General features: G+C 37.3%; 105 protein-coding genes and 1 tRNA gene (2 of these 106 only partly in view). 31 read left to right on the plus strand and 75 right to left on the minus strand.

Features of this window, described 5'->3' with window-relative positions:
* From BUL40_RS01800 to BUL40_RS01825, 6 genes are all read right to left on the minus strand, one after another.
* Window positions 1-782, minus strand: partial view of an ABC transporter ATP-binding protein gene (locus tag BUL40_RS01800; RefSeq protein WP_010519541.1) — the 5' portion only. It extends 220 nt beyond the left edge of the window; only the first 782 of its 1002 coding nucleotides appear in the window; its start codon is at window positions 780-782; the stop codon falls past the left edge of the window.
* Between the two features lie 67 nt (window positions 783-849).
* On the minus strand, window positions 850-3003 hold the full coding sequence (locus BUL40_RS01805) for a prolyl oligopeptidase family serine peptidase (RefSeq protein ID WP_080317832.1): 2154 nt from the start codon (window positions 3001-3003) through the stop codon (window positions 850-852).
* Between the two features lie 164 nt (window positions 3004-3167).
* A complete protein-coding gene (locus BUL40_RS01810) occupies window positions 3168-4157 on the minus strand; it encodes an aspartate-semialdehyde dehydrogenase (protein WP_080317833.1) in 990 nt (329 codons plus the stop codon).
* 205 nt (window positions 4158-4362) lie between these two features.
* Window positions 4363-4764 carry a large-conductance mechanosensitive channel protein MscL gene (gene mscL, locus BUL40_RS01815; protein ID WP_010519544.1) on the minus strand — a complete coding sequence of 134 codons (402 nt, stop codon included), beginning with the start codon at window positions 4762-4764 and terminating at the stop codon, window positions 4363-4365.
* Window positions 4765-4841: 77 nt separating this feature from the next.
* The gene (gene alr, locus BUL40_RS01820) at window positions 4842-5945 is read right to left on the minus strand and encodes an alanine racemase (RefSeq protein WP_080317834.1); all 1104 of its coding nucleotides are present in this window, start codon (window positions 5943-5945) and stop codon (window positions 4842-4844) included.
* A complete protein-coding gene (locus BUL40_RS01825) occupies window positions 5938-6582 on the minus strand; it encodes a thymidine kinase (RefSeq protein ID WP_010519546.1) in 645 nt (214 codons plus the stop codon). The genes alr and BUL40_RS01825 overlap by 8 nt, the downstream gene beginning before the upstream one ends.
* Before the next feature lie 156 nt (window positions 6583-6738).
* Here BUL40_RS01825 and BUL40_RS01830 point away from each other — a divergent pair, with 156 nt between their 5' ends.
* Both BUL40_RS01830 and rsmI read left to right on the plus strand, forming a co-directional pair.
* On the plus strand, window positions 6739-7410 hold the full coding sequence (locus BUL40_RS01830) for a hypothetical protein (RefSeq protein WP_010519547.1): 672 nt from the start codon (window positions 6739-6741) through the stop codon (window positions 7408-7410).
* Between the two features lie 49 nt (window positions 7411-7459).
* A complete protein-coding gene (gene rsmI, locus BUL40_RS01835) occupies window positions 7460-8131 on the plus strand; it encodes a 16S rRNA (cytidine(1402)-2'-O)-methyltransferase (protein WP_080317835.1) in 672 nt (223 codons plus the stop codon).
* Window positions 8132-8282: 151 nt separating this feature from the next.
* Here rsmI and BUL40_RS01840 read toward each other — a convergent pair whose 3' ends face one another.
* Window positions 8283-8885 (minus strand): carboxymuconolactone decarboxylase family protein, encoded by a 603-nt coding sequence (locus tag BUL40_RS01840; protein WP_080317836.1) that lies wholly within the window; start codon window positions 8883-8885, stop codon window positions 8283-8285.
* A gap of 57 nt (window positions 8886-8942) precedes the next feature.
* Between BUL40_RS01840 and BUL40_RS01845 the strand changes: the two genes are divergently transcribed.
* Genes BUL40_RS01845 through BUL40_RS01855 form a run of 3 tightly spaced genes read left to right on the plus strand, consistent with a single transcriptional unit; the run spans window position 8943 to window position 12353 of the window.
* The gene (locus tag BUL40_RS01845; RefSeq protein ID WP_010519550.1) at window positions 8943-9371 is read left to right on the plus strand and encodes an OsmC family protein; all 429 of its coding nucleotides are present in this window, start codon (window positions 8943-8945) and stop codon (window positions 9369-9371) included.
* Between the two features lie 6 nt (window positions 9372-9377).
* Window positions 9378-11066 carry a single-stranded-DNA-specific exonuclease RecJ gene (gene recJ / locus BUL40_RS01850; RefSeq protein WP_080317837.1) on the plus strand — a complete coding sequence of 563 codons (1689 nt, stop codon included), beginning with the start codon at window positions 9378-9380 and terminating at the stop codon, window positions 11064-11066.
* 15 nt (window positions 11067-11081) lie between these two features.
* The gene (locus tag BUL40_RS01855) at window positions 11082-12353 is read left to right on the plus strand and encodes an MFS transporter (RefSeq protein WP_080317838.1); all 1272 of its coding nucleotides are present in this window, start codon (window positions 11082-11084) and stop codon (window positions 12351-12353) included.
* A gap of 240 nt (window positions 12354-12593) precedes the next feature.
* Here the strand turns inward: BUL40_RS01855 and BUL40_RS01860 are convergent, their stop codons facing one another.
* From BUL40_RS01860 to BUL40_RS01885, 6 genes are all read right to left on the minus strand, one after another.
* Window positions 12594-13367, minus strand: coding sequence for a UDP-2,3-diacylglucosamine diphosphatase (locus BUL40_RS01860; RefSeq protein ID WP_080318018.1), 774 nt, complete (start codon window positions 13365-13367; stop codon window positions 12594-12596).
* Window positions 13368-13398: 31 nt separating this feature from the next.
* On the minus strand, window positions 13399-13821 hold the full coding sequence (locus BUL40_RS01865) for a DUF3592 domain-containing protein (protein WP_080317839.1): 423 nt from the start codon (window positions 13819-13821) through the stop codon (window positions 13399-13401).
* 124 nt (window positions 13822-13945) lie between these two features.
* Window positions 13946-14419, minus strand: coding sequence for a DUF4199 domain-containing protein (locus BUL40_RS01870; RefSeq protein WP_080317840.1), 474 nt, complete (start codon window positions 14417-14419; stop codon window positions 13946-13948).
* A gap of 33 nt (window positions 14420-14452) precedes the next feature.
* Window positions 14453-15220: an enoyl-CoA hydratase/isomerase family protein gene (locus BUL40_RS01875; protein WP_080317841.1), complete on the minus strand. Its 768-nt coding sequence runs from the start codon at window positions 15218-15220 to the stop codon at window positions 14453-14455.
* 20 nt (window positions 15221-15240) lie between these two features.
* Window positions 15241-16581 carry an MATE family efflux transporter gene (locus tag BUL40_RS01880; protein ID WP_244901801.1) on the minus strand — a complete coding sequence of 447 codons (1341 nt, stop codon included), beginning with the start codon at window positions 16579-16581 and terminating at the stop codon, window positions 15241-15243.
* Between the two features lie 2 nt (window positions 16582-16583).
* Window positions 16584-17084, minus strand: a complete 501-nt coding sequence (locus BUL40_RS01885; RefSeq protein ID WP_080317842.1) for a GNAT family N-acetyltransferase — start codon at window positions 17082-17084, stop codon at window positions 16584-16586.
* A gap of 48 nt (window positions 17085-17132) precedes the next feature.
* Between BUL40_RS01885 and BUL40_RS01890 the strand changes: the two genes are divergently transcribed.
* Entirely contained in the window at window positions 17133-17930 is a 798-nt protein-coding gene (locus tag BUL40_RS01890) for a universal stress protein (RefSeq protein ID WP_010519559.1), read from the plus strand.
* Window positions 17931-17985: 55 nt separating this feature from the next.
* A tRNA-Ala gene (locus BUL40_RS01895) sits at window positions 17986-18059 on the plus strand.
* A 53-nt stretch (window positions 18060-18112) separates the two neighbouring features.
* Here BUL40_RS01895 and BUL40_RS01900 read toward each other — a convergent pair.
* The gene (locus tag BUL40_RS01900) at window positions 18113-18511 is read right to left on the minus strand and encodes a response regulator (RefSeq protein ID WP_010519560.1); all 399 of its coding nucleotides are present in this window, start codon (window positions 18509-18511) and stop codon (window positions 18113-18115) included.
* Window positions 18511-20331 carry a sensor histidine kinase gene (locus BUL40_RS01905; RefSeq protein WP_080317843.1) on the minus strand — a complete coding sequence of 607 codons (1821 nt, stop codon included), beginning with the start codon at window positions 20329-20331 and terminating at the stop codon, window positions 18511-18513. The genes BUL40_RS01900 and BUL40_RS01905 overlap by 1 nt, the downstream gene beginning before the upstream one ends.
* 107 nt (window positions 20332-20438) lie before the next feature.
* Between BUL40_RS01905 and BUL40_RS01910 the strand changes: the two genes are divergently transcribed.
* On the plus strand, window positions 20439-21146 hold the full coding sequence (locus BUL40_RS01910; RefSeq protein WP_080317844.1) for an SDR family oxidoreductase: 708 nt from the start codon (window positions 20439-20441) through the stop codon (window positions 21144-21146).
* Here BUL40_RS01910 and BUL40_RS01915 read toward each other — a convergent pair whose 3' ends face one another.
* The 4 genes from BUL40_RS01915 to BUL40_RS01930 form a co-directional block, all read right to left on the minus strand.
* Window positions 21147-23888, minus strand: coding sequence for a PD-(D/E)XK nuclease family protein (locus BUL40_RS01915; RefSeq protein ID WP_080317845.1), 2742 nt, complete (start codon window positions 23886-23888; stop codon window positions 21147-21149). It abuts the gene before it with no gap.
* A 61-nt stretch (window positions 23889-23949) separates the two neighbouring features.
* Complete coding sequence (locus BUL40_RS01920; protein ID WP_010519564.1) at window positions 23950-25311, minus strand: OmpA family protein; 1362 nt, start codon at window positions 25309-25311, stop codon at window positions 23950-23952.
* Window positions 25312-25424: 113 nt separating this feature from the next.
* Window positions 25425-26618: a glycine C-acetyltransferase gene (kbl, locus tag BUL40_RS01925; protein ID WP_080317846.1), complete on the minus strand. Its 1194-nt coding sequence runs from the start codon at window positions 26616-26618 to the stop codon at window positions 25425-25427.
* Between the two features lie 2 nt (window positions 26619-26620).
* On the minus strand, window positions 26621-29704 hold the full coding sequence (locus BUL40_RS01930; RefSeq protein WP_080317847.1) for a UvrD-helicase domain-containing protein: 3084 nt from the start codon (window positions 29702-29704) through the stop codon (window positions 26621-26623).
* 117 nt (window positions 29705-29821) lie between these two features.
* Here BUL40_RS01930 and BUL40_RS01935 point away from each other — a divergent pair, with 117 nt between their 5' ends.
* Window positions 29822-30430 carry a superoxide dismutase gene (locus BUL40_RS01935; RefSeq protein WP_080317848.1) on the plus strand — a complete coding sequence of 203 codons (609 nt, stop codon included), beginning with the start codon at window positions 29822-29824 and terminating at the stop codon, window positions 30428-30430.
* A gap of 647 nt (window positions 30431-31077) precedes the next feature.
* Here BUL40_RS01935 and BUL40_RS01940 read toward each other — a convergent pair.
* From BUL40_RS01940 to purN, 4 genes are read right to left on the minus strand one after another with little or no spacing between them, the layout of a single operon-like run.
* Window positions 31078-32976 carry an amidophosphoribosyltransferase gene (locus BUL40_RS01940; protein ID WP_080317849.1) on the minus strand — a complete coding sequence of 633 codons (1899 nt, stop codon included), beginning with the start codon at window positions 32974-32976 and terminating at the stop codon, window positions 31078-31080.
* 44 nt (window positions 32977-33020) lie between these two features.
* Window positions 33021-33947, minus strand: a complete 927-nt coding sequence (locus tag BUL40_RS01945) for a PfkB family carbohydrate kinase (RefSeq protein ID WP_080317850.1) — start codon at window positions 33945-33947, stop codon at window positions 33021-33023.
* Window positions 33948-33979: 32 nt separating this feature from the next.
* Window positions 33980-34612: a ribonuclease H1 domain-containing protein gene (locus tag BUL40_RS01950; RefSeq protein ID WP_080317851.1), complete on the minus strand. Its 633-nt coding sequence runs from the start codon at window positions 34610-34612 to the stop codon at window positions 33980-33982.
* Window positions 34612-35178, minus strand: a complete 567-nt coding sequence (gene purN, locus BUL40_RS01955; RefSeq protein WP_080317852.1) for a phosphoribosylglycinamide formyltransferase — start codon at window positions 35176-35178, stop codon at window positions 34612-34614. The genes BUL40_RS01950 and purN overlap by 1 nt, the downstream gene beginning before the upstream one ends.
* Before the next feature lie 144 nt (window positions 35179-35322).
* On the opposite strand from purN, the gene BUL40_RS01960 reads away from it, so the two are divergent.
* The 5 genes from BUL40_RS01960 (at window position 35323) to pyk (ending at window position 39667) form a co-directional block, all read left to right on the plus strand.
* Window positions 35323-35556: an acyl carrier protein gene (locus BUL40_RS01960; RefSeq protein ID WP_010519573.1), complete on the plus strand. Its 234-nt coding sequence runs from the start codon at window positions 35323-35325 to the stop codon at window positions 35554-35556.
* Window positions 35557-35648: 92 nt separating this feature from the next.
* Entirely contained in the window at window positions 35649-36899 is a 1251-nt protein-coding gene (gene fabF, locus BUL40_RS01965; RefSeq protein ID WP_080317853.1) for a beta-ketoacyl-ACP synthase II, read from the plus strand.
* An 11-nt stretch (window positions 36900-36910) separates the two neighbouring features.
* Window positions 36911-37645: a ribonuclease III gene (gene rnc, locus BUL40_RS01970; protein WP_010519575.1), complete on the plus strand. Its 735-nt coding sequence runs from the start codon at window positions 36911-36913 to the stop codon at window positions 37643-37645.
* A gap of 115 nt (window positions 37646-37760) precedes the next feature.
* Window positions 37761-38222, plus strand: coding sequence for an IPExxxVDY family protein (locus BUL40_RS01975; RefSeq protein ID WP_010519576.1), 462 nt, complete (start codon window positions 37761-37763; stop codon window positions 38220-38222).
* A 2-nt stretch (window positions 38223-38224) separates the two neighbouring features.
* Window positions 38225-39667, plus strand: coding sequence for a pyruvate kinase (gene pyk, locus BUL40_RS01980; RefSeq protein ID WP_010519577.1), 1443 nt, complete (start codon window positions 38225-38227; stop codon window positions 39665-39667).
* On the opposite strand, the gene BUL40_RS01985 is transcribed toward pyk, so the two are convergent.
* The gene (locus BUL40_RS01985; RefSeq protein ID WP_080317854.1) at window positions 39664-40185 is read right to left on the minus strand and encodes a PAS domain-containing protein; all 522 of its coding nucleotides are present in this window, start codon (window positions 40183-40185) and stop codon (window positions 39664-39666) included. The two genes, pyk and BUL40_RS01985, sit on opposite strands and share 4 nt — an antisense overlap.
* A 253-nt stretch (window positions 40186-40438) precedes the next feature.
* Here BUL40_RS01985 and BUL40_RS01990 point away from each other — a divergent pair, with 253 nt between their 5' ends.
* The 3 genes from BUL40_RS01990 (at window position 40439) to BUL40_RS02000 (ending at window position 42421) form a co-directional block, all read left to right on the plus strand.
* Window positions 40439-41185, plus strand: coding sequence for a helix-turn-helix domain-containing protein (locus BUL40_RS01990; protein WP_244901802.1), 747 nt, complete (start codon window positions 40439-40441; stop codon window positions 41183-41185).
* A 265-nt stretch (window positions 41186-41450) separates the two neighbouring features.
* Window positions 41451-41996: a carboxymuconolactone decarboxylase family protein gene (locus tag BUL40_RS01995; RefSeq protein ID WP_010519580.1), complete on the plus strand. Its 546-nt coding sequence runs from the start codon at window positions 41451-41453 to the stop codon at window positions 41994-41996.
* A gap of 35 nt (window positions 41997-42031) precedes the next feature.
* Window positions 42032-42421, plus strand: coding sequence for a hypothetical protein (locus BUL40_RS02000; RefSeq protein WP_080317855.1), 390 nt, complete (start codon window positions 42032-42034; stop codon window positions 42419-42421).
* 51 nt (window positions 42422-42472) lie between these two features.
* Here the strand turns inward: BUL40_RS02000 and BUL40_RS02005 are convergent, their stop codons facing one another.
* Both BUL40_RS02005 and dinB read right to left on the minus strand, forming a co-directional pair.
* Window positions 42473-43048 carry a TetR/AcrR family transcriptional regulator gene (locus tag BUL40_RS02005; RefSeq protein ID WP_244901803.1) on the minus strand — a complete coding sequence of 192 codons (576 nt, stop codon included), beginning with the start codon at window positions 43046-43048 and terminating at the stop codon, window positions 42473-42475.
* A 25-nt stretch (window positions 43049-43073) separates the two neighbouring features.
* The gene (gene dinB / locus BUL40_RS02010) at window positions 43074-44171 is read right to left on the minus strand and encodes a DNA polymerase IV (RefSeq protein ID WP_080317857.1); all 1098 of its coding nucleotides are present in this window, start codon (window positions 44169-44171) and stop codon (window positions 43074-43076) included.
* 27 nt (window positions 44172-44198) lie between these two features.
* On the opposite strand from dinB, the gene BUL40_RS02015 reads away from it, so the two are divergent.
* Together BUL40_RS02015 and BUL40_RS02020 are read left to right on the plus strand one after the other, a co-directional pair.
* The gene (locus BUL40_RS02015; protein WP_080317858.1) at window positions 44199-44672 is read left to right on the plus strand and encodes a CYTH domain-containing protein; all 474 of its coding nucleotides are present in this window, start codon (window positions 44199-44201) and stop codon (window positions 44670-44672) included.
* Between the two features lie 38 nt (window positions 44673-44710).
* The gene (locus BUL40_RS02020) at window positions 44711-45172 is read left to right on the plus strand and encodes a YciI family protein (protein WP_244901804.1); all 462 of its coding nucleotides are present in this window, start codon (window positions 44711-44713) and stop codon (window positions 45170-45172) included.
* 23 nt (window positions 45173-45195) lie between these two features.
* Here the strand turns inward: BUL40_RS02020 and BUL40_RS15640 are convergent, their stop codons facing one another.
* The 22 genes from BUL40_RS15640 to BUL40_RS02125 form a co-directional block, all read right to left on the minus strand.
* Window positions 45196-45393 carry a hypothetical protein gene (locus tag BUL40_RS15640; RefSeq protein ID WP_141239630.1) on the minus strand — a complete coding sequence of 66 codons (198 nt, stop codon included), beginning with the start codon at window positions 45391-45393 and terminating at the stop codon, window positions 45196-45198.
* Between the two features lie 69 nt (window positions 45394-45462).
* Window positions 45463-45717 (minus strand): TetR/AcrR family transcriptional regulator, encoded by a 255-nt coding sequence (locus BUL40_RS02025; protein WP_317044001.1) that lies wholly within the window; start codon window positions 45715-45717, stop codon window positions 45463-45465.
* A 76-nt stretch (window positions 45718-45793) separates the two neighbouring features.
* Entirely contained in the window at window positions 45794-47194 is a 1401-nt protein-coding gene (locus BUL40_RS02030) for an efflux transporter outer membrane subunit (RefSeq protein WP_176465428.1), read from the minus strand.
* A gap of 10 nt (window positions 47195-47204) precedes the next feature.
* Entirely contained in the window at window positions 47205-50357 is a 3153-nt protein-coding gene (locus tag BUL40_RS02035) for an efflux RND transporter permease subunit (protein WP_080317861.1), read from the minus strand.
* A 21-nt stretch (window positions 50358-50378) separates the two neighbouring features.
* Window positions 50379-51455, minus strand: coding sequence for an efflux RND transporter periplasmic adaptor subunit (locus tag BUL40_RS02040; RefSeq protein ID WP_080317862.1), 1077 nt, complete (start codon window positions 51453-51455; stop codon window positions 50379-50381).
* Between the two features lie 18 nt (window positions 51456-51473).
* Window positions 51474-51959, minus strand: a complete 486-nt coding sequence (locus tag BUL40_RS02045) for a GbsR/MarR family transcriptional regulator (RefSeq protein WP_080317863.1) — start codon at window positions 51957-51959, stop codon at window positions 51474-51476.
* 140 nt (window positions 51960-52099) lie between these two features.
* Window positions 52100-53203 carry an AEC family transporter gene (locus tag BUL40_RS02050; protein ID WP_080317864.1) on the minus strand — a complete coding sequence of 368 codons (1104 nt, stop codon included), beginning with the start codon at window positions 53201-53203 and terminating at the stop codon, window positions 52100-52102.
* Between the two features lie 16 nt (window positions 53204-53219).
* Entirely contained in the window at window positions 53220-54416 is a 1197-nt protein-coding gene (locus tag BUL40_RS02055) for a pyridoxal phosphate-dependent aminotransferase (RefSeq protein WP_080317865.1), read from the minus strand.
* A 282-nt stretch (window positions 54417-54698) separates the two neighbouring features.
* Window positions 54699-55094, minus strand: a complete 396-nt coding sequence (locus tag BUL40_RS02060) for a hypothetical protein (protein ID WP_080317866.1) — start codon at window positions 55092-55094, stop codon at window positions 54699-54701.
* Window positions 55095-55100: 6 nt separating this feature from the next.
* Window positions 55101-56120, minus strand: a complete 1020-nt coding sequence (gene pheS, locus BUL40_RS02065) for a phenylalanine--tRNA ligase subunit alpha (RefSeq protein ID WP_080317867.1) — start codon at window positions 56118-56120, stop codon at window positions 55101-55103.
* Window positions 56121-56227: 107 nt separating this feature from the next.
* Complete coding sequence (locus BUL40_RS02070) at window positions 56228-58072, minus strand: SulP family inorganic anion transporter (RefSeq protein ID WP_080317868.1); 1845 nt, start codon at window positions 58070-58072, stop codon at window positions 56228-56230.
* Window positions 58073-58168: 96 nt separating this feature from the next.
* Window positions 58169-58795: a carbonic anhydrase family protein gene (locus BUL40_RS02075; protein ID WP_080317869.1), complete on the minus strand. Its 627-nt coding sequence runs from the start codon at window positions 58793-58795 to the stop codon at window positions 58169-58171.
* Window positions 58796-58797: 2 nt separating this feature from the next.
* A complete protein-coding gene (locus tag BUL40_RS02080; protein WP_080317870.1) occupies window positions 58798-60393 on the minus strand; it encodes a SulP family inorganic anion transporter in 1596 nt (531 codons plus the stop codon).
* Between the two features lie 68 nt (window positions 60394-60461).
* The gene (locus BUL40_RS02085; RefSeq protein WP_141239631.1) at window positions 60462-60749 is read right to left on the minus strand and encodes a hypothetical protein; all 288 of its coding nucleotides are present in this window, start codon (window positions 60747-60749) and stop codon (window positions 60462-60464) included.
* 55 nt (window positions 60750-60804) lie between these two features.
* A complete protein-coding gene (locus BUL40_RS02090; protein ID WP_080317872.1) occupies window positions 60805-61569 on the minus strand; it encodes a tetratricopeptide repeat protein in 765 nt (254 codons plus the stop codon).
* Window positions 61566-63350, minus strand: coding sequence for a BatD family protein (locus BUL40_RS02095; RefSeq protein ID WP_010519600.1), 1785 nt, complete (start codon window positions 63348-63350; stop codon window positions 61566-61568). Before BUL40_RS02095 ends, BUL40_RS02090 begins: the two co-directional genes overlap by 4 nt.
* Window positions 63350-64234 (minus strand): tetratricopeptide repeat protein, encoded by an 885-nt coding sequence (locus BUL40_RS02100; protein WP_244901805.1) that lies wholly within the window; start codon window positions 64232-64234, stop codon window positions 63350-63352. Before BUL40_RS02100 ends, BUL40_RS02095 begins: the two co-directional genes overlap by 1 nt.
* On the minus strand, window positions 64227-65273 hold the full coding sequence (locus BUL40_RS02105) for a VWA domain-containing protein (RefSeq protein ID WP_080317874.1): 1047 nt from the start codon (window positions 65271-65273) through the stop codon (window positions 64227-64229). Before BUL40_RS02105 ends, BUL40_RS02100 begins: the two co-directional genes overlap by 8 nt.
* 2 nt (window positions 65274-65275) lie before the next feature.
* Window positions 65276-66274 (minus strand): vWA domain-containing protein, encoded by a 999-nt coding sequence (locus BUL40_RS02110; RefSeq protein ID WP_010519603.1) that lies wholly within the window; start codon window positions 66272-66274, stop codon window positions 65276-65278.
* A complete protein-coding gene (locus BUL40_RS02115; protein ID WP_080317875.1) occupies window positions 66274-67923 on the minus strand; it encodes a BatD family protein in 1650 nt (549 codons plus the stop codon). The genes BUL40_RS02110 and BUL40_RS02115 overlap by 1 nt, the downstream gene beginning before the upstream one ends.
* A 2-nt stretch (window positions 67924-67925) precedes the next feature.
* Complete coding sequence (locus BUL40_RS02120) at window positions 67926-68792, minus strand: DUF58 domain-containing protein (RefSeq protein ID WP_080317876.1); 867 nt, start codon at window positions 68790-68792, stop codon at window positions 67926-67928.
* Window positions 68793-68871: 79 nt separating this feature from the next.
* The gene (locus BUL40_RS02125) at window positions 68872-69873 is read right to left on the minus strand and encodes an AAA family ATPase (protein ID WP_010519606.1); all 1002 of its coding nucleotides are present in this window, start codon (window positions 69871-69873) and stop codon (window positions 68872-68874) included.
* 157 nt (window positions 69874-70030) lie between these two features.
* On the opposite strand from BUL40_RS02125, the gene BUL40_RS02130 reads away from it, so the two are divergent.
* The 3 genes from BUL40_RS02130 to BUL40_RS02140 are packed head-to-tail and all read left to right on the plus strand — an operon-like array spanning window position 70031 to window position 72796.
* The gene (locus BUL40_RS02130; RefSeq protein WP_080317877.1) at window positions 70031-70903 is read left to right on the plus strand and encodes an aldo/keto reductase; all 873 of its coding nucleotides are present in this window, start codon (window positions 70031-70033) and stop codon (window positions 70901-70903) included.
* Window position 70904: 1 nt separating this feature from the next.
* A complete protein-coding gene (locus BUL40_RS02135) occupies window positions 70905-71663 on the plus strand; it encodes an SDR family NAD(P)-dependent oxidoreductase (RefSeq protein ID WP_080317878.1) in 759 nt (252 codons plus the stop codon).
* A complete protein-coding gene (locus BUL40_RS02140) occupies window positions 71660-72796 on the plus strand; it encodes an ATP-binding protein (RefSeq protein WP_080317879.1) in 1137 nt (378 codons plus the stop codon). Before BUL40_RS02135 ends, BUL40_RS02140 begins: the two co-directional genes overlap by 4 nt.
* Here BUL40_RS02140 and BUL40_RS02145 read toward each other — a convergent pair.
* Complete coding sequence (locus tag BUL40_RS02145) at window positions 72793-73737, minus strand: carbohydrate kinase family protein (RefSeq protein ID WP_080317880.1); 945 nt, start codon at window positions 73735-73737, stop codon at window positions 72793-72795. The two genes, BUL40_RS02140 and BUL40_RS02145, sit on opposite strands and share 4 nt — an antisense overlap.
* A gap of 124 nt (window positions 73738-73861) precedes the next feature.
* On the opposite strand from BUL40_RS02145, the gene BUL40_RS02150 reads away from it, so the two are divergent.
* Window positions 73862-74590, plus strand: coding sequence for a metallophosphoesterase (locus BUL40_RS02150; protein ID WP_080317881.1), 729 nt, complete (start codon window positions 73862-73864; stop codon window positions 74588-74590).
* 57 nt (window positions 74591-74647) lie between these two features.
* Window positions 74648-75643: an acyl-ACP desaturase gene (locus tag BUL40_RS02155; RefSeq protein WP_080317882.1), complete on the plus strand. Its 996-nt coding sequence runs from the start codon at window positions 74648-74650 to the stop codon at window positions 75641-75643.
* A gap of 36 nt (window positions 75644-75679) precedes the next feature.
* Here the strand turns inward: BUL40_RS02155 and BUL40_RS02160 are convergent, their stop codons facing one another.
* The 7 genes from BUL40_RS02160 to BUL40_RS02190 form a co-directional block, all read right to left on the minus strand.
* Window positions 75680-76327: a hypothetical protein gene (locus tag BUL40_RS02160; protein WP_080317883.1), complete on the minus strand. Its 648-nt coding sequence runs from the start codon at window positions 76325-76327 to the stop codon at window positions 75680-75682.
* A gap of 26 nt (window positions 76328-76353) precedes the next feature.
* Window positions 76354-77274: an OmpA family protein gene (locus tag BUL40_RS02165; protein ID WP_080317884.1), complete on the minus strand. Its 921-nt coding sequence runs from the start codon at window positions 77272-77274 to the stop codon at window positions 76354-76356.
* Between the two features lie 334 nt (window positions 77275-77608).
* Window positions 77609-79162, minus strand: a complete 1554-nt coding sequence (gene amaB, locus BUL40_RS02170; protein WP_080317885.1) for an L-piperidine-6-carboxylate dehydrogenase — start codon at window positions 79160-79162, stop codon at window positions 77609-77611.
* A 75-nt stretch (window positions 79163-79237) separates the two neighbouring features.
* On the minus strand, window positions 79238-79609 hold the full coding sequence (locus tag BUL40_RS02175) for a DUF1304 domain-containing protein (protein ID WP_080317886.1): 372 nt from the start codon (window positions 79607-79609) through the stop codon (window positions 79238-79240).
* 1 nt (window position 79610) lies between these two features.
* Window positions 79611-80153, minus strand: a complete 543-nt coding sequence (locus BUL40_RS02180) for a 3-hydroxyanthranilate 3,4-dioxygenase (RefSeq protein ID WP_080317887.1) — start codon at window positions 80151-80153, stop codon at window positions 79611-79613.
* 102 nt (window positions 80154-80255) lie between these two features.
* Entirely contained in the window at window positions 80256-80753 is a 498-nt protein-coding gene (locus BUL40_RS02185; RefSeq protein ID WP_176465429.1) for a CAP domain-containing protein, read from the minus strand.
* 234 nt (window positions 80754-80987) lie between these two features.
* A complete protein-coding gene (locus BUL40_RS02190) occupies window positions 80988-81524 on the minus strand; it encodes a CvpA family protein (RefSeq protein WP_080317889.1) in 537 nt (178 codons plus the stop codon).
* A gap of 56 nt (window positions 81525-81580) precedes the next feature.
* On the opposite strand from BUL40_RS02190, the gene BUL40_RS02195 reads away from it, so the two are divergent.
* Window positions 81581-81937: a hypothetical protein gene (locus BUL40_RS02195; RefSeq protein ID WP_010519620.1), complete on the plus strand. Its 357-nt coding sequence runs from the start codon at window positions 81581-81583 to the stop codon at window positions 81935-81937.
* Here the strand turns inward: BUL40_RS02195 and BUL40_RS02200 are convergent.
* Window positions 81934-82935 (minus strand): NAD(P)H-dependent glycerol-3-phosphate dehydrogenase, encoded by a 1002-nt coding sequence (locus BUL40_RS02200; RefSeq protein ID WP_080317890.1) that lies wholly within the window; start codon window positions 82933-82935, stop codon window positions 81934-81936. The two genes, BUL40_RS02195 and BUL40_RS02200, sit on opposite strands and share 4 nt — an antisense overlap.
* A gap of 124 nt (window positions 82936-83059) precedes the next feature.
* Here BUL40_RS02200 and BUL40_RS02205 point away from each other — a divergent pair, with 124 nt between their 5' ends.
* On the plus strand, window positions 83060-83974 hold the full coding sequence (locus BUL40_RS02205; protein ID WP_080317891.1) for a nicotinic acid mononucleotide adenyltransferase: 915 nt from the start codon (window positions 83060-83062) through the stop codon (window positions 83972-83974).
* A 253-nt stretch (window positions 83975-84227) separates the two neighbouring features.
* Window positions 84228-85805, plus strand: coding sequence for a SulP family inorganic anion transporter (locus BUL40_RS02210; RefSeq protein ID WP_080317892.1), 1578 nt, complete (start codon window positions 84228-84230; stop codon window positions 85803-85805).
* Between the two features lie 4 nt (window positions 85806-85809).
* Here the strand turns inward: BUL40_RS02210 and BUL40_RS02215 are convergent, their stop codons facing one another.
* The 3 genes from BUL40_RS02215 to BUL40_RS02225 all read right to left on the minus strand — a co-directional run bounded on the left by BUL40_RS02215 (window position 85810) and on the right by BUL40_RS02225 (window position 89758).
* The gene (locus BUL40_RS02215; protein WP_080317893.1) at window positions 85810-86397 is read right to left on the minus strand and encodes a DinB family protein; all 588 of its coding nucleotides are present in this window, start codon (window positions 86395-86397) and stop codon (window positions 85810-85812) included.
* A gap of 67 nt (window positions 86398-86464) precedes the next feature.
* Window positions 86465-86944 (minus strand): c-type cytochrome, encoded by a 480-nt coding sequence (locus BUL40_RS02220; RefSeq protein ID WP_080317894.1) that lies wholly within the window; start codon window positions 86942-86944, stop codon window positions 86465-86467.
* Window positions 86945-87013: 69 nt separating this feature from the next.
* On the minus strand, window positions 87014-89758 hold the full coding sequence (locus BUL40_RS02225; protein WP_080317895.1) for a TonB-dependent receptor: 2745 nt from the start codon (window positions 89756-89758) through the stop codon (window positions 87014-87016).
* 88 nt (window positions 89759-89846) lie between these two features.
* Here BUL40_RS02225 and BUL40_RS02230 point away from each other — a divergent pair, with 88 nt between their 5' ends.
* Window positions 89847-90884, plus strand: coding sequence for an endonuclease/exonuclease/phosphatase family protein (locus BUL40_RS02230; protein WP_244901806.1), 1038 nt, complete (start codon window positions 89847-89849; stop codon window positions 90882-90884).
* Window positions 90885-90889: 5 nt separating this feature from the next.
* Here the strand turns inward: BUL40_RS02230 and BUL40_RS02235 are convergent, their stop codons facing one another.
* The 8 genes from BUL40_RS02235 to uvrC all read right to left on the minus strand — a co-directional run bounded on the left by BUL40_RS02235 (window position 90890) and on the right by uvrC (window position 103782).
* Window positions 90890-91324: a hypothetical protein gene (locus tag BUL40_RS02235; protein ID WP_010519042.1), complete on the minus strand. Its 435-nt coding sequence runs from the start codon at window positions 91322-91324 to the stop codon at window positions 90890-90892.
* Window positions 91325-91415: 91 nt separating this feature from the next.
* Window positions 91416-94616, minus strand: coding sequence for a TonB-dependent receptor (locus BUL40_RS02240; RefSeq protein WP_080317897.1), 3201 nt, complete (start codon window positions 94614-94616; stop codon window positions 91416-91418).
* Between the two features lie 155 nt (window positions 94617-94771).
* The gene (gene pgi, locus BUL40_RS02245; protein WP_080317898.1) at window positions 94772-96409 is read right to left on the minus strand and encodes a glucose-6-phosphate isomerase; all 1638 of its coding nucleotides are present in this window, start codon (window positions 96407-96409) and stop codon (window positions 94772-94774) included.
* Window positions 96390-97685, minus strand: coding sequence for a peptidoglycan DD-metalloendopeptidase family protein (locus tag BUL40_RS02250; protein ID WP_010519045.1), 1296 nt, complete (start codon window positions 97683-97685; stop codon window positions 96390-96392). The genes pgi and BUL40_RS02250 overlap by 20 nt, the downstream gene beginning before the upstream one ends.
* Before the next feature lie 5 nt (window positions 97686-97690).
* Entirely contained in the window at window positions 97691-98656 is a 966-nt protein-coding gene (locus BUL40_RS02255) for a tryptophan 2,3-dioxygenase family protein (protein WP_080317899.1), read from the minus strand.
* A 13-nt stretch (window positions 98657-98669) separates the two neighbouring features.
* Entirely contained in the window at window positions 98670-99446 is a 777-nt protein-coding gene (locus tag BUL40_RS02260) for a DUF3108 domain-containing protein (RefSeq protein WP_010519047.1), read from the minus strand.
* 297 nt (window positions 99447-99743) lie between these two features.
* Window positions 99744-101990, minus strand: coding sequence for a patatin-like phospholipase family protein (locus BUL40_RS02265; protein ID WP_080317900.1), 2247 nt, complete (start codon window positions 101988-101990; stop codon window positions 99744-99746).
* A gap of 1 nt (window position 101991) precedes the next feature.
* The gene (uvrC, locus tag BUL40_RS02270; RefSeq protein WP_080317901.1) at window positions 101992-103782 is read right to left on the minus strand and encodes an excinuclease ABC subunit UvrC; all 1791 of its coding nucleotides are present in this window, start codon (window positions 103780-103782) and stop codon (window positions 101992-101994) included.
* Between the two features lie 417 nt (window positions 103783-104199).
* On the opposite strand from uvrC, the gene BUL40_RS02275 reads away from it, so the two are divergent.
* Entirely contained in the window at window positions 104200-104760 is a 561-nt protein-coding gene (locus BUL40_RS02275; RefSeq protein ID WP_080317902.1) for a 5-formyltetrahydrofolate cyclo-ligase, read from the plus strand.
* Here BUL40_RS02275 and BUL40_RS02280 read toward each other — a convergent pair.
* The 5 genes from BUL40_RS02280 to BUL40_RS02300 form a co-directional block, all read right to left on the minus strand.
* Window positions 104757-105386, minus strand: coding sequence for a lipoprotein signal peptidase (locus BUL40_RS02280; protein WP_080317903.1), 630 nt, complete (start codon window positions 105384-105386; stop codon window positions 104757-104759). The two genes, BUL40_RS02275 and BUL40_RS02280, sit on opposite strands and share 4 nt — an antisense overlap.
* 35 nt (window positions 105387-105421) lie before the next feature.
* Complete coding sequence (locus BUL40_RS02285; RefSeq protein ID WP_080317904.1) at window positions 105422-105979, minus strand: DUF4097 family beta strand repeat-containing protein; 558 nt, start codon at window positions 105977-105979, stop codon at window positions 105422-105424.
* 93 nt (window positions 105980-106072) lie between these two features.
* Window positions 106073-106456, minus strand: a complete 384-nt coding sequence (locus BUL40_RS02290) for a TraR/DksA family transcriptional regulator (RefSeq protein ID WP_010519053.1) — start codon at window positions 106454-106456, stop codon at window positions 106073-106075.
* Window positions 106457-106458: 2 nt separating this feature from the next.
* Entirely contained in the window at window positions 106459-109866 is a 3408-nt protein-coding gene (ileS, locus tag BUL40_RS02295; protein WP_080317905.1) for an isoleucine--tRNA ligase, read from the minus strand.
* Between the two features lie 115 nt (window positions 109867-109981).
* Window positions 109982-110932 carry a DUF4382 domain-containing protein gene (locus BUL40_RS02300; protein ID WP_080317906.1) on the minus strand — a complete coding sequence of 317 codons (951 nt, stop codon included), beginning with the start codon at window positions 110930-110932 and terminating at the stop codon, window positions 109982-109984.
* A gap of 212 nt (window positions 110933-111144) precedes the next feature.
* Here BUL40_RS02300 and BUL40_RS02305 point away from each other — a divergent pair, with 212 nt between their 5' ends.
* Window positions 111145-111531, plus strand: a complete 387-nt coding sequence (locus BUL40_RS02305; RefSeq protein WP_080317907.1) for a hypothetical protein — start codon at window positions 111145-111147, stop codon at window positions 111529-111531.
* A gap of 56 nt (window positions 111532-111587) precedes the next feature.
* Here the strand turns inward: BUL40_RS02305 and BUL40_RS02310 are convergent, their stop codons facing one another.
* Both BUL40_RS02310 and recO read right to left on the minus strand, forming a co-directional pair.
* Window positions 111588-114002 (minus strand): TonB-dependent receptor, encoded by a 2415-nt coding sequence (locus tag BUL40_RS02310; RefSeq protein ID WP_080317908.1) that lies wholly within the window; start codon window positions 114000-114002, stop codon window positions 111588-111590.
* A gap of 2 nt (window positions 114003-114004) precedes the next feature.
* On the minus strand, window positions 114005-114724 hold the full coding sequence (recO, locus tag BUL40_RS02315) for a DNA repair protein RecO (protein WP_080317909.1): 720 nt from the start codon (window positions 114722-114724) through the stop codon (window positions 114005-114007).
* A 252-nt stretch (window positions 114725-114976) separates the two neighbouring features.
* Here recO and BUL40_RS02320 point away from each other — a divergent pair, with 252 nt between their 5' ends.
* Window positions 114977-115343, plus strand: partial view of an RDD family protein gene (locus BUL40_RS02320; protein WP_080317910.1) — the 5' end (the start) only. It continues 449 nt past the right edge of the window; only the first 367 of its 816 coding nucleotides appear in the window; it begins with the start codon at window positions 114977-114979; its stop codon lies beyond the right edge, outside the window.

Genomic DNA, 115343 nt, shown 5'->3' on the forward strand with positions numbered 1-115343 from the left:
TCATGGGGATAGACAATTATAGGTCTATCTATATAGTAACCAGGATTCAAAAAATACAATGGAATGGTGTTTGCCTCTCCAAATAAACTGGCGGCGTATAAATTTTTAGGGTGATTGTAAACATTTTTTGTAGGCCCAAAATCTAAAATCTCACCATCTTTTAAAACTAAAGTAAGCCAAGAAAAAGGTAAAATATCGTCAGGATCGTGCGTAGCGTTGATTACCGTAATTCCCTTCTCTTTTAAATAAGGGAACAGTAACTGCTTTAATCCATTTTTTTTGAATTGGTCTATACTGCTAAATGGCTCGTCTAACAATAATATTTTAGGCTCTTGGGCAAGTGCTTTGGCAATAGCAACGCGCTGTTGTTGGCCACCGCTTAGGTTTTTAACCTTTACATGGGCATAATCCTCAAGTTGTATCACCTCTAGCAATTCTTGAATACGTGCTTGGTGGGTTTCTGGTTCAAAAACAGACAAATGCTCACCAATATTTTCGCTTACCGTGGTAAATGGCATTAAATCTAAATCTTGGGAAACATATTTCATATAGTTTTCCCCAGGAATTAAATTAAAATCTGGCCCCAAAACCTTTTGGTTGTTCCAAGAAACCTCTCCCTGACCCAATTTCAATTTTCCATATATAGCCTTTAAAAGTGTGCTCTTACCAGAACCACTTTCACCTATTAAAGCCAAGTGGCTTCCGTTGGGCAACTGAAAAGAGATGTCTTTTAAAATGGGGTTTTCGCCATAAGCGAAGAAAACATTATTAACCTGCAGCATAGTGTGTAATGTAAGCAATTTTGGCCTAGAATAAAAGCGGTTATCCTAAGCCAAAAGTACTCAAGTCTTAGTCTTTAAACTCTTTTAAAACCGATTGGTTCGGCAATTGTTCATAGCCCATATTGAACAAGGTAAAACCAAAAATATCGGCATATTGTTCTATGGTCTTACTAACGGGTGTACCCGCGCCATGGCCTGCATTTGTTTCTATACGTATTAACGTAGGGTTAGTACCTGCCTGCTTTTCTTGTAATTCTGCCGCAAATTTAAAACTATGCGCAGGTACCACGCGATCATCATGGTCTCCGGTGGTTACCAATGTGGCAGGGTAACTGGTTCCTGTTTTTACGTTATGCACAGGAGAATAGCCTTTTAAATAAGTAAACATTTCTTTATTGTCTTCTGCGGTACCATAATCATAAGCCCAACCTGCACCGGCAGTAAAAGTGTGGTAACGCAACATGTCTAGAACACCTACCGCAGGTAAAGCTACCTGCATTAAATCTGGCCGCTGCGTCATAGTGGCACCTACTAATAGACCACCATTGGAACCACCGCGAATAGCCAAATATTCTTTAGAGGTATACTTGTTATCGATAAGATATTCTGCAGCAGCAATAAAATCGTCAAAAACGTTTTGCTTCTGTAGTTTGGTACCGGCGTCGTGCCATTCTTTTCCATATTCACCACCGCCCCTTAAGTTGGGTACGGCATACACGCCGCCTTGCTCCATCCAAACTGCGTTGGCTATACTAAAAGAAGGTGTAAGGCTAATATTAAAGCCACCATAGCCATAAAGTATAGTTGGGTTTTTGCCGTTTAGTTCTAGTCCCTTTTTATGGGTAATGATCATAGGTACCTTGGTACCATCTTTGGAAGTATAGAATACTTGTGTAGATTCGTAATCTGAAGGATTAAAATCGATTTCTGGTTTCCAGTATTGCTCGTATTTACCTGTTTCTACGTTATACTTATAAGAAGATCCTGGGGTATTGTAATTGGTAAAAGAAAAATAAAACTCTTTGTCTTCATCTTTACCGCCAAAACCACCAGCACTACCCACTCCTGGAAGTTCTACTTCTCGTATTAATTTTCCATCGTAGTTATATTGGTAAACTTTTGAAATGGCATCTACCATATATTCTGTAAAGAAATAGCCACCACCTTTACCGGCAGTTAAAACATGCTCTGTTTCTGGAATTACATCTTTCCAGTTTTCCGGGGTTGGGTTGGCTACCGTAGTAACCACAATTTTTTTGTTTGGCGCCTCCAAATTGGTCACCATCCAAATTTGGTCACCTTCATTATCAATCACGTAAGTATCAGAGTCGGTATGGTCTAAGAGGGTAACTAAAGGGCTGTTTGCCTTAGTTAAATCTTTCATGAATAATTTATTGCCAGAAGTAGATACAGATGCCGAAATAAACAAGAAACGTTCATCTTCTGATACACGGCCACCTACATATCTGTGTTTTTCAGCTTCGGTACCACCAAATACAAGTTCATCTTCTGCTTGTGGTGTGCCCACCTTATGGTAGTAAAGTTTATGCTGATCTGTTTTAGCAGATAATTCACTTCCTTTAGGCTTGTCATAGCTAGAATAGAAGAAACCTTCATTTCCTTTCCATGAAATTCCAGAGAACTTGATGTCTACCAAGGTATCCTCTACCTGCTCCATGGTTTCTGTATCAATAACTATAGCTTTTCTCCAATCAGAACCTCCTTCTGAAATTAAATAGGCGGCCATAGAACCATCTTCTGTAAAACTAAGCCCCATTAAGGAGGTGGTGCCGTCTTCAGAAAACTCATTTGGGTCTAAGAAGATTTCTTCGGCACCATCTTCTTTTTTTCTATAGACAACATATTGGTTCTGTAGTCCATCGTTCTTATAAAAATAAGTGTATTTCCCTTCTTTAAAAGGCGAACCTAATTTTTCATAATTCCACAATTTTTCAAGACGATTTTTTAAATCGGTACGGAATGGAATTTTATCCAGATAGCCGAATGTTGTTTTGTTTTGGGACTTCACCCATTCTTCGGTTTCTGGGCTTCTATCATCTTCTAACCAGCGGTAGGGGTCTTTTACTTCCTCACCAAAATACACGTTTACCGTATCTACTTTCTTCGTTTCTGGGTACGTCACAACAATAGGTTCAGGTTTTGATTCATTTTTACAGGCCACGGCAGCACCAATGGCCAGTAGATAAATTAGTTTTTTCATGGTTGTATAAGCAATTAGTCTATCTAAAAATACCAATGAATAAGCCAATCTAATGATTGGGCATGAATCTCTTAACTATTTTTAACGTTCTAAATGCGTTTACAATTAAAAAGGGACATGATTGAAAAATCATGCCCCTCATATATTTTTTGGATGCTAAACTTTTATACAAGTTTATTTGCCACCAAGTACTCTGCAATTTGAACGGCATTGGTAGCTGCCCCTTTTCTTAAGTTATCGGCAACAATCCACATATTTAATGTGTTGGGTTGCGTTTCATCTCTACGCATGCGGCCAACGAATACCTCATCTTTATCGTGCGCGTAAATGGGCATAGGATAACTATTTGCCGCTGGGTTGTCTTGCACTACTATACCTGGTGTATTGTTTAGAATTTCTCTAACTTCATTTAAATCAAAATCATTGCGAAACTCTACATTAACACTTTCAGAATGTCCCCCGGCAGTAGGGATACGAACCGCAGTAGCTGTTATGCTAAACGTTCTATCGTCCAATATTTTTTGTGGTTCACGAGCCAATTTCATTTCTTCTTTGGTGTAACCGTTTTCCATGAAAACATCGCAATGTGGTAAAGCATTCTTATTTATAGGATAAGGATAGGCCATTTCGCCTTTGATTCCTTGAGCCTCATTTTCCATTTGTTCAACTGCCTTAACACCTGTTCCAGAAACCGACTGATAGGTAGAAACAATAACGCGTTTCATTCCATATTTTTTGTGTAAAGGGTTTAACGCCATAACCAATTGTATGGTAGAACAATTGGGATTGGCAATAATTTTGTCTTCTTTGGACAAAACATTGGCATTTATTTCTGGTACTACTAACTTTTTATCTGGGTCCATACGCCAAGCAGAAGAATTATCTACCACAGTGGTACCAACTTCTGCAAATTTTGGCGCCCATGTTAAAGAAGTGTCTCCGCCTGCAGAAAAGATGGCTATATCCGGTTTTGATTCTACAGCGGTTTGTAACCCTATCACCGTATGTTCTTCACCTTTATATGTCAATTTCTTACCTACGGAACGCTCAGAAGCAACCAATAACAATTCTGAAATGGGAAAATTACGTTCTGCCAATACTTTTAGCATTACTTCGCCAACCATACCGGTAGCGCCAACTACAGCTACTTTCATCAGTTTTAAATTTAAGGTTGTAAAGTTAAGTCTAGTAAATTTGTAAACAAGCGTTTTCGGTTGAAATATATAAAAAACAACAAAAAGTTATAAATATAACATTTGGGTTTAATTAAAAAAAACCGCCCACAAGGATTCCTGTAGGCGGCTTAAAGTTAAAAATAGGTGTAGCGGTTGTCCTTCCCTAATTTGGGAAAGGCTACGATTATTTTTTCAACGCATCTCTAATTTCCATCAAAAGGTCTTTTTCAGACGGTCCTGGATCCGGAGCTGGCGCTTCTTCTTCTTTTTTCTTCATTTTGTTAACACCCTTTACGATCATGAACATTACAAATGCCACAATGATAAAGTCGATAACGTTGGTTAAGAATTCTCCGTACAATACGGCAACCTCTCCAACGGTTTCTCCTGCCTCGTTCACGGTACCTTCAGTTATAATGTATTTTAAATCTTTAAAGTCGGCATTAAATATTAAACCGATAAGTGGGGAAACAATACCACCAGTAAATGAGGCTACTACCTTGTTAAAAGCAGCACCCATTACGAAACCTACAGCGATATCCACTAGGTTTCCTTTCATTGCAAAGTCTTTAAACTCTTTAAGCATTTTTACAGATTATAATGGTTAATAGATAGCGAAAGTACAAAATTCACAAAAATTAAGAAGTGTTTAACAAAAAAACACTACAAAATTTTACGTTTTACCCTAGCGCCGATTCCTGTGAGCAATTCATAAGAAATGGTTTTTGCCGTGCCTGCCATTTTATCAGCACTATGGTTGGCACCAAAAAGTAAAACTTCATCTCCTTCTTGGCATGGTATACCGGTTACATCTACCATAATCATATCCATACAAACATTACCGATTATAGGTGCCCAATGCTGATGTATTTGTACAGCGGTTTTACCGTTTCCGTATTGTCTGCCTATACCGTCTGCATGGCCTATGGGTAAAGTTGCCGTACGCATAGGTTTATCTGCAACAAAGGCCCGGTTATAGCCAATGCTTTCTCCTTTTTCTATGGAATGTATTTGTGAAATAACCGTTTTTAACGTAGCTACAGGTTTTAGCTCTTTATCGTACTTAGCTTCATTACCATAACCGTATAGCCCAATGCCGCTTCTAACCATATCAAAGTGTGCTTCTGGATAATTTAAAATACCAGAAGTATTGCACATGTGCATCATGGGTTTGTAACCAATTAGTTTAGATAAAGCATTAGTATCTTTAATAAAGTGCGCTATTTGGTTGGTGCTAAAGGTTTTCTCTTCTAAATCTTCAGATGCTGCCAAATGGGATAATACGCTTTTAATGAAAACGCTTTCCGTTTGATTTATCTTGTTGGCGATATTTTCAATATTTTCTGCCTTAAGCCCAAGTCTATTAAGACCGGTGTTGAATTTTAGATGAACAAGGTATTTCTTAACCCCTTTTTGTTCGGCTAAGTAAATAAAGTCTGCAATTATTTTTTCGCTATACAGGTTTGGCTCTAAATTGTATTGAATAACCTCTTCAAAATTTGCCTTTAAGGGGTGCAATACCAAAATGGGTAATGTTAGGCCCGCGTTTCTTAACAAAACACCTTCTTTGGCATAAGCCACGGCCAAGTAATCTGCCCCCAGTGCTTCTAGCTTTTTTGCAATGGCAACCATGTCACTACCATAGGCAAACGCCTTTACCACCCCAAGAAATTTAGCGCCGTTCTCTATTTTAGATTTTAAATAATGGTAATTATGGCTTAGCGCATCTAGGTCTAAGAACAAGGTGGTTTCCTCAACATTACTCATTCGCCGCTTTGTTTTTTTTGGCTATCTCTTCTGCCTGCACATCCATCTTTTTAACCTTTTCTCGCAACATCGCTTTGAAAAAAGCAGCCCTGCTAAGCGGTTCGTATTCTTCGGTCTCCCCTAACAAGACCAATTTATCGTCACTGGATTTTCTAAAACTATAGTTGGCCAAGTTACCCGTTCGGGTACAAACCGCGTGTACTTTTGTAACGTATTCTGCGGTGGCCATAAGGGCAGGCATGGGACCAAAAGGATTTCCCTTAAAATCCATATCTAGGCCGGCTACTACAACACGTATGCCTTTGTTGGCCAAGTCATTGCAAACAGATACTATTTCATCATCAAAAAACTGGGCTTCATCTATACCTACTACATCACAGCCATCTGCCAAAAGCCTAATATTAGCCGCGGCCGGTACCGGAGTAGAACGTATCTCATTTGCATCATGGGAAACTACCATTTCCTCATCGTAACGAGTGTCTACTTGAGGCTTAAAAATTTCAACCTTTTGTTTGGCAAATTGCGCACGTTTAAGTCGCCTTATCAGTTCCTCGGTCTTACCAGAGAACATAGAACCACAGATTACTTCTATCCATCCAAACTGTTCTTTGTGGTTTACGGTGTTTTCGAGAAACATGTTGTATTTTTAATGCTTAATTACGGAAATGCCTCTATGGCACAAGAGGAACAAAGCTACTAAAAATTTATAGCGGATTAAACGTTAAAATTTAACCTTTTGTTCTCAGTACAAATTCCGTTTTGGTATTACATTTATAGTTAAAGAATTAGTGCGATGAAAAGAAAGTTAAGGGAAGAATTGATTAAGCTGGCAACAGAGATAATTACTAGCCGCGAAGACAAGGAACTAGCTGCATTGTACGACACGGCCAAAAACTTGTACGAAAAAATTGCCGTACTAAAATTCATTGACGAAAAACTGAATGACCTTGAAGTAGATGTATCTAAAAATGCTATCGCTGCCAAGTTTGAAACCATGGCAACAGCTGTTTTAAATGATAACAAACAGGTGCCAGAGAATAATCCGCACGACGAGGATATCATTACACCCGGTATGGATACTATAAAAGATATGGTTTCAGAAATGCCCAATGAAGCCTTGGAATACATATTTGGCGATTTTATAGCAAAGCCCCAGACCATGAAGAACGAAAAGGAAATCTTGGCTCCGGAAACTGCAACACCAGCCACGGCAAAATCCTTGAACGATAAGCTGAATAAGGAGCTACAAATAGGTTTAAACGATCGTTTAGCATTTGTGGGTCAACTATTTGGTGGTAGTATGGAAGATTATACACGGGTTATTTCGCAATTGAACACTATAGGCTCAGAGGCAAAATCTATAGAATTTATAGACAACATGGTAAAGCCAGAATACAATAATTGGGCAGGCAAAGAGGAATACGAGACACGTTTTAAGCAAATAATACAAAGACGGTTTGCATAACCACTACTTATTGCAATAAACCGTAGATAAAACAGGTATACCGTAAAATATGGGAAAATTGTACTTGGTGCCCACACCAATTGGTAATTTGGAAGACATGACCTTTAGGGCTATAAAGGTTTTGCAGTCCGTAGACTTAATTTTGGCAGAAGACACCCGTACCAGTGGTAAGCTCTTGGGGCATTTTGAAATTGATACTCCTATGCAAAGCCATCATATGCATAACGAGCATAAGACCGTAGACCAACTTTTGAAAAAACTACAAACTGGCTTGGTAATTGCATTAATTTCAGACGCGGGCACTCCTGCTATTTCTGATCCTGGATTTTTACTCACACGGGCCTGTGTTGAAAACAATATAGAGGTAGAATGTTTACCGGGAGCTACGGCTTTTGTACCTGCCCTGGTCAATAGTGGTTTACCTAACGATAAATTTGTGTTTGAAGGCTTTCTCCCGATTAAAAAAGGGCGCCAAACACGCCTACAATTGTTGGCAGAAGAAACCAGGACAATTATTTTTTATGAAAGTCCACACAAATTGGTAAAGACCTTAACACAATTCGCAGATTTTTTTGGTGCGGATAGGCCAATATCTGTCTCCAGGGAATTAACCAAAATGTATGAAGAAACCGTAAGGGGAACCGTTACAGAAGTATTGGAGCACTTTACTACGCACCCACCAAAAGGAGAATTTGTTTTAGTTGTTGGTGGTAAGAAATGATTGCTTTTAGCTGAGCATTTAAGGGAAGTTTGTATTCATGGTAGATTATCGGGTAGACCCTAAAAGTTTTCCAATTTTAAAAATCTTCTGTTTCCTGTTCCGCTAGCAAAAAGAAAAGCGTTAGATACTTTTTGTAATAAGTAGTAAATTGCTAATACATACTTCCATCATGCTTACCTTTCTCCCAGCCATATTTTCCCAGATAGTGTTTTCCGCTTTCAACGGCACCTTCTTCAATATCCGTACCCATAGAATCATTCCATCTGTTTAAATACCCAAAAAGAGAAATAACACCCAAGATTTCTACTATCTCACCAGCCGTCCAATGTTCGTGTAAACGTTTTTTTATTTCTGCGTTTACGGTGTTAGGCACTTGTGATGCCGCCAAAGAAAAGTCTAGCGCCGCACGTTCGGCCTCAGAAAAAGCTGGGTGGCTACGGTATTCCCAAATATTTTCTAATTGCTCTTGTTCTGCACCATAGCGTTCCGCAGCACGTATGGCATGGGCTTGGCAATACCTACAACCAGTAGCATTACTGCTTACCCAAGCAATCATTCGTTTTAAGGCCGAGGTAACTTTACCCTCGTTGGCCATTACTGCTTTGTTCAGATTTATAAATGCTTTTGAAATGGCAGGTCTGTGTTGCATGGTCAAGACCGAATTTGGACAAAAACCCAATGTCTCATTAAAAAAAGCTGCCAACTCCTTAGTTTCTTGATCGTGTTCTGGGTTTAGGGGATTAACTAATGCCATGTTCTTCTATTTAGTTTTGTTGCCGTATTTTTATTCTTTAACAAGAAACGAAATCTTATGGCAAATACAAATCATATCATTACAACTTGGTTGGGCAACATGGCGTTTGAAAGTACCAACCCGTCTGGTCATACCCTAAAAATAGACGCTGGACCAGATGATGGGGGCGAGGGAAGTGGGTTACGCCCTAAAGCTTTAATGCTTTCTGGTTTAGCTGGCTGCTCTGGATTAGATGTTGCTTCGTTAATTAAAAAGATGAAATTAGAGGTTAAGGATTTTAGAATACATACCATAGCCAATCTTACGGACGAACACCCTAAGTATTACGATAAGGTGGTCATTGAATATCATTTTACTGGTAATAATCTAAACGAAGCCAAACTACAGCGCGCCGTAGATTTAAGTGTTGAAAAATATTGTGGCGTAATGGAAATGTTTAGACGATTTGCAGATTTGGAAATCAAAACAGTTTTTACAAAAGGCTAATTCTATATGCGTTGGACCATTAAGCCAAAACCAGAACAAAAAATGGTCGATGCCTTGGCAACAGCATTAAATGTTGATGGTTTGGTAGCGCATTTACTCGTGCAACGCGGTATTACCAATTATGAGGAAGCCAAAAAATTCTTTAGACCAGAGTTAAAACACCTGCATGATCCTTATTTAATGAAAGATATGGATAAGGCCGTGCATAGGATAGTAAAGGCTATAGAGGATGGGGAGAATATTTTGGTATATGGCGATTATGACGTTGACGGTACCACTGCGGTAGCTTTAATGAGTAGCTTTCTGCTAGAGCGTTACCCCAAGGTGGCAACCTACATACCAGATCGGTATACCGAAGGATATGGTGTTTCTTTTAAGGGTATTGACTTTGCAGAGGATAATGAGTTTACTTTGATTATTGCCTTGGATTGTGGTATTAAAGCCTTGGATAAAGTGGCTTATGCAAAAGAAAAAGGCATTGACTTTATAATCTGTGACCACCACCGACCCGGAGAGCAAGTGCCCAGTGCGGTTGCGGTATTAGACCCTAAACAAGAAGATTGTTCTTACCCCTATAAAGAATTATGCGGTTGCGGGGTAGGCTTTAAGTTAATACAAGCACTAGCTGCAGAAGAAGGTTTGGGAATAGATGCCTTGTTACCCTATTTAGACCTAGTGGCAACAGCAATTGCTGCGGATATTGTACCTATAACTGGAGAAAACAGGGTATTGGCCTATTACGGATTGGAAGTAATTAACAGCCAACCTAGAACAGGGATAAAGGCTATAATTAATCAGCTTAAGAAAAATAGACTTACAATAACCGATGTGGTTTTTGTTATTGCACCACGTATAAATGCTGCTGGGCGTATGGAACACGGCCAGCATGCGGTTAATTTGTTGGTAGAGACTAATTATGCACAAGCAGAAAATTTTGCAAAAGAAATAGAAGAATTCAACACAGACCGTAAAGGTTTGGACAGAACCATTACCCAAGAGGCCCTACAGCAAATAGTGGCAAACAAGGAAGAAGAAAAGTATACTTCTGTGGTATATCAAGAAGATTGGCACAAGGGCGTAATTGGTATTGTTGCATCTAGGCTTACCGAGACTTACTATAGGCCTACCCTGGTTTTTACAAAAAGCGGCAATAAATTGGCGGCATCTGCAAGGTCTGTGAAAGGTTTTGACGTATACAACGCCTTGGAAGCTTGTGCGGATTGCATTGAGCAATTTGGAGGGCATAAGTATGCTGCGGGCCTTACCTTGTTAGAAGAGCAATATGCAGAATTCAAAAAGAAGTTTGAAGAAGTGGTATCTACTACTATAGATGCCAAATTACTTACCCCAGAGTTACATATAGATGCTATTCTAGAATTGAATCAGATTACGCCTAAACTAATGCGGATAATAAAACAATTTGCACCTTTTGGACCAGGAAATATGACACCGGTTTTTATGACAGAGAATGTAAAGGATACCGGTTATGCTAAGGGAGTAGGGCAAGAAGAAGCCCACTTAAAGATGGCGGTCACAAAAAATGGAGCTGGGCCAATTAGTGCCATTGGTTTTAACCTAGGAAAAAAGCTATCGCTGTTAAAAAATCATAATTCTGTTGCTATTGCATACACATTAGACGAAAACGAATGGAACGGTAACGTAAGTTTGCAGTTAAAAATTAAAGATATTAAGTAATGCTATTTTTCTTTTATGTCTAAAAAATTAGACCCTTACGCAGCCCTTCGTTTTAGGGAGTTCAATATTTTTTTATTGGTACGTTTTGCTATGGTGTTTGCTTGGTCTATGCAGTTTATAGTTATAGAATGGCAAGTTTATAGTTTAACCAAAGACCCATTGGCTTTGGGTATAATTGGTTTAATGGAAATAATACCTGCTATTAGTATAGCCTTGTTTGCAGGGCATTTTGTAGATCAAAACGAAAAGCGAAACTTACTGGTAAAATGTATTTTGGGCTTTACGCTGGTAAGTTTGGGACTATTTTTAATTAGTGCACCTAGTGTGGCAGAAAAGTATGACCAAAAAACTATTTTATATAGCATATATGCCTTGGTTTTTATTGGTGGCTTGGTACGTGCTTTTATTGGCCCCACTATTTTTTCCTTAATCGCTTTGATTGTACCCAAGCGTATTTATCCAAATGCGGCTACTTGGAGTAGTTCTACGTGGCAATTTGCATCGGTTTTAGGGCCTGCCTTGGCAGGATTTTCCATTAGTTGGATAGGTGTGCACTGGTCTATGTGCGTAATTTTTGGTTTTAGTGTCTTGGCTTTACTATTCTTATCACAAATTAAGAAAAAGCCAATTTTAAACCCAAAACTAGGAGAGCCGGTTTTACAAAGTCTTAAAGACGGACTCAAATTTGTATTTAGTACCAAGGCTATTTTAGGAGCGTTGAGTTTAGATATGATCGCGGTTTTATTTGGTGGTGCGGTAGCTTTGCTACCCATATTTGCGCAAGATATTTTAAAGGTAGGTTCAGAGGGTTTTGGTATTTTAAGGGCAGCACCTGCGGTAGGCGCATCTATTACCATGTTGGCTAGTACTCGTTTTCCGCTACACAAAAATGCGGGCAAGAAGTTGTTATGGGCCGTTTTTGGATTTGGACTTTGTATTCTAATATTTGGTCTTTCCAAGCTCTTTTGGTTATCTGTCTTGGCTTTGTTCTTAAGTGGTGCTGTAGATGGTGTAAGCATGATTATTAGACAAACCATTCTGCAATTAAAAACACCGGATAATATGCGCGGTAGGGTGGCCTCTGTAAATTCAATCTTTGTTGGATCTAGTAATGAATTGGGAGCATTTGAGAGCGGGGTTACGGCGAAATTGTTTGGTACGGTAAGGGCCGTTATATTTGGCGGCACCATGACTTTACTTACGGTGGGCGGCATGGCTATTTTTTCACCTAGTTTTAGAAAACTAGACTTATCTAAGGACGTAGAGGAACAAGAGGCAGAAAAATAAAAAAATCCCTTTCTAGAAAGAGATTTTTTTCAGTAGGTAATTAAGATTTGGTTGCACCTTAATCCAAGAATTGGGGGATAGATTTTAGTGCTGTAGGTTAGTTCAAAAATTTGGATTATCCCTGTGTCTAAGCATATAGATTTGGAACTATTTCTAATTTGTTATTCCAAAACTACAGCGACAAAAAAGTTTAAAGAATTTATTGTTGTGAAAGCACCAAAACAAGTTGTAGGATAATACCTACAACGTTGTTTCTAGTTTATTGAGCACTAGTTCTTTTCCGTCAAATACTGCGTAGGTGTAATATTTTATCCAGTCTCCTAGATTTATATAGGTAGAATTACTATTTAATTCAATTTTCATGGGTAAATGTCTGTGGCCAAAAACAAAATAATCATAATGCTGGGTTTCTAATTTACGTTTGGCATATTGTATGAGCCATTCTTTATCCTCACCTAAAAAATTAGCATCTGCATCCCCAGAAATAACTTTATTGTTCACAGATAGGTATTGTGCCAGTTTAACGCCCAAGTCTGGATGCAACCACCTAAAGAACCATTTAGAAACTGGATTTACAAATACTTTTTTCATCAACTTAAAACCAGTATCTCCCGGCCCTAAACCATCGCCATGACCAATAAAGAAAGAAGTATTATTAATTACAAACTGCATGGGCTTGTGATAAACGGGTATATTTAGTTCTTCTTCAAAATAACCATTCATCCAAAGGTCATGGTTGCCCACAAAATAATGAATTTGAATACCAGCGTCTGAAAGCTCTGCGAGTTTGCCCAGAGTACGGGTAAACCCTTTAGGGACTACTTTTTTATATTCAAACCAAAAGTCAAACAAATCTCCCATTAAGAAAATAGCTGCTGCATCCTTTTTAATATGATCTAGCCAAGCAACAAAACGTTTTTCTCTGGGTAGGCTTTCTTTAAAGTTGGGTGCTCCCAAATGGTTATCACTGGCAAAGTAAACTTTTTTGCCTTCTGCTAAGTTTTTAATATCCATTGGGGGCAAAGATAGGATTTCTAGTTGTGCATTAACCAAGCCTGTAAGCCAAATAGGAAAATCCTATGACCAATAACGGCGATGCTATCATGAAAGTTATTACGCTACCGCGATATAAATCCCAAAAGGATAACACTTTCATTTTTGAAGTGTTCTTTTTATCATAAATTATAGACACCACATCATTAATTTCGTAAGGTGGTGGATAAGAATCTATTGTGCTGGTGTACGTTTGTTTTTGGTTTTGGTGGTCTGTATACTCAAATACGGGGCTGTAAAGGGTATTGCTTTCACCACGTGAAGTTTTATAACCTATAATGGTTGCCTTAGTCTTAATACCTGTTGCTAAAAGCTTCTTGGTATGCATAAACTGGGTATAGGCCGTATAGCTTAACCCTAGGCCAAGCAGCAGTAAAAAACTATAAAAGATAACCCACCCCATGGATTTTGCCATTAAATTCTATTTATCGCTTGTATTTTTTGTTATTTCTATATCTGGTAAAAATATAAACACCAATTACAAGTAAGGCTAAAAAAGGCATTACTAAGTCGCTATTTAATATATCTAATAGTTCCATTTATTTTTTCTTTAAAAATAGGGCTACAATGGCAGAAGTTACAACTCCCATGATAACAGCGCCCAAGGCACTTTGAAATAAATAACTGTTTAAATTAAAATAGGCTTCCATCTGGCCTCTGTCTTGGCCTTGAGAAACAGCATGTTCAATAGCGTTAGAAAAATAATCTGGTGTTATAAAGCTATGTGTAAGGTACTGACTTAAAGGCGTTAATAATGCAACGAACAGGGATATAACTACTCCGGCAACAAAACCTTGAACCCAGGTCATGTGGCCATTATAGTCTTTGTCTCGTTTTTCTTTCAAGGCAAAAACAAAAATCAATATGGCAGGTATGGCAAAAAGATTGGTATAAATTGCATGTTTGGCAATTTGTTCGTCATGCCAACCCAAAGCTTTTTCTAGCACCATCCATAGCAAGGCGGTTAGGGTAAAAATTATACCCCATTTTATTTCAGTTTTAATGGTTTTCATATGGTTTTGTTATTGGTTACCAGTAAGATAAGATTATTTTTTAAACTTATCTAAAGCCATCTTGGTAGCCTTGGATAAGGCAAGTTCACCGGTAATTTCCGCTCTTTGTAGTAGTAGGGAATCCCAGTTGTTCGTTCCTTCCCAAAGTATTTTTTTCATTTGTATTAAGGCTTCCGGATTATATTTTGCAAGGCTTTGACTATGAAAGTCTAGTTCTTTATCCATTTCTGTAATAGTTTCAAAAACTCGAGCATATAACCCTTTTTCTTTGGCCCAATATGCATTTTTCCATTCGGTTGGAGCTAATGACAGTTCTGCTAAACCAACTTTGCCAATTTTACGTTCTACCGCTGGTGCAATAACAAAGGGGCCAATGCCTATAGAAAGTTCTGACAATTTTATGGAAGCAGCTTCCGTGGCATACACATAATCACATGCAGCAACCAGACCTACGCCACCTCCAACGGTTTTGCCTTGAACCCGACCTATTATTGGTTGCTTACAAACCCGCATGGCATTGATAACCTTAGCAAAGCCACTAAAAAAGGTTTTACCTTCTTCTAAAGTAGACACGGCAACTAGCTCTTCAAAAGATGCCCCTGCACAAAAGGCGCGTTCCCCTTCAGATTTTAAAATTATCAAGTGTACGGATGTATTAGCAGAAAGTTCTTTGAAAGAATTAGCCAAACGTTCTAATAATTCAGATACAAAGGAATTACTTGCAGGATGCCCAAACTCTATTGTAGCTATATTATTTTCTATGTTAACATATAAACTTCCGTTTTCTCTAGTGGTGCCCATGGATATCTTTTGGTGTAAAATTAAGGGTTTTGCAATAGTGGTTTAAATTTCTTTCTAAATTGAAAAACCAAAGCTCCTCCTCTAATAGCCATCCAAACTACAAAAGCAATCCAGATAGCATAAAACCCACCTCCTAGAAATTTACCAATGTACAGTGTAGGGAAAAAACCTAAAAAGGTGGCCGCAAGTAATACATTTCTAAGGTATTTCATTTGTCCCATTCCCTTAAAAATTCCATCATAAATAAAAGCGATGGCATTCATTGGTAAACCTAAAATCACAATAAAAAAGATGCTGTAAAAAGCTGCTAGCACGGGTTGGTCGTTAGAAAATAATCTTCCTAAAGGTTTGTAGAAAATAAAGCCCAAGCACATAAGTGCAATACTTATTATCCAGCCATTTAGAAATACTTTTTTGGCTAACTTCCATAGCCCTTTATAATCTTTGGCACCTAATAATTTGCCGGCCATACTATTACCTGCAGCTGCGTAACCATCTATAAAAAAGGCAGAAAACATCCAAAGGTTAATAGCTATGGTATGTGCTCCAATGTAATTATTACCCAATAAAGTAGCTTCTCTAACGGCAACAATTAATGCTGCATTTAGAGCCAAGGTGCGTATAAATAAATTTAAACTCATCCCAATTAAGTTTTTGATTTCTCTATTAAAAGGGAATCGAAGGTTTAAGGAGATATTGGTTTTTAGGCGAAACACGATTAAAACAGCAATAGCCATAACTGCTTGAGAAATTAAACTGGCATATGCCGCACCCTCTAAATATAGAGCTGGTATAAGACCTTCAACTCCATAAACAAGTGCAAAATCTAAAACAACATTTAGAGCGGCACCTGTAATGGCAATTACCATTGGATAAAACGTATTTTGTAAACCTCTAAAAATACCAAACAGGGCAAAGGTAAAGAGGGTAAGAGGTAGACCCCAAACCCTAATGCTGAAATAGGATACACAGTATTCTAAAATTAGACCGGACGCTTCAAATAGACCAAAAATATCTTCTGCAAAAAACAGGCTTATCAATACTAGCAAAATACTCAGCGAAATATTCAAAAAGATGGCTTGCGCGGGCATATCGGCAATTTTATTAAGCTTATTTGCGCCCAAATACTGAGAAATCAAAGCTGAAATGGCACTTCTAGTTTGGCCTAATACCCAAACCAGCATTGATAAGAAGGAGCCCACAATACCGGCGGCGGCCAAAGATGCCACGCCATTTACGGGTATATTGCCCACAATTGCCGTATCTGTAATAGACAATAGTGGTTCCGCTATGCCGGCTATAGTTGCTGGTATAGCTAATTTATTGATTGTTTTAAATGAAACGATAGTCTTGTTGTGCACGTTTACAAAACTAATTCATAACAGTAGAACGGAAAATTGCTTTGTTTTGGAAAATAGATATCACCTAATTTTTGATAACCTCTAGCTTCATAAAATCTTTGATTTCTTTGGTTTTTAGAAAAGGTGTCTAGACGAACTGAATTATAATTCTTTTGTTGGGCTATATTTTCTGCAAAATCCATAAGTTTTTTGGCATACCCCTTTTTTTGATAATTAGGATGTACGCTTAATCTATGAATATAAATATTGTTTTTGTTGGGTGTTAACCACTTAATGGGAACGTATTCTTGGTCCATTAATGTAGAAACTACAATGGTTCCAATTATTTTATCTTCTTCCGTAAGAACGAATAGTTCTCCCCTTGCTATATCATTTAAAAAAGCTGTTGCATTAGGATATTCATCGTTCCATTGATAAATGCCATTGGCTATCATGTGGTTAGCGCAGGCACGGCAATTTTCCATGATTTTAGGCACGTCGTTCTTGGTTGCAGATCGTATCATGTTCAGATTTAATGTGTAAATTTAAACTATATTAAAATCAACCTAATTATGAAAAATATCTTGGTCCCAATGGGCACGTCCCCAAATGCAGTAAAAACCTTAGAATACGCAGTAGGCTTTGCTGCAGATATGGGTGCCAAAGTATTTGTTATGGATGTATTTACCGTGGCTACCGTTGCTGGGAGTTTGTCTAATGTTACAGAAAAGGTTGCATCTACAGGTAGAGAGCAAATAAAGGAATATATTAACCAAATAGATACCAAAGGTGTGTCTGTTAGTATTGCATCTTACAACGGGGATATAATTGATGGCCTTAACCAAATAAACAAAGAATTGGGGATAGACTTATTAATACTTGCCCCTAAAAGCAATGATGTAAATGAAGAGTATTATCTAGGAAATACTACTGGTAGAATTATTAAGCAAACCAATATCCCTGCATTGATTGTACCCAAAGAATACAAGTATATACCTGTTAAAAGTGTTTTAGTTGCCTTTAAATCTGGTGTGTTAAAACGTAGTAGAATATTACACCCCCTATTAGAGGTTGTAAACAATTTTAAGGCAAGTGTAAATCTGTTAATGGTTAAAACACCTGGTTATACAGATGACGACTTACAGATAAACACGGCTCTTTTAGATTTAAGCAAGAATCTAACAATAACAGAAAACCAAACTACTTACCATGGGGTGCTAGAACATTTTCAAGAAAAAAAACCAGATTTGTTATGTGTCTTTAGGCGCAAACGTGGGTTTTTTAAAAAGCTTTGGGAAAAAAGTACCATTTTAAAGTCGGAATTTTATGCCCCTGTACCTGTTTTGGTACTTAGTGTTAAAAAGTATTAAACGCAAAAACTATTTTGATACTTATTTAAAATGTAGTTCCTTTGCGAACTGCAATGGGGGATTAGCTCAGTTGGCTAGAGCGCTTGCCTGGCAGGCAAGAGGCCACCGGTTCGAATCCGGTATTCTCCACGGAACCATAAAATGAAAAAAGCCACATGTATTTGTGGCTTTTTTTTGCTTTTTTATAGATTGTTCAAAATCTCGTTGAGGTCTTCTTCTGTTATAGGTTTTACAAAATAATTGCTAACCACATTTAGTTCTTTAGCTCTTTGGTGGTCTCTAGCATCTATAGAGGAGCTTACAACATACACTCTTACGGTTTCTCTATTATGATTGGGTATTTTTACAAAATCTTCTAAAAACTCCCAGCCATCCATGATAGGCATATTTAAATCTAGAAAAATAACCTGAGGTAGCTGTTCTTTGTTTTTTAATCGTTCTAGAAGGCCGTCTATAGCTTCTTGTCCATTTTTGAACACCAATAATTCATCACTAAACCCAATTTTTTTAAGTAAGATTTTCATCCCAAAAATGAAAATTGGGTCGTCATCGACCACGCAGGAAACCGCTAATTTGCTCATTATTTGTTGTTGTAAAATGTTAAATGAAACGTAGACCCAACCCCTTCTTTGCTTTCTACGCTTATCTCTCCATTCATTGATTCCATTTGGTTTTTAGAGATAAATAGTCCAATACCTCTTGCTTCTGAATGGTCGTGGAACGTTTTATACATCCCAAATAACTTCTTTCTATGCTTTTTTAAATTAATTCCAATGCCGTTGTCCTTGATACTTAAAATTTTACCATCCTTATTTGTTGTAAATTCTATGTTCAATTTTAAATCGCGCTCAGGGTGCTTGTATCTAATGGAGTTGGATATTAAATTTAATAGTATGCTGTCTAAATACGCTGCAACCGCAGGAACCTTTGTATTATCTGTTAAATTATGTGTTAACTTGGTATTGGCGTCTTTAACGCTAACATCTATACTCTCTAAAACATTCTCTAGAATAGGTTTTACGGCAATGTTTTTGAGCTTTTCTGTGGCATTTGTTTTTACTTCTACAACCTCGTTTAGGTGTACAATGGTCTCGTTAAGGTTTTTAGCTGCTGTTTTTAATAACTGAAGGGATTCTGAATTGGCACCAGAATCTTTTAGATCATCATCTAAAAAATTAGATAACATGGCAATATTACTAGCATGCGATCGTAGGTTATGAGAAACTATATGTGCAAAATTCAATAAGCCTTCATTCTGGCTTGTGGTTACCTTTAATAGCTGTTTTAAACGGGCTTCATTTTCTTTGCTTTCCGTAATATCCCAATTAGAGCCAATCATTTTTGTAGGCTCACCTTTTCCGCCATATACAATAGTTCCTTGTGCTTTTAAATGTCTTACTCTATTGTACTTTGCTATAATTCTGTACTCTGTATTAAAGGGTTTAATACCCTGTTTAGCAAGTTGTAAATCTTTAATAATACGTTCTTTGTCCTCAGGATGTAACGTGTTTTCCCATGTAGTGTAATGGGGAACAAAGCTTTTTGGATTAATGCCAAAAAGGGAATACATGTTTTTGTCCCAAATTATTTTTCCCGTATCAAATTCGTATTCCCAAATTCCAATTCTACCAGAAGAAGTGGCGGTTTGCAATCGGTTAGAGGTGCGTTCCATGGCAATCTCAGAACGTTTTTCCTTGTCTATATCTTGAAAAGTTCCAAAAAGCCGTACGCATTCCCCATTTACAAAATCGGTCTCTCCCTTGGCTCTTACCCATTTTTCATTGCCTTTGGCCGTTACAATAATTAGTTCTTCATTGTAAGATATTCCATATTTTATGGCATTGTCTACCAATTGTTGAATGCGCTGCCTGTGCTCCCCTTCTTTATAGAATTTTAAACCTTCTTTTAGTTGTGGTGCATAATGGTTTGGTACCTCATGAATTAATTTGGTAACGTCTGTCCAAAAGAGCTCACTGGTTTTGATGTTTAATTGCCACCCTCCAACCAGCGCAACCTCTTCAACACGTGTAAAGAAATCTTCCATTTGTTTTAACTTGGAAACTTCTTCTAAATAAACAAGAAGGTTAATAGTCTTGTCTTCCTTTATTCTGGGGGTAATACGCCATTTTAACCATTGTATATCGTTGCGATAGTTCACATATTGCACTGCAGGGTTTTCATCACCGCACTTGTAAACAAAACAATCGTTTATAGCTGTAAAGAATAAAGAAGGTAAAAATGGAATGGCTTCTGCTATGTGCTTTCCTGTTAATTCCGTCTTTTTAGGCAAAAACTCGTGCACCAGGTGCTCGGAGTAAGACTCAATTTCAAACCGATCGTTTAATATAAGGGCAGAAATAGGTAGGTCCTTGAATAAGGTATTTTGGGTTTTTACTTGCAACTTTATGCGTAATTTCTTCCAAAATTATAACTAAATATTAATACTGGAAGGTTTAGTTATTAATTAATTATTTATCAATTTAATAAATCAAATTTTAAAATTGAGATATGTCGGTTAATAAAGTAGCATATATTACAGGAGGTAGTAAAGGAATAGGTTTAGGAATTGCGCAGATTTTGGTAAAGAATAATTACCGAGTAGCCATAAGTGGTAGACAAAAGGATACGGTTGAAAAAGCTGCAAAATCTTTGGGAGACAGTAGTGTGGCCCTAGCTTTGGTGTCTGATGTTACAAAGCTTGAAGACGAAAAAAATGCCGTAAAAAAGATATTGGAACATTTTGGCCAATTAGACATTGTACTAGCCAATGCGGGAGTGGGTATCTTTTCGCCAGTAGATCAGATGAAGGATGAAGATTGGCACACAATGATCAACACTAATTTAAATGGCGTTTTCCATACCTTAAAAGCTTCCGTGGATGCTTTAAAAAAATCTGAAGGGTATTATATAACCCTGGCAAGTTTGGCAGGAACCAATTTTTTTGCTCAAGGTGCTGGTTATAATGCCACTAAATTTGGTGTTGTTGGGTTTACCCAGGCCGCTATGTTAGACCTTAGAAAGTATAACATAAAGGTTAGTACAATTATGCCTGGATCGGTAGCTACCCATTTTAATGGCAATACGCCATCAAAAGAAGATGCTTGGAAAATACAACCGGAGGATATTGGTAAATTAGTATTGGATTTGTTAACCATGCATCCACGTACGTTACCCAGTAAAATTGAGGTAAGGCCTACAAGACCGGACTTAAAATAGCTAAGTTTCGTCCAAATCTATAAAAGGCACACTTGGGTCTAAAATAGTGCCAATTAAGATGTTTAATTGTTGCTCAAAAGAGGTTAATAGTTCCAAATCTATAATTGGGTTGTTTTTTTGAGCTCTAGGTGTGTCCTTTATCCCAAATAATATAGTACCAAGGTTCAAATTTTTAATGGGTATAATACCCGCTTTAAATTGATCTACACCGTTTTGTTTATGATACATTAAAGCATAACAAAGTAATTGAAAAGCCTTAAGGCTAGTATCTGAGGTAGTAATGCTATCAAAGTCTGCCGTTTTTACCTCAGAAATAGCAACATTACCGGTTTTGTAATCCAAAATATGTATATCTCCGTTTACGGATTCTATCCTATCAATTTTACCGCGTAGAAAAACAGGAAAGTCTTTAAAATGAGCTAAGGCCAATCTTAGGTCCAGTTCTAAACCAAGTACAACTATTTTATTGTTTTTAATTCGGTTTATATCAAATTCAATTTGTTTGTGAACGTATTGCTCTACTACACGCAGTGCAATTAAATTCTGCCCATTTTTTAAATCGGTTTCGGTGTAAAATTTTAGAAATTGCTTTTTCACAACCTCTTTAACTTTAGAATTCAGGGTATTAAGTAATTCCTTGGTTAATACGGTATTTACCAAGGGCAAATACAATTCCTCTAAACTATCATGAATTATAGTGCCAAACGTGTTATGTGCAATTTGTTCTTCAACTTGTTCTACATCTCTAATACGTAAAACAGATTGTAAATAGAAGTTATATGGGTTCTTAATATAATTAGATAAAGAAGAAGGAGAAAAACCACTTGCGGCAATTTCTTTTAGGCGGTCTACCAAAAGCTCGGTTTTTTCTACAGCTCGTTTTTCTTTCTTAAACGATGAAATTTTGGGTGTGGCCAGTATTTCTTTTAGTTCTAATTTTAAAGAATCATCGGTTAAAAGTTGTGATATAAACCGGCTTTTTTCATTGCCTAACAAAACATCTGGTTCGGTATTGTATGTAATGTAAGCGTTTTTACAGCGTTGTAGCAAACGGTAAAAATGATAGGCGTAAACCGCATCTTTCTCCTTATAAGTGGGCAAACCAAATTCTTTTTTAATTTCAAACGGGATGAAAGAGTTATTGCTTTTTCCTGCTGGTAAAATACCTTCATTTACAGAAACCAAAATCACCGTTTCAAAATCTAGATTTCTACTTTCCAACATTCCCATTATCTGCAACCCGTCCGTAGGGCTGCCTTTAAAATCTATTTGTTCACTATCTATAAGTTCCAGATACAGGCTTTCTAATGTGTTTAAATCTTTTATGTATGATTTTCTAGTTTGAAGCAGATTTAATTGGTTTATAACTTGTATAAAACGCTTAAGACTTTGAAGTTCATAAGTATTTTCTTTAGAGATGTAGACTTGCCTAAGCTTTTCCAATACTTCTAGTAAGTTCTTAACAAAACGTTCTGGGTTATCGTTGTTAGAATTTAATAAAAGATGTACAAGACTTTCTTCGTCAAACTGTTCTGCTATCTGCTCAACGGGCAGGAATAATATATTTTGTTCTTTAATATATTGAAGTAGCGAACTTAGTTTGGTTATCTCGTATGGTTTTAAAACTGTTTTAAAGTAGGTATTAGAGGTTAACTGCAAAATATCTTTATGATACCACCCTTTCTGGTTTTTGGTTTGATGGGTACGCAGAAATGTACAGATAAAAGCGTTTAAGGCTGTTTTGGCTAAAGGCAGTCCCATGGTGATATTGGTTTGCGGAACTTCTTTTGGTAATGCGTTTAAGACTGCGGGCAATAATGTTTCATCGCTAAGCACCAAAGCAACAGGTGATTGTTTTATTTCTGGATTTTTATAGATTTCTTTGAGCAAGTTACCTACGTATTTGGCCTGTGCAATATTTTTAGGGGTACCCGTAATCGTTATTTTTTTAGACTCACTGTTGTAAAGTTTACTGGGGGTTATTGGATTTTCTTGTAAAAATTTCCAGGTCTGTTGATGGGAGCGAATAAAATAGCCGGCTTCATGTTGTTTGTCTTCGTAAAAATGAGCGTCTATATCCCAATAGATTTTTGCGCTACCAGAATCTAGTAAGCATTTTACAATTTCTGACTCTGCTGTGTTCAAAGCGTTGAATCCGATAAAAAAATAATGCTCTACTCCTTTTGTTCTTTTAAAGGCTTCTATTTTTTGGTGAGCGGTTCTATATATAAGTCCTTGGTAGCCAGTTTGTACGCTTAGCAAGGTCTTTTGATATTTTGGATACAGTTCCGTAAGGCGGTTAATGAATTTTAAATTGCCCTTGATTAAATCTGTTGGTTCTTGGTTGGGGTTCCACTGTTGTATTCTGGTAACGGCGGTAATGTAATTAAATAGTTCTTCTGCATTTCCCAGGTGTCTATCAATTTCATTAAAATCACCCAGTAGGGTAGTTCCCCAGGTAAGAAAATCAGCTAGGGTTTCTTTGGGTTCTATTTCTAAATAACATTCATAAAGTTTAAGAAGAAGGTCAAAGTTGGTCGTTTCTTTTAGTTCAGAAACTTCTAGAATAAACTCTTCAATACTTATGATTTTTGGACTTATTATTGGCTTTTTAAGTTGTTGTGCCAAATGTTTTTTAAGATAAAGCCCAGCTCTTCTACTAGGTAGAATAAAGTAAGATTGTCCTAAATTAGGAGATTCTGCTACTATTTTTAGAACTGTTTCTTGTAGAAAGGAAATCATGTCTAAAAATAAAAAAGCCCCGGCAAATGCCGAGGCTTTAATTTAGTTTAATTGCTTAAACTTATTTTACCAAGTTGATTTCAACTCTTCTGTTTTGTGTTCTACCTGCTCTTGTGTTGTTAGTTGCGATAGGCTTATCTTCACCGTAACCAATTGCAGTTAATCTATCAGCACCAATACCTTTATCGATCAAGAAGTTTCTAACAGAGTTAGCTCTTTCTTCTGATAATTTTTGGTTCAATTTAGCGCTACCTACGCTATCAGTGTGACCTTCAACTGTAAATTTAGCAGTTGGGTACTCGTTCAAGATTTGGATAATGTCTACCATTACAGAAGTAGATTCTGCTTTAATAGAAGATTTACCAGTATCGAACAAGATAGTTCTAGCATAGTCATTTAATTGTTTTTGTACTTCTTCAGTAACTTCTGGACAACCGCTGTTTGCAACAGTACCAGCAACTTCTGGACATTGATCGTCTTTGTCTAGTACACCATCGTTGTCAGAATCTGGCCATGGGCATCCTTTGTTCTCAGCAGGACCTGCTTCGTTTGGACACTCATCTTTGTTATCAGCCACACCGTCACCATCAGCATCAGGACAACCAGCTAAAGCAGGAAGACCAGCTGTGTTAGGACAAGCGTCATCTTTATCAGCTACACCGTCACCATCAGCATCAGGACAACCGTTCATTTCTTTAGAACCAGCTTGATCAGGACAGCTATCTTTGCTATCTTCGATACCGTCACCATCAGAATCAGGACAACCGTTGAATGCTTCTAAACCAGCAACTTCTGGGCAAGCATCATCTTTGTCATAAACACCATCACCGTCAGTATCAGTACCACCAAATTTGATGCTAATACCACCTAAGTGTTGGAAATGTTTTACACCGTAATCTTCAAATGCGTGCTTGTATTGAGTCTGTAAAGTTAAACCTACGTTTTCTGAGAACCAGTAGCTTAAACCGATACCACCATTAACAGTACCAGCGCCGATTTCATCAACCCAAGTGTAACCACCACCAATCTCTACGAAAGGATCAAGTTTGGTGTTTTTTAGGATGTTGTACTTAATAGTACCGTCAATAGCGTAGTGAGATAAATCATCTACACTAACATCCCCTAACTTTTCGATTCTGTTTAAAGAACCTCTAGCTCCTACAGAGAAACCATCACCAACATATCTAGATACAGATACATAAGAAATAGAAGGGATAATGTTCCAGTGATCGGATACGTTGAAATACTCGTCAAACAAAGAGCTTGTCATAACACCGTCCGCAGGATCGGCATTGGTTGGGTAAACGTCTATCGCGTTCGCACCGAAACTAACCTGCCATGGGTTGTTCTCGTCTTGCGCGTGTAGGTTGTTTAACCCTAAAGCAAGTAAGGCAACAACTAAAAATTTGCTTAGATGTTTCATGTTCAAAATTTTAAGTTTAAGTGTTTATCAGCTGCAAATGTAAGTTGTTAGTAGTTATTAACAAAATATACCCAACATTTTTTTTTGTAGCTTTTTATACGTTTTTTAAGGGCTTATACAATTTTTAAATCTTTGCCAACCTTAGTAAATGCGGCAATTGCTTTGTCTAGGTGTTCTTTTTCGTGTGCAGCACTTAATTGCACTCTTATACGGGCTTTGCCCTTTGGTACCACGGGATAAAAGAACCCTATGACGTAAATACCTTCTTTTAGTAACGCATTGGCCATTTCTTGTGATAATTTAGCATCATACAACATTACCGGTACAATTGCAGAGTCTCCATCTATTATATCAAAACCTGCTGCTTTCATCCCTTTTTTAAAATAAGAGGTATTTTCTTCAAGTTTGTCCCTTAGACTTGTGTCGTTTTTCAATAAATCGAACACCTTTATAGATGCGCCTACAATGGCAGGTGCTAATGAGTTTGAAAAAAGATAGGGTCTAGAGCGTTGCCTTAACAATTCTATAATTTCTTTTTTACCTGTAGTATAGCCACCCATGGCTCCGCCCAAGGCTTTGCCCAATGTACCGGTAATTATATCAATACGGTTTAGAACACCTTTTTCTTCTAAAGTTCCCCTGCCCGTTTCTCCAATAAAACCGGCGGCATGGCATTCATCTATCATAACTAGGGCATCGTACTTTTCTGCCAAATCACATATTTTATCTAAAGGAGCCAATAGACCGTCCATTGAAAATACGCCATCTGTTACAATGATTTTAAAACGGGCCCCATCTGAATTGGCTTGTTTTAAACTTTCTTCAAGCGCGGCCATATCATTATTGGCATAACGATATCTTTTTGCCTTGCAGAGTCTTACGCCATCTATGATAGACGCATGGTTAAGCGAGTCTGATATTATAGCATCCTCTGCCGTTAGCAAAGGTTCAAAAACACCACCATTGGCATCAAAAGCGGCAGCATACAATATGGTGTCTTCAGTTTGGTAAAAATCCGCAATTTTAGCCTCTAGGGTTTTATGGATGTCTTGTGTACCACAAATAAAACGAACAGAAGACATGCCAAAACCATGGGTGTCCATAGTGTCTTTTGCAGCTTGTATAACTTCTGGGTGAGCGGATAGCCCCAAATAATTATTGGCACAAAAGTTAATTACTTCTTCTCCTGTATTAATTTTTATGACAGCGTCTTGTGGTCCAGTAATAATTCGTTCTTCCTTAAAAAGGCCGTCTTCTTTTATTTGTTGAATTTCCTTTTCTAGATGTTCTTTAATTTTTCCGTACATACTTATAGGAATAGAGGTTTTACAGTTTCGTTTAAGTAAATAAGTATTTTTTGCGATACAAAGTACCCCATTTTTGATAAGATAGCTTCGTATTTTTGCAATTGTTTTTGATGGTACAAGCTTTCTTTACCTGTTTTGTAATCTATTACAATCGCATTTTTTCCCACTACTACCAAGCGGTCTAACCTAACTATTTGTCCGGTTGTATCTAATAATTCAACTTCATTATAACCAATAGTATCACTTGCAAAAAAGGGGGCTAATTTTGGATGGCTGACCAAATTTTCTAGTAAGGACTCAATGGCTTTAGCATCTACATTACCAATAAGTCCTAGATTAATACTTTTTTTAATGGTTGGCTCTATGTCTTTTTGGGTATGGATGTCTTCTAAAATGGTATGTAGATTGTTCCCTTTTTCTACGCTACTTTGTGTATCATCGTCCCAAAAAATTGTTTGTGAAATAGAATAGGTATATGGGGGTTCTTCAGAACGGTAGAGATAAGGAATAATAGAACTATCTTCTTGCTTTTTTACCGTAGCACCTTCTGGGATGTTACCATATTGATATGTCTGTTTATCTGGAGACCATAGATTTTGTTCTTGTAGGTAACTTTCAAAAAAAGCACCATAGCCTTCCTTTTGTTTTTGGTCCGTGTAGATAAAAAGCCCTTTTACCGGTCTGGTCAAAGCTACATAAAGCACGTTAATGTTGTCTAATTCTGCCAATTGGTATTCCTTTTCTAAAATTGCAGCGCTAGAAGCGGAATGGTTTAGTAAATCTTTATTGCCATTTACCAATAGTTTTTCTAAATGGGGAATAGCATTTTCCTGATCTGGAATCCAAAGTTTATCGGTTTTAGCTTTATCGTTTAGTTTACTAGTGGCAAAAGGGAATAAAACAAATGGAAATTCTAAACCTTTAGACCGGTGTATGGTCATAATACTTACGGCATCTAAATTAGTAGGGACGGTAATGGCCAAATTATTTTTAGAATTCCAATAATTTATAAAACCATATAAATCTGTATTTTCATTCTCTTGATAATCCATTATAACGTCTAACAAATGTGTTAGGTGGGCATGAGATGTAGGTGCCAAATCAAAAGCCGCAATAAGTATTTCTGCTATATCTAAAACACTAAAGTTGGTAAGTAAATAACAATCTAATTGATGTTGCTCTAGAAGAAAAGTATAGAGGGTTTCTAGATTTGCTTGTATAAAGTCATATCCTAAAAGGTGCTTATTGGCCAAATAATTTAAAATTTCAAAAGCATAAGCCCTTTCTTCAGGTTCTAGTAAAAATTTGAAGAACGACAGTACAAAGGAAACCTCTTCGTTGTTTTCAAGTAATAAGGCTTCATTAGAAATTATAGGAATTTGGTGTTCTGATAGAAAATTGGCCACTTCAACAGCATGTTTGTTATTACGAACCAAAACACAGATATCCTTATATAGATGACCTTTATTTTTAAGTTGATCAATGTCTGCCAAAACACACTCACAATAGGCAATTTCTTCTTGCTCAGGAGCTAAAAAGCTTATCTGAACGTAACCTTCCTTATCATTGGTTGCTTCTTGACTACTTTCTGATTGGAAGATGCTTCTAAAATTCTGATTATTTAAATACTTAGAAACATGCTGGAAGAAACTATTGTTAAAATCAACAATAGTTTTGTGGCTACGGTAATTAGAAGCTAACCTATTTGTTTGCACGGGAACCGAAAAAGGAGCACTATCGCCATTCAACAATTGTACAAACTGCTCTGGATTACCACCACGCCAACGATAGATAGACTGTTTTACGTCTCCGACCAAAAGCACCGAACCATTTTCTCCTTTCTCATTTAAACTCTCCAATCCATTTGCCATTAGCGGAATTAGGTTTTGCCATTGCATGGCAGAAGTGTCTTGAAATTCATCTACAAAAAAGTGCCGGTAACGTTCTCCTAATCTTTCATAAATATAAGGTACGGGTTGGTCTTTTATCTGTGAGGCTATAAGCTTATTAAATTCTGCAATATGAAGCTTACGCTTTTTTACGCTTATGTCTTGTAGCTCTTTTGCAATTTCGTTTAAGACAGTTAGTGGTAAAATGTTTTTATAGACATTGGTATAAAATTGTATTTGATAAAAACCGGCTTCAATCTTTTTGAAGTCTTCCGCAATTTTTGGTTGTAGCCCATCTATTATTTCTTGTTTGTGTTGTTCACATTTTTTAGGGTATAACGGTACGCTGTCTATATTTTGAACCCATTGCGTGTCAAAAGACAAGTTAAAATCTTGCGCAGCAACCTTGGTTAAGAATTTTGGAAGTGATCCCCTAGAAAAATCAGAATGTTCTAATTCGTTTTGTTCAAAAAGAGAAAGCAGTTCTTCGGCTAGGCTTTTTAGACCGTTTTCTTTAATGGTAATTTTCTCTTTTAGGGAGGTTTTTACTTCTTCAAAATTGGAAATAGTTAGGTTTTGTAATTTTTCAATTTCTATAAAATGGTTTTCATTAAACAGTAATTGACCAATCTTTTTTAAATCGAATGTTACATTCCAACTTTTTTGGTTATTTACTTTTTCTAACGCAAAAGAAACCAACGTTTTTGTTAGTTGTTCATCACTACCAATTCTGTAATATAATTGCGCAATAGCTTCGTCTAATAGTTGGTCCGTATCCATGACCACTTCAAAATTTTGCGCAATCTTAAGGTCTTTGGCAAAGGTTCTAACAATTTTATGGGTAAACTTGTCTATAGTGGCAACCTCAAAAAAAGCATAGTTGTGTAAAATTTCCTTTAAGGTAAACTTTGCTTTTCTTTGTAAGGCTTCTGGCGTTAGACCCAACTCTTGGGTCAATTCTATAAACATTGAATTTTCTTGGGTAAGTGCTAGGTCTTTAGAGAAGGTGTACAGGCTGTTTAAAATCCTATCTTTCATTTCTGCAACGGCCTTATTGGTAAAAGTAATTGCCAGTAGCGACCTAAAACCCCTAGTTGTGCTGTCTGCTAAAATTTTTTTAAGGTAAATTTTTACCAGTTGATAGGTTTTACCAGACCCTGCAGAGGCATCTAAAATTTTAAATCCGTTCGTATTCAATATATAAATGTTGTTTAGCTATGAATCTTACAATCTTGTTAACATACAAAATATGGTTTTTGTTTGTTAAAACAGTATTTTTGATAAACAGTAATAACATATAAAACACATAATAACATGGCTTTTGAATTACCTAAGTTACCATACGCATATGATGCGTTGGAACCAAATATTGACGCCCGCACAATGGAAATACACCATACAAAACACCATAACGGGTATACTACTAAATTAAACGGTGCAATAGAAGGCACAGACTTGGAAGGTAAAGATATTGAAGAAATACTTACCAATCTTGATATGAGTAATGCTGCTGTAAGAAACAATGGTGGCGGTTTTTACAACCATTCTTTGTTCTGGGAAGTTATGTCCCCAAATGGCGGGGGTACCCCAAGCGGAGCTTTGGCAGACGCTATAGATGCGGCCTTTGGTTCTTTTGATGCCTTCAAAGAAAAATTTAGCGCTGCGGCCGGTAGTAGATTTGGTTCAGGTTGGGCTTGGCTTTGTGTTCATAAAGGAGGTAAAGTAGAAGTTTGCTCTACACCTAACCAAGACAACCCTTTAATGCCAGATACCGGTTGCGAGGGTTATCCTATTTTAGGTTTAGATGTTTGGGAACATGCGTACTATTTAAACTATCAAAATAGAAGACCTGATTATGTTAGCGCATTTTTCAATGTAATCAATTGGGATAAAGTATCAGAGTTATACGAAGCAAATAAATAATAGGTAGAACTATTAATTTAAAGTTAAAGCGTGGCCTTAGGCTACGCTTTTTTTATGCTTTTATATTGAGTTTTGAAAATAGAAAAGGGCGGAAATTAATCCGCCCTTTTCGTCCCAAATCTTACCATAAACTTAACCTACTTATGCTATGGCGAAACTAAATTACTGGTATTAAGTATAATAACAAAAGAAAAATGAGAAAAAATATCGACGAAATGCAGCTTTTATTCAAAACCGATGGGTAAGTAGTTGTGATTCAAAATAATAAAGAAGGCGGGTGTTGCCCGCCTTCTTTCCCCAAATCTTACCATGAACTTAACCTACTTATGCTATGGTCCTCCAAATGTAAGTTTAGCTTATGGTTTATTCTATTCTATTGGTCAAAAGACGAATTAAAACGTTTAAAGGTGTGTGCCGGAAAAATATCTTATAGGTCTATTAGGAAAAGCCTTACCCAGCAAAAGTGTAAAATAAAAAAGGTGGAGAAGTTTCCACCTTTTTTGCCCCAAATCTTACCATGAACTTAACCTACTTATGCTATGGTAGTTATAAAATTAACGTAGTATTTATCTTACTAATTTTAAATATCGATAAAAGGTAAAAAACGTCGATGAACGACGTTTTTCTATAGACAATCAACCTAAAATTTAATACGCACGTTCGTTTTTACCTTCATAAAAGTTCATAAATGCCTTATTAACAACACGGTTACCGCCCGGGGTAGGGTAGTCTCCCGTAAAATACCAATCTCCAGGATTGTCTGGACAAGCCACATGTAGGTTCTCAATGGTTTGGTAGATAATTTCTACTTTGGTTCCAATATCTTGAGGACTCAATAGTTCCGCTATTTTTTTAGAGATTTCTTCTGGAGTAAATGCTTCGTATAATTCTTTTACAAAATTCTCAGATTGGTTCGTAGCCTTTTCTGCTTGTGCCACACACTTATTGTAAATTTTTTCTAAAATAGATAGGGTGTTTTGTTCCTTATGCAATTCTACGGCAGCTCTAAAAGCAATAAAATCTTCTAGTTTGGCCATATCAATACCGTAACAATCTGGATATCTAATTTGTGGTGCAGAAGATACTACCACTATCTTCTTTGGGCTTAACCTATCTAACATTCTAAGAATACTCTTCTTTAGTGTTGTACCACGTACAATACTGTCATCTATAATAACAAGATTGTCTTCTTTGCCAACTGATCCGTAGGTTATGTCATATACATGGGTAACCAAATCGTCCCTACTACTATCTTGGGTAATAAAGGTCCTTAATTTCGCATCTTTAATGGCCACTTTCTCTATTCTGGGCCTTACATCTATTATTTTGTGTAATTCTTCTCTAGTTATATTGGGCCCCAGCGCTAATATTTGTTCTTCTTTCTTCTTGTTTAGATAATTCTGGGCTTCTTTTACCATACCAAAGAAAGAGGTTTCTGCCGTATTAGGTATGTAAGAGAATACCGTATTGGTCAGATCATCTTCTATAGATCGAAGTATTTCTGGGAAAACCAGTTTTCCCAACATCTTTCTTTCTTGATAAATTTCTTTATCACTGCCTCTGGAGAAATAGATACGCTCAAAAGAACAAGCCTTTCTTTCCAAAGCAGGCAATATTTCTTCTGTGGTTACCTTACCATTTTTCTTTATAATTATAGCATTTCCTGGGGTAAGCTCCCTAACATCTTCATATTTTACATTAAATACCGTTTGTATGGCTGGTCTTTCTGATGCTACCACAACAACTTCATCGTCCATGTAGTAATAAGCCGGTCTTATACCAGAAGGGTCTCTAAGTAAAAAAGCGTCTCCATGGCCTAAAAGACCACCCATGGCATAACCACCGTCCCAGTTTTTTGCTGCTTTTCTAAGAATCTTGGCCACATCCAATCGTTCTGCAATATGTGGCGAGGCTTCTCTCTTGCTATAACCTTCCTTTTTTACCTTTTTGTAAAGTTTTGCTACGGCATCATCCAGAAAATGACCTATTTTTTCCATTACCGTAACGGTATCTGCCATTTCTTTAGGATGCTGGCCAAGTTCAACCAAATTTCCAAAGAGCTCTTTAACATTTGTCATATTAAAGTTTCCGGCAACAATAAGGTTTCTGTGCATCCAATTGTTTTGTCTTAAAAACGGATGCACACTTTCTATACTGTTCTTACCAAATGTACCGTATCTAACATGACCCAAAAATAGTTCACCAATGTAGGGAACATGTTGTTTTTGGTAAGCCACATCCTCATGGGTTTTTGGGTCTAGCGCCATGGTATTATTGATTCGCTGGTTTATTTGCGAAAAAATATCTTGTATGGGCTGTGGTTGTGCGGATCTAACTCTGCTTATATACCGTTCGCCAGGTTCCATATTAAGTTTAATACTGGCCAAACCAGCACCATCCTGTCCACGGTTGTGTTGCTTCTCCATCATTAGGTACATCTTGTTTACCCCGTAGAAGGCTGTACCGTACTTTTCTTTATAATACTCTAAAGGTTTAAGTAACCTTAAAAGTGCTATCCCACATTCATGTTTTATTGGATCGCTCATGTATAGAAAAAAATAATGCCCTGTTTTTTACAGGGCAGGGTTATTTATTGTAATTCGATGTTAAATTGTGTTAGCTCTTTAAATTGAAGCAATCGTTGGTCTACCTCTTCTCTGGTAAGTGTAACCATTCTCTCTGTTCCAAATTTTTCTACACAGAAAGAGGCTAAGTTAGAGCCTTGGATTACTGCATTTTTCAAATTCTCAAAAGAAATATTTTCCGTTGCCGCCAAATAGCCCGCAAAACCACCAGCAAATGTATCGCCGGCACCTGTTGGGTCAAAGACCTCTTCTAGTGGTAGGGCAGGTGCAAAAAAGATATTTTGATCGTGAAACAATAATGCGCCATGCTCTCCTTTTTTGATTACCACATATTTTGGCCCCATTTTCTCAATCTCCTGTGCGGCTCTTACCAAAGAATATTTTCCGGTTAATTGTCTCGCCTCTTCATCGTTCAAGGTAATAACGTCAATATGTTTAATAACCTCTTTCAATTCTTCCAAACTATTATCCATCCAGAAATTCATGGTATCCAGGATAATTAGTTTTGGGCGTTTTTCCATCTGGTTAATTACACTTAATTGAGTGCTTGGGTGCAAATTGCCTAGCATTACAATATCTGCGTCTTTAAAACCTTCTGGAACAACCGGGCTAAAATCTGCTAATGTATTTAGTTCTGTTGCCAAGGTATCCCTTGTGTTCATATCCAAGTGGTATTTACCACTCCAAAAAAACGTTTTACCGCCTTTTACCACTTCAACACCATCTAGGTTTATCCCTTTCTGGGTAAGTATATCTATATATTCCTGCGGAAAATCGTCTCCCACAATAGAAACCAAACCCGTTTCTACCTTAAAGTTTGCGGCGGCAAGACCAATGTAAGTGGCCGCTCCGCCTAAAATTTTATCGGTTTTTCCAAAAGGAGATTCAATAGCGTCAAAGGCAAGTGTGCCTACTGCTAATAATTTGCCCATTTACGTTTCAATTTTGCTGCAAATATACCGCATTATTTTCTACCAAAATCAGCAGGTATTTCTCCCCAAGCTTTGGTTTCCCATTTTACAATAGTAGTAGTGTAAGAATTGTTGCGAAGCCACTTTTCAGCACGTGCTATTAGATCAAATAAATCTTTGTTTTTAGCGTTGGGGGTAAGTTTGGTGTTGCATTTTTTCTTTTTTACCCAGCTCATTGCGGTTCTGGAGTCCGTGTAAATTAATCTGTTGCTATTTTTTTGTTTTAAAAAAGCCAAGCCGTGAACAATGGCCAAAAACTCTCCAATATTGTTTGTTCCTTGTTTAAAAGGCCCTTGCTTAAACAATACCTTTTTGGTTTTGGTTTCTACTCCTTGGTATTCCATGATTCCTGGATTACCACTAGAGGCCGCATCTACAGATATACTATTATAATTCGGCTGCCCAATTTTTAACAAGGCTTCTGGGCTAAGACTATTGCTTTTACTTTTTTTACCCTTGTAATCAGCATAGTTGCCTTTATAGGCTTTTTTTGCTTCTTCAAAAGTGGGGAAAGATTTGTATTGTGCTCCTTCTATACCTTGTATTTGACTCTTGCAATCTTCCCAATTTTCATAAACTCCTGTTTTTTTTCCTTTCCAGACTACGTAAAACTTTTTCTTGGCCATTATGCAAAAAGTATTTGTTCAATCACTTTTGGAAAATGCTCATATTCTAAATCATGCACTTTTTTGGCAATCTGTTCCGGTGTGTCTGTTGGGTTAAGATTGGTTCTGGATTGATGAATTATGGCACCCTCGTCATAATTTTCGTTTACATAATGTATGGTTATGCCCGTTTCTGATTCCTTGTTGTCTTTTACAGCTTGGTGTACGTTGGCACCGTACATGCCTTTACCACCATACTTTGGCAGTAAGGCTGGGTGCACGTTCAATATCTTATTGGGGAAAGCTTTCACAAAAGATTCGGGTATTTTCCAAAGAAAACCGGCCAAAACAATTAAATCTGGTGAAAAAGCCTGCAGTAAAGTTAATATAGTGTTGGTTTTAGAAAATGCGGTTCTGTTAAAATAAAGTACTGGAATTTTTAATCTTTGACATCTATCTATAACTTTTGCCTCTTTATTATTGGTTAATACGCAACGGATCTTTACTTGTTCGTTATTTTCAAAATATTTGGCAATATTTTCAACATTAGAGCCTGATCCAGAGGCAAAAAGCACTACTTGCTTCATCTTTTAAAGGGTTAATTTGCAGTGCAAAAATAGCCGTAAACACAGATAATGTGGTAATTTACAGCACATTTTAACGACAAATAGTGTATTTAAACCAAAGTTTTATATTTTTGCCATCAATAAAATTTAAAAACCGATATAACTATGTCAGACATTGCATCAAGAGTAAAGGCTATCATCGTTGATAAATTAGGTGTAGATGAAAACGAAGTAGTACCTGAGGCAAGTTTTACCAACGATTTGGGTGCAGATTCTTTGGATACCGTTGAGTTGATCATGGAGTTCGAAAAAGAATTCGACATTCAAATTCCAGACGACCAAGCTGAAAATATTGCAACCGTAGGTCAAGCAATAAGCTATATAGAAGAAGCGAAGTAATTTTTTATGATATCTTATTAACGATTTTAAATTATCCATGTGGTAATATACCACATGGATATTTTTTTTAATTTCAGGCTAAATATAGTTCTATGCAATTAAAACGAGTCGTAGTTACGGGATTAGGAGCCTTAACACCAATAGGTAATAATTTACAAGAATATTGGGAAGGCCTTAAAAACGGAAAAAGCGGAGCTGCTCCCATCACATATTTTGATACTGAAAAGTTCAAGACCAAATTTGCATGTGAGTTAAAGGGATACAACCCATTAGACTTTTTTGACCGCAAAGAGGCCAGAAAATTGGACCGCTTTGCGCAATACGCATTGGTATCTTCTGATGAAGCAATCGCAGATGCTAAATTGGATTTAGATGCCGTGGATAAATTTAGAGTAGGCGTGGTTTGGGGTGCCGGTATTGGAGGTCTAGAGACTTTTCAAAACGAAGTTATTGGCTATGCCAGTGGCGATGGAACCCCGCGTTTTAACCCGTTCTTTATCCCTAAAATGATTGCAGATATAGCTCCGGGGAATATTTCCATAAAGCATGGTTTTATGGGGCCAAATTATACAACGGTCTCTGCTTGTGCATCTTCTGCCAATGCCATAATCGATGCGCTTAATTATATTCGATTAGGTCATTGCGATGTGGTGGTTACCGGAGGTAGCGAGGCAGCTGTTACCATTGCAGGTATGGGAGGTTTTAATGCTATGCATGCCCTGTCTACTAGAAATGAAAGTCCAGAAACCGCATCCAGACCTTTTGATGCAACCAGAGATGGTTTTGTGTTAGGTGAAGGTGCTGGTGCTCTTATATTGGAAGAATACGAACATGCTAAAGCACGTGGTGCTAAAATTTATGCAGAAGTATTAGGCGGTGGCCTATCTAGTGATGCCCACCACATGACAGCTCCCCACCCAGATGGTATTGGTGTGGTTAAAGTAATGGAGAACTGTTTAGAAAATGCAGGTTTAAAACCAGAAGATGTTGATGCTATTAATACCCACGGCACCTCTACTCCTCTTGGAGATGTTGCCGAATTAAAGGCTATTACAAAGGTTTTTGGCGAGCATGCAAAAAATATCAATATAAACTCTACCAAATCTATGACAGGACACTTACTAGGTGCTGCGGGCGCAATAGAGGCAATAGCTTCTATACTGGCTATGGAGCATAGTTTAGTGCCACCTACCATAAACCATAGTGAAGTAGATGAAAACATAGACCCCACTTTAAACTTAACGCTTAACAAAGCACAAGAGAGAGAGGTTAATGTGGCAATGAGCAACACCTTTGGATTTGGTGGACACAACGCTTGTATTTTATTTAAGAAATTAAGCTAGTTAGGTTACCAATGAAGTTTGCTCCAAAAATATTTAATTCCCATCCTAAGGAGGATGGGGATTTTTTTTTGGGTATAAAAAGAATACTTGGGTTTAAGCCAAAAGACCTTCAAATCTACAAACGTGCTTTTTTACATAGAAGCATGAACAAAAAGGATGTAGATGGCAACCCTATGAATTATGAGCGTCTAGAATTCTTAGGAGACGCTATGTTGGGCACGATCATCTCTAAGCATCTATACAACCAAGTGCCAGAAGGAGACGAAGGTTACCTAACCAAAATGCGATCTAAAATAGTTAGTAGAAAGCATTTGAATGAGTTGGGTAAAGACCTAGGTTTATTGCAATACGTAGAGAGTAGAATACCAAGGAGCCATTTTGGAGATAACATTCATGGCAATGTTTTTGAAGCATTGGTAGGTGCTATTTATCTGGACCGGGGCTACCGTTATTGCGAAAAATTTATAATGGATAGGGTGGTAGAACCTTATGTAGACATAGAACAGTTAGAGGGTAAGGTAATTAGTTATAAAAGCCTACTTATAGAATGGTGTCAAAAACAAAAAAAGCCATTTAACTATAATGTTTATGAAGATACCGGTAAAGACGAGTTGAAACATTTTGCCGTTAAGCTTTCAATAGATGGTAGGGTTATGGCAAAAGCCCGGGCAACTTCCAAGAAAAAGGCAGAAGAAAAAGCATCTAAAAGAGCTTACTATGCCTTACAAGACAAAATAGATAACTAATCTGTTTTAAGAAATCGTAAATAAAACGATTTCGTAAAAAATTAATTTGCTAAGCATTAATAATCTATAGGCAGGTTAATGTATTAATCCTATATTTACAATTCGCAAAATTTTAATGGCAGCAGTTTATAAAATATCTGAAGAGCTCTTTGATGATTCTTTTAGGTTGATAGCTATACACACAAATTTAGAAGGATATCAACTAGCCTATTTTATTAACAGTGTTAGCGAATTAAGATTGAAACGATCTTTTAAAGATTTGAAAATTAAAGAAGTAACTTATCCGTATTATGAATGGTTAGATGAGTTTACCGAGACAGAGTGGCTATTGATCACCAATAAAGTGCTACAAGATATAGCGGTAGATTCCATAGGGTTGTTTGGGCAAGGGAGCGCCCAAGCCACTAATTTTTTGGTTGCGGAACGTAAAGACGTTGACTTTTTTCTTAAAATAAATCTTGAGAACGAAACGCAAGTTTCAGAAACTTTAGAGCGTATTAAAGGCATTCCGCGAGTAAGAATGGCCTACAGCCTAGAGGCAGAAACCTTAAAATCAAAACAAAACCTAATTTTTTAATAATGCCAACAAAAAAGAAAACTAAAATAGTAGCAACGCTAGGACCAGCCACTAGTAAAAAAGAGGTTTTAAAACAAATGATGCTGGCAGGGGTTAATGTGTTTAGAATTAACTTTTCTCATGCCAATTATGATGATGTAAGCGAAAGAATTGCTCTAATTAGAGAGTTAAATGAAGAATTAGAAATTAATACGGCGATCTTAGCAGACCTTCAAGGTCCAAAATTGCGTGTTGGCGTTATGGGCGGGGAGGTTGTAGTAGCTCCTGGTGACGAAATAACATTTGAGACAGGAGAGCCTTTTGAGGGTAACGCAGAACGCGTTTATATGAATTACGATAGTTTTCCTAAAGATGTAAAAGCAGGAGAACGTATCTTATTAGATGACGGTAAACTTATTTTTGAAGTTGTTTCTACTAATGGTGAAAATGCCGTAAAGGCAAAAGTTATTCAGGGAGGGCCGTTAAAATCCAAGAAAGGGGTAAACTTACCAAATACAAACATTTCTTTGCCGGCGTTAACAGAAAAGGATATTAACGACGCTATTTTTGCCATTAAGCAAGATGTGGATTGGATTGCCTTGTCTTTTGTACGTTTTAGCCAAGATTTAATTGACCTTCAAAATCTGATAAAGGAACATACCGAGCATAAAATTCCAATTGTTGCTAAAATAGAAAAGCCAGAAGCGGTAGAGAACATAGACCAAATTGTAGCTTTCTGTGACGGTCTAATGGTAGCACGTGGTGATTTAGGTGTAGAGGTACCTGCACACGAAGTTCCATTAATTCAAAAGCAATTGGTACTACGTGCCAAAAAAGCAAGGATTCCGGTAATTATTGCCACGCAGATGATGGAGACTATGATAACTAGTCTTACCCCAACAAGGGCAGAAGTTAACGATGTAGCCAACTCTGTAATGGACGGTGCAGATGCCGTAATGCTTTCTGGCGAAACATCTGTGGGTAATTATCCTGTTCAGGTTATAGAAAAAATGGCCAGCATATTAGAAAGCGTAGAAAATTCTGAGCTTATAAATGTGCCACAAACGCCGCCACATGTTAAAACAAAAAGATACATAACCAAGTCGGTTTGTTATCATGCGGCAACTATGGCCAATGAAATTAAGGCAAAAGCAATTTCAACCTTGACCAATAGTGGTTACACCGCCTTTCAAATTTCTGCATGGAGGCCAAGTGCACATATTTTGGTTTTTACTTCTAACAGAAGAATATTAAACAGATTAAGCTTGTTATGGGGTGTAAAAGCCTTTTATTATGATAAATACGTTTCTACGGATGAAACCATAGAAGACGTAAATAAAATTGCTTGCCAAAAAGGATTTTTAGAACAGGGAGATATGCTTATTAGCCTTGCGGCTATGCCAATTAAAGATAAAGGTATGGTTAATACCCTTAGGGTAACAGAAATAGAGAGTTGTAACTTTTAAGCAACCTCTTTTTCAAAAGCAATAAAATTTACCAAAAGGCCTTCTGCATTAAATATCGGGAGGCCTTTTATCCAACATTTATAGGTAGATTTATCTTTTCTGTAATTTAGTACCGTAGCTTCAAATGGCTTTTGCTCAATAATTGCCGATCTAATAGCATTTGATGTTTCTTGGCATGTATCAGGGCCTTGGAACATTTTTGGTTTATTGCCCAAAACTTCTGCAACGTCATAACCATTCATTTGCTTCATGTTTTTGGTAGCATGTACAATGCGTAATTGCGCGTCTGTAATAACAACTACATGATCTTTATCCAATATTTCTTCCGGTAGATTAAAACTAGATGTCCAATTATTAGCGGTAGCTATTTCTTTAATACCTTGTAACTCTTCTAATCCGCCCTTTACCTTATCATACTTTAAGGAATATATATCCCAAGCAACTACTGGTATGCTCTGTAAGCTTAGTGTTTCATAAAAGCGTTGCGCGGCTGCATCATACTCTCTAAATTCTTTCATGGCTTTTATATTCTATGGGACCAAAGTATACAAATACCGTATACCTTATTCATTTGTCCAAGAAATTAAGTCATATGCATACCAAGTATAAGTGTAAGCTTAAACACAAAGGCAAGACTAAACAGTGTAAATCACTAGAAACATGGAAACTACTCGGCATCAGTTTTAGGAAGCGAAAACAAATGCTTTTTTAGGATTTAGTACAGATATAAAGAAAGATGCAGGCTTTTTTAGGGTACAAGACCATACTATTATGCTTTTATGGAATCAGAACCAAGAGACGCTTGATATACAAGTAGATGATTATGATGTTCTTTTACGACCAGGACAAATTGCCTCGGTCACTTATTTACAAAAGGTAAGCTTTAATAGAACACAGGCACCACTAACCGCTTTTTCCTTTAATCGTGAGTTTTATTGCATAATAGATCATGATGAAGAAGTAAGCTGTAACGGTATTTTATTTTTTGGCACCCAAGACCTACCAATAGTAACCATACCAGAACCATTGTGCAATAGGTTTACAACCTTATTAAATGTTTTTGCAGAAGAATTCTCTATGCCTGATAAAATACAAGGACAAATGCTTCAAATGCTTTTAAAACGATTAATAATTATGTGCACAAGGCTAGCAAAGGAGCAATTAATTGTTAAGGTTTTAGATAACGAACAAATAGATGTAATACGAAAATTTAATGTTTTGGTAGACACGCATTATAAAACAAAACGTAAGGTGAGTGACTATGCCGCACTTTTACACAAATCGCCAAAAACATTATCTAACCTCTTTGCTATTTATAATCAAAAATCTCCCCAGCACATTATTTTAGAACGATTGGCTTTGGAAGCAAAGCGTCTTATACGTTTTACGGACAAACAAAATCAAGAAATTGCCTATGAATTGGGATTTAACGATCCCGCTCACTTTAGTCGTTTTTTTAGAAAAATGACACATCTATCCCCTTCAGAATACCGTAATTCCCAGATAGCACACGTATAAGGGAAAAAGTGACAAGTGGTCGGGAAATCCATCATAACACTTGCCTAAGCTATGGCCACATCTTTGTAGTGTTCAATTATAAAAGCAGTACAAATGGCACAAAATAGATTATTTAATCTCATTAGCATTTTTACGAGCGTTAGACGCCCACAGGTAAAAGAAATCAATGCCGTAGCGCATTGTGAGAACCATTACCATCATGATTTTTATTGTGATGCAAGGAACCGTTTTGCAACAAATTATTAATAACGAATAACAAAATAACATGAGTACATTTTCACCATTACAAAGAGATGAAGTAAGCGAAGGCAACCAGGCAATTTTTGATAATTTAGAAAAAGCTTTGGGGTTTGTGCCCAATTTATACGCTACTTACGCACATTCTACAAATGCCTTGGCCAACTATTTAAATTTTACGAATGCCAAGACTTCATTAAGTGCTAAGCAAAAAGAAGTAGTTAACCTTGTGGTTAGCCAGGTAAACAACTGTGAGTACTGTTTGGCCGCCCACACGGCAATCGGAAAAATGAACGGGTTTACAGATTCACAAATTATAGAATTAAGAAGCGGTAAGGCTTCCTTTGATTCTAAGCTGGATGCATTAGCAAAATTAGCTCAAAATATAACTGAGAAAAGAGGAGCAACCGATGAAGAAGTGGTAAATAACTTTTTGAAAAGCGGTTGGACTAAAGAAAATCTTATAGATGCAATAGTTCTTGTTGGGGACAAAACCATTAGCAACTACATACATAGCACTACTAAGGTACCAGTAGATTTTCCTGCGGCGCAACCTTTAGAAGCAACGGTTTAACCCTTATAATTAATTATACTTTAAAAAATTATTCAATGAAAAATCTAATTTTATTTCTAGCGGTAGTACTTGGAATAAACACTGCGGCATTGGCACAAGATAAAAGGATGGACCAAAAAATAAAAACCATCACTTTGGAACAGATACCAGGAGAATTTACCAAAAAACAATTGACCGTACCAGAAGGCACTTATCTTTTTGAAATTGTAAACAAAGGTATTGACCACAATGTTGGTTTTGTTTTGGTAGCCAAAGGTAAAGATCCTAGTAAACCAGAAAACCATATACAAACGGCATATGTAACCGCACCTGTAGGTACAGACTCCAAAGAAATGTCTAAACCAACAAAGTTAACCAAGGGTGAGTATATTTATTTCTGTCCTTTAAACCCTACTGCCACGGATAACACTTTGGTGGTAGAATAAAAAGCGTTGATTTTTTAATACCAAAGCCTCCTTTTAAGGGGGCTTGGTTATTTATAGCAGCTTAACGTCTTGCAAAGCTACGGGAGCCATGGTTCTTGCTAAATGTATTGGCCAGTCATTCTCGTGTATATAGGTTTCGGTAATAGCACTTTCATATAATAAGTAAATAGTTCCAGAAATCTTTTCTACTTCAGCTTTAGAAACATGGGCTACTGTTCTACCTACTATTTCACCTAAGAAAAAAAGCAACTCCTTTTTTTGTTGTTGTACGGTATTCCAAATCTCCGTGTCTTCCGGGGTAATTTCACTCATTATTTTTTGGCCCCAATCACCCTTTAATTCTCCAGTTCTGTATAATTCCCTTAGGTAATCAAAAATGGCCAAAAGTTGCTGTTTACTTTCTTGTTTCTCTTTAACAAATTCTGATAGCCCTTGCATAAAACTGTCGTGTTTATGCTTAAGATAAGCAATGCAGATGGCATCTTTAGATTTAAAATGATGGTATAAGGTGGCCTTGGCAATGTCACACGCATCAATAATTTGGTTAATACCTGTTCTGTTAAATCCCTTTGTGTAGAACAGTTCTCCGGCGGTGTTTATAATATGTTCCTTAATGTTTTTTTTCATACCCATAATAGAGGCAAATGCCTTTTTACAAATCAAATTTTAATTGATAGGTTATGCTTTTATCTTCGATTTTGTTCTTGGTCTCTGTATTAAGATTGGCAAGCGATATACCCAAAAGCCTTACAGAGTTTTCTAAGGGGGATTGATACAATAACTCTTTGGCGTTGTCCAAAATAAGGCTTTTATCAGCAATAAAAAAAGGAAGGGTTTTGCTTCTAGTTTGCAGTGTAAAATCGCTATACTTAATTTTTAGGGTAACTGTTTTGCCGGCCAACTTGGATTTTTTAAGTCGCTTTTCTAATTCCTGTGCAATATTCTCTAGGCGTTCCAACATAAAAATCTCACTGCTTAAATTTTCGCTAAACGTACGTTCTGCACCTACGGATTTTGGTGTTCTGCTAGGCTTTACGGTGCTAAGGTGAATACCCCTTACCACATTGTAATAGTGCTGGCCACTTTTGCCAAATTCTTGATTTAGAAACTCCAATGATTTCTTTTTTAAATCGGCACCGGTAAAAATACCTAGTTGGTACATTTTCTCTGCGGTTACCTTACCAACACCATAAAATTTTCTTATATCCAATGCGGATAAAAATTCCAACACCTCTTCTGGGTTCACTGTTTTTTGTCCATTAGGCTTGTTGTAATCGCTTGCAATTTTTGCAATAAATTTATTTATGCTTATACCGGCAGAAGCAGTAAGTCCAGTTTTATCTAGTATTTTTTGCCTTATTTCTTGAGCTATTAGTGTGGCTGAAGGGTTTCCTTTTTTGTTTTGGGTAACATCTAAATAAGCCTCGTCCAAAGACAGCGGTTCTACCAAATCTGTATATTCAAAAAAGACCTGTCTAATTTGTTGCGAAATTTCTTTATACCGATCAAACCTGGGTTTTACAAAAATCAATTCAGGACAATTTTTCTGTGCCAGATAACCAGACATGGCACTGCGTACTCCATATTTACGGGCTTCGTAACTAGCGGCAGAAACAACACCTCTTTTAGAACCACCGCCAACGGCAATAGGTTTTCCCTTTAGCTCAGGATTATCTTTTTGCTCTACAGAAGCATAAAAGGCATCCATGTCTACATGAATAATTTTTCTAAGCGGAAAATCAAATTGCATACTCAAAATTAACCTATATTTAGCTAGATGGAGCACTTAGAAATAGAACGTAAATTTTTAATCCTTTCCGATACTTTTAAAAAAGAGGCATACCAGAAGGATAGACTGGTGCAAGGTTATCTTAATACGCACCCAGACCGTACGGTAAGGGTACGTATTATGAACCATGAAGCTTTTATTACGGTTAAAGGGCCTACCAATACAGCAGGGACTTCTAGATTTGAATGGGAAATTAACATTCCCGTAGAGGAAGCCACTAACCTCATAGATTTATGCGAGACGGGAATTTTAGAGAAATATCGGTACCGAGTACCTGTTGGCAGGCATATTTTTGAAGTAGATGAGTTTTTAGGGGAAAACAAAGGACTCATTGTTGCAGAAATTGAATTGCAGCACGAGAACGAGCCTTTTGAAAAACCAAATTGGTTGGGCAAAGAGGTAACCGGTGACAAGCGCTATTACAACTCCGCATTAACTAAAAAACCTTTTACAACATGGTAAAAATTTTTGGCTGTAGCTGTTTCTTGATGTTATTTCTAATGAGTTGTAAACTAGAAGGGACCGTTGACCATACGTTGAACAAAAAAGAAACACAAGCCGAAGCTGTAGAACAAAACGTAGCAGAATTAAAAGACTCTTTAACCAAAGCGGGCTATCAAATTTTCGATTATGTAGATGAAAAAACGAAAGACACGGTTTTGATGCAGCAGTACTTCATCGCCTTTTTAAAAAGTGGTCCCAATAGAACCCAAAGCAAAACGGAAGCGGATAGTTTGCAAATGTTACATTTAGCGCATTTGGGCAAAATGTACGAAATGGGTTATGCCGATATATCCGGACCTTTTGGTGACGATGGGGAAATACGGGGCATTACCATTTATAATGTGCCCAACCTAGAAATGGCAGATAGTTTGGCCAATGCAGATCCTATGGTAAAAGCAGGGCGTTTAAAAATTGAAATTCATCCTTGGTGGGCCGCTAAAGGTTTTGGGTTAAGGTAGTTGGTTTTTAAAGTTGATGGCTCTTATATTTTTAGCGATAAAGCCCTAATCCCTTGTAATGATACTATTATTAGGTGCTCCAAGAGTTCTTCGGTAGTGTAATTGTCAAAAAAGTCGCTCTGGGACAGTATAATTTCATCGGTACGTAAAAGGAATAATTCGCATATCAATTTAAGATTAATCCCTTCCTTGATTTGCCCTTTATTTTTTGCTTCTTGCAATAAATCTAGAATTTAGGACCAAACAATTCCTTGCCTAAAATTGTTGTAGAAGTTATAAGCTTCCGGATACTATTTTTTGAGCCCAAAAAGAAAGGTAGGACTCAAGTTTCTTAATTCCTTAAGTCCTACCCTATAAATTTGATTTACCCGTTTAAACGGGACGTTGTGCCCATCACTTAGTTCAAAAAAAATACTCATTTTAAGCTGGGTACGCTGTAACAAGTGGGCCACACTTTCTAAAACCAGTTCATCCTTTGTTTGAAAATGTGTGTAGCGGGTTTTTTTGGAAATACCAAGCGCATGGGCAACATTGTCCATACTCACCCTTTTACAACCCTATTTGGTAAAAAGGGAAAGTGCTTGTTCCAGTACCGCTGTTCTTTCTTGCACCACGATATTATTATTGCCAACCTCCACCAAGAGCACGGTATAATTCTACCGTTGCACTAAGCTGACCATATTTAGAATCGATGAGGTTCAGTTCTGAGTTTAAGGCATTTTGCCTTGCGGTTAAGACCTCTAGATAATTGGCCAACCCGTTGTTCAATAGTTCCTCGGAATAATCTTCCGCCAAGGCATAGGAATCCAATTCTTTTTCCCTTGCAGAAAGTTTTTTGGTTTCTGCCTCATAGTTATACAAAGCATTTGAAACTTCTTGCCCTGCGGTTAGCAAACTCTTTTTATAATTTAAAAGTGCTTGCTCTTGCTGTGCCTTTGCAGCTTCTAATTGGGTTCTTAATTTACGCTGGTTAAACAAAGGCTGGGTCAAGGAACCAACTAATGAGGAAAATAGCGAACTGGCATCTATAAAATTGTCCAATTCCAAGCTTTGAAAGCCTCCTTGGGCCGTTAGTGTTAAACTTGGATACATACTGCTGCGCGCCACATTGGTCAATTCAAAAGCATTTACCAATGCATACTCTGCCTGTATTACATCTGGTCTGTTGGCCAGTAATAATGCAGGTACACCAGTGTTTAAATCCGTATTTATTTCTTGGTCTTCAATGGTAGTCCTTGCAATGGAATGCGGAGCTTCGCCTAGTAATAAACTAAAGCTGTTCTCTAACAATTTAATATTGTTCTCCAGATCAATAAGAATTATTTCCGTAGTGTGTACCTGAGCTTCGGTTTGTTTTACCGCAACTTCCGTAACCTGGCCAGCATCTTTTAAGGCTATTGTGGTTTCAAGACTACTTTTGCGTGCCTCAAGTGTTTCTTCGGCTACTAATTTTTGACGGTCTAGCGCCAATAGCTGATAATACAAATCGGCAATGCTAGCCACCAGTTGTGTCTTTACTGCTTGGTGTGCTGCTACACTTTGTAGGTAGTTGGCATTGGCGGCGCGTTTATTACTACGAATTTTACCCCAAACATCGGCCTCCCAAGAAAGTGTTCCAGATAATTGGTATTGCTCAATAGCTTCGCTAAAAATACTACCAAACTGACTGTTCTCTGAGTTTTTGGTGCGTGTAGCACTTGCCGTGGCAGATAAGGTTGGAAAATACCCTGCCTTACCCTGTTTTAAATAGGCTTCTGCACTTATTATATTTTGCAGGGCTATACGTATGTCCAAATTATTGGTAAGTCCTTTTTCTATATACGATTGCAATTGGGCATCGGTAAAAATATCCTTCCAAGAAACCTGGGCCATAGACACACTATCTTGTGGTAATTGGTCCGTTCTATACAGTTTTTGGGTTTCCACATCTGGTCTTTCGTAATTCTTGGCCACAAAACAAGATTGCAGCACAAGCGGAAGAACCAAAATGGCTATGAATTTTATATTGTTTCTTTTTATCATTGTTTTGGGCTTAAGCATTAAGAACTTTTTCTTGATTTTCGGTTTTAGGTGCTCCGCTAAAACGTTCTTGTAAGGCTTGGAAAACCACAAAAAGAACAGGGATAACAAAAACTCCTAAAATGGTACCTATAAGCATACCGCCAACGGCGCTCATACCAATAGAACGGTTACCAATGGCACCTACACCAGAGGACAATGCCAATGGAAGCAAACCGAAGATGAAGGCGAAGGACGTCATTAAAATGGGTCTAAAACGTGCTTTGGCACCATCAATGGCCGCGTCCCAAAGTCCCATTCCTTCCCTACGCCGTTGCAAAGCAAACTCCACAATTAGAATGGCATTCTTTGCTAATAGTCCAATAAGCATGATCAGAGCAATTTGGAAATAAATATTATTCTCCAATCCGCCTAAATTCACGAACAAAATGGCGCCCGCTAGTCCAAACGGTAAGGAAAGCAAGATGGCAAACGGTAAAATATAGCTTTCGTACTGTGCACTTAGCAAGAAATACACAAATACCAAACTCAAAATAAATATTACGATTGTAGTACCGCCAGATTTGCTCTCTTCTCGAGTTAATCCAGAGTACTCATAGGTATAGTTGTTGGGTAATACCTGCGCCGCAACTTCTTCAATGGCAGTAAGGGCATCACCCGTACTATAGCCAGGGTTGGGTACCCCTGTTACTTTTACGGAACTTAAAAGGTTGAATCGTTCTACGGATTCTGGCCCATAAATCTTTTTTAAGTTGACAAACTGGCTTACCGCTACAGATTCGCCATTAGTGTTACGAACATAGATTTTATTCAAGCTATTTTCATTGGCACGATCTTCTGGTTTTGCCTGGATCATTACGCGGTACTGTTTCCCAAACTTGTTAAAATCTGTTGCGTAAATTCCACCATAATAACCTTGCAAGGCATTAAAAATATCAGTTGTAGAGAAGCCAGCCATTTTAATTTTCTCCACATCTACTTCTAGTTCATATTGTGGAAAATTTGGGCTAAACTGGGAAATAGCGTATTGCACTTCCGGTCTTTGATTTAAAGCGCCTAAAAATTGATTTTTCACCTCTTCTATCTCTGCCCAATCTGCGCCACCCTTACTTTGGAGCTGTACTTCAAAACCAGATGAGGTACCAAAACCTTGTATACTAGGCGGGGTAAAATAAATAATCTGGGCATCTTTAAATTGTGCCGAAACCGCAAATAGTTTGGCCAATGTTGCTTCTACGGAAAGGGAATCGGCCTCACGCTCGCTCCAATCCTGTAATTTCATGATAGAGAATCCATAAGATCCCGCACTAACCCGGTTTAACAAACTGAACCCAGAAACGGTAAGACGTTTATCAATCACATCCATAGATGCATATATAGAGTCCAATTTCATCAAGGTTTCCTCGGTTTTTTCCAAAGTGGTACTTGGTGGCATACTCACGTTGGCAAAAATGATACCTCTATCCTCATTAGGCACAAATCCGCTAGGAGTGCTTTTGAATAGGTAAACGGCTAAGCCGGAAAAAATGACCAACATACCAACGGCCAACCATTTTCTCTTAATCAGCGTGTTTACCGCACCGGTATATTTATTGGTAATTGCATTAAAACCTCTATTGAACCCGTTGAAGAAACGGTCTTTAAGATTCTGCTTTTTACCTTCTTTATGCGTATGTGGTTTTAGAAACAAGGCCGCCAATGCCGGACTCAATGTTAATGCGTTTACTGCGGAAATTAGAATAGCCACGGCCAAGGTGATACCAAACTGCTGGTAGAATACCCCAGAGGTACCTTGTATAAAGGAAACTGGAATAAACACGGCAGACATAACCAAGGTTATGGAAATAATGGCCCCAGAAATTTCGCTCATGGCCGATTTTGTCGCGGCTTTTCCGCTTTCTGCACCCTCTTCTAATTTTGCATGTACAGCTTCTACCACCACGATGGCATCATCTACCACAATACCAATAGCCAGAATCATAGCGAACAAGGTGAGCATGTTTATAGAGTAGCCAAAAATCTGCAGGAAGAAAAAGGTTCCCACAATGGCCACGGGCACCGCAATTGCAGGGATTAAAGTGGATCTAAAATCCTGTAAGAACAAGAACACCACAATAAAAACCAGGATAAATGCCTCTATAAGGGTCTGTACCACATGGTCTATGGAGGCATCCAAGAAATCCTTGGTGTTAAATGGAATTACGTAATCTAGACCTTCTGGAAATTCTGCCTTGCTTTCCTCTAAAATGGCTTCAACCTCTTTGATGATTTCGGTAGCGTTGGAACCTGATGTTTGGTATACACCAACCGCAACACCGGGAGCACCCATTCCGTAGTTTTTACGCGCATAATTAAACGCGCCCAATTCAATATCCGCCACATCTTTTAAACGTAGGAAACCGCCATCTTCCGTAGTTTTCAGGATAATATTTTCATATTCGGATACTTCGTCCAATCGGCCTTTGTACTTTAAAACATATTCATAAACACCATCTGCATTTTCCCCAATTTTACCGGTGGCCGCTTCACGGTTTTGTTCTACCAATGCTGCTTGAATGTCTGAAGGAACAATGTTGTAAGAAGCCATTTTGTCCGGGTCTATCCAAATACGCATGGAGTAGTCCTTGGAGCCAAAAACGTTAACATTACCTACGCCGTAGACCCGTTTTAATCTGGGTACAAGATTAATTTTGGCGTAGTTTTCTACAAAGGTGGCATCGTAATTTTCGTTTTCTGAGAATATAGAGAAGAACAACAACGAGCTGTTCTGTGTTTTTTGGGTAGTTACACCAGTAGCGATTACCGATTCTGGTAAGACGCTATTGGCCCTAGAGACCCTGTTCTGTACGTTTACCGCTGCAATGTCCGGGTCTGTACCCAATTCAAAATAAACGCTAATACTGGCAGAACCATCGTTACTTGCCGTGGATGTCATATAGGTCATGCCCTCCACACCGTTTATTTGCTCTTCTAACGGAATTACAACACTATTTAATACCGTACCGGCATTGGCACCGGTGTAGGACGCCGTAACCTGTACCGTGGGCGGTGCAATTTCAGGATACTGCTCTACCGGTAAGGTAGTTAGGCCAAGCACCCCTAAGATTACGATGATAACGGATATAACGGTAGAAAGTACCGGTCTATCTATAAATTTTTGAAACATATGTCTGTTTTTTAGGGGCTGTTATTTTGTGATAGGGGCTATTTTTTGACCACTTTTTAACTTGGATACGCCTTCTATGACCAAGGTGTCGCCCTCTTCAAAACCTCCTGTAACTATGTAGTTTTCCTGGGTTTGGTCTATTATGGTAATGGGCTTGCTGGTTACTGTATTATCATCGCCCACCACATATACCATTTTATTGCCTTGTAGGTCTACGGTGGCCGTCATAGGAATAACAAAAACATCTTTGCGTTCTGCTGGAATCTTTATTTCGCCGGTACTACCGGAACTTAAAATAAGGTCTGGGTTCTTAAAATCTGCACGTAACGTAACGCTACCTGTGGTGCTGTTTATGATGTTGTTTACCATGGCAATTTTACCTTTGTGTTCATAAGGTTCTCCATTAACCATAATCAGTTCTACTTCTGGAGCACGGTTAACATCTATGGTGCGGCCCTCTTTGGCAACACGTTGCTTTATTGCCAACAACTCTTTTTCGTTTAAGGAGAAATATGCACGCACCTCACTAATATCAGATACCGTAGTTAAAGGCGTTGTGGTGGTAGCGCTAACCAGCGTACCTACTTTAAAGGGAATATTGCCAATGTATCCGTTTACAGGGCTGGTAACCCGGCTATACCCAATATTGGCCGTAACACTTTGATAACTGCTCTTGGCTTGTTCCAATTGTGCCTTGGCAGTTTCTAACTGTACGTTGCTAATAATATTTTTTTCAACTAGCGGCTTTAATTTATCTACCTCTACTTGCGCGGCATTTACCGCTGCCTTTGCGGCATTGGCATCTTGGGTCAAGGATTCAGTTTCTAGTTTAAAGAGTAACTGGCCTTTTTTTACTTGCTGCCCTTCTTCCACGTAAATTTCTTGCACAAAACCAGAAACTTTTGGTCTAATTTCTACGTTTTGCTTCCCTTCCAAAGAAGTGGAATAGAGATCATAAGTGGTGACATCCTGTTTTTTAAGTTGGGTAACCTTTAAAGACGGTGCACTTTGTTGTGGAGGGGCTCCATTTTTATCTTCCTTGCAACTAAAAAAAAGGACAAGGCTAGCCAGTACGGTGTATATGGTTCTTACATTCATGATATCTGTTGTTCTGCTTTAGTCTTCTTTAAATGATTTAAGTTTATCGATACTTTGGTTGAGCAATTTTTCACTTTCGGTCACAAAGTTCAAATAGACCGATGTTTTAGGCTGATTCTTTCTGTGTTTTTCTGGATTGTATTGCTCGTGGTAGTCATTGATTTTGTAGATGATTTCCTTTTCGGCCTGAAATAGCTTAAGCCGTTCTTTTAGTTTGTTCAAAAAGAACGTGCCACTTTCCGAAACTTTAAAGTAGCGCTTGCGGTCGCCTGGTTTCGTAAAATAGGAGATGATTTCCATTTTCAATAACAGGTTAAGTGCGCTTGAAATTGAGCTTTTACTTGCACCTCTTCGGAGTTGACAATCTTCAAAAGTCAACCCTTCTTGCTCCGTTAATATTAAGCTGGCATATAACCTAGCAGCCAATGGTGGAATTTGGTACATGTTTTCAAAATGCACCCCTAGGTCTTCTATAAGTCGCTTTTTTACTTCTTCTCTAGACATAATTTATTCAAATGCTGAGCAAAAGTATAGTTAGTTCGGTTATTACCGAACTAATCAAAACTAAAATTTTGTTAAACACTGTTAGCAAAAAGATAATTAGCTAGAACTATTTAGGTTTACAAAGAATTTTCTTGATGTGGTTACCCTTCATAGACGGGTTTTTCTTTCCATGTTTGCTTTCTCGCTTTAAGCATTTTAAGTGTAGGAAAAATAGCTCCAGATAGGAAAAGGCCAAAGGCAATTAAGAATAGATACAACGGATTGCTTAGGGTGTTTCCACTATTTAAAACGGCCATAATTAAAATAGTGGATAATGGAAAAGACAGGGCTAGAATAGAAATGGCAAAGTTGCCGTTGAAAGTTTTTTTGTTGTTTTCTACCTCTTTTTCCATAGCTTCTATTGCGGCTATATGGGCATAGGGCCAAAAGCTACAGGCACTTAAAGAAAATGCTAATGCGAGTAATAGGGTATTGGTTTCCATGTTTATAAAAACAGATAACAAGCCTATAATTAGAAAACTTGCAGCGGCTCTAAGCATTAAAAGTGAAAAAAGCTGGGCAAATTGTTTTTTTTGAATATTTACGGCCAAACCAATAAAAAGCAATACCAAAGGGGTCATTAGTAGGCTAATTCTAGATAAACTTTCTGAAAGCGCAAAAGGGAGGTTTTCCATATGTAGGCCCAGCACCATTAGAATCAAAGCGGCGGCAATAAATAGATTTACCGGTTCAAAAGCCAATACCTTTACCAGATTTAGCAGCTTTTCTTTACTAAACTTAGTAGTTTGGGCATGTTTTTTTAAATACCATTGCATGGCGATCAAGTATAATATAATAAGTACAAATACTTTATTTCCAAGATCGGCCATTGCAGCTTGCGCCAAATATGAATCGCCTAAAAACTCTAATACAAAAGGAAAGCAAGACAAACCGGGTGCTAAGGATGGAAAAAGCAATCTTACCGTATTGTAATTGGGGCTATTCTTTTCTAATCCAATTGCAGGTAATAATAAGGGAGTAGTTAGGTATAATATAATATTTAGTGCTAAAGCTAAAACTGGTAATAAAAGAAGTTCTCCTTTTATATCAACGCTTAATAAGGCAATAAAAATGGTAGCAGGTAGGGCAAGGTTTAATATTATTTTTTTTAAACCCGTAATTTCAGATTTTGATTTAAACTTGGTCTTTAGCACCAGACCAATACCTATAAAAATTAAAAAAACTAGAATTTTCTGTAACCCCACCTCCTACAAATTTTAATTAGACGATTACCTTCTGTAAAGCATCAATAAAAAGTTGCATCTCTGGCATTGTACCCATACTTACACGGCACCAATTTTTGCCCATGAAGTTAAACGCTCTAACACCAACTTCTTGTGCTGCCATTTTACTTAAAAATTCTTTCCCTTCTAGCGCAATAGGAAAAATTACGAAAGAGGTATGGGATGGTACGTAATCTATACCCATGGCTTTAAGATTGTCGCAAACAAATGTTCTTGCTTTGGCATTGTTGACCCTTGAAGAAGCAATAAATTCTTCATCATCCATGGCAGCAATAGCTGCATGTACCGAAGGGTAACTAATTCCCATGCCTCCTCTTGTAATATTTTGTATTTTATCTAAGGTTGCTTCTGGTGCAACCCCATAACCAACTCGTATACCAGCCATACCATGTATTTTAGAAAAGGTACGGGCAACTATTATATCTTTTCCTTGCGCAACTAGTTTAACCATACTCTGTTTGGCCCCATCATCTAGATACCATAAATAGGCCTCATCTACAAATACGGTTACCTTGTCTGAAACTCTAGAACAGAAATCCAACAATTTTTTACTATCGGTAATAGTTCCGGTCGGGTTATTAGGATTGCAGATATAGACTAGTTTGGTTTCGGCATCAATAGCTTTTTCCATAGCATCTAAATCGTGCGACCAATCTTCTTTTAACGGAACCGGTTTCCAAGTAGCACCGCAGGCTTCTGCCACCTTTATTAAAGACATATAAGCTGGGTCTGCAGAAACCACGTTGCCACCGTTTTGAAAGTAAACCATGGCAGCCTTCTCCAATAAATCCGAAGACCCAGGACCCATGATAATATTTTTAGCTTCAACTCCTTCAAAGGTTGCTATTTTATCCATGAGCTGAAATAATTCTCGCCATGCATACCTGTTAGCTCCACCCACCGCATCTGTCATTGCCTGTACGGCCATGGGGGAAGGACCATACGGGTTTTCATTGGCGTTTAATTTAGCCTTTAGGGGTTTAAACTCCGTATGTGTATCTATAAGATATTCCTTAAAAAAAGGACTGTATAAAATATTCCCTTCTTGGTCTAAAGTTAACGGAATATCAGAGCTTGTTTTAGCGAAGCCCAAATACGGAGCAGCCATTAATCCACCAGCGGTGATCGCGGATTTTTTAAGCCAATTGCGTCGGTTTAAAATAGGAGTATTCATTAGAAGTTATTTTTGTGATTGTCAGCCTTTTAAAAGTACTATGATTTCACTGCACTTCCAATGTAAATACAATAAAAATGAACTACCTAGAATAAAAATATCGTAATTTTAACCCCTTTATATTTTTATATCATCAATAGAACAACTCAATTACAGCAATTTTATCACTAATACCAACTTGTAGGTGTCTCAACTACGGTTTTGTAGGGGTTCGTGGTAAAATATTGCTGCTTTGTAGAAATTAGTGCTTTAATTTATAGGGTATATTTAAATTAAAGCTATTTATTTTGCTGTAACACCGTCTAGATTTAATACTGGAATTGGTTTAAGGTTTTTTTCTGTAACCGTATGTTCTGGGAAAACAAAACGTCTTTCATAAAGCTTGTTTTCTGCAAAGAAGGTTACAAAAAATTCATTGTTCAAGGCCAATACATCTTCTTGTACTAATTCTATTTTGGCAAAAGACTTTGCTGCCAATGTACCTATTCCATGACGCATGGTAGATGTTTTTTTATCCCCCAAATAGCCTTTAGAAACTACAAGAACCATTTCTATGGTATCTTTTCTATTGTTGATAATGTAGGCATTCCAATCCTTAGCTAAAAATTCTTTGTTCCACTCTTGTGCAATAACCACATGCACATCTTTGGCTACGGGAATTTCTATATCTTTTTTCATGGTGATTTAAAGAGCGCTCTTAAATTGTTTTAAAAAGCGGGTGTCGTTTTCACTTAATAGCCTAATATCTGTAATTTGGTGTAGTAGCATGGCAATACGGTCTATACCCATACCAAAAGCAAAACCAGAATATTCTTCTGGGTCTATACCGCAATTTTTAAGTACATTGGGATCAACCATTCCACAGCCCATAATTTCTAACCAGCCCGTACCTTTGGTCATACGGTAATCTGCCTCGGTCTCTAAGCCCCAGTATACATCTACCTCTGCGCTAGGTTCCGTGAACGGAAAGTAAGAAGGGCGTAAGCGAATCTTACTCTTACCAAACATCTCTGTAGTAAAATATTGTAAGGTTTGTTTTAGATCGGCAAAGGAAACATCCTTATCTACATAGAGACCTTCTACTTGATGAAAAAAACAGTGAGAACGAGCCGAAATGGCTTCATTTCTATAAACGCGACCTGGAGAAATTGTTCTAATTGGTGGTTTGTTGTTCTCCATATAACGTACTTGTACCGATGAGGTGTGCGTACGCAATAAAATATCTGGATTGGTTTGTATAAAGAAGGTGTCCTGCATATCTCTTGCAGGGTGATATTCTGGTAGGTTTAGAGCTGTAAAGTTGTGCCAGTCGTCCTCTACTTCTGGGCCTTCGGAAACATTAAACCCGATTCTAGAGAAAATATCTATGATTTGATTTTTTACAATAGAAATAGGATGTCTAGCGCCTAGTTCCAAGGGTTGCCCCGGGCGTGTTAAATCACCATAAATACCTGCCGTATCTTGCTGGTCTTCTAAGGCCTCTTTTAGTACATTTACCTTTTCTGTAGCTGCTTGCTTTAATTGATTGATAACCTGACCAAACTCTTTCTTTTGCTCGTTAGGAATGGTTTTAAAAGCGGCAAAAAACTCGTTCATCAACCCCTTTTTGCCAAGGTATTTAATCCTGAAGTTTTCTATTTCTTCTGGAGATTGAGAACTAAAGTTTTCAACGGCTACCAAATGTTCCTTAAGGGTATCTATCATTGTTAGATGGCTTTTAGAGAGCGCAAATTTAGCAAATTGTCCTAGAATATAAGGGCAAATTGCCAATGAACCGTTGTTCTTAGTATACTATTGATACAGCTTTTTACTTACAACTCGGTTTTTAACCAAGTTAAGCAAGTTTCAAAATTTGGAAAAACTTGTGCGTCTGGCACCAATTCTGGAAAAATATTAATTTTTTCCATCATCAGCTTAGGTTGTTCTCTCAAGCCAACTACGGCCAATTTAACCCCTTTAGTGGTTAAATTGAGCATCACATCTTCTAACACATTTAATCCAGATTTATCCAAATAAGGCATCCGGTCCATTCTAAACACTACAACATTTGCGGTTTCTGGTATCTGCGCAGACAATTGCTGAATTTCATTAGTAGACCCAAAGAACAACGGACCGTTTATATGTTTGATGAAAATTTTCTGGTCAATTTCGGTAGGTATTTGCTGCTCGTCTTCCCATGCTTCTTCTAGTGGCAGTTGTTTAACTACAGAATTTTTAGCGGTAAGGTCGCCAATCTTCTTCATAAAAATTAAAGAGGCCATAACCAAACCAATACCTACTGCATAGACCAAATTCCAAACCGAGGAAAGCACCATGACTACAAGCATAATTACCATTTCTGAACTCAATCTTATAGGACCAAGTTTTATGTCTTTAGGCAAGTAGGGAATGGCTTTTAAACCTTTGTAATCAATAACTCCAATACCTACAGTAACCAAAATACCAGCTAGTACCGCAGCCGGTATTTTAGAAGCAACGGGCCCCAATGCAAGTAAAATTATAAGTAATAAAACCCCGGCTATCATTCCACTTAGTCGTGTTTTACCTCCAGATTTTATATTAATTACCGTTCTAATGGTTGCTCCAGCTCCAGGAATGCCTCCAAAAAGAGCACCTACTGTGTTACCAATTCCTTGCCCAATTAATTCCTTGTTAGGTTTGTGCTTGGTGTTTGTCATGTTATCCGCTACTACAGAGGTTAACAAAGAATCTATTGCGCCCAATAGAGCTAGAGTAAGTGCCGTAAAGATATATGGGCTTATAGCACTAAAACTAAATTGGGAAAATATCTCGAAATGTGGGATGGGAAGCCCAGCTGGTATTTCTTGGATTGGAATGTAGGGCAATCCAAAACCAATGGCAGCACCAGAAACTACGATTAAAGCTACCAAGGTACTAGGTAAAGCGGTAGTTATTTTTTTAAATCCATAAATAATAGCAATGGTAGCCAAGGCAAGGCCAAGTTCTAACCAGTTTATGTGTTGAAGCGCTCTAGGTAAAATTTTTAAGGTACCAATAACACCAGATGCATTCTTGCCTGCTAAATTTTGAGCTTCTTTAGTAATAGCTGTTGCTGCAATACCAGCGGATTCTTCTATGGTTTGTTCAAAATGCTTTATTGCCAATATATTTTCACCTTGATTATCTTTAAGTGTTTTGGCTAATAATTCTGCTTTTGCTTGTTGGGTATAGCCAGCTACATAGGCATCATCTTGTTTTGGATAATAGCCCATGGCAGGAAGTAATTGGGTAATTAATATAATTACACCAATAGCGGTCATAAACCCAGAAACTACAGGGTAGGGTATGTATTTTATGTAAACACCTAATTTTAAAAAACCAAGAACTATTTGTAGTAAACCAGCCAACAGGAAAACCGCCAAAATAACCGGTAAAGCCTTGTCTAAATTGCCATCATTTGTGGCCATGATACCTGCAATTACCACCATGCTCACTGCTGTCATGGGAGCGGTTGGGCCAGAGATTTGCGTATTGGTGCCACCAAACAGAGCGGCAAAAAAGCTAATAAAAATTGCGCCGTATAAACCGGCCGTAGGCCCTAGACCACTGCTAACCCCAAATGCTAGTGCTAATGGTAGGGCCACAATACCCGCGGTAAGACCGCCAAAGAGGTCGCCTTTAAGATGTTTAAACATAATACGTTGGTTCTTTAAGTTGGAAGATAGCCATTATTTCACATAAAAAAAGGTCAACCTTTTAAAGTTGACCTAATGTTTATTTTGGTAAAGCGCTTAATAAAATTCTACTTCGCCACTGGCAATGTCGTACATGGCGCCTACAATTTTAATTTCGCCCTTTTCTTCCATTTCTTTTAGAATAACACTTTGGCTTCGAATATTTTCTAGCGTAAGCTCTACGTTCTTTTTAGAAACGGCATCTACAAATTCTAGGTTTTTAGAATTACGTTTTTCTTCTTCCTTAGGCTCTTTAACCGCAAATACGGCCGGCTCTATTTTATTGATTAACGCCGTTAAATTACCCATTCTTGCATGATCGCACGCCCCTTTTACAGCGCCGCAAGAGGTATGACCCAAAACTACAATAGCTTTGGTGCCCGCCAATTTACAAGCAAACTCCATGCTCCCAAGAATATCTTGGTTTACAAAATTGCCTGCAATACGTACACTAAAAATATCACCAAGGCCTTGGTCAAAAACCAACTCGGCAGAGACTCTAGAGTCTATACAACTTAATATAGTAGCAAATGGGAATTGCCCGTCTTTAGTATCGTTTACTTGTTCTAATAAATTTCTATTGGCTTTAAGGTTAGCTTGAAAACGCTGATTACCTTCTTTTAAAAAGTCGATAGCCTTTTCAGGCGTCATTGTTGCCTGTGTTTCCGCGGTATGTGCTTTCATATCTATGCTGATTGTTTCTTTTTTAAATTGAAAAATTCGATATAACTAGGCGGATTTTCTACTACGCCACGTTCTGATATAATTTTAATATTAATATTTCTGTTCTTGGCTTTTTCTGAAAAATCTTCCAAAATTTCGATAATATCATTATCTAGATACCTAGTTTTGGTAACATCTAGTTCTAGATAAGAGTTTTTTTCTAAGCTATCTAACTCTTTTAAAATGGCCCCTTTGTTAAAGAAGGTTACTTCTTCTGCCAAGGTCATTTTAACCTTTTTGTGGTTTTCGGATTCTTCTATATGCAAGAAATGCGAGTTTTGGTAACTTTTGATAAGAATAACTACAATACCCACGGCTAAACCTAGACCAATCCCCACCAATAAATCTGTAAAGATGATTCCTAATACGGTAACGATAAAGGGTATAAACTGTTTCCAGCCTAAATCATACATTTTTTTGAATAATGCTGGTTTGGCCAATTTGTAGCCAACAATAAATAAAACAGCTGCAAGAACAGAGAGCGGAATGTTATTCAACAAAGTAGGGATAAGAATTACGGAAATCAATAAAAAGAATCCGTGTACAATAGCAGAAAGTTTTGTTTTACCACCAGATTGTATGTTGGCAGAGCTACGAACAATAACCTGTGTTATAGGTAAACCACCAATCATCCCAGAAATGATATTACCCGTACCTTGGGCCATTAACTCCCTGTTGGTTGGGGTAACCCGCTTCATAGGGTCTATTTTATCCGTGGCCTCTACACAAAGTAACGTTTCTAAACTGGCAACCAAGGCAATAGTAAATCCAGTAATCCAAATTTGTGGATCACCAATTACACCAAAATTAGGAAAGCTAAATTGCCCTAAGAAAGAATCAAAGGAATCGGGAACGGGAACACTTACTAAATGTTCCTTAGATATGCCTAAAGTAGCGTCTTCTTTGGTTAATATATAAAATATGATACCAAGGGCAACAGCCACCAATGGGCCTTGAATAAGCTGAAATATCTTACCTTTTTTGCTTAGAACTTTATCCCATAGAATAAGAATAGCCAAACTAACTACAGCTATTAAGGTGGCACCCGCACTTAAATTCCCTGCTACTATACCGCTTATGGTATTAAATATTTCTGTAAAGGTGTTCTCACCATCTATTTGAAAATAGGAGAAGTCGCCCTCTGGGTCATTATCAAACCCAAAAAAGTGTGGTATTTGCTTTAATATGATAATAATTCCAATACCGGTGAGCATACCTTTAATTACTGAAGATGGAAAGTAGTATCCAATAACTCCAGCCTTTAGAATGCCAAATAGGATTTGGATAACACCCCCTATAACTACGGCCACTAAAAAGTTTTGATATCCGCCTAAGGTGCTAATTGCTGCCAGTACAATAGCCGCCAAACCTGCTGCAGGGCCGCTAACGCCAATTTGCGATCCACTTAAAGAACCCACAACAATACCCCCTACGATACCAGCTATTAGGCCAGAAAATAATGGGGCGCCACTGGCAAGAGCAATACCTAAACATAATGGTAAGGCTACAAAGAATACGACAATACTTGCCGGTAAATCATTTTTAATATACTTAAACATTGTTATAATTTTTTATTATTGGTATAGGTGCTGGTGCATTATTGGCACCATAGCATTTTGGTTAAAAATTAAAACAAGTTTTCGGGTGGTGGGGATAATACCTCTATGGCAATATTTAGTTTTATTACAGATAGAATATTGTTAAAATCCAATTTGCGTTGAAAAACTTTGGCTAAAATGGGTAGCGTATTCTCTTTAAGAACAAACGGTTTAACAGAATCTTCTGTATGATTTTCTTGCTGCTCTTCTTCTGATAGGTTTTGTACAATTGGGCAATCCAAACTTGCTCTAATCACCGGTAAAAATGATGAAGAAAGTAGGGTAAGGCAAAAGAAGAGCGCTAATTTATAATGCATAAAACCGTTAATATCCCAAATTTAATAGGATTCAATTGATATGTTCTTAACGAATTTAAAAATCTTTTAGAGATTTCAAAACGTTCTGCTCTACCCAACCTGTTTGGCCGTCAGAAATTTTTATCTTTTTCCAACTATCTAATGTGGCCTCAATATTTACTTTAGTGCCCTCATGTAAAGCGAATAAGGACTCACTTTTTTTATTGGGCTCTGCTTTTACGGTAATTTCCCTTTTTAGAATTATTGCCGGATTGTCTTTCTTATAGTCTTGAAGATTTAAATAGCCCAAAAACAAACTAGAAACACATAATATCAAGGCAATAATACTTGTTACAAAGGCTATTCGTTTTTGGGTGGAGGCAGAAAGTAAGTAATATACGATATAACACAACACAAAAAGAATTACAAAAACAATTGCCAAATACCCCCACTGGTTATAATTAAGTAAGCCCACAGCTTGATCGTGAACACGTGCCATGAAAGTTTTGGGTACGGTAGAAATTGCATCTAGCCTCATGTTCTCCGCATAGGCCAAGTTGTTTTTAATTTCTTGGTCCGTTGGGTTCAATAGCAATGCTTTTTCATAATAATAGATACTCAGGCCTATTTCATCCAATTTATAATAGCAGTTACCAAGGTTAAAATAGAGTTCAGAAGAGTGTTTGCCATTATTTAAAATCTTAGTATATAATTCAATGGCTTTACTATACTTTGCCTTGTTGTAGGCTTCTGTTGCTTTGCTAAAAAGAACCTCGTTTTGCGCGTTGGCCACAGGGCCAACTGCAAACAAAAACAGTAGTATAACGATCAGTTTTTTCATAGTTGCTTATCTAGTTTTGAGATAACCATACTAGCTTTCTTATAATCTTCTTGCATCTGTACGTTGGAACTAGGGCTGTATCTTGCCAACTCACAACTTGTTAGTAGCGCGTTAAACTCTAGAATTGTTTGTTCCTCTACAGCTTTTGATGCAAGTAGTTCATGTATTTTGTCCTTACTAAAATCCGATGTTTCTATTTTAAGTTTGGCTTTTAAATAGTTGTGTAGCGCCCTTTCTAAGGCATCATAAAAAGCTTCTTTATTGCCCAGTTGTTTTTTAGCCTTACCCAAATATTTACGGGCCAATCTATTTGCTGTGCGTAATCTATTCCCTTCTACATCTAAAGATTTTTCTTTTCTCTTTTTCCTAAAGAGAATAAATAGGGGTATTAGTGCTAATGGCCCTAGCAATAAACCTAGGAAAAGTTTTGATCCAAAGAATGGTTTTTGACCAATGGAAGTAAGATTGGGGTTTACTTTAATAAAATGAAATTGATTGGTATTGGTGTTTACCGCTATTTTTTGAGTTCCGCTGGTTGAAGCGGAATTGTCATCATTAGCTGTAGGCCCCTCCACCACATTAATCATTATTTCATTGGAAGTTATGGTCTTGTATGTTTTGGTTTCTGGATCAAAATAACTGAATTTGATGCCAGGAATTGGATATTTACCTCGGTAAGCGGGTACAATGGTGTAATTGTTTTTAACGGTACCACTCATTCCGCTAGATGTTGTACGAACATTTTCATCATATTCTGGTTCATAAACCTCCAAGGCACTTGGAAGTTCTGGTTCTGGTAGTTGAAACAGTTTTAAATTGCCTTTGCCACTTACTTCAACGGTAGCCTGCAAGGATTCTGAGGCATTCAAGCTAGTTTTACTAGTTTTTACATTAAAGTTGAACTGGCCTACGGCACCACCAAAATTTTCTGGTTTTCCATTTTCTGGCAGTGGCTTTACGTTAAGAATACGTTTACCGGCAGAAACGGTTTTGCTGGCTTGGGCATAAACCCTGCCACCAAAGAAATCTCGCCTATTGGTGGGTACATCTACATAGACTTCCAAGGCCAAAGGCTCAATATCTAATTTTCCTGTTTTTTGTGGATATAGCACCACGCGCTTTAATACCACGCTACGGTATGGCTTACCATTGTAGGTGCTATTAACCGTATTGTACTTGGTTACCGGAATATCTTGGCTCCAAAAATTATTGTATTTGGGGCTATCCAATGGTCTAAAATTGGTTACGGAAATATCTGGACTAATGTATAATTTATAAACTACTGTCACCGCTTCATTAAGGTACGGGTTGTTCTGTGAAACTTCGGCAACCAAATGTAAGCTCTCATCGGCAACATCATCTGCAGTTTTTGGTGCGTTAGGGTTGTCTACCGCTTCTGTAACCGTAATTGTTTTTTGTAATGTTTTATAGGTTTCGCCATCTATTTGAATGGTTGCCTGCCCTATGTTAAATTTGCCTTGAGCCGTAGGTTTCAAAACATAACTATAGGTTTTGCTATAGCTTCTTTTACCATTGATCCAAGACGATTTAATAGATTGAGACGGTCCCATAACCACCTGAAAATCTTCAAAACTAGGAGGATTGAAATTGTCCCCATCTTTATTCATGGTAAATTCAACGCGTAGTCTTTCATTTAGGCCTAATTGTTCCTTGCTCAAGTTTACCGTAAACGAAATCTCTTCCTGCGCATAACCAAGACCACTAAAAGCTAAACAGCATAGTAAGAGAATAAACCTATATGTATGTGTAACTAGTGCCATTACCAATCTTTCTCGTTCCTAACTTTAGCTCCTCTTACTTTTTTGGCATCTATTTTTTCCTGCACTTTCTTTTCTTCGTTTTGCATGGCTTCTAACAGATTTTGAATCTGTTGCTTAGAAAGTTGGTTAGGTCTAGGACGTTCTTGTTTTTTAGGTTCTTCACCTTGGTTGGGTTGCTTTTTCTGTTCTTCTTTCTTGTCTCCTTCACCTTCTTTATTTTCTTCAGGCTTTTGGTCACCTTGGTCTCCCTGATCGCCTTGGTCTTTATTTTGATCGTCCTTTTGATCACCTTCTTGATCTTTATTTTGATCGCCTTGGTCTTTATTTTGGTCTTTGTTGTCCTTGTTCTGGTCCTTATTTTGATCTTTGTTCTGGTCGTCCTTATTTTGATCCTTGTTTTGTTCCTGCTCTTTTTTAAGCATTTCTTTGGCCAAAGCTAAATTGTACCGCGTTTCATCATCTGTTGGATTGTTCCGTAAGGCTTCTTTATAAGCTTCTACTGCGTTTTGATAATCTTTTTGACGCATAAAAACGTTGCCTAGATTGTGATAAGATTTGTGTTTGGTTTCTTTGTCTGTTGCTTTTTCACCAGCTTCCTTAAAGCGAGTAAAAGCCTCTGTTAAGCCTTCCCTATTGTAGTAGGCCCTACCTAAATTATAGGGTGCGGTTGCATTTTGGTCACTTTTGGAAATTGCTTTTCTATAGTCAGCCTCAGAGGCAATAAAATTATTCTCTACCAGTGCCTTGTTCGCTTCAAAAGTTAAATTTATGGAAGCGTCTAGGTTTTCATTAGTTAGTTCTTTTGTTTCCTTGTCCTGTTGGGCATTTAAAAAAACAGTCTGTCCAAGAACACTTAAAAGGAGTAATGCTTTTATCTTATTCATATTCTTTTTCATTAAAAAGATTCAACTTTTTAAGCCATTGTGTTTTCCTATCCAGTAAAAAAACATCTAAAAATAGAAATAGTAGTCCTAACCCCAAGAACCATTGAAACTGATCTTTATATTCTGCAAATTGCTTGGCTTCAAATTCCTTTTTGTCCATTTTGGCCAACTCTTCTTTAATAAAACTAACAGCATCTTCAGTGTTGGCCCCGTTTATGTATACGCCATTACCAATATTGGCTATTTCCGTTAATACGGGTTCGTTAAGTCTGGTAATGACTACCTCACCTTCGTTATTTTTCTTTAAGCTTTCTACTACGCCATTTCGTTTAATGGGTATTGGCGCCCCCTTGCTTTTACCTACACCAATAGTATAGATTTTAATACCGTTTTCCACGGCTTTTTCCAAGGCATCTAGGGTATTGCCTTCAGAATGGTCTTCCCCGTCTGAAATTATAAATAATACACGGTTGGTTTGTTCACTGTCATTATAAAATGTACTTGCTAAATCTATTGCAGAATTAATTGCCGTTCCTTGTGAGGATAACATATCCGTATTCATGCTTTGCAAAAACATTTTGGCGGCCCCGTAGTCTGTGGTGATGGGTAATTGTGGGTATGCCTGACCTGCATATGCAATAATTCCTATACGATCACTTGCCAATTGGTTAATAATCTCAGAAACCAATCTTTTGCCTTTTTCTAAACGATTTGGTGCAATGTCTTCTGCCAGCATACTCTTAGATACGTCTATGGCAAAAACAATATCTACCCCTTCTCTTTTAACGGTCTCTAGTTTGGTTCCTATTTTAGGATTTGCAAGGGCAAATACCAAGAACGAAATACCAAGCAACAAAAAGACCAGTTTAAGGGTAGATTTAAACACAGAACGGTCTGGTGCAAGTCTTTTTAAAAGCTTTTTATCTGCAAATTCTTTTTGTTTGCTTTTTTTCCATACCAAGACCAATAAATACAATAGTACCAGAACCGGGATTAGACCCAGTAAATAGAAATATAATTTTTCGTCAAACTGCACCATCCTTAAATAAAGCTTTTAAATATTGTTGCGCGTAAAAGCCATTCTATTAGTAGCAAAGCCCCAGCCAAAAGCACCAAAGGCCTAAATTTTTCCTCGTATTTATAATATTTGAATTCTTCTATTTCGGTTTTTTCTAATTTATTGATTTCGTTGTAAATTTCTTCTAACTCCTCATTGTCCGTGGCCCTAAAATATTTACCTCCGGTTACTTCTGCTATATTTTGAAGCAATTCTTCGTCCAATTCTACCGGTCTCATACCGTATTGAAACGAGCCATCTCTTTTGTAAGATACCGGGGTAAGTGCATTGCCGTTGGTGCCCAGGCCAATGGTGTAGGTTTTAATTTCATATTCTACCGCTAAATCTGCTGCGGTTTGTGGTTCTATAAACCCACTATTGTTAACACCGTCTGTTAGAAGAATGATTACTTTGCTTATGGCTTTACTTTCTTTTAACCGGTTAACAGATGTAGCCAGGCCCATACCTATTGCAGTACCATCTTCTAATTGTCCGTAACGGATATCTTTTAGCGCAGAAAGTACAATTGATTTATCGCTGGTTATGGGTGTTTTGGTGTAGCTCTCACCTGCATAAGCAACTAAGCCAATACGATCATTAGGTCTTTTTTTAATAAAAGCAGCGGCAACTTCTTTAAGTGCCGAAAGTCTATTGGGTGTAAGATCGCGGGCCAACATACTAGAGGAAACGTCAATGGCCATAACAATATCTATACCTTTTGTTGTTTTGGTCCTAGTAGAAATATCTTCGGTTTGCGGTCTAGCCAAAGCGGTTATAATGCTTGCAAGGGCCAATAGGCGTAATGCCCAGAGTATAGGCCTTAATTTAGACCAAATGCTCTTGGTTTTAAAGGCGTTGGTACTAGATAATTTTAAGGATGCCGTTTGTTTTTTACGGGTTAGAATAAACCACAATAGGGCTACCGGAAGCAGTAATAGCAACCAGAAAAACTCAGGATTGGCAAATTCTATATTTTGTAACATTAACCTTGCGTATTAGTATCGACCGTGGCCAATATACGTTGTACAATTTGTTCTGCGTATTCATCACCTTCTTCCCAGGTCACAAATAATTGTTGTATAAAACCATTTCCTGCAAATAGGATTACGGTGTATTTAATTCGTTTACCATCTGTCTCCCCTTCTTTAGTATATAAACCAGACCCGTAAATTTTGGCGCCAGGCTTACCGGAGTTGGTATAAAATTCGTCCTGTTTTGGGATTATATTTTTTACCCCTTTACGCTCTAAATCTTTTAGGATGGCCGTTACGGTAGCTTCTGCATCTACTTCTTTTTTCTCTTTAAAGGTAGTAACGTTTGCTCTTATGTAGAGTTTGTCCGTTATACTTCCATAGTCAAAAGTTTGAGCGTTCTCAATTAGTTCTGCTTGCTCATCTGGTGTAGCGGTTTCTTTTCTAACCAAAACCTCTGGTGTTTCTAAAACCAAAATTGGAAAGCCATATTCACTTTTAACCCATTCTCCTTCTAATAGGGTTTTGGTGGGATAACCAAAAACCGTGTCTTTTACTGTTTTAAACCCAAAATAGGCTATAGAAACACTGGTGCCCAAAACTATAATACCTGCTAAAACGCCGCCAGCGATCAATAATCGTTTTTTTTGCTTTTTAGCCTGCAGTTCTTCTAAATAATCTTCATTGGAAAGGAGCTCTTCTTCTGTAGGTTCTGGTAGTGCTTCTTTGGTTTTTATAACTATTTTTTCTACTGCTTTTCTATCGTCTTCTGCTACGGAAATAGGAGGTTTGGATTTTGCAAACTTTACCAAATCTGCTGTTTTAAAAACCTTCTTGAACTGTTCCAAGGTTTCGTCGTCCAAACTAAGTTCACCAGCGTCTTTTAATAATTCTAAGCGTTCTAACAACTGGTCTGTTGTGCTTTCCAAAGCCGAGATGTGTACATCTTCTTCTAAATAGGACCTAACTATATCTGTTAGTTCAGAATAGTATTTTTTGTATTCATCTTGAATTAAATATCTGGAGTTCTCCAGTTCATGCAATTGTTTAATGGCCCTCTCGTACGGAGGAAGCAATGCAATTTTTTCTTCTTCAGAAAGGGGTTTGTTACGTACCACAAAATAGTAGAGTAACCCAGCAATTATAAGAAGTACCAAAAATGCCAATAGAATTATTTTGACCAATTTGCCTCTTTGTTTTTCAACGGGCACCAAGGCTTTTATATCGTACATTTTTTGTTTGGTAGTATCTACGGCAATGTCTCCAACCTTAACGGCAAAAGAATCGGTCATAAAAGGTTGTTCATCTATGGCGATACGTTGCGGTGGAATGGTATATGAGCCACTATCAAATTGGGTTAACGCATATATGCGTTGTAAGGTTATACGGTCTTTGTTTTTAGTAGTGTCTATTTTAAGGGCTTCAACCATTTCTAAAGGCGAAAAGGTTTGGTCTTCTGGAAAATAAACAACGTTTAAAGAATCTGTTTCTACCGTAATGGTATACTTTATTTGCTCTCCAATTTTAATTTGTGTGGTGTCTATTTCTGCCTTTACCGTAGTATTTTCTTGGCTACTAGCAAAAAGGCTAAAAAGCAAAACGAACAACAAAGGCGAACCTTGGTATAGTTTATTGATTTTATGTAAAAAGACCGTTTTCATGTTTACCCTCTTCTTTTAAAATAGCCCAACAGTTTCTTTACGTAGCTTTCGTCTACACGGCAGCTAATGGTACCACTACCAGATTTTGTGAAAGCATCTTTAAAATAATCTACTCGCTCAAGATGGTATTTCCAATATTCGTGTCTAATTTTTTTAGAACTAGTGTTTACCAATTGTAATTGGCCGGTTTCTGCATCCTCAACTTGGATCATCCCTAAATTTGGGATATATTCTTCTTTTTCGTCAAAGACACGAATACCGGTAACATCGTGTTTATTGCCAACAATCTTTAAGGTATCAGAATAATTATCCGTGATAAAATCAGAAAGCACAAAAACGATTGCTTTCTTTTTCATAACATTTATTAAAAACTTTAAAGCTTCTGAGATGTTGGTCTTGTTGCTTTTGGGTTCAAACTCTAGTAGCTCACGAATTATGCGCAAGACATGGCTTTTGCCCTTCTTAGGCGGAATAAACAACTCTACTTCATCTGAAAAAAGAATTAACCCTACTTTATCATTGTTCTGTAAAGCTGAAAAGGCTAAGGTGGCAGAGATTTCTACTAGAATTTCCTTTTTAAATTGGTTGGTAGTTCCAAAAAGTTCCGATCCACTAACATCTACCATCAACATCATGGTTAGCTCACGTTCCTCTTCAAATACCTTTACGTACGGTTCATTATAGCGTGCGGTAACGTTCCAGTCTATGTTACGTACGTCGTCTCCAAATTGATACTGTCTTACTTCACTAAAAGTCATACCCCGCCCCTTAAAGGTAGAGTGGTACTCACCTCCAAATATATGATCAGACAACCTACGTGTCTTAATTTCTATTTTACGTACTTTTTTTAGAAGCTCTTTTGTATTCATTTAAGTTGTAAACAGTTTGGGCCTAATTTGGTTTTTAGTTGGTTAACGGTATAGGTACATAAACCTAGCGTTTTACCTACTAAGGCACTTCTACTTGGTTTACAATTTTATTTATGATTTCTTCAGAGGTAATATTTTCTGCTTCGGCCTCATAGGTAATACCAATTCTATGTCTAAGAATATCGTGTACTACGGCTCTCACATCTTCTGGTACCACATACCCCCTTTGTTTTATAAATGCATAACATTTAGAAGCGGTTGCTAAGTTAATACTTCCCCTTGGCGATGCGCCAAAGCTTATCAAAGGTTTAAGACTTTCTAAATTATACTTTTCTGGGTATCGTGTGGCAAATATTAGGTCTAGGATATACTTTTCAATTTTTTCGTCCATGTAAACCTCCTTAACCGCCTTTTGGGCACTTAGAATCTGTTCTGTTGTTACCACGGGATTTACCACGGTTTTTGTGCCAGATAGGTTTTGTCTTATAATTAATTGTTCCTCTGTTAGTTTTGGATAGTCTATGACGGTCTTGAGCATAAAACGGTCTACCTGTGCTTCAGGTAATGGATAGGTACCTTCCTGTTCTACCGGGTTTTGGGTAGCCATTACTAAAAAGGGTGCATCTAACTTAAAAGTCTCATCCCCTATGGTAACCTGTTTTTCTTGCATGGCTTCTAAGAGTGCAGACTGTACTTTTGCGGGGGCTCTGTTAATCTCATCTGCCAACACGAAATTGGCAAAAATAGGTCCTTTTTTAATAGAGAAGTCATTCTCTTTCATATTGTAGATAAGGGTACCCACCACATCTGCAGGTAGTAAATCTGGAGTAAACTGAATTCTACTAAAGGAACCTTTTACCGCTTTACTCAGGGTGTTTATAGCAAGTGTTTTTGCCAAACCGGGTACACCTTCTAGCAAAATATGACCTTGACCCAACAAACCGATCAGCAAACGCTCCACCATGTGTTTTTGACCTACGATAACTTTATTCATCTCTTGCCTAAGCAAATCAATGAATGCGCTTTCTTTGGCAATTTTTTCATTTACGGCAGCAATATCAATCGTAGTATTTTCTTCCATACGTTAGTCTATATTTACTAAGAAACAATCTAGAAATTTAACATTCTGCAAAATGAAAATTAATTGTAAATCGGTCTGTTAATTAATGGTTAAAATAAGTTGGCAAGCCTTAGTTTTGTGAAGGTTTTAAGGTAATTATCTTTAATTTTCTAACCCTATGACAAATAAACTAAGATATTCTAAAATTGCGGCAGGTACCATGACCTGGGGTAGTTGGGGCAAAGCTTTAAATACCACCCAAATGATAGCGTTAATGCAACATTGTATTGCCAATGGCGTAACTACTTTTGATCATGCAGATATTTATGGGGATTATGGCAACGAAGCGCTTTTTGGTAAGGCTTTTAAAGAAAGTAAAATAGCAAGGGAATCCATACAAGTGGTATCCAAATGTGGCATACAAATGACCAGTGGAAGGGAAAACACGGTAAAACATTATCAGTATGATGCTGATTACATTGTGTATTCTGCAGAGCGTTCTATAAAACAATTAAATGCTGGGTATATAGATTTGTTTCTATTGCATAGGCCAAGCCCATTAATGCAACCTGCAGAGGTGGCAGCTGCTTTTGCAAAATTAAAATCTAGTGGCAAGGTAAAGCAGTTTGGTGTATCTAATTTTACGCCCTCTCAAATTGCGCTATTGGAAAAGGAGGTTAAGATAGAGGCCAATCAAGTAGAGTTTTCTATTACCCATTTAAATCCTATGTATGATGGAACTTTCGATGATTGTATCATCAATGATAGACTTGCTATGGCATGGAGCCCATTAGGAAACTATTTTAGAGAAGGTAATGAGCAAAACAAACGATTAAAGGCGGTTTTAGAAAAGTTGGCCAAAAAGTATGAAGTAAATGAAAGCATGCTGCTTTTGGCTTTTATAATGAAACACCCGGCACAGGTTATGCCCGTTGTGGGCACGGCCACTAAAGAACGGATAACAGATAGTTTAAAGGCCGCCCAAATCCAATTGGATTTACAAGATTGGTTTTTGTTGTTAGAAGCATCTAATGGAAACGAAGCACCCTAATATGAAGAAGACTATATTAATTACAGGGGCCACTAGTGGCATAGGTAAAGCAACTGCAACATATTTTGCAGCGGCCAATGGGTTTAGGTTGGTTTTATGTGGTAGAAACCAAAAAGAACTAACAAGACTACAAGAAGAGTTGGGTAAAGCCACCGAAGTAACCACACTTTGTTTTGACGTAAGAGACAAAGACAAAGTTTTTGCGCTTATAGCCGGTTTGGAAGCTCCTTTTTCCCAGATAGATATTTTAATAAACAATGCGGGTAACGCCCATGGTTTGGACCCTATAGATAAAGGCAGTCTAGAAGATTGGGATGCCATGATGGATATAAATGTAAAGGGCTTGTTGTATGTGAGTAAAGCTGTAATTCCACAAATGGTAGCACGCCAAGCAGGGCATATAATACATATTGGTTCTACCGCAGGTAAAGAGGTATACCCAAATGGAAATGTTTATTGTGCCAGTAAACACGCGGTAGATGCCATAAACCAAGGCATGCGATTAGATTTAAATGCATATGGTATTAGGGTAGGTGCTGTTAATCCAGGGTTGGTGGCCACAGCCTTTAGCGAGGTTAGGTTTAAAGGAGATACGGATAGAGCAGCCAACGTATATGAAGGTTACCAACCATTGAAACCAGAAGATATAGCAGATATAATTCATTTTGTGGTTACCAGGCCATATCATGTAAACATTGCAGATTTAACCGTAATGCCAACAGCCCAAGCTTCGTCTACACTAATCAATAAAAGCGTATGATCAACAAACGTCTCCTCATTAAAAACCTCTTGGCACATAATGACGAGAACAGTTTCTATGATAAAAAACGCTATATATCTATTGGAGAAAAAGAAGGTAAGGCAAAGTTTTTAAAACACGTTTGTGCACTGGCCAATAGTAATCCTAAAAACAATTCTTTTATAGTAATTGGGGTAGAAGATGAGGACAACAAAATTGTTGGAGTAGATTTTTTTGATGACAGTAAAATTCAAAATTTAGTCAATGCGTATTTAGACAACCCTCCGTTAATTGCCTATGAGAATATTCCGTTTCCGCATTTGCCAGAAGGTAAAGTTGTTGGTTTGGTAACCATAACATCCAATGGTAAAGTGTGCGCTTTGCGCAAAAATATTTGGAAGTACTATGGTGGATCAGTTTTTTTTAGGGAGGGTAGCATAAGCCTACCCAAGGTATTTGATGTTGAACTAAAGGATATCAACTCTGAAAAGGTAGCCACCATTGAGCAACACGCCCGTAATAATATAGAATTAACGTTAGATGGTGTGGTTGATTTTATTCATTTTAAACATGCCGATTTAACCAGCCATTACAAAGTATTTAAAGAGCAGTTTGTGGTTTGTTGGGCGGGGCATACCAAGCGGGTAAAAGACCAAATTTATTTTTCTAGGGTAGATATAGAACTAATCAATGAACAGGTAAAGTTGTTCTATTCCGCTCTAGATGAAATTTCTATCCACTATGATGAAAATTCGTTCTCTATATTAGAATACATTCATTTGGGCTTAGGTAGGCGCCAAAAGTATTATCAATTAGAAAAAGTAACCATACGTTTTTTTGAAAATGGTAAGTATAAAATAGAAAGCCAGCTTTTGTTTGAGCCGCCTCAGTACGATAAAAAAACATTGTATCACCTTTACAATAGTAACAACAACATTACCACTAAATTAATAAAAGGTACGCCCCTAAATGCGTTGGAGGAAAAAGACCTTGTAAGCTTGCCAGATACCTACCTTATTTGCTACTTAAATGGCTTTGAAGAGTCTAAGGAGCAAATGGAAGAATTAAGACCCTATTTAAAGCAGCACAACAAAGCGGTTTATCAAGAATTAAAAGAGGCTTTACGCGTTATTCGTAAAGTAAAATATAATTAAGCTTGTAATTGTTCTAAGCTGGGCAATGCAACAATAGCCCCGTATTGGGTAGTTGTTATGGCGCCGGCCTTATTTGCCATACCCACCATGTTACACAACAAATCAAAATTGGTTGCCAAGCTACCAGAGTCATCCAACTTAGCTATTTGGTATAGAAGACAACCAATAAAGGCATCACCAGCTCCTGTTGTATCTACAGGATTAACAGGAATGCTAGCTATTGTTTTTTGGCTTTGTGGGGTACTTACATAGGTGCCGTCTTTACCTAAAGTAACGGTAATTATTTCTGCACCCACTTCGTGTAATTTAATACAGGCCTCTTCTACCGTTTCCTTACCAGATAGCAATAAGGCTTCCTCCAAACTAAATTTACATAGATGTGATTTTTCTACGTATGCAAGACTTTTTTTAATGAAAGATTCTTCTTTGTCTTTCCATAAATCTACACGGTAGTTAGGGTCAAAACTAATAAAACAATCTTTGGTTATTGCATCAAATAAATAATGACCATATGCCTCTTCCAAACCACCACCTAATAAGGCGGTAGCGGCTCCAAAATGCACCATATGGCCTTGAAATTTGTTTCTAATAGTAGAATCATATTTCAATTCCTTGTCTGCCCCTCGGCTAAAAACAAAATCACGTTCACCATCTTCTGCAATAGATACAAAGGCCAAGGTTGTAAATTTTTTGCTTCGTTGAGCAAGGCTTATATCTACGTTCTCTTGGTTAAGCACGTTTAGTAGAAAAGTACCAAACGGATCTTTGCCCACGCAACCAATAAAATTACTTTTACCACCTAACTTGGCAATTGCACAGGCTACATTGGCAGGTGCACCACCTGCTTTTTTAGTAAACTCATTGGCCACAGACAAATCACTGCCTTGATTCTCTGCCACAAAATCTATTAATAACTCTCCTATGCAAAAAATACGTGTCATGCTTAACATTTACTAAGGTTGGCAAGGTACACAGAAATTTATTTACTCCAATATTGCACCAAAACTTTACCTTAACTTTTCGTTCTTTGGTAATTAAACCAATAATATTGTATCAAATTGTACTATGAGAACATTAGTTATTGGAGATATACATTCTGGTGTAAGGGCACTGGAGCAAGTTTTGGAAAGGGCAACGGTTTCTGCAGCAAATGATCATTTAATATTTTTGGGAGATTACGTAGATGCTTGGAGTACTGCTTTTGAAACGGTTCAATATTTGATAGAATTGGATAAAACCCATAATTGCACCTTTTTACGTGGTAATCATGATGAACTGTGCCGGGATTGGATGCTAACAGATAAGGATAATCCAACCTGGTTAATTCATGGTGGGGCGGCTACCAAAGCTTCTTATTTAAACGCAAGCAGGTCTGCGTGGGAAGCTCATTTAAACTTTTTTGCTAGTCTAGAAAACTACTATTTGGATTCTAATAATAATTTGTTTTTACATGCTGGTTTTACCAATTTAAAGGGAATTGAACATGAATATTTTGAACAGTCTTTTTACTGGGACAGGACACTTTGGGAACTGGCACAGGTGGTAGATGGTAATTTGGATGTTTTAGACAAAAAATACCCTAAAAGGTTAACCAATTATAACGAAATATTTATTGGGCATACGCCTATTTCCAAAACAGGTGTAGCTACACCTAAAAATGGTGCCAATGTTTGGAATGTAGATACCGGGGCGGCTTTTAAAGGGCCATTGACCATTATGGACATTGCTACCAAAGAATTTTGGCAAAGTGATCCCGTACACACATTATACCCATTGGAAAATGGTAGAAATTAGCTTTTTTTTAAGGTGATTTAAGAATTTTATAAGGAACTTTACTTAAAATAGATATTTATGTCCCTTAAAAATATTCGTTTAGAAGTTATGCAAACCATAGAGCCTAAAGTACAGGGATTTATGGAGCAATTTCTAATGCCGATAGAAAAAATATGGCAGCCTACGGATTTCTTGCCAGATTCCCAAAGTGAAACTTTTTTTGATGAGGTTGAGCAGTTAAGAGAAGAAGCAAAAGAATTAGGATATGATTTTTGGGTAACCCTTGTAGCAGATACCATTACCGAAGAAGCATTGCCAACGTATGAAAGTTGGTTAATGGATGTAGAGGGCGTAGACCAGCACGATGATAAGGAAAATAGCTGGTCTAAATGGGTACGTGCATGGACGGCAGAAGAAAATAGGCATGGAGATGTGTTAAATAAGTACTTATACTTATCTGGCAGGGTAAACATGCGCGAAATTGAAATTACCACCCAGCATTTAATTGCAGATGGTTTTGATATTGGAACGGATAGAGATCCTTATAAAAACTTTGTGTATACCACTTTTCAGGAGTTGGCAACCAACATTTCGCACAAGCGTGTAGGTAAATTGGCCAAACAGAAAGGTAATGCCCTATTGGCTAAAATGTGCAACATAATTGCTGGAGATGAAATGCGCCACCATTTGGCTTATCGTGAGTTTGTAAAAACTATTATGGAGTATGATCCAAGTGGAATGGTTTTAGCTTTTGCTGATATGATGAAAAAGAAAATTGTAATGCCGGCACATTTTTTAAGGGAAAGTGGTGGCAGTATGGGCGAAGCATTTGAACAATTTTCAAATTGCGCCCAACGTTTAGGGGTTTACACCGCTCAAGATTATATTGATATTTTAAAGAAATTAAATGCTGCTTGGGATTTAGAAAATGTTAGAGAACTTTCTGAACAAGCTGATAAGGCAAGAGAGTATTTATTAAAATTGCCAGGGCGTTTGCAACGCATACAAGATAGGATGCGATTCTCTATGGACCCTTACAGGTTTAAATGGGTAGAAGCAAACGGAATGTTATAAAAAAAGCCGGTCTAATTTTAGACCGGCTTTTTAGTTTTAAAGCTTACCGCCTTTGTGTTCATCTTGCCATTTTACCAATTCTAGCCATTTGCCTTCATAAGCCATTTTTGCTTGTAATGGCCAAGACCCAGGATTGTGTATTCTGTAGCGTTCACCACCAGAATTAAGCACTTCTTGACATTTTTCTATTGAAGTCTCTGAAAGAGCTTTCCATGTTTTGATATCAAAATTGTGGAATAGACCTTCAATTTTTGGTCCTATGCCTTCAACAATTTTTAAATCGTCTTGTTTAATTTTTTTGCCGTAAGCACTTTTAGCGGCGTCTGCATTAAAGGCCAAGGCCGTGGCCCCACTTGCCGCTAAGGAAGAAACAACGTTTGTAGCAGATGCACTTTTAAGTTTACCCTTACAAGTATCTAAATCAACTTTTAATTGAGCATTTTCATCTTGTAAAGCTTTTAATTGTGCAGTATGGTCCGTAACCGTTGCAGCCCCAAGTTTGCTTTGAGCAGCATTTAGTTCGGCTTGTAATTTTGTGTTCTTATCATTTAAGTTTTTAAGTTCGGCAGAATTGTCTATTACTTCTGTCTTGCTATTGCCTTTACCCCAGAGGTAGCCTAATATTGCGCAAATTACACCTACCAATAATGGAATTAACCAGCACCAGATATTATCAAAGTTCATTTTTTAAAGTTTAAGGGTTATATAGATTATTTAAGTGTTACAACGGTTCTTCTATTTTGAGACCTGCCTTCTTCCGTAGCATTTGTGGCTATAGGTGCATCTGGTCCCTTTGAGTTAGATGTAATTTTAGCGCTAGGAATGCCATTTCTTATAAAATAGGCCATGGCAAAATCTGCTCTTTCTTGTCCAAGTGTTATGTTATTGATACGGTTGCCTGTATTATCCGTATGGCCGGTAACAACACACTGTGCTTCTGGTACCTGGTCTAGATAATGTGCTATATCTGCAATTTTTTGGCGCTGCTCCGTGGTCAGGTCTATAGAAGCTTCTCCGGTCTTAAAATGCAAAATCAATGGATTATCCGTAATTTTTTTATACAAGTCTGCCAGCTGTTCTTTAGATTCTACCTTTTTATCGCCTAAATCAAAAGAGATTGGCCCTAAGAATGTACTATCCTTGGGTATAAGATCGTCCATAAGCTTACCGGTAATTTGGGTCTGGCTAGAGGGTACGCCTAATTGCACTAAATAGTTTTTTACGCTATTGGCACGGGCTATACCTAAATTAGGCCAGGCAGAATTATTGGTTTCTTTTGAAGTATACAATCCGGTAATGGTTATCCCTTTATCTGCATTATCTTTTAAATAGGAACCTAAACTATCCGTTGCCATAGTAACCATAGTGGATAGTGGGGTTAGGTAATCTGCATCTGAAAAGGTAAAATTGAAATTTTCTTGAGCGGTTAAACTAAAGTCTGCTCCATTTACGGTAAACGGAAAAGCAGTAGGTTCTGGAGTTTTTGGGGTTTCAATTTCTTCTGATTCGGACAAAACTTCATCAGAGCTGGTAGCGGCCAACCGGCAATCGCTACAAAGTGAAAAATAAAGAAACGTACCCAGAACAATGGTGAGAATAATACCTATTAAATAGGTCAAATTTCTGGTCATCTTGTTAATAATTAGTGTTATAGCCCACAAATTATAAAAAAACCAAAGAAAAAGTTAAAAAATATAAGAAAATATTGATTAGCAGGTGTTTAATGCAGTAACACGTATGGCACAAAGAAAACAGGGTTTATTGGCAGAATGTACAGAAAAGCGTACCAACTATGCAATTTCTGGCCCAAGCAGCCATGATAATTATTTACTTGTATAGCGTTTTAAATATAAAACCCTATTTCTCCCGACAAAGATCCGGCATTGAAATAGGGTTACCTTATTTAAGTTTGAGTTAGTTAAGTTGGTTAAAGCCGGTGCTTATTAAAAGCAACGGCTTTTTATTTTATAAATTAAACTTAATTCCTTGTGCAAGGGGAAGCTCAGTGGTATAATTGATGGTATTGGTTTGTCTACGCATATAAACCTTCCAAGCATCGGAACCACTTTCTCTACCACCGCCGGTTTCTTTTTCGCCACCAAAAGCACCACCAATTTCTGCGCCAGAGGTGCCTATATTAACATTGGCAATACCACAATCACTACCCGCAACGGATAAAAAGCGTTCGGCCTCTCTAAGATTATTGGTCATTATTGCAGAGGAGAGCCCCTGTGCCACGTTATTTTGTTGGTCAATGGCATTGGTTACGTCCCCAGTATATCTTAATAAATATAGAATTGGTGCAAATGTTTCTTGCTGCACTATTTTAAATTCGTTTTTAGCTTCTACAATCGCTGGTTTTACATAACAGCCACTAGTATATCCATTTCCTTCTAAAACGCCACCCAGTACTAGAATATTTGCACCTTCTTTAACCGCTTGGTCCAATGCGTTTTGATAATTGGCAACCGCATCTGTATCTATTAGTGGTCCAACATGATTATTTTGGTCTAATGGATTTCCAATTTTTAATTGCCCATAGGCATTTACCAGTGCTTCTTTGACCTGATCGTACATACTTTCATGAACTATAAGCCTTCTAGTAGATGTACAACGTTGACCAGCAGTACCAACTGCGCCGAAAACAGCCCCAATAACAGTCATTTTTATATCCGCATCCGGGGTAACGATAATGGCGTTATTTCCACCCAGTTCTAATAGCGATTTACCTAGACGGCCGGCAACGGTTTGCGCAACAATTTTACCCATTCTAGTAGAACCTGTTGCAGATACCAAGGGTACACGATTATCTTGGGATAAAAATTCGCCAACCTTATAATCACCATTTATAATACAAGAAATACCTTCTGGCAAATTGTTGTTTTTTAATACGGTTGCTATTATGTTTTGGCAAGCAATACCGCATAAAGGTGTTTTTTCAGATGGTTTCCAAATGCATACATCACCGCAAACCCATGCAAGAGCGGTATTCCATGACCATACCGCAACAGGAAAGTTAAAAGCAGAAATGATACCCACTATACCCATTGGGTGGTATTGTTCATACATACGGTGGCCGGGTCTTTCAGAATGCATGGTTAAACCATGAAGCTGTCTAGACAAACCAACGGCAAAGTCACAAATGTCTATCATCTCTTGTACCTCGCCCAAACCTTCTTGGTAAGATTTTCCCATTTCGTAAGAAACAAGCTTACCCAAGGGCTCTTTTAACTCACGTAACTTATCACCAAACTGTCTAACTATTTCTCCCCTTTGTGGAGCGGGGAGGCTACGCCAAGTTTTAAAAGCTTCTTGTGCTTTTTCCACTACTTGTTCATAATCTTCCTTAGTGGATGTACTAACTTTAGCTATAAAAGCACCGTCTACCGGAGAGGTAGAACTTAACATAGAACCAGAACCAAACCAATGGTTACCTGTAGATGTTCCGTTGTTTTCTTGTTGTATTCCTAGTTGTTCAAGAGCTTCTTGTATTTGAAAATTCTGAGCCACTTCTGACATTTATAACATTTTTAGTGTTGATTGTTACAAAAATACAAATATTGTAGAGTTGTACGTATTTTAATTTTACGGGGATTAACCAAATAAACTAGCTATGCAAGCTAATATGCCTAACAAAGCAGGAATACCTTGCACGTAAAAGATAGTTTTTGATGCCGTATAGCCACCGTATACCCCTGCAATACATACGCAGCTAAAAAAGAAAAGCGCTATATATATGGACCAGAGTGTATCTGCTATAAAAACACTCCAAACTAAACCTGCAGCTAAAAACCCATTGTATAATCCTTGATTGGCCGCCAATGTTTTAGTGGGCTCAAACAAATGTTCTGGCATGGATTTAAACACTTTTTTTGCTTTTGTGGTCCATGCAAACATTTCTAGGTAAAGAAAGTATACGTGTTGTAGCGCAACTACAATAGCCAAAATTTTATAAAGAAAGCCCATATTATTCTTTTTCTGCTACAAATCTTGGATCCGTTGGCATTACCGTTCCGCAAGAATTACAGGTGCGGAGTTCCTTACTCCCATAAAATTGTTTAAAATGCTTAAGAAAATCTTTTTCAATATCATTTAAGGTAAAGTAGGCTTCGTATAATTTATTATTGCAATTATCACAGAACCATAAAAGCCCGTCTTTTCCTTCTAAGTTGTTACGCTTACGTTCTATTACAAGACCTATAGAACCTTCATGTCTAACAGGAGAATGGGGTACTTTGGCAGGATGTAAATACATATCTCCTGGGCCTAGCACCATGGTTCTTTTTTCTCCTTCTTCTTGTATATGAACTTCTATATTGCCCTCTAATTGATAAAAGAGCTCTTCAGTCTCGTTATAATGGTAATCTTTTCTGGCATTAGGCCCAGCAACGATCATAACAATATAATCACCAGCATCTTTGTAGAGGTTTTTGTTTCCAACAGGTGGTTTTAATAGTTCTCTATTTTCTTCTATCCACTTATTTAGATTAAAAGGAGCTTTAATGGCCATTATTTTTTTTAAGAAAGGTACAAAAAAAGCTTTGTGCTTTAAAAGCAAAAAGGGCTGCCATTGGCAACCCTTTTTAAAAACACTTAACTTAATTTCTGTAATCTATTCTTTATAAAAGATTTGTGTGTAATATAAATCTCCCGTATTGCTTTTAGTAATGCTTATAGTGGTATGCGTATAATCTCCCTCTATGGTCTTCTTGTGCGAATTGCTTGACATCCATCCATCAAAAGCTGAAACTACATCATTATATTTTCTAGCAACATTTTCGCCTACCTTTTTTGCTTTTGTTTTTTTGGCAACCTTAGAAGCTCTTTCATTAAAATTATTATGACTTAAAGCATCATTGGTGATCATGTATAAATTATGCTCTTCTGCCACTTCATATATGGCTGCATTAAATTCTAAACGGCCTAATCCTAAATCTTCTCTATGATTATTGATTATATCTAGCAAGGCCTGCTCATTATCAGAAAGAACCAAACTTACTGCCTCAATGGTGTTCTCTTCATACAAAGCAGCTTCTTCTTCTGTGCTGATGGTACTGCAAGAGGTGAAACAAAGTACAAGAATTATTGCAAGGGGGAATAAACGTTTCATTTTCAAATCGGTTTTCATTTTTTGTTCTCACTGCGAATGTATTTTAGAATGTTACCGAGACATGAAATTATCTTTAACTACCCGTTTTTTTCGATAAGTCGTAAGATTAAGTGAAACAGGGGTTTATCGACGAAATACATTTGCATTTTATCGATGAAAACTGTAATATGTAGGAAAATACCTATTTTTACTAAAGCTATGGGAGGTTTCTTTTAAACCGCTAGTTATTAGTTGTTAAAGCGAAATGTAGGTTTCTTTTTCTTGTTCTTCTTCCTTGTCTAACTGTTCTTTTTCAGAGAATACTTTACTAAAGACCAGCGCTCCAATGTCTCTAACCGGACCATAAAGAATAGAATTGGTCTGGTCCTCTTTGTCAATAAAGTTTAAAGAGGCGGTTGCTTTTTCAAAAAAGACTAGAAGTGCACCAACTATAATAGCTACCTTAAGCGTACCAAAAATGCCACCTGCAATCTTATTTAGCAAGCCCAACATGGCAAAATCAGCAATCTTAGTTAATAGCTTACCTGCAAAATGTACTACAAGTACTATTATTATAAAGGTTATTAAAAAAGATGCTATTTTAACGTAACTAGGATTCCACTCTGTATTGTTTTCTATGTAATCACCGGCTATGTAAGAGAAATGAATGGTGCCATAAATACCAGCAATAAGGGCCACTAAAGCGGCAAGCTCTACAAAAAGGCCATTTTTTAAACCTTTATATAAACCCCATATAAGTAATAGCCCTAAAACAATATCTATAAAAGTCATGGTACGTGTTTAGGCAAATATAGGATATTGAGTTTTACCTTTGTAGTTTTAATGGTATGACAGGAAATAGTAAGTTAAAGGAGCAATGGGAGCTGTTGGTAAAAAAGCTTTCGGATAAATTTGCGGATGGAGATACTTTGGATTTGGACGGCATTATTTATTTGGTAGGCGTACAAGAATTAGGGCAATTAGGGCGCACTTTTAAAAAGGATGAAAAAGTTAACCTAATGCATATAGCCATATGTAGGTTGCTAGAACCATATGGTTTTTACGAATTTGATTTTTATGACCCAGACGGCTGGCCACATTACAAGGTGAAAGAACAATTGCCCAACTTAAAAGCAGGAGAACAAGCTGTTTTGATGAAGGAAGCCTTGGTTACTTATTTTTTAGAGAAGGCCTATATTTCTTAATCTAGCTTTTCCGTAAGTTTTTTAAATGCTTTTTTGGGGTCTTTATTTTCATATAAGATACTGTACACTGTGTTGATAATGGGGGTTTTTGATTTTTTTTCTAGTTTGTCCATCAGTATATGGGCGCTTTTGGCTGCATAGTAGCCTTCGGCTACCATATTCATTTCCATCATTGCACTTTTTACCGTGTATCCCTTACCAATCATGTTTCCAAACATTCTATTTCTACTAAATACGGAATAGCCTGTAACTAATAAGTCACCCAAGTAGGCACTATCGTTAATGTTACGTTTCATTTTATGTACTTTACCTATAAAGCGTTTCATTTCTCGGATAGCATTGCTCATCAATACGCTTTGGAAATTATCGCCATAACCAAGACCATGGGCAATACCAGCAGCAATGGCATATATATTCTTTAGTACAGCGGCATACTCCGTACCAATAATGTCATCAGAAGTTTTGGTATTAATGTATTCGTTACGTAAATCTTTGGCCAATACTTTAGCCTTGGTATCATCGGAACAGGCTATTGTTAAGTAAGATAATCGTTCTAAGGCTACTTCTTCCGCATGGCAGGGACCGGTTATTACGCCAATTTGGTCATAAGGTATGCCGTACTCAAAATGAAAATGTTCCCCTACTATTCTACCAGTTTCTGGAACAATACCCTTAATGGCTGAAAAAATAACTTTTTCCTTTGGTAAATTCTTTAGGTGTGTTAATTCTGAAGCTAAAAAAGCCGAAGGAATAACAAATATTAGTACATCTGCACCATTCACTGCTTGGTTAATATCTGTAGTAAGGTGTAGTTTGTCTAGTTGTAATTCTACAGAGCTTAGATAATTTGGGTTATGGTGCTCTCGTTTTAAATGTTCTACCGCGTACACGCTACGCATGTACCAATGTATGGTATTGTTGTTCTCCGTTAAAATTTTAACCAAGGCAGTTGCCCAGCTACCTCCACCTAAAACAGCGTATTTTGTTTTTGCTTTCATTCTTCTTTGTCTAGGCCAAAGTTAAATATAGATTTTGATATTAGGTTAAACCCTTGTTATTAGTGGGTTATCCATTTTGGCACAATACTTGGTTTCGATATAGAGAATCGAAAAACGAATGATTATGAAAACAAAAAGTATACTACTAGGAATTTTAGGTTTGGTCTTTTTGAGCTCTTGTTATACCGAAGTTATCATAGAAGACGATTATTTGGTAACATCTCCCGTACATACAGATGATGTTTTACAATCTTTTGATTTATGGTATGTAGATATAAATGCTACGGATGGTAATGGGGAGGTGCCTTTTCTTCAAAATGCGTTCACGGTAAGTTTTAGGGACGGAATTGTATATGCCAATAACAATATTGTAGGATTAGGGAAAACCGGAAACGGCCTTGGTATTGATGTGGGTAGCTACGGAACTTTTACGGGCCAAATAGAAATAGACCATGATATAGACGGCCTTTGGTTGTTAGACTTATACGTGGTTAACAATAACACTTTAGAAATCCATGACCCGCGTTCTAACACCAGTTATTTTCTAAATGGTTATCAAAGACGAAACTTTGATTATGATCGGATGTTCTATGAGAACCTCACCTACTTTTTACAAGAATACACTGCTTGGGAAAAAACATTCACCAGTGAGCAGGGAGCTATAAATGATTTTGATGCTGAAAATTATATGCGGTTTTTTGATGATGTCGGAGGGGTTTTTCAATCTTCTCAAGATGGCAATGGTACCGCTTTGGTTAATTTGGTTTGGGACTATGAAGGGGCTTACCAAGTGTATGATACCAATGAGCCCACTTTAAAAACTTTAACACTGGATTATGACTATTTAGGCAATGAATACTTTGAGTTGTACGTTATAGATGATAGTACAATAGAATTGTATCATGTAGCCAGTGGAACGGTTTATGAGTTTAGTGGTAGAGGCTACATACAATATTTAAAATCTGATGATAAGACGGGTAAAAAACGTTCAAAATCCAATAACAAAAAAATGAACGTATCCCGCGCTAGAAGTCTGTAAGGAAATTGTTTCCTAAACGACTATATAAACGTTTTTTGGTTGGTTATTTAGTTAGAAATCGCCTCGCTGTATCCTATGGTTTACACGGGGCGGTTTTTTTTGGTCCATTTTGTTTACCATAAGTATTCTATTTGCTTACTGGGCTTTGTAAATGTTTAATTATGATGTTTTTAGATTGATAAATTCTTAAAAATTATTCCTTTACTAGCTAAACCGGCATTAAGTATTAATTTTGCCGGCTTAATTAGGAAACATGAAAAAGTACCTAAACCTTTTCGATTTTAGTCAGAAAGTAGATTATAAAACAGAGATATTATCTGGTTTAACAGTGGCCCTAGCCTTAGTGCCAGAAGCTATCGCTTTTGCCTTAATACCTGGTTTTTCGCCATTAACCGGTCTTTATGCTGCGTTTGTAATGGCTTTGGTAACCTCTATTTTGGGCGGTAGACCAGGAATGATTTCTGGGGCAACTGGTGCAGTAGCGGTAATCTTTGTAGGGCTTATTTTGGAATTGAAGAATACTTTTCCAGGTATAGAGCCCGTAACCATTCTTAATTATACGTTTGCCACCGTGATTCTTGCAGGTACGTTGCAAATTTTAGCAGGTGTTTTGCGTTTGGGTAAATTTATCCGTTTAGTGCCACAACCAGTAATGTTTGGTTTTGTAAATGGTTTGGCCATAATAATTTTTATGGCACAGTTTCCAAATTTCTACAACAAAGAAACAGGAGCGTTAATGACGGGGAGTCCTTTGTTCATCATGTTGGGCCTAACCTTGTTAACCATGCTTATTATTTGGGGCTTGCCAAAATTAACCAAGGTAGTGCCTTCATCTTTGGTGGCTATAATAGTTGTTTCGGCCATAGTTATTGGCTTTGGAGTAAACACCATGACGGTCGCGGATATTATGAGAGAAGGCGAGACAATAAAGGGAGGTTTTCCTCCTTTATCTATTCCTCAAATACCTTTTACATGGGCCACTTTTAAAATAATAATCCCTTATGCGGCAATTGTTGCTGGTGTTGGTTTAATAGAGAGCCTATTAACACTAAATATTGTGGATGAGATTACCCAAACTAGGGGTAGGGGCAATAAAGAATGTGTAGCACAAGGTGTTGGTAATATCTTTTCTGGCTTTTTATCTGGAATGGGCGGTTGCGCTATGATCGGCCAGAGTTTGATTAATACCTCTTCTGGAGCTAGAGCAAGATTATCTGGTATTACCGCAGCAGTGATGCTTTTGGTATTTATAATGTTTGGTAGTAGCTTAATAGAACGCTTACCTATGGCGGCATTGGTGGGTTTAATGTTTATGGTTGCCATTGGTACGTTTGAATGGGCCAGTTTTAAAACATTTGGCAAAATGCCAAAGTCAGATGTGATCGTCATGGTTTTGGTAACCTTGATCACGGCCATTACGCACAATCTAGCCGTTGCTGTTTTGTTGGGTGTAATAATTTCTGCGTTAGCCTATTCTTGGGAAAATGCAAAGCGTATTCGTGCGCGTAAACATACAGATGAAAATGGTGTGAAGCATTACGAAATATACGGTCCTCTATTTTTTGGATCTACCACATTATTTTCAGAAAAATTTGATGTACAAGACGATCCTGAAGAAGTAATTATCGATTTTAAAGAAAGTAGGGTAGCAGATATGTCTGGTATAGAAGCGTTGCACAAAATAACGGAACGTTATGCCAAAGCCGGTAAAAAGGTTCACCTGAAACATTTAAGCAACGATTGTAGAAGGTTGTTGCAGAATGCAGACAGTATTATAGAAGTTAATGTATTGGAAGACCCAACTTATAAAGTGGTTTCAGACGAATTCTAGTGGTCTAGTCGTTTAACTTACCTAAAAAGACATTCACTTTAGGATTTATAGGATTACCGGCAATCCTGCGCAAAAGCACCACTTGTCCAGTGTGGTATATAGCATCAGAAAGTTGCCCGTTTAGAAGATTCCAAAATGGAAACGAAACGCGGTTTTCTCCCCGCTGAAAGGTTACATTAAACTTTTTAAAATCTGAGGCTGTGGCAAGCTTATAAGCGTCACTGGCTATTTTTAAATTATTAAGTGTTTGTAGTCTTAGCTGTTCAAGGGTATATTCTCTTTTGGTCTCTGGCCGTATGTTAGGTTTTTCTTCCACAGCGTTACGCACGGCTTTAGAAAGCTGTAAAATGTGTTCTAGTGTAGTCTTAATATCTCGGCTGTCTTCTGAGGCCGTAAAAGTCAACTCTTTTTCTCTTAAACCTTCCGTTGCCCAATAATATCTAAACCCTAATCCGTCTATGGTTCTTGCTACAATGGAACCCTCAGTGTAATCTAGTTCTAAATCTGGAAGTACGGCGTATGGTAAGTTGGTTTGTGCCATTGTAATAAAATTTATACCGGCCAAAAAAATAAGGTTTAAAAGGTATTTCATGATTTTAAAAAGAAAAAGCTACAATCCAAATAGAAAGTAGCTTTGTTGCGTTATTTTGGTTCTAGTATTATAGTGTTCTAAGATACTCTGCCAATTCTCTAGCTTGATCTTCCGTTAAATTTTGGTTTAACATAATTGCGTTGTTGTACTCTTTTAAAAGCGCCTTTGCAATAGGGTCTTCCTTAAGCATCCCATCTGGGTTTAAAATCATGTTCATGACCCATTCTGGACTTCTACGTTCATATACACCTTTCATTGCAGGGCCAATCATTCTTTTGTCTACCATATGGCAAGCAACGCAAACAGAATTAAAAGTAGCTTCACCTTTTGCAGCTAATTCCGTATCAATTTCATCTGCAAATTCCACGTTTTTAATTGGGCCTACACCTTTGTTGTCCAAATCTACTGGAACGCCACCGCTTTCAGCATCAGCTTTAGTGGTTTCGGTTTTAGTCCTATTAACTTCAAAACCTTCTTTTTTCTCTTTCTTTTCACCACAACTAGCTATTAAAGCGCCAAGTGCTAAAAAAAGTACTACTTTTTTCATGGGTATTTATGTTTGTTCTTCAGTTTTTACAAGCAATAAATATAATGAAAAAACAAAAGAGAATACTTCTTAATAACTAAAGGATAGGTTAATAAAATAACTACGACCAAAGCCAAACCAATATTTAGGAGCAAAGGAAGGGTTGTCTCTTAAATTATCTGTTTGGAGTTGTTCAAAATTACCATTTCTACTTTGCTGATAACCACCAGAAATATAATCGGTATCAAAAAGATTGTTAATGCTAATGAAGAGGCTTATATATTTTCCATTTTTTAGCCAAGATTTACCACCAACCAAGTTTAATAGATAAAATGGATTTTCTTTGTGCTGGTTTAATAGATTGGCCACTGCCTCTGGTGTTGCCGAGGAAAAGGGCCTGTTTGTTTCTGGGTTAAGGGTAAAGCTATTGGTTCTAATTATACTACTTAGGCCAACATAATTCTCATCCAAATAATTTGTTGTTGCGCCGATCCACCAATACCTAGGGTCTCTATATTCTATACCAATGGAATACGTTTTCTGTGGTCCTTGATTTAATCGTAAGTCTTTAAGATTGGCTTTTCCTAAATCAATAAAACCATTTACATCCAAAGGCTCTTCATCAGCATTGGCTGTATCAAAATTAATGGTAACATCTGGATTGTTGGCATATGTATACCTACCTATATTTGCCACCGCACTAAGCTTAACTTGCGGTGATGCATTATATGACACGCCTATTTCCAAACCTTTATGTAGATGGTCCATATTGGTTACCACCTCTTGCACAAAATCTGAACCCACCCCGGCATCAACATAAAAATAATTAACTCTAGATAAGTCTTGGAATCGTGTATAGAATGCCGTTATTCTACCATCAAAATCTGGATATTTAAACGTGTAGCTAAGGTCTGTCGCGGTTATGCGTTCTACTTTTGGATTCACTACAATTTGGTTGTTTTCTCGTGGATTAACAAATAGCCGTTGTAAATTAGGAGCCCTATTTATACTTGCAGTATTTAGATGTATCCAATTTCTGCCATTGAGTTTATATGCTAATTGTAGTTTGCCGCTTAGCCCTAGAAAGTTAATAGGTGTACTATTGCCTTTAGAATTTTCTAAGTAACGTTGGTTTTGAAAATAGCCTATTCTTTGTGTTTTTAATTGATTTAAAGCTAGGCCCAAACCAAAATCAAAAGCTTTCCATTGCCCTTGTAATTGTGTAAAAGCGTTTATAGAATTGGATTGCAATTTATAATGGTAGTTGAATTTATCTCCTTTTGATATCTGTAATGGTCCATTGGTGTTATTTAGGGTATTGGAAAAAGGGTCAATATCCTCGTGAAAAGAAGCGCCTAGAAGGTCTGTTGCTTCTGCAAAGAAAGTACTACTGTTATTCTTGTAGGCTATACCGGCATCCAATTTAATGGCAGAATTCAATTTTAAATTGACTATTGTATTAAAGTTTAGGGTGTTGGTTTGGTTAACATCATCTAATAATACATATGCCGCTTTACCACCTGAGCTTGGATTTGTATTGGCGGTATATAAATTGGACCAATTTAATTGAGCGTTTTTTAGAAAACCTTCTCTTGCCAAACTTGCATTTGTAAAATCTGCCCCAATAGTATTGTTTATGTAATAGCTAGGTAAATATCTATAATAAGTAGGGTCTGGGTTTGGAGCATTATAATAGGCTAATCTACTTCTATTGTTATAGCCTGTTTGAAAGGAAGCCCCAGCGGATAATTTAAAGGACTCCCCTGCATAAAAATAGTTAAGCATGGCAATGGGCTCCATTATTTTTCTAGTACGGCTATTTCTAATTTTCCCGTTTTGTAATCCCCAATAGGGATTATATTGTTTTCCTTGTAGATTAAAAACTTCTCGTGTTATAGCGGAGCTTCGGCCTCGAGTATTTTTAGCCAAGATAAAGGTTCCTAAAAGAGAATGTTTTTTATTGAATTGATATTCAAGAGCACCAAATGCGGCATTAGCAGTATACAAAGTGCCATCTACATAGCCTTCTTTTGCCCACCTTTTAGAAGCAGAGACGCTGTAAGCCAATCCTGTTTCAATATTTTGATGCGTGTAAGTGGCCATTAACCTTCCTGTATACGTTCTGTTAGAAAAGGAAGAGGTAAGGCGTATTCCTGGTCTTAAACCAGAAGGTCTTGTATCTATATTGGTGGTGCCTAGTACGTTTCCAAATGCATTTGAATTAAAATCTAACCCATTGGTAAAAGTTTGGTTTCTTGTTACATCATTTAAACCACCCCAATTGTTCCAATCTGGTCTGCCATTTAGTAGTTTATTCATACTAATACCATTAAGTAAAACAGTTCCCTCTTGAGAATCGTAACCTCTAACTTTGAAAAACGCTTGCCCAAAGTCGAAAGCGGCACGCTGTAAAAAAATATCCCTTGTAGCCTGTAATAAACCTTGAGATGCGTTTATGTTATTGTTTTCATCAGAAAGCTCCAAATCCGTAAGGCTTATCAAGTTGAGGTTTTGTTCTTGGGTTATATCAGTTTTAAGATAAATACTACCTAAACTAATTTTTTCTTCCTCCAAATACACTTCTATCCTTTTAGTTTGGTAACCATTATGTGTAAAATCGATTATTATACGGGGTTCAGAAGTTTTATATTGTAGAATAAATTCGCCATTAGTGTTGGTGTAGACTTTATTTAGCTGGCTGTCAATAGCTACTTCAATATTTTCTATCGGCTTTTTTGATGTGAATTCATATACATATCCGGTAATTGTAAATTCTTGAGCTATAAGTAAGTTTGAACATAGGATGCCGTATAGAAATATCCAAAAGTATTTCATAATCAGGTTAGTGTGTGCTATAAGATTACAAAAAATATAGTATTATAGTGGTATGTACTTGAAAAAATATACTGGTAATCGTTTTTGTATGGGATTAATAATCCTATTCGTAAACGTTATATTATATTTTAATTGTTATGGTCAGGAGAATTATCGTGTAAGGACAGTTGTTTTCTACAACCTGGAGAATTTATTCGATATTAAGAATGATTCTCTAGTTCACGATGATGATAGAACGCCTACTGGAAAATATAACTGGACACAAGAAAAATATGAGTCAAAATTAAATGCAGTAGCAAAGGTTTTATCTGAAATTGGTAAGGACAGAACCGGAACAACTCCAGATATAATAGGTGTATGCGAAGTTGAGACCAAAAACGTACTACTAGATTTAATTTCTACCACTACTTTAAAAGATTATGGATACCAGATAATTCATTTTAATAGCCCAGATGAAAGAGGAATAGACGTTGCTTTACTTTATAAGGAAAGTAGTTTTCTACCTATTGCCTTTAATAGTCATAGATTATTACTGTTTAATGAGGAAGGTTTTAGAGATTATACTAGAGACCAATTGGTAGTAACAGGTATAATGGATGGTGAGAAGCTTAGTTTTATTGTAAATCACTGGCCATCTAGGAGCGGTGGTGAAAAACGAAGCAGGCCCAATCGTATTAAGGCGGCCTTGCTTAATAAAAGAATAATAGATTCCATTAGAAGGGAAAACCCTTTAGCTAAAATAATTTCTATGGGCGATTTAAACGACGACCCAAGAGATGCTAGTTTAAAAACAGTTCTGCGTACCAAGGGTAAGCTTAAAGCCTTGGATAGCCTTGGTCTTTATAATCCCATGGAAAAGCTTTACAGGCAAGGACTAGGCACACTAGCATATAGGGATAGGTGGAATTTATTTGATCAGTTTCTTTTAACCCCTAGTTTGGTTACTGCCAATAGAAAAGGCCTGCATTATTGGCAGGCCCATATATTTTCACCAGATTATTTAATGGTACAGGAAGGGCGGTATAAAGGATATCCTTTTAGAACCTATGTGGGTACAACTTACCAAGGTGGCTATGCAGACCACTTTCCCGTTTATCTGTATTTACTTAAAATGGTTACGGATTAAAGTGATTATAGCCATTGGCCCCAAGGTATTCTGCTGAGTATGGCCAATAACCCTAAACCATAAAATATGGCTATGCGTTTAAACTTTAAAGTAGCGTCTTCTGTTTTTTTGTGCCTAGACCAACCTATGGTAATCAAAACAATTGCAATTATGTTGATAAAAGGATGCTCTACCGCTAGTAAACGAGCGGCAGAATTTAACCCGCCCATACCTAGGGTTTGTATAGCTTTAAAGCCATTGGCAGAAACAAAGTATAAGATTAAACCAACCAACAATTGAATATGGGACATAATTAAAGCAAAAAGACTAATGCGTAAGTCTTTTTCAAAACGGAATTCTTTTTTGCCAAACCACCCAATTAGCGCATTAACAACCGCTATAATTAGGATAATTAAAACAAGGTAAGCTAAATAAGAATGAAGGTTTTTTACTATTTCCATGTTGTTGGTTTAGAGCGTAAAAATAAACATTTTAAACCATAAAAAAACCCCTGCTTTTGCAGGGGTTTTAAAGGTTATAATTCTTTTGGGTTTAGAACTTGTAACGTATACCCAATTGAGCTTGCCATCTAGAAGATTGTAGACCAGCATCATCAATGTTATTAAGCGAGTTTTCTATGCTTCTATTAATTGTATAGGTTGGCGTGGTTCCATCTGCCTCAAAACCTTCAAAGAACAATAGAGTAGCGGTATCAAATCCACTTGTAAAATATCTTCTACCCCAATCTTTATTTATAAGATTAGTAAAGTTGAAAACATCCGCAGAGATTTGGATTGTGTGTTTTTTATCACCTACATTAAAGGAGAAATCCTGTGCAAGTTTTAAATCAATAACATGACTCATTTTAGCTCTTGATGCGTTTCTTTCTGCAAATTCTCCCCTTCTAGAGCTTAAGTAATCATCGCTAGAAATAAAACCGTCTAATATTGCCCACTGATCCTCAGCAGTAAAATCACCATCATCAACCAATTGAGCTTCCTCAAAAGTTTCTGGAATGTAAGGTAATGCAACAAATGATTCCCCTGTATCATCAATTAAATCGTTTCTTCCACCAACAACATAACTGAATGGAGTACCATCAATACCTTCATAGAAAATACCTAAAGTAGTTTTTAAGTTTTCTGACCATTTAAAATCAGCAACTACATTAGCTAAGTAACGGTCTCCTTGTGCAAAATCAGATGTTGAAACAGAAAGGTTGTTAGAACCGTTTACACTCTCATTAAAAGCCCAATTCGAAATAATCTGGGATGAGGTACCTTCAAATAATACATCAGAATCTCCGTAAGAATAAGTAGCTGAAGCTTGTACGTCTAAAAATGGACTATAGAAGTTCTTTGATAGTGTAGCCGATGCGTTCCAAGATTTACCTTTACCTGTATTGGAAACCAAGAAAATACTACCGTAAGTATCATCAATATTTACCCCTCCAAAGTTAGCTCTTGAACCAGGACCAGTGGTAGTGAATTGTGGACCTGCTAAGTTCAAGTTTTCTATGTTTAGACCTGTTATAGTAGTATTGCTTAATAATTCTCCAGAAATGGTAAAGCCACCTGGCAACCTTTGGTCTACTGCAATACTTGCTTTAAAGGTTTGTGGAAGTTTTAAATCTTCTGCTAATAAATCTATATTCCCTTGGAAAAGATCATCTTCTCTAAACTGAGAATTAACATCAGGATTGAAAGATGGTACATTGTTAATATCACCTTCATTTCTTGGTCTAAAAATCCTAGTATTGGCAACGTTATTACCAGTATTATTATACGCGCCACCTGGCCATACTAATGGCATTCTAGAAGTGAAGATACCTAAACCACCTCTAATTTGCGTTTTCTTATTTCCCTTTACGTCCCAATTAAAACCTAATCTAGGAGAAAAATGAGCAGAAGTTTTTGGACCTTTACCCACTCTTGCACCCTGTAAATCTTTACCGTTTGCTTCTAACAAATTAACGCCTCTTGTGTTAAAATCTTCGTTACCACGACCGTCGTCCCAAATTGGAAAGTCAAAACGAACACCCATGGAAAATTTGAAGTTATCTGAAAGCTGTACTTCGTCTTGAGCATAAAAACCTAATTGTAAAAGATTAAATTCCGCAGCACCTACAGATTCATCTCCCGTGCCTCCTAAAACAGAATAACTACTTCTGTACTCATTGGCATCGTCATCATAGAAATCTTGCAATGTGTTATAGGTATACTCTCCAAAGTTTCTACCAAAGAATACATTAAGAACATCACTATATTCATTATGGGTACCTAAAGTTATATTATGCCTTCCAGAATAAATTTCAAAGTTATTGGTAAGCGTAAATATATCTTGCTCTAATAGGTTAGCTGTTGAAAACGGCTCGGAACCAGCAAAGATTCTGGCATCACCATCGTTAATTTCCAATGTTGGGAATGGACTTCCAGATATACCTCTATCATCCCTTACCCTTGTGTAACCTAAAATTAAATTGTTAGCAAATTTGTTGCCAAATGTAGAATTCAATTCTAATGAGGCTGTATTTGAAGTTGATTCGAAAATCTGTCCAGCATTACTAAAATTAATTGTAGAACTGGTTGACCTACCAATACCATAAAAATCAGCATTAACATAGTTGTTTCTAAATGATAACTTATGATTCTCATTAATATTCCAATCTAATCTTAATGTTAACTTATTACTTTCTAAAGTTCTAGTATTTGCATCAAAAGTTCCTGGATTGTAACCATACTCTGAAATAAGGTAATCCCTAAAAGCATTAAGACCGGTAAGACCAGCATCGCCATCATAAGTTCCTTCAAAGGGTTGAGGCGTTTCATCATCTTGTCTTTCGTAGTTTAAAAAGAAGAACAATTTATCCTTAACAAGTGGTCCTCCTATACTTAAACCGTAAGTTTGAGCCGTAAAATCTGGTAATTTTGTTCTGTCATCATCTTCTCTTCCAGGAGTTTTTCCTGCCAAATCTTGATTTCTGAAAAGATAATAAGCTGTGCCCGAAAATTCGTTAGTACCAGATTTGGTTATAGCATTGATAGCACCACCCGCAAAACCACCAAGTTTTACGTCATATGGAGCAACGTTTACTTGAAAAGATTCAATTGCATCTATTGATATTGGGTTTACTCCTGTTTGGCCACCGTTAGTTCCTGATCCCGAAAGACCAAAAACATCATTGTTTACGGCACCATCAACATAAAGTGCATTGTATCTATTGTTTTGACCGGCAATAGAAATTTCATTGTCATCTCTAATTTGAGCTTCTGGAGTTAAACGAGCAAAGTCAGCTATAGATCTTGATACGTTAGGTAAAGCGGTAACTTTTTCATTACTGATGTTAGTTGATGACCCTGTTTTGTTTGAATCAAATATACCGCCAGTTTGTGCGGTAACAACTATTTCGTCAAGTGCTGTTGCATTTTCGCTTAGTTGTCTACTTATACGCTCGGATTGACCTAAATTAAGATAGATACCTTCCAATACGTCTTCATTGAAACCAACATAGGAAATAGTAACCTTGTAAGGACCTCCAATTCGCATTCCGGAAATACGGTAAAAGCCGTCAAAATCGGTAGCGGCACCATAAGTTGTTCCAGATGGAGTGTGTATAGCTACAACGCTAGCTCCCGGCAAGGGTTCTCCTTGTGCATCTGTAATTTGTCCGCCTAAAGAGGAAGTTGTAACCCCTTGGGCAAAAGCTATAGTGGTGATAAAAATCGCCACTAATGCCATGTAGAATTTTTTCATTTTAAAAATGTTTAATTGTTCAATTAGCACTGCAAAAGTGCTGCATTATCCTTTTACCATTGTTAACTAATCGTTAAGTTATGCAATGTTTAAGCAAAAGAAAAGCCCTTGATTTTCAAGGGCTTATAGTTAACTGTTATTTTTTAAAAAATCATCTAATTCTTAAATTTTTGTAAAAGCTGCATTGTAGAGGTGTCATGTTTGGTAATCTCTGAATTTTCGATGTCTTTTAATATGGTTTTGGCAAGTTGCTTGCCCAATTCTACGCCCCATTGATCATAGCTAAAAATGTTCCAAATTACACCTTGCACAAAGATTCTATGCTCATATAAAGCAACTAATGCACCCAAAGATTTAGGTGTTAATTGGTCTATTAAAATAGTAGTGGTAGGTTTATTGCCTTCAAATACCTTAAAAGGAGCAAGTTTATTTATTTCATTTTCTTCCAATCCCTGTGCTTTAAGCTCCGTGGTAACCTCGGTAAACGTTTTACCATTCATTAAGGCTTCTGTTTGTGCAAAAAAATTGGCCATTAATTTATTATGGTGGTCTGTTTTGCCATGTAGGGACCTTTTATAACCTATAAAATCCGCAGGAATTAACTTTGTACCTTGGTGTATAAGTTGAAAAAAGGCATGTTGTGAATTGGTGCCTGGCTCTCCCCATACAATATTTCCTGTTTGATAGGTGGTGGCATTTCCAAATCGGTCTACACTTTTACCATTGCTTTCCATAATGCCTTGTTGTAAATAGGCAGGTAATCTATGTAAGTATTGTGTGTAGGGTATTACTGCTTCTGTATCTGCACCAAAAAAGTTATTGTACCACACGGTCAATAACCCTAAAATTACAGGAAGGTTATCTTCTAATGCAGCATCTTTAAAATGGCTATCCATTTCTTGCGCACCATCTAATAAAGCTTCAAAATTGGTGTATCCTATTGCCAATGAAATAGACAAACCAACAGCACTCCATAAAGAGAACCTGCCACCTACCCAATCCCACATGGGAAAAACATTTTCATCTGCAATTCCAAATTGGTCTATCATTTTGGTATTGGTAGATACTGCGGCAAAGTGTAAAGCCACATCTTTTTGCGTTGCGGTTTGCAAGAACCACTCTTTAATTGTTTCTGCGTTGCTTAACGTTTCTTGGGTGGTAAAAGATTTAGAAACAATTACAAACAAAGTGGTTTCTGGGTTTAATTCTTTTATTACCTCTTGTACATGATCACCGTCTACATTGCTTACAAAATGGGTTTTTAAATGATTTTTGTAATACTGTAAAGCTTCGGTTACCATTACTGGGCCTAAATCTGATCCACCAATTCCTATGTTTACAACATCTGTAAATGCCTTACCGGTATATCCTTTCTTTTCTCCAGAAACAACCGCGTGGGTAAATGCTTTTATTTGCTCCCTTACTTGGTAAACTTCCGGAATTACGTTTTCACCATCAACCTTTGCAATTGAAGTCTTTTTAGACCTTAGGGCGGTGTGTAGCACGGCTCTACCCTCTGTTTCATTGATGATGTCGCCAGAGAAATAAGCATTTATGGCATCTTTTAACTTTACTTCATTGGCTAGATCTAAAAGTAATTTTTTGGTTTCCGTGTTAATTCTGTTTTTAGAATAATCCACAAAAAAATCGTTCCAAGTAAGACTCAATTCCTTAGCCCTATCTGGGTTGGTTGTGAATAAATCTTTTAAATGGGTGTCTTTTAGGGTGTTAAAATGGGCTTTTAATGCGTTCCAGGCATTTGTGTTTTCTGGATTAATTTTGGGTAAGGCCATTAGTGTTTTCGTTGTATGTGATTAAATCTTCCTTTTCTGATTTTGCAGATGCATCTAAAGCATCTAATTGTGCTCTTAGCGGTTTAATATGCTCAAAGTACTTTGGCTGTAACGAATCTTTAATAGGTTCTGCCGTGGGCAATTTTTCTCTAAGGGGGTCTACTTGTTTGCCATTTTTCCAAAAACGGTAACAAACATGTGGGCCACCGGTATTACCGGTCATACCTACCCAGCCAATAACATCTCCCTGTCGTACAAATTCGCCTTTTTTAACTTTTTGCGATTTCATGTGCAGGTACTGGGTGGCATAGATACTATTGTGTTTTATTTTAACATACTTACCATTACCTCCTCTACGGGTAGATTCTGTCACCGTCCCATCTGCGGTGGCAACAATTGGGGTGCCTATAGGTGCGGCGTAATCTGTGCCTCTGTGTGGTCTAACCTTATAGCCATAATAAGCAATTCTGCGTTTTAAATTGTATCTAGAACTTAAACGATATCCAAATTTAATAGGAGCTTTTAAAAAAGTGCTTCTTAAATTATTGGCGTCTTGATCAAAGTAATCTTCTATGTTTTTAATAGAATCCGTTACGTATGGAAAGGCGTATATAGGTCTACCCTTGTGCTCAAAATAAGCTGCTTTTATTGGTCCGCTCCCAGCATACAACGTATCGTTAATATATCTTTCGTCATATATAATCTTAAACTTATCCCCGGCATCTAACCTAAAAAAATCAATGGTCCAAGCATAGACCTCAGATAACTTAATAGTCATTACATAGTCTACCCCCAAACTATCAAGGGTTTGGCTAAGACTGCTATTTATGGTCCCGGCTACTTCTCGCTCTACAAACCGAACCGGTTTTTTCCCGGTATAGGCTTTTACCGAATCTCTTAAGTCTACCACCGTATAATTTATACGGTCATTTTGATAAATAAATACTTCGGCTTTTTCTAAGGTATCCTTGGATTTTAGAATTAAATAGGGTTTGCCAACCATTATTCGTCTCACATCAAACGTGTCCTTGTATTTTTCGGTTACGGTATAAATTTTAGGATAGTCAACATGGTTTTTTAACATGAGTTCTCCAAAACTATCTCCGCTCCTTATCGTATCTTCCACAACATTGAACTCGTCAAAGTTAAATCCGTAAGGTCTCTTGATAGGTATTTCCTCAGGTTCTTCAAAAGCAGTGGTTTCAACTTCTTTTTTGTCTGCTTTACAAGCAATTAAAAGCACTATTGCCAGAACTGTTGCCCAATATTTATACATAAACCTTACTTGTGTTTTTTTGGGTTAAATTGGTGTTCTACCCATTCTTTGCCCCAATCTTCGATTTCTTTTTGCGAATACAAATTTGGGAAAAATATTATTTTCTGAAAACTTGGTGGTAAATAGGCTTTCCAATTGGTGCCTCCTGTAGCATCTATTGTTTCTTTATCCTTGGATAAATATCTATAAGCAGACCCCATGTGCATTAAGGGCCAATTTACATTGGCGTTTATATCTAGTTTTTTCAAAGCTTTTATAAGTGCCGTGTTTTGCTTGTCCTTTTCAGGTAAATTTTGGTATTTATGATAAATTGTTTTGCCTTTTACTTGGTTGGCAATACGTAAAAATCTTGGTGTGTACCTAAACTCGAACTGTTTTAAGGTAAGGGTCTTTTCTCCTGTTTTAATATCCGTAGCGCCCTTTTTCCAATAAATATGTTCAAAAAGTGTTTCTATGCTGCTGTTGCTGGTATAGGTGTTTCTTTCTGTGTGGTGAATTAAATTTTCTAATGGAGTGGCATAAAGTTCAATCATTCTATACTGCGCAGATTGAAAACCGCTTGCGGGCAATAATGCCATACGGTAACGCAGAAATTGTTCGCGTTGCATACCATTGATCATAATACTAAACGAAGAAATTAATGCTTTGTAGTAGTTGTTGATTCTTTCTACCCTTTCAATAAAGAATTCATTTTGGTTAGAACGGTCTTCTACCAGTTGTTTTTCTTCATGTAAGATAAGCTTAAAATAGAGCTCCGTAATTTGGTGGTACATAATAAATATTTCCTCATCTGGGAAATGTGTTCTAGGTACCTGAAGGCTCAATAAGGTGTCTAAATGTATATAGTCCCAGTACGTTAAATAACGTTGGTAAAGTAAACCGTCTAAATAGGAGCTTAAATCTTGACCGGAGTCTTTAAATTTTTCTTCTAGTTTATTTATTTGGGATTGGATCTTCTCTTGGTTCTCCATTTTTAAATTTAAATCAATCCATAATAATCTTGAACTGATTTCTTAACCCGTTATAACCATCTAAATCTGCCTTAAGGGATCCAACGGCCAAATCAGCCTTAATGCGGACCGGTATTTTGTTTAAATCATTGGTAACCCAAAGCGAAAGGCTTTCTTGTTCCTTAAAAACCCTACCAGACTGCACATAAGGTCTAAATTTAAGACATTCTACTTTGCCGAACTTTGTTTTTAAGATTTCCTTACCTAAATATTTTAACTTGAACTGAAATACACCATCATCATCAAACAACATATCCATATTTAAGGTTTGGCCATCTTCAAAAGATTCAAAGTTGTATTTGCTTCTTAGATAGTATGCGGCAGAGATTAAATCTTGGATATTGTCATGAACAGGAAATTCCATTTTTTTCTTGTTCTTATTATCGGTAAGAAGGGCAGATTGCTTTTCGTAATCAAAATCTATTTCAATGTCTTTGGTGTAACCGCCTTCGTCTATTTTTCTAATAAATTTGTAGGGCTTGCCGTTGTTTTTGCTAAAATAACTTTCATAAGTATCATCTACCTTAAAAAATATACTGGCAAAGCCAGTGGTCTTCCCTTTGCCCACTACATGGTAGACCGGTTTACTGTTTAGGGTCTCTGATTTTAAATGAAGCGTGGCATAGCTGGCGTTTAAAAACCCATAATGAATCCTAAATTTTAGCCATTCACCAGATTTAAATGCGGGTGTGTCTTGTGCATTAATGCACAGAGTTGTGGACAGTAGAATTAAAAGAAAAAGATTTTTCATAGCGGCAAATTCTATATTAAAGGTATTAAAACCAATGGTTTTGTAACGGTATTTACAATTACTTAAACAAATCTTATACCAAAGTATTGTATAAAAAAAGCCCTGATGTATTCATCAGAGCTTTTCCTAAATAACCAACCAAACTTTAAATTATGAAAAACCAATACTTAAAGTTATAAGGGAACCACCCCTTATGCCAACAAAGATACGGTGTTGTTTGGGTTGCCATGTGGTATTTAACCAACTTTAACCAAAGTGTTGTTTTTTTTAGAATTCTTTATAAAAAATACTGCAAAATTAGAACCAAAAGCCTACGCTAAAGAACAAATGGCTGTCGTTGCGTTGTGGTGTCCAGGAGTAATAGACCTGTACAGGACCAAGAAAAGACTCTAGACCATAACCAATACCAAAGCCAGTATAATCAGGAGCAGTGAACCATTCACCTGTTCTAAACAAGTCATCGTCTATATTGGCCATGTTAGCTTGTAGCAGTAAGTGGTTTTTTCTGGCAAATTCAAAGTCCAAATTAGCTTTGGCCTTAACAAAACTATTGCCCGTAAGACTTAAAAAGTCGTATCCCATAAAAGGGATCAAGTTATGTACCCTGTGGTTGCCAAAACCACCCATGATAAAATCAAAAGTTGCAATTCTAGAAGTTCCTAGTTTAAAGCCGCCTTCAGAATCTAAATTTATAGAGAGGTTGTGCGTAATTGGTAAGGCCACGCCCATTTGTGCTTTTGCAATGGCAAAGTCTTGAAAATCGCCTTTTAAATCTGGATTGTATACATAATAGTTTAGATTTCCGTTAAAATACAATCCTCTTGTTGGGAAATATTTATCGTCATAAGTGTCTAGCCTTAAGTTGGCAAACCCACTAAAATAATTGCTGTTTTCAAAGAAGATGCGGCCGTCTTTATTTTCTAAGGATTCATTTTCATCTACCAATTGTAAATTGTTGAACGTAGTAGTACTAAATCTAATGAACCTATGTTCTAATCCTGTTCTAAATGCAAATTCTTCGCGAACTACGGTTTGTAGGTAGATTTGGTTGGTAAGGTCTGAAAAGTCTAAATTGATTTCGCTAAGATTTTCACCACCGCTAATATTGAAGTTTTCTTGTATGATTTTAAAATCTACGGCTTCATCAAAAGTGTTGAACTTTGAATTTATTCCAAAACTCCAGTAGAAGCCTTTATCTATGTAATATTGAAAATTGTACCGGATGTGGTCTCCTAAGATAAAATCAAACGAACCTACATCGTCCTTAAAAATTAAATTTTTACGTGTTAAGTTTATAAGCGCGGCACTTTTGTATAGGTCATCATAATGTGCGCCCATTTTAATAAACATCTTTGTGGGGTTTTCCTTTAAGTTTAATATTAAGTCTGTACCCAAGCCATTAGAAACCAACTTATAGCGTATAGCTTTAAAATTGCCTGTAGCAGCCATATTCCCCAGGCCTTGTTGTAGTCTTTTAAAGGTGATGGTATTGCCCAAGGTAAAACGTAATTTACCTTTAATATAACCCCTTGTGTAGCGTTCGTTACCCTTAATTATTAACCGATTTATGGTTAAGCTATCCTTAGCTTTTTCTATAGGTTTTCGTTTGCTTGCACCTTGTAAATGAGCCACATCTTTGAGGTCTTGCAGTTTTAACTCGGCAGCTTTTACACCCTCTGCTATAATGTTTTCTGTCTCCTCAAAATCAATTACGGTGTATTTTGCAATATTAGGTTTTATGTAAACATCTGTTTCTTCCCTTTTGGTGTTCATTTCGTTCACCGTACGGTAGTTGTTTATCTGAAATAAAATTTCGGTAGCAGAAGAAAGTGATTCTCTTTTTGCCAAATCATCTTGTACATCTATACCTATTATAATATCTGCCCCTTTTTTTCTTACCTCGTTTATTGGGTAGTTATTTACCACACCGCCATCTATTAAAATTTGGCCGTCAATTTCAGATGGTTCAAAAAGAGAGGGCAATGTACCGCTGGCCATTATGGCTTCTGGCAAATACCCCTTATTCATTAATACGGGCTTGCCGGTTTCTATATTGGTGGCAATACAAATAAAGGGTATGGGTAGCTCATTAAAATCTTCTACATCTTTAACGTGGTATAGTAGTCTTATAAACTCGTTGTAAATGTTTTGTCCGCCAGAAATAGCTTCAGGAAAGCTTACTTTAAAATTATCAAAAGGTAAAGAAAGGGCATACCGTTCCGCATCGTCCTTTTCATAAAAGGTTTTAGCGTTTCTAGGTAAATTATCGGTAATTAATTGCGATAGGTTGGTGGTTTTAAAAATAGAATCCAACTCATTTGCTGTGTACCCTGCGGCATATAGTCCACCAATGATGGCTCCCATACTTGTGCCGCCAATGTAATCTATTTTAATCCCGGCTTCCTCTATTACTTTTAAAGCACCTATGTGTGCCATGCCTTTTGCGCCACCACCACTTAAAACAAGGCCAACTTTTGGTTTTCTTTGAGACCAAATCAAACTTGAAATTAGCAATAAAAGAACCGTGCAATAGTGCTTACCCATATTAATTAAACTTCTGATATACTTTCTTTGCTTTATCTACGCCAATGGCTTGGGTTAGGCTTTCTATGGAAGCCTCTTTAATCCGTTTAACGGACTTGAACTTTTTTAGTAATTGTTCTGCTGTTTTGCTACCTATGCCATCTATGCTTTCCAGTTCTGTATTTATAGCGGCCTTACTTCTTTTTTGTCTATGGAAGGTAATACCAAAACGGTGAGCTTCGTTACGTAATTGCTGTATAATTTTTAAGGTTTCGGATTTTTTATCCAGGTATAACGGTATGGGGTCTTCTGGAAAGTAAATCTCTTCTAGGCGTTTTGCAATGCCAATTATGGCAATTTTACCCCGTAAACCTAACAAATCCAAGCTTTTTAGGGCAGAAGATAATTGTCCTTTTCCACCATCGATAACAATAAGTTGCGGTAAAGGTTCATCTTCGTTTAAAAGTCTTTTGTACCTTCTAAAAACCACCTCTTCCATAGAGGCAAAATCATCGGGGCCGTCAACTGTTTTGATATTAAAATGTCTGTAATCTTTTTTAGATGGTTTGCCATTTTTAAACACTACACAGGCCGCCACCGGGTTGGTACCTTGGATGTTGGAGTTGTCAAAACATTCTATATGTGTAGGTTCTACAGAGAGTCTAAGGTCTGCTTTCATCTGAGCCATTAAGCGCTTGGTATGCCTATCTGGATCAACAATTTTCATTTGTTTAAATTGTTCTTGCCTAAAAGCTTTTGCGTTGTGTAAGGATAGGTCTATCAATCGTTTTTTGTCGCCTAGTTTGGGAACGGTTACCCTTACCGGCAGTTCTAATTTTATAGGAAAAGGGAGGTATAGCTCTCTGGAATTAGACTTAAAACGTTGCCGTATTTCTATGATGGCCAAACGCAACAATTCTTGGTCTGTTTCCTCTAGCTTCTTTTTTATTTCCAAGGTGTGGGACCGTATAATTGCCCCGTTCATAATTTGTAGAAAATTAATGTATCCAGCACTTTCATCAGAAAAGATGGTAAATACATCTACATTGTTGATTTTTGGATTTACAATGGTAGATTTTACCTGGTAATTTTCTAATACGTCTATCTTATCTTTTATTTGTTGGGCCTTTTCAAATTCCATTTCTTGGGCAAGGCGCTTCATTTCTTGTTTAAAGTAAGTAAGACTACTTTTAAAATTACCTTTTATAATTTCTCTTATATCTGCAATTTGTCTGTTATAGGATTCAGAAGATTGTAGGTCTTCGCAAGGGGCTAGACAATTGCCAAGGTGGTACTCCAAACACTTCTTGTACTTATCAGCTTCAATTTTCTCTTTGGATAAATCATAATTACATGTTCTTAAAGGATAAACACTTTTAATAAGGTCTAAAAGTGTCCGTACTGTTTTCATGCTCGTATAGGGACCAAAATATTCAGACCCATCTTTTATGAGTTTTCTTGTTGGGAATACTCTGGGAAAACGTTCGTTTTTGATACAAATCCAAGGATAGGTCTTATCGTCTCTTAAAAGTACATTATAGCGTGGCCGGTATTTTTTAATTAGGTTATTCTCCAATAAAAGCGCATCGGACTCCGTAGCTACCACAATATGTTTTATAGCTACTATTTTGGAAACTAGAACCCGTGTTTTTCCAGAATCATGTTGCTTGGTAAAATAGGACGAAACTCTCTTTTTAAGGTTTTTTGCCTTACCTACATATAGTATTTTATCTAATTTGTCATAAAACTGATATACACCAGGGCTATTGGGTAACGTACTTAGCTGAATATCTATAGGGACGGTTTTTGACATATTGCTAAATCAAGCGTTGATTTTTGATTTTAAGTTACGTTCTTTTTTACAAAAATCAGTAGAAATTGTGGAAGCCTAAAAAGTGTTAAGATTGTTTAACTTTTAATTGTTTTGTTTACACTTACGCTTAAAAAATATAAACAACACCCTATTTGATGTTAAAAAATATGTAAAAAACATGTATTTCATCGATAAAATTGTGTCTTTCATAGGATTTTAATTCGGTTTATTGTTATATTTAGGGAAACAAATGATTAATACATGGAAAATTATTTAATTGTTTTGGGCATGTATTTGATTTTGATGTTGTTTTTCAAAATATATTTTGCTGTCTCTACGAGAGAGTAGTATGATGAGAATAAACCCCCAAAAAATCAAGTAACCCCCAAAAGCTGTTTTGCTATAAAGATTTTATAGTTGACTAAAAATGAACTTAGAGTAGATTATAAGAAGAGGAGAGACCTACTTAACTCTACTATAATTGAAGAAAAAAGTATTCAAATTGCCAATAAGGTATTACTGCTACCTATTTGGCAATTTTCTTTTTTTCATATATTCCTGCCTATTCAAAAGCAAAAAGAAATTGATACCTCCCCTTTGTTGTCGCTGTTACAAGGAAAGGATAAACATGTGGTTGTTCCAAAGATGAAGAATAACCAAGATCTAACCCATTATCTGCTTTTAGATAATACCATATTTAAAACCAATAAATGGGGTATTCCAGAGCCCCAAGATGGAATTCCTGTTGACGAAGAAAAATTAGATGTTGTTTTTATACCGTTATTGGCCTATGATATAAAAGGAAATAGAGTGGGTTACGGTAAAGGCTTTTATGACTGTTTTTTATCTAAATGTAAACCAGGGGTATTAAAAGTAGGCTTGTCTTTTTATGAACCGGAACAGTTTATTGATGATGTAGATGCTACTGATATACCTTTGGATTACTGTATAACCCCAGAAGCGATTTATAAATTTTAAGACTCGTTTTTAGACGGGGAAGCAAATGCTTTTTTGTTGAAAATAATTAATACGGCAACACCAACACTTATTGCGCTATCCGCTATGTTAAAAATAGGTTCAAAAAACCGGAAACTTTTACCGCCATATTTTGGAACCCATTCTGGCCATGTGGTATCTATCATGGGAAAATAAAGCATATCTACCACTTTTCCATGGAAAAGCTTTCCGTAAGGCTCGTCAGAAAATAGTGTAGCTACTTGGTGGTTGCTATGGTCAAAGATTAAACCGTAAAATACAGAATCTATAATATTGCCTAGAGCACCTGCAAAAATCAAAGACACGGCTAGAATTAAAACTTTAGGAGCTTTTTTCTTAATAATGTCAAAAAGCCAATAGCCTATACCTACAATAGCAAACAGTCTAAAAATGGTAAGGAATAATTTTCCGGCACTATCAGAAATAGGCAAGATATCACTAAGCTTGGTACCCCATGCGGCGCCTTCGTTTTCTATAAACAGGATTTTGAACCAACTAAAAACCGTTACCGATTCTCCAAGTATAAAATTGGTTTTAATATATATTTTACTGATTTGGTCTATCAGTAATACTATGATAATTAGGATTAAGGATTTCTTTAAACTCATCTGTGAACGTAAAATCAAACGCAAAAGTAGCTATATTAATCGACTCTATTAATCCAAATATCGCCTTCTATGCTGCTAAGGTTAAAAGTGCTATAACCTTGCAATTCTTTTTCTTTAAAAACCTTACCATATTTAGAACTTGCTGCAATAGTACCACGGCCTTTATGTACATTAATGGAACCTTTTTGGGTCTTAACCTTTACTTGGCCAATAACATTATTTAAGTTACAATCACCATCTGCCAAAACCACGTTTACTTTATCAAAGGTTCCGGATATAGTAACATTGGAATTGGTTCCGTGAATTTCTATTTGTTGCGCTTTAGGTAAGCTTATTTGTAGGGAAATAGATATGACCTTATGGGCGCTCAGCTTATCGTTAGGTGCAGTAAAGGTGGGTAAAAAACCGGCGCTGATAAAAATGTTTTGTCCATCTTCTTCTAATTTAATGGCTAGGTCTTTTGCATATTCACCTTCAATTTTACCTTCAACTATGGCTTGGTTGCCTTCTATAGTTTTTACGGTAATAGCATAGCAGTCCGACGCATCTACATGAAAGTATTTGGTATCTGTAGAGGCAAAGGACTTTTGCACAACTTTTTGCGCATAGCAATGGCCAATGCAGCAAATTAGAAATAGGAGTAAACTTCTCAACGGTAGAAACAAAAAAACGCCCTAAGGCGTCTTTTATTTTTGCATGTTTTTGGCCTCGATACTTAAAGTTGCATGAGGTACCAATTTTAAACGCTCTTTGTTGATTAGTTTACCGGTAACACGGCAAATTCCGTACGTTTTGTTCTCAATACGTAGGATAGCATTTTTTAGGTCGCGTATAAACTTTTCTTGTCTAATAGCCAACTGGGTGTTTGCCTCCTTGCTCATGGTTTCAGAGCCCTCTTCAAAAGCCTTAAAGGTTGGTGAGGTATCATCGGTACCGTTATTACCATCGTTCATATAAGAACTTTTTAAAAGTTCCAAGTGTTGCTTGGCCTTTTCAATCTTAGCCTCTATCAATTCCTTGAATTCGGCCAAATCTTTATCTGAGTATCTAACTTTTAAATCTTCTGCCATTTTTAGTGTTTTTTAATAAACAGTTTTGTATTCACATCGTCAAAAGTTACCGTTGTGCCTTCTTCCAAATTATCTGCCAACATTAGACTTTCCGTCAATGTTTCGCTTTTTAGATAAGCTTCGTTCTGGGTAACCGCTTGTTCTACAATTCCGTCTTTCAATATTTTTAAATCTATCTTATCGGTAACTTCAAATCCTGCATCTTTTCTAAGATTTTGAATTCTATTCACCAATTCTCTTGCAACCCCTTCTTGTCTAAGGGCATCGTTTATGGTTACATCCAAAGCCACCGTAATAGCTCCTGAACTGGCAACCAACCACCCTTCAATATCTTGAGAGGTTATCTCAACATCTGAGAACTGTAAATTAATACTTTTATTTTCTAATGAAAGCGATATTTCGCCTTCTTGTTCAATTTTTTGGATATCTTTTTGTTCTAGCTTGGAAACGGCTGCCGCAATCTGCTTCATTTCCTTGCCATATTTTGGGCCTAAGACCTTGAAATTAGGTTTTATTTGTTTTACCAAAATGCCAGAGGCATCGTCCATAATTTCTACCTCCTTAACATTAACTTCGGATTTAATAAGTTCTGAAACAGCCAAAACCTCCTCCTTTTGTTCTTGGTTAAGCACAGGTACCATTACCTTCTGTAACGGTTGCCTTACCTTGATTTTTTCCTTTTGTCTTATAGAAAGCACTAAGGAAGAAATTTTTTGAGCCGTATGCATTTTGCTTTCTAGCTCTTTGTTAACCAAACTTTCATCATACTGTGGAAAATTGGCCAAATGCACACTTTCCAGTCCTTCTTTGTTGGTTGCTGCATCTAGGTCTTTATACAACCGATCCATAAAAAATGGCGCAATGGGTGCACCTAGCTTGGCAACGGTAAGTAAACAGGTGTATAGGGTTTGGTATGCAGCAATTTTATCTTGCTGATAGTCTCCTTTCCAGAACCTTCTTCTACCTAGACGTACATACCAGTTACTTAGGTTTTCTTGTACAAAATCTGAAATTGCCCTGGCGGCTTTTGTAGGTTCATAATCCGCGTAGGCCTCATCTACCTTTTTAATAACGGTATTGAGTTCTGACAAAATCCACTGATCTAATTCTGTACGTTCCAAAACAGGTATTTCTGCTTCGGAATAATCAAAACCGTCTATGTTGGCGTACAAGGCAAAAAAGGAATAGGTGTTGTACAGTGTACCAAAAAACTTACGTTTTACCTCTGTTACCCCTTCTATATCAAACTTAAGGTTGTCCCATGGGTTTGCATTGGCAATCATGTACCAACGGGTGGCATCTGCGCCATGTTCTGGCAAGGCCTTAAATGGGTCTACCGCATTGCCCAGTCGCTTAGACATTTTTTTACCTTCTTTGTCTAAAACCAGTCCGTTGGAGACTACATTCTTATAGGCCACGGAATCAAAAACCATAGTGGCTATGGCGTGCAACGTGTAGAACCATCCTCTGGTTTGGTCTACCCCTTCTGCTATAAAATCTGCTGGGTAACTAACCCCCTTGTCTACCAGCTCTTTGTTCTCGAACGGGTAATGCCATTGGGCATAGGGCATGGAACCACTATCAAACCAAACATCAATTAAATCGCTCTCTCTACGCATGGGTTTGCCGCTTGGCGAAACCAAAGTAATTTGGTCTACTACGTTTTTGTGCAGATCAATTTTCTCGTAGTTGGCATCAGACATATCGCCAACCACAAAATCTTTAAATACGTCTTCTGCCAGCACACCGGCAGCTACCGCTTTTGCCATCTCTCCTTTAAGCTCTGCAACCGAACCAATTATTATTTCTTCTTGGCCGTCTTCTGTTCTCCAGATAGGTAAGGGAATACCCCAATATCTAGATCTAGACAAGTTCCAATCGTTAGCGTTGGCCAACCAGTTACCAAACCTACCTTCTCCTGTAGCTTTGGGTTTCCAGTTAATGGTCTGGTTTAGCGCAAACATACGGTCTTTTACGTCTGTAACTTTTATAAACCAAGAATCTAGTGGGTAGTATAAAATAGGCTTATCGGTACGCCAGCAATTCGGGTAACTGTGTACGTACTTTTCTACCTTAAAGGCTTTGTTTTCGGTCTTAAGTTTTATGGCGATTTCTACGTCTATAGACTTATCTGGTGCCTCACCATCTGTGTAGTATTCGTTTTTAACGTACTTGCCGCCAAACTCCTTAAGCTCTGGCCTAAATTTACCTTGCAGGTCTACCAACGGAACGGGATTGTTGTTCTCGTCTAAAACCAACATAGGCGGTATGGGCGGATTGGCTTGTTTGGCCACAAAGGCATCGTCTGCACCAAAAGTAGGCGCAGTATGTACAATACCCGTACCATCTTCCGTAGTTACAAAATCGCCCCCAATAACCCTAAAAGCATTTTCTGCATTCTGGTACGGTAGTACGTAATCTATGAGTTGCTCGTATTTAGATTCGATTAAATCGGCTCCTTTTACTTCTGCCAGTACCTGATAAGGAATTTTTTTGTCTTCTGGTTTAAAGTTGGCAAAATCCTCATTGGATTCTGCTGCAAAGAATTTACCAGAAAATTGCTTGTTAAGTAAAGCTTTTGCCAATACAACCTGGATAGGCTCATAGGTATATTGGTTAAATGATTTAACCAGAACATAATCTATTTTTGGCCCAACGGTCAATGCCGTGTTAGAAGGCAGTGTCCATGGAGTAGTGGTCCAGGCTAAGAAATAAATGGCTCCGTCAAAAGCTTGCAAGGCCTGCGGCAAACTTTCTTTTAGTGCTTTAAACTGTGCTGTTACCGTAGTATCCGTAACGTCTTGGTAGGTTCCTGGTTGGTTTAGCTCATGTGAACTAAGACCGGTACCTGCCTTTGGTGAGTACGGTTGTATGGTGTACCCTTTATAGATTAAGCCTTTATCATAAATCTGTTTTAGCAACCACCAAACAGATTCCATGTATTTAGATTTGTAGGTAATGTATGGGTCGTCCATATCTACCCAATAACCTACCATTTCTGTCATTTCGTTCCAGACATCCGTATAACGCATTACCGCTTTTTTACAAGCTTCGTTATATTCTTCTATGGTAATTTTTTTACCAATATCTTCTTTGGTGATGCCCAGCTCTTTTTCTACTCCAAGCTCTACCGGTAGGCCGTGGGTATCCCATCCTGCCTTACGTTTAACCTGAAAGCCCTTCATGGTTTTATAACGCGGAAAAATATCTTTAATAGTCCTGGCCATTACGTGGTGGATTCCCGGCATACCGTTGGCAGATGGCGGTCCTTCAAAAAACACGTAACTCTCTTTTCCTTCTCTGGAAGTTATACTCTTTTCAAAGATTTTCTCGTCCTTCCAAAACTTTAAAACTTCTGTTGCGGTCTTTGGTAGGTCTAAACCTTTATATTCTCTAAACTTCTTCTCCATGGGCCTAATAAAATAAGTCTGCGAAATTAAGAATTTTAAAGTATTTACAGGTTTGTAAAAAGATAAAAAGCCCCTACTACTAGGGGCTTTTATTCAGATTTTTAGTAAGATAGGATTATTTACTGCCGGTAATGGTAACATTAACGTTAAGTTGCAACGCAGACGTTAAGGATAAGGCGCCTAAATTTAGTCCTGTAGAAGACTCAGCCTCTAGTATAGCTGCAAGTTCTACATTGCCACTGTTTTGGTTTTCATTGTAACCTACAAAGACCAATTCGTACTCGCCTTCCTCTACAAAATTTAAACTATAGGCATTGGTAAGCCCACTAACCTCTGCACTGGTAACGGCATTGGCAAAGGTTACATTGCTACTACCAGAACCTTGTGTTTCGGTTTCTGCATTAAAGGTTCCTTTTTTGTAAGCGTAAACTATAATTTTATCAGAATTGTCTTGGCCTTTGTCTACGGATCCTTTTATAGTGCCCGTAGCTTCCTCGTTAACGGTTCTAATGGCATTGCCTAATTCTGCTGCTGTAGCAAAAGTAAGTTGGCCAGCGGTGCTAGCTTCACTTTCTACCACAGATTTTCTAAGGTCAAAGTCTATGATAATAGTGTTGGCCGTTGCCGCCACAACTTCAAAACTATCATTGATTTTAATGCTATTTGCACTGCTCTCTAATTTCTGTTTTTCTCCATTGGCCATTTGTACATAGCAACCAGGGGCATTACCTTGTACATCTTTCTCATAATCCAATACCAATTCTAAGCTAGAGTAGGTTTTGGAGGTTAGGTCTAGGTTACCCAAGGTTTGTGTTTTGCCATTTACCAATGCGGAAAGTTCTATAGTAGTAGCGGTAAATCCTTCTAAAGACTTACCATCTAATTTTACATCTGTTACGGTAACAAATACGGCAGATACGTTGGCATTGTCTATTGGAGCATCTGTAATTTTAAAAGTGGTGTTGTAGGTTTCTGAATTAGAATTCTCCCCGTCATCCTCACTACAGGAAACGGCAAAAACCATACTAAATAAAAGCAATCCTGTTAATTTCAATACATTCTTCATAATTAAACTATTTTCTGTTTAAGATTTCGGTTATGAAACAATGAGGGCCAATTTTACCCTAATGTATATTTTGTTAAATTCTGTTAACGAGGCTTTATTGATCAGATAGCCAGCGAATTAAAAATTGTGTTTTTTATCGTTTTTAAGCGGAAAAGAATATTTATACGTGACCTTTAGCCTATTTTTGTTTCTTAACACTAAAACTATTTAACATGAAAAAATTTGTATTGGCCTTATTGGCATTAATATTAACTACAGGAACATTGGTGTCTTGTAAGGAAGCGGCAGAAAAGGCCGAAGAGGCAAAAGAAGCTACTGAAGGAGCCATGAAAGAAGCTGGTGAAGATTTAAAAGAAGCCGGTGAGAGTGTAAAAGAGGCTGGTGAAAATGCTATGAACGAGGCAAAAGAAGCAGGTGAGGGAATGTTGAAAGAGGGCGAGAAAGCAGTAGACAGTATTAAAGCTGCTGGTGAAAAAGCCATGGATAGTGCCAAAGAGATGGGGAACGATGCTATGGATAAGGCAAAAGCTGCCGGCGAAGACTTAAAAGAAGCTGCAGATAAAACGGCTAAAGATGTAAAAGACGCAGTTAAAAACTAAGTATTACCATACTGGTTTAAAAGTAAAACCCTTGGCTACGGCCAAGGGTTTTTTTGTTAGAAAGTATAGGTTAGCCCTAAAATTAAATTGGTGCCCGGTGCGGCAATACCAGAAGAATAAGGCCTATACCTTTGGTCTGTAATATTTTCTAAAGCCATGTTACCTTTAAACTGGCTGTTGAATTGATAACTACCCCTAAAATTTAGCGTGTACCAAGATGGGGCATAAGGGTTGCCATTTTGGTCTTGTGCGTAGATATAGGTTTTGCTTCGTTCAGAGATGGCTAGATCATCATAAGCTATTTCTGCATTGTAATTTAAAAACAGGTCTGTAGCAAACTTATCTTTCTTCCATTTTAAATGGGCATCCGCAAAGGTTGGGGCCACGTGCCGTGCGGCAGAGTCGGTGCCATCATCGTCTTCTTCTACACCTTCTGTAAGCGTTAAATTACCTTCTAGCTGCCAGTGGTCGTTCAAAAAGGCTTCTGCCCCAAATTCAAAACCATAAACGTAGGCTTTTGCCGCATTTTGTATGGCTTGTACGTTACTCTCTTCGCCATTATAGCTAATGGTTGTTTGGCCATTAAAGGTAAAATCTCGCCTTACCAATGCATCCACTAAATAGGTGTAGTACGTGGTTGCTTTAAGCATTAATTTATCATTAAAATTTCTGCTGATACCAAAGTCTATGTTATAAGCGTATTCTGGCTCTAAATCTGGATTTGGTACCACCACGGAACCAGGTTCGGAATCAAAAATCTTTCCTACATCGTCAATGTTGGGCGCCCTAAAACCGGTAGAACCGTTAAGCGTTAATTGTAAGTTGGCCGTTGGAAAATAACTTACGCCCAAACTTCCGGTTAGTGCACCCGTTATAAGGTCTGCTTCTTTAAAAGGGAACGGGTAGTATGTAGTATCAAAGGTAGCATCTACCCAAACCTGACTGTAGCGTAAACCGGATAATAGGGTTAGATTGGGTTTTACTTGGTATGCTCCGCTAACATAGCCAGCAAAGGTTTGCCAAGTAGCCCCGTCTGGATATCTAGACGCCGTTGGTTCCGTATCTCCGTTGCTCAAATCTAACTGACTTCCAGTAGAATTAACCTTATTAAAAACATAGCCCAGCCCGTAATAAAGCCTTAAATCTCCTATTTTTTTGTTTTCAAAATCTAGGTTTATAGATAGGGCATCTACTATTTCTTTAGTGGTATACCTAATAGCTTCCCCAAAACCCCTATCGTTACGGCTTTCTTCAAAAAACTGATAGGCCGTGGTAAGTTTTACGCCGTCGTAAAATTTATTTTTTCCTTTTTTGGTGATTTGCGAATTGGCCATGAACCACTTTTGTGGACCATAATACCATTCTGCAGACCTTAGCCCATCTCCAGAACCATTGGGTCTAATGAGCCGGTCATAGCGCGAAAAATCTGTTGTTTCGGAATAATACAAACCAAGATCGTACTCCCAATTGGGGTTGGGTTTGTATTTAAATTTTTGCAAGGCATTAATTTGGTTGTACCCGCTGGTTACTTGCTTTTTAGGGTCTTCATTGGCAACTAAAACATCCGTGCCATTGACTGTGGTTACAAAGGTGTTTCTTAAGTAACTGTCTGGGCCATGGCTGCCCATGGTTAAATCGCCAAAATTATTATAGCTAAGGCTGGTGTAGCTGGCCCATTTTTTAAAACCAAGGTTTACCGCGGCATGTGCGGTATTCTCATTGCTGGCCGTACTAAACCTGTAGGTAGCGTTGCCCGTAACCGTTGTGCTATCCGTATAGCTTAGTTTAGGGTTTTTGGTATAAAAATTCATGACCCCACCAATAGCATCGCTACCATAGATTACAGAACCGGGACCAAAAATTACCTCGGTGTTTTTAATGCTAAAGGGGTCTATGCTAATTACATTTTGGAGGTTGCCGCCTCTAAATATGGCGTTGTTCATACGTACGCCATCTACGGATATTAGCACGCGGTTGGTGGCAAAACCACGGATCATGGGGCTGCCCCCGCCCAACTGACTTTTCTGTACAAACACCTTACCGCTTTGTTGTAGCAGGTCTGCGGCGGTTTGCGGGTTGGTAAAAGCAATATCCTTGGCACTTACGTTGGCAATTTTCTGTGGCACGTCTTTTTTTTGCTGCTCCCATTTAGATACGGAAACCACAATTTCTTCTAATTGCTCTGGGTTGGGTTCCAAATAAATGCGGTACCCTTTTTTGGCCAAATTTTTCTTTAAAACCGTATAGGGTTGAAAGGATAGGTGTTTAAAATAAATGAGTTCATTTCTGGTAAACGCCTTTAAACTGGCCTTACCCGAAAAATCTGTTATGGTGGTGGTAGATTTATCTTGGTTGTAAATGGCCACGTTCATAACTGGTTGCCCATTTTCTGCATCTAGAACGGTTACTTCTTGTGCATTGCTAACCAATAGGCTAAATAAGAGAATTAATAGTGTTAGGTTGTTTTGCATTCTTAATTAAAAACTGCGTTTAATACCGCTAGTGATTTTGGTTGCCTAAAGCCGTGCACATGCAATTCATAATACAAAAGCAGTTTTTTAAGCAATTCTTGTCGGTTGGTTTTTGTAATAGTTATCTGCGGTAATGCATCAAAATTTATGCCTAACAGCCTTTTAAAATCATAAATAATGGGTTTTTCTATAAGTGGGTTTAAAGAGGGCGATGCAATGAATTGGCCTTCAAGCAAATCAAAATAATCCAGGGCTTCCTCGGTATCTTCTGGGTAAAACCCCAAGTATTTAGAAAGCTGTAGCATAAACAACAGATGGTAATGGCCCAGTTTATCGGTTTTATCCAATAATTGTAGGGATTGTTCTAGGTATTTAAAAAGGCCGGAATCTGCATCACTTTCTTGCAACACATTGGTAAGCAGCTCTGCCAAGAACAACACTAGACTGTTTTTTAAAATTTCTGCATGTATGGTTTTATAGGGAAAATAGACTTTTGCTTCGCGTATGGATTCTAAGGTGCCTTTGTTCTTGTGATTGGCCACCAATTCTAATTGGGTAAGCGGCTGAAAAAGCGCCGCCTTTAACTTCCCTTTTTTACTGGCCAAGACCCCTTTTAACAAATACGCTTTTAAACCATCTGTTTGGGTGTACGCCTTAACAATAAGGCTGGTGTCTCCGTATTTTAGGGCAGACAACACAATGGCTTTGGTATGGGTGAGCATTACAAGAAACTTCTAAAAAAGTAAAGATAGTAGAAGCAGTTAAAAAACGGGGCTTGGGCTGCGTTTTGTTTTTAGTGGGCAATCTTATAGAGTATCAACAACTACTGTTAAAAAAAAGCATTTCTTTCGTGGGTTGGATTTTGTAGTTTTATGCGAAAGAGATATCTGGAATTTGATAGGTGTCTAATTGTTGTACACAATTAAAAAGCTTTTTGAATTTTTCAACCATGAACTAAACACTTGAAAATAATCATGAAAAAATATTTAGAAAAATTTATTGTTCTAGCTACAGTTTATTTAGCGTTAACCACTACTAAACGTCTAATTTGGTATTTTGAAACTCCAGATTGGATAACTGACTTGAGAATTCCTAATATTTGGGACATTGAATATTTGACATTCGCTATAATTCGTTTTATGGTGCCTATTTTTACTGTACTTGGTTTGATTAATTGCTTTAAAAATAGAGTATTCGAGCTAAACAATTTATTTAATTTCCCGATTTTTTATATTTTATTAGATTATATAATTTCCGTCATCCGATGGTCATCGCCTTTATATGAATATCCTAAATTTAATTTCACTTTTTTATTCATATTTAAAACATTATTTCTAATCT

It is taken from the genome of Croceivirga radicis, assembly GCF_002072105.2.
Taxonomy (GTDB): domain Bacteria; phylum Bacteroidota; class Bacteroidia; order Flavobacteriales; family Flavobacteriaceae; genus Croceivirga; species Croceivirga radicis.

Excerpts from the sequence above, each read along its gene's own strand:
- BUL40_RS01805 (WP_080317832.1), bottom strand. The coding sequence starts at position 3,003 with ATGAAAAAACTAATTTATCTACTGGCCATTGGTGCTGCCGTGGCCTGT.
- BUL40_RS01810 (WP_080317833.1), bottom strand. The coding sequence starts at position 4,157 with ATGAAAGTAGCTGTAGTTGGCGCTACCGGTATGGTTGGCGAAGTAATG.
- mscL (WP_010519544.1), bottom strand. The coding sequence starts at position 4,764 with ATGCTTAAAGAGTTTAAAGACTTTGCAATGAAAGGAAACCTAGTGGAT.
- alr (WP_080317834.1), bottom strand. The coding sequence starts at position 5,945 with ATGAGTAATGTTGAGGAAACCACCTTGTTCTTAGACCTAGATGCGCTA.
- BUL40_RS01825 (WP_010519546.1), bottom strand. The coding sequence starts at position 6,582 with ATGTTTCTCGAAAACACCGTAAACCACAAAGAACAGTTTGGATGGATA.
- BUL40_RS01830 (WP_010519547.1), top strand. The coding sequence starts at position 6,739 with ATGAAAAGAAAGTTAAGGGAAGAATTGATTAAGCTGGCAACAGAGATA.
- rsmI (WP_080317835.1), top strand. The coding sequence starts at position 7,460 with ATGGGAAAATTGTACTTGGTGCCCACACCAATTGGTAATTTGGAAGAC.
- BUL40_RS01840 (WP_080317836.1), bottom strand. The coding sequence starts at position 8,885 with ATGGCATTAGTTAATCCCCTAAACCCAGAACACGATCAAGAAACTAAG.
- BUL40_RS01845 (WP_010519550.1), top strand. The coding sequence starts at position 8,943 with ATGGCAAATACAAATCATATCATTACAACTTGGTTGGGCAACATGGCG.
- recJ (WP_080317837.1), top strand. The coding sequence starts at position 9,378 with ATGCGTTGGACCATTAAGCCAAAACCAGAACAAAAAATGGTCGATGCC.
- BUL40_RS01855 (WP_080317838.1), top strand. The coding sequence starts at position 11,082 with ATGTCTAAAAAATTAGACCCTTACGCAGCCCTTCGTTTTAGGGAGTTC.
- BUL40_RS01860 (WP_080318018.1), bottom strand. The coding sequence starts at position 13,367 with ATGGATATTAAAAACTTAGCAGAAGGCAAAAAAGTTTACTTTGCCAGT.
- BUL40_RS01865 (WP_080317839.1), bottom strand. The coding sequence starts at position 13,821 with ATGGCAAAATCCATGGGGTGGGTTATCTTTTATAGTTTTTTACTGCTG.
- BUL40_RS01870 (WP_080317840.1), bottom strand. The coding sequence starts at position 14,419 with ATGAAAACCATTAAAACTGAAATAAAATGGGGTATAATTTTTACCCTA.
- BUL40_RS01875 (WP_080317841.1), bottom strand. The coding sequence starts at position 15,220 with ATGGGCACCACTAGAGAAAACGGAAGTTTATATGTTAACATAGAAAAT.
- BUL40_RS01885 (WP_080317842.1), bottom strand. The coding sequence starts at position 17,084 with ATGATACGATCTGCAACCAAGAACGACGTGCCTAAAATCATGGAAAAT.
- BUL40_RS01890 (WP_010519559.1), top strand. The coding sequence starts at position 17,133 with ATGAAAAATATCTTGGTCCCAATGGGCACGTCCCCAAATGCAGTAAAA.
- BUL40_RS01900 (WP_010519560.1), bottom strand. The coding sequence starts at position 18,511 with ATGAGCAAATTAGCGGTTTCCTGCGTGGTCGATGACGACCCAATTTTC.
- BUL40_RS01910 (WP_080317844.1), top strand. The coding sequence starts at position 20,439 with ATGTCGGTTAATAAAGTAGCATATATTACAGGAGGTAGTAAAGGAATA.
- BUL40_RS01915 (WP_080317845.1), bottom strand. The coding sequence starts at position 23,888 with ATGATTTCCTTTCTACAAGAAACAGTTCTAAAAATAGTAGCAGAATCT.
- BUL40_RS01920 (WP_010519564.1), bottom strand. The coding sequence starts at position 25,311 with ATGAAACATCTAAGCAAATTTTTAGTTGTTGCCTTACTTGCTTTAGGG.
- kbl (WP_080317846.1), bottom strand. The coding sequence starts at position 26,618 with ATGTACGGAAAAATTAAAGAACATCTAGAAAAGGAAATTCAACAAATA.
- BUL40_RS01935 (WP_080317848.1), top strand. The coding sequence starts at position 29,822 with ATGGCTTTTGAATTACCTAAGTTACCATACGCATATGATGCGTTGGAA.
- BUL40_RS01940 (WP_080317849.1), bottom strand. The coding sequence starts at position 32,976 with ATGAGCGATCCAATAAAACATGAATGTGGGATAGCACTTTTAAGGTTA.
- BUL40_RS01945 (WP_080317850.1), bottom strand. The coding sequence starts at position 33,947 with ATGGGCAAATTATTAGCAGTAGGCACACTTGCCTTTGACGCTATTGAA.
- BUL40_RS01950 (WP_080317851.1), bottom strand. The coding sequence starts at position 34,612 with ATGGCCAAGAAAAAGTTTTACGTAGTCTGGAAAGGAAAAAAAACAGGA.
- purN (WP_080317852.1), bottom strand. The coding sequence starts at position 35,178 with ATGAAGCAAGTAGTGCTTTTTGCCTCTGGATCAGGCTCTAATGTTGAA.
- BUL40_RS01960 (WP_010519573.1), top strand. The coding sequence starts at position 35,323 with ATGTCAGACATTGCATCAAGAGTAAAGGCTATCATCGTTGATAAATTA.
- fabF (WP_080317853.1), top strand. The coding sequence starts at position 35,649 with ATGCAATTAAAACGAGTCGTAGTTACGGGATTAGGAGCCTTAACACCA.
- rnc (WP_010519575.1), top strand. The coding sequence starts at position 36,911 with ATGAAGTTTGCTCCAAAAATATTTAATTCCCATCCTAAGGAGGATGGG.
- BUL40_RS01975 (WP_010519576.1), top strand. The coding sequence starts at position 37,761 with ATGGCAGCAGTTTATAAAATATCTGAAGAGCTCTTTGATGATTCTTTT.
- pyk (WP_010519577.1), top strand. The coding sequence starts at position 38,225 with ATGCCAACAAAAAAGAAAACTAAAATAGTAGCAACGCTAGGACCAGCC.
- BUL40_RS01985 (WP_080317854.1), bottom strand. The coding sequence starts at position 40,185 with ATGAAAGAATTTAGAGAGTATGATGCAGCCGCGCAACGCTTTTATGAA.
- BUL40_RS01990 (WP_244901802.1), top strand. The coding sequence starts at position 40,439 with ATGCTTTTATGGAATCAGAACCAAGAGACGCTTGATATACAAGTAGAT.
- BUL40_RS01995 (WP_010519580.1), top strand. The coding sequence starts at position 41,451 with ATGAGTACATTTTCACCATTACAAAGAGATGAAGTAAGCGAAGGCAAC.
- BUL40_RS02000 (WP_080317855.1), top strand. The coding sequence starts at position 42,032 with ATGAAAAATCTAATTTTATTTCTAGCGGTAGTACTTGGAATAAACACT.
- BUL40_RS02005 (WP_244901803.1), bottom strand. The coding sequence starts at position 43,048 with ATGAAAAAAAACATTAAGGAACATATTATAAACACCGCCGGAGAACTG.
- dinB (WP_080317857.1), bottom strand. The coding sequence starts at position 44,171 with ATGCAATTTGATTTTCCGCTTAGAAAAATTATTCATGTAGACATGGAT.
- BUL40_RS02015 (WP_080317858.1), top strand. The coding sequence starts at position 44,199 with ATGGAGCACTTAGAAATAGAACGTAAATTTTTAATCCTTTCCGATACT.
- BUL40_RS02020 (WP_244901804.1), top strand. The coding sequence starts at position 44,711 with ATGAGTTGTAAACTAGAAGGGACCGTTGACCATACGTTGAACAAAAAA.
- BUL40_RS02030 (WP_176465428.1), bottom strand. The coding sequence starts at position 47,194 with ATGATAAAAAGAAACAATATAAAATTCATAGCCATTTTGGTTCTTCCG.
- BUL40_RS02035 (WP_080317861.1), bottom strand. The coding sequence starts at position 50,357 with ATGTTTCAAAAATTTATAGATAGACCGGTACTTTCTACCGTTATATCC.
- BUL40_RS02040 (WP_080317862.1), bottom strand. The coding sequence starts at position 51,455 with ATGAATGTAAGAACCATATACACCGTACTGGCTAGCCTTGTCCTTTTT.
- BUL40_RS02045 (WP_080317863.1), bottom strand. The coding sequence starts at position 51,959 with ATGTCTAGAGAAGAAGTAAAAAAGCGACTTATAGAAGACCTAGGGGTG.
- BUL40_RS02055 (WP_080317865.1), bottom strand. The coding sequence starts at position 54,416 with ATGAATACTCCTATTTTAAACCGACGCAATTGGCTTAAAAAATCCGCG.
- BUL40_RS02060 (WP_080317866.1), bottom strand. The coding sequence starts at position 55,094 with ATGAAAAAAGATATAGAAATTCCCGTAGCCAAAGATGTGCATGTGGTT.
- pheS (WP_080317867.1), bottom strand. The coding sequence starts at position 56,120 with ATGATAGATACCCTTAAGGAACATTTGGTAGCCGTTGAAAACTTTAGT.
- BUL40_RS02070 (WP_080317868.1), bottom strand. The coding sequence starts at position 58,072 with ATGTTTAAACATCTTAAAGGCGACCTCTTTGGCGGTCTTACCGCGGGT.
- BUL40_RS02075 (WP_080317869.1), bottom strand. The coding sequence starts at position 58,795 with ATGAAAGCACATACCGCGGAAACACAGGCAACAATGACGCCTGAAAAG.
- BUL40_RS02080 (WP_080317870.1), bottom strand. The coding sequence starts at position 60,393 with ATGTTTAAGTATATTAAAAATGATTTACCGGCAAGTATTGTCGTATTC.
- BUL40_RS02085 (WP_141239631.1), bottom strand. The coding sequence starts at position 60,749 with ATGCATTATAAATTAGCGCTCTTCTTTTGCCTTACCCTACTTTCTTCA.
- BUL40_RS02090 (WP_080317872.1), bottom strand. The coding sequence starts at position 61,569 with ATGAAAAAACTGATCGTTATACTACTGTTTTTGTTTGCAGTTGGCCCT.
- BUL40_RS02095 (WP_010519600.1), bottom strand. The coding sequence starts at position 63,350 with ATGGCACTAGTTACACATACATATAGGTTTATTCTCTTACTATGCTGT.
- BUL40_RS02100 (WP_244901805.1), bottom strand. The coding sequence starts at position 64,234 with ATGAATAAGATAAAAGCATTACTCCTTTTAAGTGTTCTTGGACAGACT.
- BUL40_RS02105 (WP_080317874.1), bottom strand. The coding sequence starts at position 65,273 with ATGGTGCAGTTTGACGAAAAATTATATTTCTATTTACTGGGTCTAATC.
- BUL40_RS02110 (WP_010519603.1), bottom strand. The coding sequence starts at position 66,274 with ATGTTACAAAATATAGAATTTGCCAATCCTGAGTTTTTCTGGTTGCTA.
- BUL40_RS02115 (WP_080317875.1), bottom strand. The coding sequence starts at position 67,923 with ATGAAAACGGTCTTTTTACATAAAATCAATAAACTATACCAAGGTTCG.
- BUL40_RS02120 (WP_080317876.1), bottom strand. The coding sequence starts at position 68,792 with ATGAATACAAAAGAGCTTCTAAAAAAAGTACGTAAAATAGAAATTAAG.
- BUL40_RS02125 (WP_010519606.1), bottom strand. The coding sequence starts at position 69,873 with ATGGAAGAAAATACTACGATTGATATTGCTGCCGTAAATGAAAAAATT.
- BUL40_RS02130 (WP_080317877.1), top strand. The coding sequence starts at position 70,031 with ATGACAAATAAACTAAGATATTCTAAAATTGCGGCAGGTACCATGACC.
- BUL40_RS02135 (WP_080317878.1), top strand. The coding sequence starts at position 70,905 with ATGAAGAAGACTATATTAATTACAGGGGCCACTAGTGGCATAGGTAAA.
- BUL40_RS02140 (WP_080317879.1), top strand. The coding sequence starts at position 71,660 with ATGATCAACAAACGTCTCCTCATTAAAAACCTCTTGGCACATAATGAC.
- BUL40_RS02145 (WP_080317880.1), bottom strand. The coding sequence starts at position 73,737 with ATGACACGTATTTTTTGCATAGGAGAGTTATTAATAGATTTTGTGGCA.
- BUL40_RS02150 (WP_080317881.1), top strand. The coding sequence starts at position 73,862 with ATGAGAACATTAGTTATTGGAGATATACATTCTGGTGTAAGGGCACTG.
- BUL40_RS02155 (WP_080317882.1), top strand. The coding sequence starts at position 74,648 with ATGTCCCTTAAAAATATTCGTTTAGAAGTTATGCAAACCATAGAGCCT.
- BUL40_RS02160 (WP_080317883.1), bottom strand. The coding sequence starts at position 76,327 with ATGAACTTTGATAATATCTGGTGCTGGTTAATTCCATTATTGGTAGGT.
- BUL40_RS02165 (WP_080317884.1), bottom strand. The coding sequence starts at position 77,274 with ATGACCAGAAATTTGACCTATTTAATAGGTATTATTCTCACCATTGTT.
- amaB (WP_080317885.1), bottom strand. The coding sequence starts at position 79,162 with ATGTCAGAAGTGGCTCAGAATTTTCAAATACAAGAAGCTCTTGAACAA.
- BUL40_RS02175 (WP_080317886.1), bottom strand. The coding sequence starts at position 79,609 with ATGGGCTTTCTTTATAAAATTTTGGCTATTGTAGTTGCGCTACAACAC.
- BUL40_RS02180 (WP_080317887.1), bottom strand. The coding sequence starts at position 80,153 with ATGGCCATTAAAGCTCCTTTTAATCTAAATAAGTGGATAGAAGAAAAT.
- BUL40_RS02185 (WP_176465429.1), bottom strand. The coding sequence starts at position 80,753 with ATGAAACGTTTATTCCCCCTTGCAATAATTCTTGTACTTTGTTTCACC.
- BUL40_RS02190 (WP_080317889.1), bottom strand. The coding sequence starts at position 81,524 with ATGACTTTTATAGATATTGTTTTAGGGCTATTACTTATATGGGGTTTA.
- BUL40_RS02195 (WP_010519620.1), top strand. The coding sequence starts at position 81,581 with ATGACAGGAAATAGTAAGTTAAAGGAGCAATGGGAGCTGTTGGTAAAA.
- BUL40_RS02200 (WP_080317890.1), bottom strand. The coding sequence starts at position 82,935 with ATGAAAGCAAAAACAAAATACGCTGTTTTAGGTGGAGGTAGCTGGGCA.
- BUL40_RS02205 (WP_080317891.1), top strand. The coding sequence starts at position 83,060 with ATGAAAACAAAAAGTATACTACTAGGAATTTTAGGTTTGGTCTTTTTG.
- BUL40_RS02210 (WP_080317892.1), top strand. The coding sequence starts at position 84,228 with ATGAAAAAGTACCTAAACCTTTTCGATTTTAGTCAGAAAGTAGATTAT.
- BUL40_RS02215 (WP_080317893.1), bottom strand. The coding sequence starts at position 86,397 with ATGAAATACCTTTTAAACCTTATTTTTTTGGCCGGTATAAATTTTATT.
- BUL40_RS02220 (WP_080317894.1), bottom strand. The coding sequence starts at position 86,944 with ATGAAAAAAGTAGTACTTTTTTTAGCACTTGGCGCTTTAATAGCTAGT.
- BUL40_RS02225 (WP_080317895.1), bottom strand. The coding sequence starts at position 89,758 with ATGAAATACTTTTGGATATTTCTATACGGCATCCTATGTTCAAACTTA.
- BUL40_RS02230 (WP_244901806.1), top strand. The coding sequence starts at position 89,847 with ATGGGATTAATAATCCTATTCGTAAACGTTATATTATATTTTAATTGT.
- BUL40_RS02235 (WP_010519042.1), bottom strand. The coding sequence starts at position 91,324 with ATGGAAATAGTAAAAAACCTTCATTCTTATTTAGCTTACCTTGTTTTA.
- BUL40_RS02240 (WP_080317897.1), bottom strand. The coding sequence starts at position 94,616 with ATGAAAAAATTCTACATGGCATTAGTGGCGATTTTTATCACCACTATA.
- pgi (WP_080317898.1), bottom strand. The coding sequence starts at position 96,409 with ATGGCCTTACCCAAAATTAATCCAGAAAACACAAATGCCTGGAACGCA.
- BUL40_RS02250 (WP_010519045.1), bottom strand. The coding sequence starts at position 97,685 with ATGTATAAATATTGGGCAACAGTTCTGGCAATAGTGCTTTTAATTGCT.
- BUL40_RS02255 (WP_080317899.1), bottom strand. The coding sequence starts at position 98,656 with ATGGAGAACCAAGAGAAGATCCAATCCCAAATAAATAAACTAGAAGAA.
- BUL40_RS02260 (WP_010519047.1), bottom strand. The coding sequence starts at position 99,446 with ATGAAAAATCTTTTTCTTTTAATTCTACTGTCCACAACTCTGTGCATT.
- BUL40_RS02265 (WP_080317900.1), bottom strand. The coding sequence starts at position 101,990 with ATGGGTAAGCACTATTGCACGGTTCTTTTATTGCTAATTTCAAGTTTG.
- uvrC (WP_080317901.1), bottom strand. The coding sequence starts at position 103,782 with ATGTCAAAAACCGTCCCTATAGATATTCAGCTAAGTACGTTACCCAAT.
- BUL40_RS02280 (WP_080317903.1), bottom strand. The coding sequence starts at position 105,386 with ATGAGTTTAAAGAAATCCTTAATCCTAATTATCATAGTATTACTGATA.
- BUL40_RS02290 (WP_010519053.1), bottom strand. The coding sequence starts at position 106,456 with ATGGCAGAAGATTTAAAAGTTAGATACTCAGATAAAGATTTGGCCGAA.
- ileS (WP_080317905.1), bottom strand. The coding sequence starts at position 109,866 with ATGGAGAAGAAGTTTAGAGAATATAAAGGTTTAGACCTACCAAAGACC.
- BUL40_RS02300 (WP_080317906.1), bottom strand. The coding sequence starts at position 110,932 with ATGAAGAATGTATTGAAATTAACAGGATTGCTTTTATTTAGTATGGTT.
- BUL40_RS02305 (WP_080317907.1), top strand. The coding sequence starts at position 111,145 with ATGAAAAAATTTGTATTGGCCTTATTGGCATTAATATTAACTACAGGA.
- BUL40_RS02310 (WP_080317908.1), bottom strand. The coding sequence starts at position 114,002 with ATGCAAAACAACCTAACACTATTAATTCTCTTATTTAGCCTATTGGTT.
- recO (WP_080317909.1), bottom strand. The coding sequence starts at position 114,724 with ATGCTCACCCATACCAAAGCCATTGTGTTGTCTGCCCTAAAATACGGA.